The sequence below is a fragment of the Agrococcus sediminis genome (genome assembly GCF_007923295.1).
Classification (GTDB): domain Bacteria; phylum Actinomycetota; class Actinomycetes; order Actinomycetales; family Microbacteriaceae; genus Agrococcus; species Agrococcus sediminis.
Genome location: NZ_VOIR01000015.1, coordinates 14161 through 127012 on the forward strand (window position 1 = coordinate 14161; position 112852 = coordinate 127012).

At 73.6% G+C, this 112852-nt stretch carries 104 protein-coding genes and 2 pseudogenes (1 of these 106 cut by a window edge); 68 read left to right on the top strand and 38 right to left on the bottom strand.

Features of this window, described 5'->3' with window-relative positions:
• Positions 1-545, bottom strand: a pseudogene (locus tag FQ330_RS13330) (hypothetical protein); the annotation flags it as partial.
• 175 nt (positions 546-720) lie between these two features.
• On the opposite strand from FQ330_RS13330, the gene FQ330_RS09325 reads away from it, so the two are divergent.
• From FQ330_RS09325 to FQ330_RS09330, 3 genes are all read left to right on the top strand, one after another.
• A complete protein-coding gene (locus FQ330_RS09325) occupies positions 721-972 on the top strand; it encodes a hypothetical protein (RefSeq protein WP_146357024.1) in 252 nt (83 codons plus the stop codon).
• A gap of 1 nt (position 973) precedes the next feature.
• Positions 974-1108, top strand: coding sequence for a hypothetical protein (locus FQ330_RS13650; protein ID WP_263970129.1), 135 nt, complete (start codon positions 974-976; stop codon positions 1106-1108).
• A gap of 168 nt (positions 1109-1276) precedes the next feature.
• Positions 1277-2443 (top strand): nucleotide sugar dehydrogenase, encoded by a 1167-nt coding sequence (locus FQ330_RS09330; RefSeq protein ID WP_146357026.1) that lies wholly within the window; start codon positions 1277-1279, stop codon positions 2441-2443.
• A gap of 31 nt (positions 2444-2474) precedes the next feature.
• Here the strand turns inward: FQ330_RS09330 and FQ330_RS09335 are convergent, their stop codons facing one another.
• The 3 genes from FQ330_RS09335 to FQ330_RS09345 form a co-directional block, all read right to left on the bottom strand.
• Entirely contained in the window at positions 2475-3437 is a 963-nt protein-coding gene (locus FQ330_RS09335) for a DUF4349 domain-containing protein (protein WP_146357028.1), read from the bottom strand.
• A gap of 178 nt (positions 3438-3615) precedes the next feature.
• Entirely contained in the window at positions 3616-4590 is a 975-nt protein-coding gene (locus FQ330_RS09340) for a TetR/AcrR family transcriptional regulator (RefSeq protein ID WP_192575904.1), read from the bottom strand.
• Between the two features lie 37 nt (positions 4591-4627).
• Positions 4628-5455: an aldo/keto reductase gene (locus tag FQ330_RS09345; RefSeq protein ID WP_146357032.1), complete on the bottom strand. Its 828-nt coding sequence runs from the start codon at positions 5453-5455 to the stop codon at positions 4628-4630.
• Positions 5456-5577: 122 nt separating this feature from the next.
• Between FQ330_RS09345 and FQ330_RS09350 the strand changes: the two are divergent.
• Positions 5578-6558, top strand: a pseudogene (locus tag FQ330_RS09350) (Abi family protein).
• A 132-nt stretch (positions 6559-6690) separates the two neighbouring features.
• Here FQ330_RS09350 and FQ330_RS09355 read toward each other — a convergent pair.
• From FQ330_RS09355 to hrpA, 5 genes are all read right to left on the bottom strand, one after another.
• Complete coding sequence (locus tag FQ330_RS09355) at positions 6691-7893, bottom strand: MFS transporter (RefSeq protein ID WP_146357034.1); 1203 nt, start codon at positions 7891-7893, stop codon at positions 6691-6693.
• 34 nt (positions 7894-7927) lie between these two features.
• Positions 7928-8482, bottom strand: a complete 555-nt coding sequence (locus tag FQ330_RS09360) for a hypothetical protein (RefSeq protein WP_146357036.1) — start codon at positions 8480-8482, stop codon at positions 7928-7930.
• Positions 8469-9077: a hypothetical protein gene (locus FQ330_RS09365; RefSeq protein WP_146357038.1), complete on the bottom strand. Its 609-nt coding sequence runs from the start codon at positions 9075-9077 to the stop codon at positions 8469-8471. The genes FQ330_RS09360 and FQ330_RS09365 overlap by 14 nt, the downstream gene beginning before the upstream one ends.
• 312 nt (positions 9078-9389) lie before the next feature.
• Positions 9390-9734 (bottom strand): DUF6804 family protein, encoded by a 345-nt coding sequence (locus tag FQ330_RS09370; protein ID WP_146357040.1) that lies wholly within the window; start codon positions 9732-9734, stop codon positions 9390-9392.
• A 47-nt stretch (positions 9735-9781) separates the two neighbouring features.
• Entirely contained in the window at positions 9782-13957 is a 4176-nt protein-coding gene (gene hrpA, locus FQ330_RS09375; RefSeq protein ID WP_404799854.1) for an ATP-dependent RNA helicase HrpA, read from the bottom strand.
• Between the two features lie 35 nt (positions 13958-13992).
• Between hrpA and FQ330_RS09380 the strand changes: the two genes are divergently transcribed.
• Both FQ330_RS09380 and FQ330_RS09385 read left to right on the top strand, forming a co-directional pair.
• A complete protein-coding gene (locus FQ330_RS09380; RefSeq protein ID WP_146357044.1) occupies positions 13993-14970 on the top strand; it encodes a hypothetical protein in 978 nt (325 codons plus the stop codon).
• Positions 14971-15119: 149 nt separating this feature from the next.
• Positions 15120-15590 carry a cupin domain-containing protein gene (locus FQ330_RS09385; protein ID WP_128190665.1) on the top strand — a complete coding sequence of 157 codons (471 nt, stop codon included), beginning with the start codon at positions 15120-15122 and terminating at the stop codon, positions 15588-15590.
• Between the two features lie 68 nt (positions 15591-15658).
• Here FQ330_RS09385 and FQ330_RS09390 read toward each other — a convergent pair whose 3' ends face one another.
• From FQ330_RS09390 to FQ330_RS09400, 3 genes are all read right to left on the bottom strand, one after another.
• Positions 15659-16561, bottom strand: coding sequence for a hypothetical protein (locus FQ330_RS09390; RefSeq protein WP_146357046.1), 903 nt, complete (start codon positions 16559-16561; stop codon positions 15659-15661).
• A gap of 81 nt (positions 16562-16642) precedes the next feature.
• Complete coding sequence (locus tag FQ330_RS09395; RefSeq protein ID WP_146357048.1) at positions 16643-18130, bottom strand: multicopper oxidase family protein; 1488 nt, start codon at positions 18128-18130, stop codon at positions 16643-16645.
• Positions 18130-18390 carry an SHOCT domain-containing protein gene (locus tag FQ330_RS09400; protein ID WP_146357050.1) on the bottom strand — a complete coding sequence of 87 codons (261 nt, stop codon included), beginning with the start codon at positions 18388-18390 and terminating at the stop codon, positions 18130-18132. The genes FQ330_RS09395 and FQ330_RS09400 overlap by 1 nt, the downstream gene beginning before the upstream one ends.
• Positions 18391-18551: 161 nt before the next feature.
• Here FQ330_RS09400 and FQ330_RS09405 point away from each other — a divergent pair, with 161 nt between their 5' ends.
• On the top strand, positions 18552-20339 hold the full coding sequence (locus FQ330_RS09405) for a DEAD/DEAH box helicase (RefSeq protein ID WP_146357052.1): 1788 nt from the start codon (positions 18552-18554) through the stop codon (positions 20337-20339).
• 24 nt (positions 20340-20363) lie between these two features.
• Here the strand turns inward: FQ330_RS09405 and FQ330_RS13335 are convergent, their stop codons facing one another.
• Positions 20364-20996: a hypothetical protein gene (locus FQ330_RS13335; RefSeq protein WP_192575905.1), complete on the bottom strand. Its 633-nt coding sequence runs from the start codon at positions 20994-20996 to the stop codon at positions 20364-20366.
• A 144-nt stretch (positions 20997-21140) separates the two neighbouring features.
• On the opposite strand from FQ330_RS13335, the gene FQ330_RS09415 reads away from it, so the two are divergent.
• Both FQ330_RS09415 and FQ330_RS09420 read left to right on the top strand, forming a co-directional pair.
• A complete protein-coding gene (locus tag FQ330_RS09415) occupies positions 21141-21902 on the top strand; it encodes a hypothetical protein (RefSeq protein ID WP_225792792.1) in 762 nt (253 codons plus the stop codon).
• Between the two features lie 15 nt (positions 21903-21917).
• The gene (locus tag FQ330_RS09420; RefSeq protein ID WP_146357054.1) at positions 21918-22586 is read left to right on the top strand and encodes a class F sortase; all 669 of its coding nucleotides are present in this window, start codon (positions 21918-21920) and stop codon (positions 22584-22586) included.
• Between the two features lie 3 nt (positions 22587-22589).
• On the opposite strand, the gene FQ330_RS09425 is transcribed toward FQ330_RS09420, so the two are convergent.
• Positions 22590-23252, bottom strand: a complete 663-nt coding sequence (locus FQ330_RS09425) for a hypothetical protein (protein WP_146357056.1) — start codon at positions 23250-23252, stop codon at positions 22590-22592.
• Between the two features lie 120 nt (positions 23253-23372).
• Here FQ330_RS09425 and FQ330_RS09430 point away from each other — a divergent pair, with 120 nt between their 5' ends.
• The 4 genes from FQ330_RS09430 (at position 23373) to FQ330_RS09445 (ending at position 28190) form a co-directional block, all read left to right on the top strand.
• Positions 23373-24878 (top strand): MmgE/PrpD family protein, encoded by a 1506-nt coding sequence (locus FQ330_RS09430; RefSeq protein ID WP_146357058.1) that lies wholly within the window; start codon positions 23373-23375, stop codon positions 24876-24878.
• Positions 24878-25801, top strand: coding sequence for a methylisocitrate lyase (prpB, locus tag FQ330_RS09435; RefSeq protein WP_146357060.1), 924 nt, complete (start codon positions 24878-24880; stop codon positions 25799-25801). The genes FQ330_RS09430 and prpB overlap by 1 nt, the downstream gene beginning before the upstream one ends.
• Entirely contained in the window at positions 25798-26877 is a 1080-nt protein-coding gene (locus tag FQ330_RS09440; RefSeq protein ID WP_128189463.1) for an oxidoreductase, read from the top strand. The genes prpB and FQ330_RS09440 overlap by 4 nt, the downstream gene beginning before the upstream one ends.
• Positions 26878-27026: 149 nt before the next feature.
• On the top strand, positions 27027-28190 hold the full coding sequence (locus FQ330_RS09445) for an acyl-CoA dehydrogenase family protein (RefSeq protein WP_128189465.1): 1164 nt from the start codon (positions 27027-27029) through the stop codon (positions 28188-28190).
• A 345-nt stretch (positions 28191-28535) separates the two neighbouring features.
• On the opposite strand, the gene FQ330_RS09450 is transcribed toward FQ330_RS09445, so the two are convergent.
• Positions 28536-30503, bottom strand: coding sequence for a BCCT family transporter (locus FQ330_RS09450; protein ID WP_146357062.1), 1968 nt, complete (start codon positions 30501-30503; stop codon positions 28536-28538).
• A gap of 227 nt (positions 30504-30730) precedes the next feature.
• Here FQ330_RS09450 and FQ330_RS09455 point away from each other — a divergent pair, with 227 nt between their 5' ends.
• From FQ330_RS09455 to FQ330_RS09470, 4 genes are all read left to right on the top strand, one after another.
• Complete coding sequence (locus tag FQ330_RS09455; RefSeq protein WP_146357064.1) at positions 30731-31903, top strand: bifunctional 2-methylcitrate synthase/citrate synthase; 1173 nt, start codon at positions 30731-30733, stop codon at positions 31901-31903.
• The gene (locus FQ330_RS09460; protein WP_128189471.1) at positions 31900-32730 is read left to right on the top strand and encodes an aldo/keto reductase; all 831 of its coding nucleotides are present in this window, start codon (positions 31900-31902) and stop codon (positions 32728-32730) included. Before FQ330_RS09455 ends, FQ330_RS09460 begins: the two co-directional genes overlap by 4 nt.
• 224 nt (positions 32731-32954) lie before the next feature.
• Complete coding sequence (locus FQ330_RS09465; protein ID WP_128189473.1) at positions 32955-33374, top strand: DUF2695 domain-containing protein; 420 nt, start codon at positions 32955-32957, stop codon at positions 33372-33374.
• Positions 33375-33553: 179 nt separating this feature from the next.
• Positions 33554-35314 carry a thioredoxin domain-containing protein gene (locus FQ330_RS09470; protein ID WP_146357066.1) on the top strand — a complete coding sequence of 587 codons (1761 nt, stop codon included), beginning with the start codon at positions 33554-33556 and terminating at the stop codon, positions 35312-35314.
• Positions 35315-35329: 15 nt separating this feature from the next.
• Here the strand turns inward: FQ330_RS09470 and FQ330_RS09475 are convergent, their stop codons facing one another.
• Positions 35330-37186, bottom strand: a complete 1857-nt coding sequence (locus FQ330_RS09475; RefSeq protein WP_192575906.1) for a dolichyl-phosphate-mannose--protein mannosyltransferase — start codon at positions 37184-37186, stop codon at positions 35330-35332.
• A 70-nt stretch (positions 37187-37256) separates the two neighbouring features.
• Between FQ330_RS09475 and rsmI the strand changes: the two genes are divergently transcribed.
• The 3 genes from rsmI (at position 37257) to FQ330_RS09490 (ending at position 40227) form a co-directional block, all read left to right on the top strand.
• Positions 37257-38075 carry a 16S rRNA (cytidine(1402)-2'-O)-methyltransferase gene (gene rsmI, locus FQ330_RS09480; protein WP_146357069.1) on the top strand — a complete coding sequence of 273 codons (819 nt, stop codon included), beginning with the start codon at positions 37257-37259 and terminating at the stop codon, positions 38073-38075.
• Positions 38076-38147: 72 nt separating this feature from the next.
• Positions 38148-39698, top strand: coding sequence for a methionine--tRNA ligase (gene metG / locus FQ330_RS09485; protein ID WP_146357071.1), 1551 nt, complete (start codon positions 38148-38150; stop codon positions 39696-39698).
• A gap of 58 nt (positions 39699-39756) precedes the next feature.
• Positions 39757-40227, top strand: coding sequence for an SRPBCC domain-containing protein (locus tag FQ330_RS09490; protein WP_146357073.1), 471 nt, complete (start codon positions 39757-39759; stop codon positions 40225-40227).
• A 36-nt stretch (positions 40228-40263) separates the two neighbouring features.
• On the opposite strand, the gene FQ330_RS09495 is transcribed toward FQ330_RS09490, so the two are convergent.
• Positions 40264-40860, bottom strand: coding sequence for a hypothetical protein (locus tag FQ330_RS09495; protein ID WP_146357075.1), 597 nt, complete (start codon positions 40858-40860; stop codon positions 40264-40266).
• Positions 40861-40972: 112 nt separating this feature from the next.
• Between FQ330_RS09495 and FQ330_RS09500 the strand changes: the two genes are divergently transcribed.
• Positions 40973-41926 (top strand): TatD family hydrolase, encoded by a 954-nt coding sequence (locus FQ330_RS09500; protein ID WP_146357077.1) that lies wholly within the window; start codon positions 40973-40975, stop codon positions 41924-41926.
• 18 nt (positions 41927-41944) lie between these two features.
• On the opposite strand, the gene FQ330_RS09505 is transcribed toward FQ330_RS09500, so the two are convergent.
• On the bottom strand, positions 41945-42946 hold the full coding sequence (locus FQ330_RS09505) for a hypothetical protein (RefSeq protein ID WP_146357079.1): 1002 nt from the start codon (positions 42944-42946) through the stop codon (positions 41945-41947).
• Between the two features lie 110 nt (positions 42947-43056).
• On the opposite strand from FQ330_RS09505, the gene rsmA reads away from it, so the two are divergent.
• From rsmA to FQ330_RS09525, 4 genes are all read left to right on the top strand, one after another.
• On the top strand, positions 43057-43965 hold the full coding sequence (gene rsmA / locus FQ330_RS09510; RefSeq protein ID WP_225792793.1) for a 16S rRNA (adenine(1518)-N(6)/adenine(1519)-N(6))-dimethyltransferase RsmA: 909 nt from the start codon (positions 43057-43059) through the stop codon (positions 43963-43965).
• Complete coding sequence (locus FQ330_RS09515; protein WP_146357081.1) at positions 43966-44493, top strand: hypothetical protein; 528 nt, start codon at positions 43966-43968, stop codon at positions 44491-44493. It abuts the gene before it with no gap.
• 57 nt (positions 44494-44550) lie between these two features.
• Positions 44551-45474 carry a 4-(cytidine 5'-diphospho)-2-C-methyl-D-erythritol kinase gene (locus tag FQ330_RS09520; RefSeq protein ID WP_128189489.1) on the top strand — a complete coding sequence of 308 codons (924 nt, stop codon included), beginning with the start codon at positions 44551-44553 and terminating at the stop codon, positions 45472-45474.
• 254 nt (positions 45475-45728) lie between these two features.
• The gene (locus FQ330_RS09525) at positions 45729-47549 is read left to right on the top strand and encodes an ABC-F family ATP-binding cassette domain-containing protein (protein ID WP_146357083.1); all 1821 of its coding nucleotides are present in this window, start codon (positions 45729-45731) and stop codon (positions 47547-47549) included.
• A gap of 16 nt (positions 47550-47565) precedes the next feature.
• Here FQ330_RS09525 and FQ330_RS09530 read toward each other — a convergent pair whose 3' ends face one another.
• On the bottom strand, positions 47566-48078 hold the full coding sequence (locus FQ330_RS09530; protein WP_225792794.1) for an ArsR/SmtB family transcription factor: 513 nt from the start codon (positions 48076-48078) through the stop codon (positions 47566-47568).
• A 65-nt stretch (positions 48079-48143) separates the two neighbouring features.
• Here FQ330_RS09530 and FQ330_RS09535 point away from each other — a divergent pair, with 65 nt between their 5' ends.
• The 7 genes from FQ330_RS09535 to secA all read left to right on the top strand — a co-directional run bounded on the left by FQ330_RS09535 (position 48144) and on the right by secA (position 57986).
• On the top strand, positions 48144-49487 hold the full coding sequence (locus FQ330_RS09535; RefSeq protein WP_146357085.1) for an MFS transporter: 1344 nt from the start codon (positions 48144-48146) through the stop codon (positions 49485-49487).
• A 74-nt stretch (positions 49488-49561) separates the two neighbouring features.
• Positions 49562-50245, top strand: a complete 684-nt coding sequence (gene mtrA, locus FQ330_RS09540; RefSeq protein ID WP_128190623.1) for an MtrAB system response regulator MtrA — start codon at positions 49562-49564, stop codon at positions 50243-50245.
• A 7-nt stretch (positions 50246-50252) separates the two neighbouring features.
• On the top strand, positions 50253-51959 hold the full coding sequence (gene mtrB / locus FQ330_RS09545) for an MtrAB system histidine kinase MtrB (RefSeq protein WP_146357087.1): 1707 nt from the start codon (positions 50253-50255) through the stop codon (positions 51957-51959).
• A complete protein-coding gene (locus tag FQ330_RS09550) occupies positions 51956-53605 on the top strand; it encodes an LpqB family beta-propeller domain-containing protein (protein ID WP_146357089.1) in 1650 nt (549 codons plus the stop codon). Before mtrB ends, FQ330_RS09550 begins: the two co-directional genes overlap by 4 nt.
• Before the next feature lie 65 nt (positions 53606-53670).
• Positions 53671-54312 (top strand): ComF family protein, encoded by a 642-nt coding sequence (locus tag FQ330_RS09555; RefSeq protein ID WP_146357091.1) that lies wholly within the window; start codon positions 53671-53673, stop codon positions 54310-54312.
• A gap of 84 nt (positions 54313-54396) precedes the next feature.
• Entirely contained in the window at positions 54397-55074 is a 678-nt protein-coding gene (gene hpf, locus FQ330_RS09560) for a ribosome hibernation-promoting factor, HPF/YfiA family (protein WP_128190651.1), read from the top strand.
• 113 nt (positions 55075-55187) lie between these two features.
• A complete protein-coding gene (gene secA, locus FQ330_RS09565; RefSeq protein ID WP_146357093.1) occupies positions 55188-57986 on the top strand; it encodes a preprotein translocase subunit SecA in 2799 nt (932 codons plus the stop codon).
• 15 nt (positions 57987-58001) lie between these two features.
• On the opposite strand, the gene FQ330_RS09570 is transcribed toward secA, so the two are convergent.
• Entirely contained in the window at positions 58002-59072 is a 1071-nt protein-coding gene (locus tag FQ330_RS09570) for a trypsin-like serine peptidase (protein ID WP_146357095.1), read from the bottom strand.
• 65 nt (positions 59073-59137) lie between these two features.
• Complete coding sequence (gene trhA / locus FQ330_RS09575) at positions 59138-59884, bottom strand: PAQR family membrane homeostasis protein TrhA (protein WP_146357097.1); 747 nt, start codon at positions 59882-59884, stop codon at positions 59138-59140.
• A 70-nt stretch (positions 59885-59954) separates the two neighbouring features.
• On the opposite strand from trhA, the gene uppS reads away from it, so the two are divergent.
• The 3 genes from uppS to FQ330_RS09590 all read left to right on the top strand — a co-directional run bounded on the left by uppS (position 59955) and on the right by FQ330_RS09590 (position 63450).
• Positions 59955-60731, top strand: coding sequence for a polyprenyl diphosphate synthase (uppS, locus tag FQ330_RS09580; protein ID WP_225792795.1), 777 nt, complete (start codon positions 59955-59957; stop codon positions 60729-60731).
• 202 nt (positions 60732-60933) lie between these two features.
• Entirely contained in the window at positions 60934-62262 is a 1329-nt protein-coding gene (locus FQ330_RS09585) for a PhoH family protein (RefSeq protein WP_225792811.1), read from the top strand.
• 129 nt (positions 62263-62391) lie between these two features.
• Positions 62392-63450 (top strand): winged helix DNA-binding domain-containing protein, encoded by a 1059-nt coding sequence (locus tag FQ330_RS09590; RefSeq protein WP_146357099.1) that lies wholly within the window; start codon positions 62392-62394, stop codon positions 63448-63450.
• A gap of 6 nt (positions 63451-63456) precedes the next feature.
• On the opposite strand, the gene FQ330_RS09595 is transcribed toward FQ330_RS09590, so the two are convergent.
• Genes FQ330_RS09595 through FQ330_RS09610 form a run of 4 tightly spaced genes read right to left on the bottom strand, consistent with a single transcriptional unit; the run spans position 63457 to position 66410 of the window.
• Positions 63457-64254: an anti-sigma factor gene (locus tag FQ330_RS09595; protein WP_146357101.1), complete on the bottom strand. Its 798-nt coding sequence runs from the start codon at positions 64252-64254 to the stop codon at positions 63457-63459.
• Positions 64238-64807 (bottom strand): RNA polymerase sigma factor, encoded by a 570-nt coding sequence (locus tag FQ330_RS09600; protein ID WP_164877178.1) that lies wholly within the window; start codon positions 64805-64807, stop codon positions 64238-64240. The genes FQ330_RS09595 and FQ330_RS09600 overlap by 17 nt, the downstream gene beginning before the upstream one ends.
• Before the next feature lie 47 nt (positions 64808-64854).
• Positions 64855-65598: a class F sortase gene (locus tag FQ330_RS09605; RefSeq protein ID WP_146357103.1), complete on the bottom strand. Its 744-nt coding sequence runs from the start codon at positions 65596-65598 to the stop codon at positions 64855-64857.
• 2 nt (positions 65599-65600) lie between these two features.
• The gene (locus tag FQ330_RS09610; RefSeq protein WP_146357105.1) at positions 65601-66410 is read right to left on the bottom strand and encodes a DUF4397 domain-containing protein; all 810 of its coding nucleotides are present in this window, start codon (positions 66408-66410) and stop codon (positions 65601-65603) included.
• Between the two features lie 157 nt (positions 66411-66567).
• On the opposite strand from FQ330_RS09610, the gene FQ330_RS09615 reads away from it, so the two are divergent.
• From FQ330_RS09615 to FQ330_RS09635, 5 genes are all read left to right on the top strand, one after another.
• Positions 66568-67146, top strand: coding sequence for a hypothetical protein (locus tag FQ330_RS09615; protein WP_128190294.1), 579 nt, complete (start codon positions 66568-66570; stop codon positions 67144-67146).
• Between the two features lie 66 nt (positions 67147-67212).
• Positions 67213-67776 carry a prepilin peptidase gene (locus FQ330_RS09620; RefSeq protein ID WP_146357107.1) on the top strand — a complete coding sequence of 188 codons (564 nt, stop codon included), beginning with the start codon at positions 67213-67215 and terminating at the stop codon, positions 67774-67776.
• Between the two features lie 131 nt (positions 67777-67907).
• On the top strand, positions 67908-68801 hold the full coding sequence (locus FQ330_RS09625) for a MetQ/NlpA family ABC transporter substrate-binding protein (protein WP_146357109.1): 894 nt from the start codon (positions 67908-67910) through the stop codon (positions 68799-68801).
• Between the two features lie 106 nt (positions 68802-68907).
• Positions 68908-69939, top strand: a complete 1032-nt coding sequence (locus FQ330_RS09630; RefSeq protein ID WP_318655690.1) for a methionine ABC transporter ATP-binding protein — start codon at positions 68908-68910, stop codon at positions 69937-69939.
• On the top strand, positions 69936-70595 hold the full coding sequence (locus tag FQ330_RS09635) for a methionine ABC transporter permease (RefSeq protein WP_146357111.1): 660 nt from the start codon (positions 69936-69938) through the stop codon (positions 70593-70595). The genes FQ330_RS09630 and FQ330_RS09635 overlap by 4 nt, the downstream gene beginning before the upstream one ends.
• A 158-nt stretch (positions 70596-70753) precedes the next feature.
• Here FQ330_RS09635 and FQ330_RS09640 read toward each other — a convergent pair whose 3' ends face one another.
• The 6 genes from FQ330_RS09640 to xseA form a co-directional block, all read right to left on the bottom strand.
• A complete protein-coding gene (locus FQ330_RS09640; protein WP_225792796.1) occupies positions 70754-71266 on the bottom strand; it encodes a tetratricopeptide repeat protein in 513 nt (170 codons plus the stop codon).
• A complete protein-coding gene (locus tag FQ330_RS09645) occupies positions 71263-73305 on the bottom strand; it encodes a prolyl oligopeptidase family serine peptidase (RefSeq protein WP_146357113.1) in 2043 nt (680 codons plus the stop codon). The genes FQ330_RS09640 and FQ330_RS09645 overlap by 4 nt, the downstream gene beginning before the upstream one ends.
• A gap of 91 nt (positions 73306-73396) precedes the next feature.
• The gene (locus tag FQ330_RS09650) at positions 73397-74803 is read right to left on the bottom strand and encodes a class II fumarate hydratase (protein ID WP_146357115.1); all 1407 of its coding nucleotides are present in this window, start codon (positions 74801-74803) and stop codon (positions 73397-73399) included.
• Between the two features lie 63 nt (positions 74804-74866).
• Complete coding sequence (locus FQ330_RS09655) at positions 74867-75511, bottom strand: DUF4245 domain-containing protein (protein WP_146357117.1); 645 nt, start codon at positions 75509-75511, stop codon at positions 74867-74869.
• The gene (locus FQ330_RS09660) at positions 75508-75768 is read right to left on the bottom strand and encodes an exodeoxyribonuclease VII small subunit (protein WP_146357119.1); all 261 of its coding nucleotides are present in this window, start codon (positions 75766-75768) and stop codon (positions 75508-75510) included. Before FQ330_RS09660 ends, FQ330_RS09655 begins: the two co-directional genes overlap by 4 nt.
• A gap of 32 nt (positions 75769-75800) precedes the next feature.
• Positions 75801-77036, bottom strand: coding sequence for an exodeoxyribonuclease VII large subunit (xseA, locus tag FQ330_RS09665; RefSeq protein WP_146357121.1), 1236 nt, complete (start codon positions 77034-77036; stop codon positions 75801-75803).
• A 70-nt stretch (positions 77037-77106) separates the two neighbouring features.
• On the opposite strand from xseA, the gene FQ330_RS09670 reads away from it, so the two are divergent.
• Complete coding sequence (locus tag FQ330_RS09670; protein WP_146357409.1) at positions 77107-78129, top strand: 4-hydroxy-3-methylbut-2-enyl diphosphate reductase; 1023 nt, start codon at positions 77107-77109, stop codon at positions 78127-78129.
• 46 nt (positions 78130-78175) lie between these two features.
• The gene (locus tag FQ330_RS09675; RefSeq protein WP_128190606.1) at positions 78176-78625 is read left to right on the top strand and encodes a hypothetical protein; all 450 of its coding nucleotides are present in this window, start codon (positions 78176-78178) and stop codon (positions 78623-78625) included.
• Between the two features lie 98 nt (positions 78626-78723).
• Here FQ330_RS09675 and fbaA read toward each other — a convergent pair whose 3' ends face one another.
• Positions 78724-79749, bottom strand: coding sequence for a class II fructose-bisphosphate aldolase (fbaA, locus tag FQ330_RS09680; protein WP_146357123.1), 1026 nt, complete (start codon positions 79747-79749; stop codon positions 78724-78726).
• A 195-nt stretch (positions 79750-79944) separates the two neighbouring features.
• Between fbaA and FQ330_RS09685 the strand changes: the two genes are divergently transcribed.
• The 23 genes from FQ330_RS09685 (at position 79945) to FQ330_RS09795 (ending at position 103467) form a co-directional block, all read left to right on the top strand.
• Complete coding sequence (locus FQ330_RS09685; RefSeq protein ID WP_146357125.1) at positions 79945-81672, top strand: dihydroxyacetone kinase family protein; 1728 nt, start codon at positions 79945-79947, stop codon at positions 81670-81672.
• Between the two features lie 2 nt (positions 81673-81674).
• Positions 81675-82130, top strand: a complete 456-nt coding sequence (locus FQ330_RS09690) for a ribose-5-phosphate isomerase (RefSeq protein ID WP_146357127.1) — start codon at positions 81675-81677, stop codon at positions 82128-82130.
• A 4-nt stretch (positions 82131-82134) separates the two neighbouring features.
• Positions 82135-82902: a triose-phosphate isomerase family protein gene (locus FQ330_RS09695; protein WP_318655692.1), complete on the top strand. Its 768-nt coding sequence runs from the start codon at positions 82135-82137 to the stop codon at positions 82900-82902.
• The gene (locus tag FQ330_RS09700) at positions 82899-83621 is read left to right on the top strand and encodes a GntR family transcriptional regulator (protein ID WP_128190338.1); all 723 of its coding nucleotides are present in this window, start codon (positions 82899-82901) and stop codon (positions 83619-83621) included. Before FQ330_RS09695 ends, FQ330_RS09700 begins: the two co-directional genes overlap by 4 nt.
• 135 nt (positions 83622-83756) lie before the next feature.
• Entirely contained in the window at positions 83757-84695 is a 939-nt protein-coding gene (locus tag FQ330_RS09705) for a sugar phosphate isomerase/epimerase family protein (RefSeq protein WP_128190339.1), read from the top strand.
• Between the two features lie 4 nt (positions 84696-84699).
• Positions 84700-85653 (top strand): 3-hydroxyacyl-CoA dehydrogenase family protein, encoded by a 954-nt coding sequence (locus tag FQ330_RS09710; RefSeq protein WP_146357129.1) that lies wholly within the window; start codon positions 84700-84702, stop codon positions 85651-85653.
• Positions 85654-85673: 20 nt separating this feature from the next.
• The gene (locus tag FQ330_RS09715) at positions 85674-86444 is read left to right on the top strand and encodes an SDR family NAD(P)-dependent oxidoreductase (RefSeq protein WP_128190341.1); all 771 of its coding nucleotides are present in this window, start codon (positions 85674-85676) and stop codon (positions 86442-86444) included.
• A gap of 139 nt (positions 86445-86583) precedes the next feature.
• Positions 86584-87969: an MFS transporter gene (locus FQ330_RS09720; RefSeq protein ID WP_225792797.1), complete on the top strand. Its 1386-nt coding sequence runs from the start codon at positions 86584-86586 to the stop codon at positions 87967-87969.
• Between the two features lie 193 nt (positions 87970-88162).
• Positions 88163-89191: a class II fructose-bisphosphatase gene (gene glpX / locus FQ330_RS09725; RefSeq protein ID WP_225792798.1), complete on the top strand. Its 1029-nt coding sequence runs from the start codon at positions 88163-88165 to the stop codon at positions 89189-89191.
• Between the two features lie 65 nt (positions 89192-89256).
• Positions 89257-90444, top strand: coding sequence for a heparan-alpha-glucosaminide N-acetyltransferase domain-containing protein (locus tag FQ330_RS09730; RefSeq protein WP_146357131.1), 1188 nt, complete (start codon positions 89257-89259; stop codon positions 90442-90444).
• Between the two features lie 56 nt (positions 90445-90500).
• A complete protein-coding gene (locus FQ330_RS09735) occupies positions 90501-92264 on the top strand; it encodes an SRPBCC domain-containing protein (RefSeq protein WP_146357133.1) in 1764 nt (587 codons plus the stop codon).
• Between the two features lie 147 nt (positions 92265-92411).
• Entirely contained in the window at positions 92412-93626 is a 1215-nt protein-coding gene (locus tag FQ330_RS09740) for a substrate-binding domain-containing protein (protein WP_146357135.1), read from the top strand.
• 9 nt (positions 93627-93635) lie between these two features.
• Entirely contained in the window at positions 93636-94391 is a 756-nt protein-coding gene (locus FQ330_RS09745; protein ID WP_128190628.1) for an ABC transporter ATP-binding protein, read from the top strand.
• The gene (locus FQ330_RS09750; protein WP_128190629.1) at positions 94388-95095 is read left to right on the top strand and encodes an ABC transporter ATP-binding protein; all 708 of its coding nucleotides are present in this window, start codon (positions 94388-94390) and stop codon (positions 95093-95095) included. The genes FQ330_RS09745 and FQ330_RS09750 overlap by 4 nt, the downstream gene beginning before the upstream one ends.
• Positions 95092-95970 (top strand): branched-chain amino acid ABC transporter permease, encoded by an 879-nt coding sequence (locus tag FQ330_RS09755; protein WP_146357137.1) that lies wholly within the window; start codon positions 95092-95094, stop codon positions 95968-95970. Before FQ330_RS09750 ends, FQ330_RS09755 begins: the two co-directional genes overlap by 4 nt.
• Before the next feature lie 9 nt (positions 95971-95979).
• Positions 95980-97089 carry a branched-chain amino acid ABC transporter permease gene (locus FQ330_RS09760; protein ID WP_318655693.1) on the top strand — a complete coding sequence of 370 codons (1110 nt, stop codon included), beginning with the start codon at positions 95980-95982 and terminating at the stop codon, positions 97087-97089.
• A gap of 4 nt (positions 97090-97093) precedes the next feature.
• Entirely contained in the window at positions 97094-98647 is a 1554-nt protein-coding gene (locus FQ330_RS09765; RefSeq protein WP_146357141.1) for a class I adenylate-forming enzyme family protein, read from the top strand.
• Complete coding sequence (locus FQ330_RS09770) at positions 98644-99354, top strand: TetR/AcrR family transcriptional regulator (RefSeq protein ID WP_146357143.1); 711 nt, start codon at positions 98644-98646, stop codon at positions 99352-99354. Before FQ330_RS09765 ends, FQ330_RS09770 begins: the two co-directional genes overlap by 4 nt.
• The gene (locus FQ330_RS09775; RefSeq protein WP_128190445.1) at positions 99351-100097 is read left to right on the top strand and encodes a 3-hydroxybutyrate dehydrogenase; all 747 of its coding nucleotides are present in this window, start codon (positions 99351-99353) and stop codon (positions 100095-100097) included. The genes FQ330_RS09770 and FQ330_RS09775 overlap by 4 nt, the downstream gene beginning before the upstream one ends.
• A complete protein-coding gene (locus FQ330_RS09780; protein ID WP_225792799.1) occupies positions 100094-101026 on the top strand; it encodes an alpha/beta hydrolase in 933 nt (310 codons plus the stop codon). Before FQ330_RS09775 ends, FQ330_RS09780 begins: the two co-directional genes overlap by 4 nt.
• The gene (locus tag FQ330_RS09785) at positions 101026-101799 is read left to right on the top strand and encodes a CoA transferase subunit A (protein WP_146357147.1); all 774 of its coding nucleotides are present in this window, start codon (positions 101026-101028) and stop codon (positions 101797-101799) included. Before FQ330_RS09780 ends, FQ330_RS09785 begins: the two co-directional genes overlap by 1 nt.
• A 1-nt stretch (position 101800) precedes the next feature.
• Positions 101801-102430 carry a CoA transferase subunit B gene (locus tag FQ330_RS09790; RefSeq protein ID WP_128190443.1) on the top strand — a complete coding sequence of 210 codons (630 nt, stop codon included), beginning with the start codon at positions 101801-101803 and terminating at the stop codon, positions 102428-102430.
• Complete coding sequence (locus FQ330_RS09795) at positions 102427-103467, top strand: alpha/beta hydrolase (protein WP_146357149.1); 1041 nt, start codon at positions 102427-102429, stop codon at positions 103465-103467. The genes FQ330_RS09790 and FQ330_RS09795 overlap by 4 nt, the downstream gene beginning before the upstream one ends.
• A gap of 287 nt (positions 103468-103754) precedes the next feature.
• Here FQ330_RS09795 and FQ330_RS09800 read toward each other — a convergent pair whose 3' ends face one another.
• The 4 genes from FQ330_RS09800 to FQ330_RS09815 form a co-directional block, all read right to left on the bottom strand.
• Positions 103755-104672 (bottom strand): glycine betaine ABC transporter substrate-binding protein, encoded by a 918-nt coding sequence (locus FQ330_RS09800; RefSeq protein ID WP_146357151.1) that lies wholly within the window; start codon positions 104670-104672, stop codon positions 103755-103757.
• 65 nt (positions 104673-104737) lie between these two features.
• Complete coding sequence (locus tag FQ330_RS09805; protein WP_146357153.1) at positions 104738-105691, bottom strand: ABC transporter permease; 954 nt, start codon at positions 105689-105691, stop codon at positions 104738-104740.
• On the bottom strand, positions 105681-107000 hold the full coding sequence (locus FQ330_RS09810) for a quaternary amine ABC transporter ATP-binding protein (protein ID WP_146357155.1): 1320 nt from the start codon (positions 106998-107000) through the stop codon (positions 105681-105683). Before FQ330_RS09810 ends, FQ330_RS09805 begins: the two co-directional genes overlap by 11 nt.
• Positions 107001-107317: 317 nt before the next feature.
• A complete protein-coding gene (locus FQ330_RS09815) occupies positions 107318-107956 on the bottom strand; it encodes an exonuclease domain-containing protein (protein WP_128190755.1) in 639 nt (212 codons plus the stop codon).
• A 69-nt stretch (positions 107957-108025) separates the two neighbouring features.
• Between FQ330_RS09815 and FQ330_RS09820 the strand changes: the two genes are divergently transcribed.
• A complete protein-coding gene (locus FQ330_RS09820) occupies positions 108026-108379 on the top strand; it encodes an SseB family protein (protein WP_192575908.1) in 354 nt (117 codons plus the stop codon).
• On the opposite strand, the gene FQ330_RS09825 is transcribed toward FQ330_RS09820, so the two are convergent.
• A complete protein-coding gene (locus FQ330_RS09825) occupies positions 108376-108834 on the bottom strand; it encodes a DUF3515 domain-containing protein (protein ID WP_146357159.1) in 459 nt (152 codons plus the stop codon). The two genes, FQ330_RS09820 and FQ330_RS09825, sit on opposite strands and share 4 nt — an antisense overlap.
• Positions 108835-108912: 78 nt before the next feature.
• On the opposite strand from FQ330_RS09825, the gene thiL reads away from it, so the two are divergent.
• Positions 108913-109923, top strand: coding sequence for a thiamine-phosphate kinase (gene thiL, locus FQ330_RS09830; RefSeq protein WP_146357161.1), 1011 nt, complete (start codon positions 108913-108915; stop codon positions 109921-109923).
• Between the two features lie 121 nt (positions 109924-110044).
• Here the strand turns inward: thiL and rsmD are convergent, their stop codons facing one another.
• Positions 110045-110617: a 16S rRNA (guanine(966)-N(2))-methyltransferase RsmD gene (gene rsmD / locus FQ330_RS09835; RefSeq protein ID WP_192575909.1), complete on the bottom strand. Its 573-nt coding sequence runs from the start codon at positions 110615-110617 to the stop codon at positions 110045-110047.
• Positions 110618-110738: 121 nt separating this feature from the next.
• Here rsmD and FQ330_RS09840 point away from each other — a divergent pair, with 121 nt between their 5' ends.
• Positions 110739-112852, top strand: the 5' portion of a protein-coding gene (locus FQ330_RS09840; protein ID WP_225792800.1) for an ATP-dependent DNA helicase RecG. It continues 127 nt past the right edge of the window; 2114 of the gene's 2241 nt are visible here — the first part of the coding sequence; the start codon lies at positions 110739-110741; its stop codon lies beyond the right edge, outside the window.

Sequence of the window (112852 nt, forward strand, 5' to 3'; positions counted from 1 at the left end):
AACACCAGGCTTGGTGTTTCCGCGCCCGCTTGATCGTCGGTGATGCGCACACGCGCGGTGACTCCAGCGTCGACGTCGGTGACGTCGACCTCGCGCGGATCGATCTCGATGCCTGCGAGTTGCGGAGCCGAAACATCGGCGGGCACTCCGTTGATGACGTTGATCGTGTTGTCGAAGCCGGCCTCTACTCCGGGTGGTCCGTAGTTGCCGCGCAGGTCGCGCAGTTGACCGACGGAGAGGTGCCAGGCGCCCGGTGCGGCGCCTTGCGGGATGGTCGCGGTGCCCTCCCACCAGCCGTCCTGCAGGGTGCCTTCGACCAGAGTTGTGTTGTAGAAGCTGGCGTGCTGACGAGAGTCCTCGCTGAAGAACACCAGGCTTGGTGTTTCCGCGCCCGCTTGATCGTCGGTGATGCGCACACGCGCGGTGACTCCAGCGTCGACGTCGGTGACGTCGACCTCGCGCGGATCGATCTCGATGCCTGCGAGTTGCGGAGCCGAAACATCGGCGCTGCTCGTGGTGGCCAGAGGAACCTGCTGCATGGACATTGCGACAGTCGGGAGCAGTGCGGCCAACGCCAGGGCCAGAAATCGTCTGAGGGAAGCCACGATGGCCTTTCGCGCGCATAGCGCGATCCTTGCGCGCTACTGGGGTTCGCTCAGTATTGCACCCTTGGTCGTCCGCCCGGAGCGCGTCGGATGTACCCCACTTGGGGTACACTCGTTGTCCATAAGCGAACTACTTGAACCCAGCACCACCTACAGCGACGCGCAGATCGAGGAGATCCTCGCCGACCTGAACGCCAACGTCCGCGGGCTGCAGAGCCTGCACGTCTGGGCCTCCCAGCAGGACTTGGAGCTCGCCCGGCTCACGGCCGGAGCGAACCTGACCTACATCCGCCTCGCCGGGCGCGACGAGCACGGTCATCCGATCGTGCTCATGCTGCTCGACCACGTCTGGGAGAGGGCCATCTGAGATGCCGGAGCACCTGGACTGGACCTTCTACGTCACGATCGGCGCGGTCGCGCTGTTCCCGGCGCTCGTGGGGCTGCTGGTGTTCGTGCTGCGCCGGGTGATCATCCGGCGGCATCCGGAGATCGACGAGGGGTAGACCGCGTCCCGCAGGCGCTGCCTGCCGCTGGGACTCCCGCGAGCACGGATAGCCTGGTCTCGAGTCGGTTCGAGGCTTGCGGAGCGCGCTCTGCGGCCAAAGACGACCTCCCGTCGAATCCCGCGCCCGCTGCCCCGCTGCATCCGGGCATGACCGCCCAGGAGCACCATGAAGATCGTCGTCGTCGGCATCGGATACGTCGGCCTCTCGAACGCCGTGGTGCTCGCGCAGCACCACGAGGTCGTCGCGGTCGATCTCGATGAGCGCCGCGTCGCCCAGGTCAATCGACGCGAGTCGCCCATCGTCGACTCCGAGCTGGAGGCCTACCTGCGAGAGCAGTCACTCCGTCTGACGGCCACCGGCGACCTTGCCGTCGCGCTCGACGGCGCTGAGGTCGTCGTCGTCGCGACGCCGACCGACTACGACCCGGCGGAGGACTTCTTCGACACGTCATCGGTCGAGTCCGTCATCGCATCCGTGGTCGAGCACGCCCTTGACGCCACGATCGTCGTGAAGTCGACGGTGCCGGTCGGGTTCGTCGAGCGGATGCGCAGCGTGCACCCGAGCGCGCATGTGCTGTTCTCTCCGGAGTTCCTCCGTGAGGGCCGAGCGCTGTACGACAACCTCCACCCCTCCCGCATCGTCGTCGGCGATACCGGCGAGCGAGGACGCATGTTCGCGGATCTGATGCTCGAAGGAGCGCTCGACAGCTCGGTGCCCGTGCTGCTGACGGGGCCCACCGAGGCGGAGGCGATCAAGTTGTTCGCCAACACCTATCTGGCGCTGCGAGTCGCGTACTTCAACGAGCTCGACACCTTCGCGGTCACGCACGGGCTCGACGCTGCGCAGATCATCGAGGGTGTCGGCCTCGACCCACGCATCGGCACCCACTACAACAACCCCTCCTTCGGCTATGGCGGCTACTGCCTGCCGAAGGACACCAAGCAGCTGCTCGCCAACTACCGCGACGTGCCGCAGAACCTGATCGCGGCAGTCGTGTCGGCCAACACGACGCGCAAGGACTTCATCGCGGCCGACATCCTGCGTCGCGCTCCCCGGGTCGTGGGCATCCACCGACTCATCATGAAGACCGGCTCCGACAACTTCCGCGCGTCGTCCATCCAGGGCGTCATGAAGCGGCTCAAGGCCAAGGGCGTCGAGATCGTGCTCTACGAGCCGAGCCTCGAAGACGACACGTTCTTCGGATCTCCGGTGGTCCGAGACCTCGACGAGTTCAAGCGTCGCGCCGACGTCATCGTCGCGAACCGGCAGTCCGACGAGCTGTCCGACGTCGCCGACAAGGTCTACACGCGGGACATCCACGGCCGCGACTAGTGCCGTGAGCCACCGCTCCCGCTATCGGCGACTATTCGACGCGAGACGCCGGGGTAGCCGGGTTCGCGACCGCTGACGCCGGCGCGGCCGCCGGTGCCGGCAGGCGGCGCAGCAGCCGGCGGATGACGAGCCAGGCGACGAGCGCCAGGATCGCGAGCGCGACGAGCGCCGGGATCGACTGGCCGAGCGCGTACAGCGCCGTCGCGCCCCAGGCGAGGAACGCGCTCCAGCCCGCCACCAGGCCGTCCCAGAAGCTCGGCGTGCCCGTCGGCCCCTCGACCGTCGTCGAGCTGATGCGCACCTCGATCGTCGACATCGCCACCTGATCCTCGAGCGCCCGCTGCTCCGACAGCAGCTGCTCGAGCTCGCTCGTGCGCTGCGTCAGCTGCGCCTCGACCTCGAGCAGCGTCTCGGTGTCGGCCGCCGTCGCCAGCAGGTCGGTGAGGCGGTCGACGGATGCGCGGGAGGCCTCCACCCGCACCTCGAGGTCGCGCACCTGGTCGGTCACGACCTGCTCGCCGAGATCCACGCTCGTCACCTCGCCGAGCCCGCGCAGCGCCGTGAGCAGATCCTCGACCTGCGTCGCCGGCACGCGGACGGTGAGCATCGCCCATGCCGGCTGGAAGTCGGTCGACGCGCCCTCGGCCCGCCGGTCGATCGAGCCGCCACGGGCCTCAGCGGCGTCGGCCACCGCATCCGCCATCGTGATCGGGTCGCCAACCCGCATGCTCATGGTGCCCGAGATGATGACGGCGCGATCCTCGTCGGGGGCCTCCTCGGGCTGGCCGCCCCCGCTCGCGCCCTCGTCGCCGCCGGAGTCGGAGCCGGGCTGCGGGGCGACGTCGGGCTGCTCGGCCCAGTCGGGGGCGCTGCCGTCGGTGACGGGGGCGCCCGGATCCACCGCGGACTGCCCGCCGCCGAGGGCGCCGCAGCCGGTGAGGAGCACGCTGCCGGCGATGACGATGCCGGCCATCGAGAGGAGTCTGCGGGTCATGCTCTCACTGTGCGCCTGTTCGGGGGAAAGCACAGCCCAACCTTTTGGGGGAGTGGGGCGTCTCGGGGTGGTCTCGTCTCGATGCGGCCCTGCGGGCCTACTCGACGAGCGGGGTGGGTGGGGGATCGTCTCGATACGGCCCTGCGGGCCTACTCGACGAGCGGGTGGGGAGGGCGACCTACTTGCGGGACTTCGCCTCCGCCTTCGCGGCGCGCAGGTCGGCCTTCGCGGCCGCCTTCGCCGCGGCGGCCTCGGCCTTGGCCTCCTCGGCCCGCCGCCGCTCGACGGACTTCAGCAGCGCATCCGCCGCCTTCGACTCCGCCTGCCGCAGCTCGGCGCGCGCCTTCTCGACCGCCCGCGCCGTCTCGCGCACCTGCTTGTCCTGCAGCACGGCCGGGGGCAGGCGCTCGAACGGCAGATCCTCTTCGGTGCGCTCGAGCCAGCGCTCGATGCCGTCGAACAGGCGCGACAGGCCGAAGCCGAAGCCGCGCTCCGGGTCGGTCTCGCGGGCCTCGAACACACCCGCGCGCACGGCCGGCGCCAGCAGCGGGAACCGCTCGTCGGTCACGAGCTGCGGCAGCGCCTGCCGCACCGCCTCGTCGACGCCCGCGTTGCTCGACGCGCGCGCGTAGAGCGCGATGTAGCCGAGCAGCAGCAGCAGCGTCGGCAGCTTCATGCGGTCGGGCGCCGGCACGCCCTCGAGCGCGGCGAGGCCGGCCTCGATGATCGCGAGCCGGTTGGGCGTGGTCGGGGTCGAGCTGGGCGGCAGGTCGGCGAGCCAGGGGTGAGCGTCGTAGGTCGCGCGCACGAACATCGCCCACTCGCGCAGCCGCTCGCGCCACGTGCTGCCGGCGCCGGGCACGGTCACCTCGCTCGCGGCGTCGTACATGAGCAGGAGCAGGTCGTCCTTGCCGGTGACGTACCGGTAGAGCGACATCGGCGCCACGCCCACCGCGGCCGCGACGCGGCCCATGCTGACCGCATCCAGCCCGTCGGTGTCGGCGATCTCGATCGCGGCCTCGACGATGCGCTCGGTCGTCAGCTCGCGCTTCGGCCCGCGGTGCGGGAGCGCGGCGACGCCCCACGTGACGGCGTGCGCGTGGGGGAGGTGCGGGGTGTCGTCGGGCGTGGGCGCGGGGTCGGTCTGGGTCACGTGGCTCGTCGCTGTCGGTGTCGGTCGTCGGTGTCGGTCAGTTGCGGTCGTCGGGATGCGTGCCGGTGCGCTCGCCGGTCTCGAGCGCCGCGATCGCGGCCATGTCGTCGTCGCCGAGGCGGAACCGGTCGACGTCGAGGTTCTCGCGCAGGCGGTGCGGATGCGTCGACTTGGGGATGAGGGCGCCACCGAGCTGCAGGTGCCACCGGATGATCGCCTGCGCGGGGCTCACGCCGTGCGCGGCGGCGATCCGCTGGATCGTCGGGTCGTGCAGCACCCGCGAGCGGCCGAGCGGGCTCCACGCCTGCGTGACGATGCCGTGGTGGCGGTGGAACGCGCGCAGCTCGTGCTGCGGCAGCCACGGGTGCGACTCGACCTGGTTGATCGCGGGCGTCACGCCGGTCTCCTCGATGAGCCGGCGCAAGTGCTCGTGCGTGAAGTTGCTGACGCCGATCGTGCGCACCCGGCCCTCGTCGCGCAGCTCGACGAGCGTGCGCCACACGTCGACGTAGCTATCGCGGGCGGGCCTTGGCCAGTGGATCATGTAGACGTCGATCGGCGTTCCGAGCGCTCGTTCGCTCTGGGCGAACGCTTCGCGCACCGCCGCGGGCTCCTGCGACGACTCGCCCCAGAACTTGCTCGTCACGGTGAGCGCGTCGCGCGCGACGCCCTGTTGCTCGGCCCGCCGCAGCGCCTCGCCGAGCTCGCGCTCGTTGCCGTAGAACTCGGCGCCGTCGACGAGCCGGTAGCCGGCGTCGAGCCCGGCGGCGACGACCTCGGCGGTCTGCTCGGCGGGCACCTTGTAGAGGCCGAAGCCGAGCGCCGGCAGCGCGCGGCCGTCGAGCATGGGCAGATCGGCGGGCATGGCCTCGATTGTGCCAGGCCGCCCCGCGCCCACGTCAGTGGATCGTGCTACGTTCGTCGTATCAGGATCAGCCCGCTCGCCTCACGGCTCGGGCTGATTTTCTTTTCGCCTGGGGACTCAGCGTGCACTACTCGAAGCCATGGCTGTCGATCGACGAACAGCTCGCACGGCTGGCGGAGCGTGGAGCGGACATCGAGCCTCGCGATGATGCGGGCGCCCTGCTTCGTGCCGTCGGCTACTACCGGCTCACTGGCTACCTGTACCCGTTCCGTGAGTCGGAGCGCGTCGTAGGTGACGACGGCAAGACGCGCGTACGTGTCCTGGGGCACTACCGCGCGGGGACATCAGTTCACCAGGCGAGAGAGCTCATCGACTTCGATCGCGACTTGCGGCTACTCGTGCTTGAGGCGCTCGAGCGGATCGAGGTCTCGCTCAGGGTGCAGTTCGGCCACGAACTTGGTCGCAGGTCGCCGTTCGCGCACCTCGAGTCCGAGTGGTTCGTGTCCACGTTCACGGAGGCGCCCGAGTCCGTCGACGGGGCGGAGAGCCCCCACCAGGCCTAGTTGCGTCGAGTCCAGGAGCGCCTGGACGGCTCGGACGAAGCCTTCGTGGCCCACTTCCGGGAGAAGCACGACGGCCGCATGCCGATATGGGCAGTCACCGAAGTGCTCGAGTTCGGGCAACTGAGTCGGCTGTACGGCGGCCTGCGAAACGACCTCGCCACGACCATCGCGACGAGCTTCGGAGTCCCTTCAAAGCGGGTCATGGCGAGCTGGATCGCAAGCTTGAACTACGTCCGCAACGTCGCCGCGCACCACGCGCGGCTCTTCAACCGCAAGCTGGTCGTCGCCCCACAACGACCCCGTCGAGGTGTTGTGCCCGTGCTCGACCATCTGCGCGACGAAACGCGACCGAAGAGCGACTTCGGTCTGTACAACGCGCTCGCCGTGACCGCCTACCAGCTACGTGCGTTCGAGCCCGAATCGGGATGGCCAGAGCGTCTTACCGTGCTGATGGACGAATTTCCCAGCGAGACGGCACTCTCGACGGCGAGTATGGGCTTTCCCGCTAACTGGAGGCAGCTCGCTCTCTGGCAGGCGTGAAGGATGCCTGTCGGACCCACGCTTGGGGTGCCGGTGGCACAAACGGATGTCGCGGCCGAGGTGTTCAATGCGCTCGTGGTCGCGGTCCTTGGCGGTCTGCAGGCACCAGATCGCGTGGGCGGCATTGCTCGATCAGCGCGGCAGCTCCACCGGCGCGGTGTCGGGTGGATCGCCGATGCCGTGCCGCAGGTCGGGCTGGTGGCGGCGGAAGACGGCCGCGAGCAGCGCTGCGAGCGCGACCATCACGACCGCCACCCAGACGGCGCCGACGCCGCCGACCGCATCGATCGCGATGCCCGCGACAGCGGAGCCCAGCGCGGCCCCGAGCAGCTGGCCGGTGCCGATCCAGGCGTAGGCCTCGGGAGTGTCGGCGAACTTCACCGTGCCGGCGATGATCGCCGAGAACGCTGCGAGCGCGGGCGCCGTGCCGAGGCCGGCGATGAAGAGGGCCGCCGACAGGCCGATCACCTCGGTCATCGGCAGCGCGAGCGCCATGCCGGCGAGCACGATCGTCAGCCGGATCGCCACCGACCACGGGCCGATGCCGCGGCTGCCGACCGCGAAGCCGCCGATGAGCGAGCCGATCGCCGAGACCGCGAGCACGAGCCCCGCCTCGAGCGCGCCCTCGCCGAACGTCGCGATGACGCCCGCCTCGACCGCCGAGAATCCGCCGATGAACATGGCCGACACCGCCACCGCGAGCAGCACCGGGGGCTTCCGCAGCACGCGGCCGAGCTTGCGCGAGGTGGGCGGGATCCGCAGCCGGCGCACCTCGGGCGAGACGATGAACAGCGCCGCGCCGCCCGCCTGGATGGCGATCGTGACGAGCATCGTGGGCCCCGTGCCGAGCGCCGACACGAGCAGCGTCAGCAGCACCGGCCCGAACACCCAGATGATCTCCTGCAGCGCCGCGTCGAACGAGAACAGCGGCGACAGCAGCCGCTGCGGCACCATGCGCGGGTAGAGCGTGCGCACCGTCGGCACGATCGGCGGCATCGCGGCGCCCGCGACGAGCCCCGCGGCCACGTCGGCCCAGAGCGGCAGGCTGAGCGACGCGATCGACGAGAGCGCCGAGACCGACACGACGGTCGTGACGACGAGCACCGTCACCGTGCCGAAGCGGCTCATCAGTCGCGAGACGAACGGCCCGGCCGCCGCCATGCCCACCGAGAAGGCGGCGAGCACGAGGCCGGCTGCCGTGTAGGAGCCGTGCTGGTGCTCCATGTGCATGAGGATGCCGAGCGAGTACATGCCCGCCGGCAGCCGCGCGATGAGCTGCGCGAGGATGATGCGCGCGAGCCCCGGGACCCTCAGCACCTCGCCGTATGCACGCACCAGGCAAGCCTAGGACTCGGCGGCGCCGACCTGCTCAGGGGGCGGCCGCGAGCGCCTGCATGACCCAGGCCGGCGCATCCGCCACGCCCTGGACGGCCGGCGCAGCCGCGGCGTGCGGAGGGCCCACCAGCACCGTCGAGGTGTAGTCGGGCGCATGCGCCACCCATCCTCCGCCGTCGCTGAGGCGGTCCTCGGCGACCCGCAGCCCCATCGCGGCGCCCCGCACCTGCTCGGGCACCTCCTCGCCCTGCAGCACGAGGAGCGTCGTCACCGCCGAGCCGTCGCGGAGGCTCGTACCGCAGCGCACGTCGGCGCCGCCGAGCGGCAGCGGCACCGGGTGGTCGACCTCGCTCGCGCGCATCGAGGCCGCGCTCGCGTCGGGGTCGCCGGTCAGCTCGCGCAGGTATGCGTCGACGATCGCGTCCGGGCAGCGATCGACGTCGAGCGTGTTCGTGGCGGTCGGCTCGTCGGTCGGCAGCGGCGGCGGCAGCGGCACGCAGCCCGCGAGGGCGAGGAGGGCGGATGCGACGAGGCCGCCCGCGAGCGAGGCACGGCCGGCGCGCGACGCGGCCGCGTCACTGCGTCGCAACGGTGCCCTCGAGCAGGTAGCGGTCCTCGGTCGACTCGATGCCGCCATCGGTGAGCACGTCGGCGCCGGGCCGGTGCAGCACGTAGCGGGTCGCGGCGTCCTCGCTGACGAGGATGAGCGCCGCATCGCCCTCGGCGGGCTCCTCCTCGAAGCCGCGCTCGCCGGCGACCCCGGCGACGGTCTCGGGCACCGTGCCCGGGCCCTCGAGCACGCTGAGCGTGTGCGTCGCGGCGCCGGTCGGATCGGTGAGGGCGACCGAGCAGACGACGACGACCTCGCCGGTCGGCAGGTCGCCGGGGCCGTTCGGCACGGGCTCCAGGTCGGCCGCGGTCAACGAGGGGGCGTCGCCGAGCCGCAGCCACGCGTCGATGAGGCTGTCGGGGCAGCGGTCGTAGGCGGTCGAGCCCTCGCCCTCGGTGCCGGGGTCGGATACGGTGGCGGGCGGCGCGGAGTCGGGCGCCGGCGCCGCGGGGGTCGGGCCGTCGGCGCCGGGCGCCGTCGTCGCGTAGTTGGGCGGCGGCACGTTGCCGGAGCATCCGGCGAGCGCGAGCGCCGCGGCTGCCGCGACCGCGGCGAGGAGCGGGATGCGCGGCATGGCGGCTCCTCTGCTCGGCGGCGGTGGTCCTTGGGGGAACGGTACGCCAGAGCGGGGGTGGAGTCACGGGGTCCCGCCCAGCGGGGGTGGTCTCGACTCGGTCGCTGCGCGACCGGCTCGACCAGCGGGGTGGGATGGGGTGGTCTCGACTCGGTCGCTGCGCGACCGGCTCGACCGGCGGGGTGGGGAGTGGGGGTGGTCTCGACTCGGTCGCTGCGCGACCGGCTCGACCAGTGGGGTGGGGAGTGGGGGTGGTCTCGACTCGGTCGCTGCGCGACCGGCTCGACCGGCGGGGCGGGGGCGGGGGTGAGGTCAGCCGCGGTCGTCGTCGCGGGGCGCCTTGATGAGGGCGGCGGCCGTGAGCATCGCGAGCGCCGTCACCCAGTGCGCGCCGACCCAGACGGGGCCGGCGATGTCGAACGGCAGCACCGGGTTCCACGCGACCGCGATCGCGAGCATCACCGGCACCCACCACCACTGCCGCGCCTGGAAGGCGAACCAGCCGACGATGAGCGCGAGCACCGCGATCACGAACCGCAGCGTGCCGAACCACTCGGTCTCGAGCAGCAGCTGCGCGACGATCAGCGCGAGCGCGCCGAGGAAGCCGGGCGCGAGGGCGTTGCGCTGCCAGGAGGGGCCGTAGCGGTCGGGGTCCATCGGCGTGTCCTTCTCTGGTGGCGTTCGTCTCGACGAGCGGGGGAGGGTCAGGGCGTGAGGGCCTTGCGGATGCGCTGCAGCGAGACCGGGCCGGCGGTGCCCAGCTGCTGCGCGAAGAGGCTGACGCGCAGCTCCTCCAGCAGCCACCGTGCGGCGACCAGCCGCTCGGCCCTCGCCGACCCGTCGGCGCCCGCCGGCGCATCCGTCACCGACGCGGGCAGCGGCAGCGCGCCGCCCGCCTCGAGGAACAGCGCGGTCGCCTGCTCGACCTCGGTCATCCAGGCGCGGTCGCGGTTGGCGGTCTCGGGCAGCCGCTTGACGCGGTGCTCGATCGCGCGCACGTAGACCTCGAGGCGGCCGAGCCGGTCGAGGCCCGTGCGGCTGACGAAGCCGTCGAAGACGAGCTGCTCGAGCTGCGCGCGGGCGTCGGCGAGCGCCGCCATGTGGGCGAGGCTCGCCCCGTCGCGGATCGCCCGGTCGGCCAGCCTCGCGGCGGTGAGGATGCGCGCCACCTGGGCCGCGAGCGCGAACATGCGGTCGACGAGCCCGTCGGCGACGCGGGCGCGCACCGCCTCGAACTCGGCGACCGTCGCGGGCGGTGCGGCGCCCAGCTCGGCGTCGATGATCGCGAGCATCAGGTCGGCGAAGAGCCGGTCGGTCGAGGGGTAGGGGCTCGCGCCGAGCGCGAGCTTCTCGGCGCTCGTCAGGCTCGACTGCACGTAGGGCGCGGGGCTCGGCACCTGCCGCAGCAGCAGCTGCCGCACCGCGGCCCGCTGGTCGCGCTGCTGGGCCTCGCGGGTCGATGCGAGCCGCACGCCGACGGTCGCTGCGCCGCCCGCGTCCTTGCCGGTGATCGCGTAGCCGGGGTAGGCGCGCACGGTGTTGCCGCCCTGCCGCACGTCGATGTGCTCGGGCAGGTCGGTGTCGAAGCCGGGAACCTCGTCGCGCTCGAGATCGCTCGTCACCTTCACCGCCGCCTTCGCGACCTGGGTGCGCGCCTGGCCGGCGAAGCGGCGCTTCAGCGCCTCGAGATCCTTGTCGGCGCCGAGCCGGCGGCCGCGGGCGTCCTCGACGGCGAACGTCGGCTTGAGGTGATCGGGGATGCGGTGCCAGTCGACGTCGTCGGCGGTGGACTGCACGTAGGCGGTGCGGGAGATGCGCGCGGCGAGCACCTCCGCGATCGAGCGCGCGCCGCCCCGCTCGTCGGCCGGCGGCTCGTCGGGCAGCTCGGCGAGCATGCCGCGCGCCCAGTCGGCGGCGGGCACGACGTGCTTGCGCACGTGCTTCGGCAGGCTCTTGATCATCGCCGTCAGCAGCTCCTCGCGCATGCCCGGCACGAGCCAGTCGAACCCGGCGGGGCTGAGCCGCGGCAGCACGGCGAGCGGCACGTGCACGGTGAGCCCGTCGTCGGCGGCACCCGGCTCGAAGCGGTAGCTGAGGCGCAGGCGCTGCTCGCCCTGCTGCCACCGGGTGGGGAACGCCGCGGTGTCGACCCGCGCATCCTCGCCCGTGAGGTCCTCCCGGGTCATCGTCAGCAGGTCAGGGGTCTCCTCGCGGGCCTTCCGCCACCAGCCCTCGAAGCCGCGCGTCGAGGCGACGTCGGCGGGGATCCGCGCGTCGAAGAAGTCGAAGACCGCCTCGTCGCCGACCAGCAGGTCGCGGCGCCGCTGGCGCTCCTCGAGCCGCTCGATCTCGCGCCTGAGCTCGCGGTTCCTGCGGTCGAAGTCCTGCGGGCTGTCCCACTCGCCCTCGACGAGCGCGTGGCGGATGAAGAGCTCGCGCGCGTGCGCCGGGTCGATGCGCTGGAACTGCACGCGCCGCCGCTCGACGATCGTCACGCCGAAGAGCGTCACCTTCTCGTACGCGACGACCGCGCCCTGCTTGCGCTCCCAGTGCGGCTCGCTCACCTGGCGCTTCGCCAGGTCGCCCGCGAGCGGCTCGGCCCAAGCGAGGTCGATGGATGCGACGGTGCGGGCGAAGAGGCGGCTCGTCTCCACGAGCTCGGCGGCCATGACCGCGCGGGGCGGGCTCTTCGCGAGGCCGGAGCCGGGGAAGATCTGGAACCGCGCGCCGCGTGCGCCGACGTACTCGGCGCGGGCGCGCATCCGCCGCTTCGATTCGCCCGGGCGCGGCTGCTGCGGCTTCTGCGTCTCGTCGAGCACGCCGATGCGGCCGAGGAGGCCCGCGAGCAGCGCCTTGTGGACGGCGACGGCGTCGACCCCTTCCGCTGGTCGAGTAGCCGGCGAAGCCGGCGTATCGAGACCACTGCGCTGCGCGTCTCGATACGCGCCTTCGGCGCTACTCGACGAACGGGTAGCGGCGCTACTCGACGAACGGGTGGCGGCACTGCTCGACGAACGGGTGGCGGCACTGCTCGACGAACGGGCGGCACGACCGGAGGGGTCAGCCTTCAGCCCCATCGCCTTCGTCAGCTGCCGCACCACGTCCTGCCACTCGCGCACGCGCAGGAACGAGAGGTGCTCCGCCTTGCACGCCTTGCGGAACTGGTTCCCCGACAGCGCCGCCTGCTGCGCCTGCAGGTGCCGCCAGAGCGCGAGCAGCGTGATGAAGTCGCTCGTCGGGTCGACGAACCGCGCGTGCGAGCGGTCGGCCTCCTCGCGCCTCTCGAGGGGACGCTCCCTCGGGTCCTGGATGGTCAGGCCCGCGACGATCGCGATGACCTCGTGGGCGACGCCCGCGTCCCGCCCGGCCAGGGCCATCCGCCCGAACCGCGGATCGACGGGCAGGCGCGCGAGCTCCCGCCCGATGCGCGTGATGTCGCCCTTCGGGGTGATGGCGCCGAGCTCGCGCAGCAGGTCGCGGCCGTCCTTGATGCCGCGCGGGTCGGGCGGCTGCAGGAACGGGAAGTCCTCGAGCGCCCCGAGCCCGAGCGACGCTGCCTGCAGGATGACCGCCGCGAGGTTGGTGCGGAGGATCTCGGGGTCGGTGAACGCGGGGCGCCTGTTGAAGTCGGCCTCCGCGTAGAGGCGGATCGCGATGCCCGGCGCGACGCGGCCCGCGCGCCCGGAGCGCTGGTTGGCGCTCGCCTGGCTGATCGCCTCGATCGGCAGCCGCTGCACCTTCGAGCGCGCGGAGTAGCGCGAGATGCGGGCCGTGCCGGTGTCGATCACGTGGCGGATGCCAGGCACCGTGAGGCTCGTCTCGGCGACGTTCGTGGCGAGCACGACGCGTCGCTTCGTGCCGGGGCGCGTGCTGCGCTCGAAGACGCGGTGCTGGTCGGCGGCGCTCAGGCGCCCGTAGAGCGGCAGGATCTCGGTCGCCTGGCCGAGCCGGCCCTGGAGCTGGTCCTGCGCATCGCGGATGTCGGCCTCGCTCGGCAGGAACACCAGCACGTCGCCGCTGTCGTCGCGCGCGATCTCGGCGAGCGCCGACTCGATGCCGTCGATCGGGTCGAGGTCGGCGGCCGGCTCATCGGCCTCGCCGTCGTCGTCCTCGTCCATCGCCTCGGCGACGAGCGGGCGGTAGCGGATGTCGACCGGGAACGTGCGGCCCGACACCTCGATGATCGGCGCGCCGCCGAAGTGCCGGCTGAACGACTCCGGATCGATCGTCGCGCTCGTGACGATCACCTTGAGGTCGGGGCGACGGGGGAGGAGCCGCTGCAGGTAGCCGATCAGGAAGTCGATCGTGAGGCTGCGCTCGTGCGCCTCGTCGATGATGATCGTGTCGTACTGCTGCAGGTCGCGGTCGCGGTGCATCTCGGCGAGCAGGATGCCGTCGGTCATCACCTTGATCTGCGTGTCGGCGCTCACCTGGTCGGTGAAGCGCACCTTGTAGCCGACGGCCGTGCCCAGCTCGACGTCGAGCTCCTCGGCGATGCGCTCGGCGATCGTGCGGGCGGCGAGGCGCCGCGGCTGCGTGTGGCCGATGCTCGTGCGGCCCAGCTCGAGGCACATCTTCGGCAGCTGCGTCGTCTTGCCCGAGCCGGTCGCGCCGGCGACGATCACCACCTGGTGGTCGCGGATCGCCGCCATGATCTCGTCGCGCGCCTCGCTGACCGGGAGGTCGGCCGGGTAGTCGATGCGCATCCCACCATTCTCCCGCAGTGCGCCCGTGCGCTTGCGCGCCCCGCGCATCCGCCGCCCTCGCAACGGGCGCATCCGCCACGGGGACCCCCTGTGCCGCGGAGGACCCGGTACACCGGGTCCCGTTCGGCAGTTAGGGTCCCGGTGCCGGGCCTCCACAGGGCGACGCGTACGCACCGCGCGGTCGCGGTCGCCTGTGCCACCGTGCGTCCATGACCGGCGACAGCGAGCCCTCCCAGCCGAGAGCGAGGCGAGAGCTCGTCGTCGCCGAGCCGGGGCTGCGCCCGGAGCGCGACGACCGCTTCACGCGGCTGCGGCGCGGTGTCTACGTCGACCGGCCGGTGGTCGACGCGTCGTGCGCGGATGGGTCCGCGCAAGGGGACGCGCGAGGTCGCGACGCGCGGTACCTGACGCGCATCCGCGCGGTGCAGATCGCCCGCTCGCGGCCGGTGTTCGCCCGGGAGTCGGCGCTCGCGCTCCACGGGGTGCCCTTCGGGACGGAGCCGCCCGCCGTCTACACGGCGGGCGGCGCACGGACGGCGAAGAAGAAGGCGGGCGTCGTGCACTCGCCGGTCCCGCTCGACGCGCGCGATGTGATCGAGGTCGGCGAGATGCGGGTGTGCTCGCTCCCCTACGCCCTCGCAGACGTCGCGCGGCGGCGGGGCCGACTCGTCGCAGTGTCGGCGATCGACGCGGCGCTGCACGCGGAGGCGGTGACGAAGGAAGCGATGCTCGAGGCCCTCGGCCGCCAGAGCGCTCGAGGCCGGGCGCGCGCCGAGTGGGCCATCGCCTTCGCTGACGGGGCCTCGGAATCGGTGGGCGAGTCGTGGAGCAGGGTGCGCGTGTTCGAGCTCGGGTTCGCAGCGCCCGAGCTGCAGCGGTGGGTGGAGGGGCCGACCGGCAGGCAGTGGCGGGTCGACATGCGCTTCGAACGCCCCGGGCAGAGGCCCGTCTACGGCGAGTTCGACGGCATGACGAAGTACGGCGAGCTCGCGACGCGCGCGGGCCGGACCGGGACGCAGGCGCTCGCGAGGGAGAAGCAGCGCGACGACGACCTGCTCTGGACGGGCGACCCGGCGCACTGGGTCTGGGACGACGTGCTGCATCCTGCACGCCTCGAGCGCATCCTCACCGCGTATCGAGTGCCGCGCGTGCGGAGCGCTCTGGCGATGCCGACGACCGCGGGTTGAGCAGTGACGGGGACCCGGTCGACCGACGGGGACCCGCTGTGCCAGGTCCTGTTCGGTAGAAGGGGTCCCGGTGGCGCGGGCGGGCGGGGTGCGCAGGAGGCGCGACGCACGCTCTGGTGCTTCTCAGGAGCCGAGGTCAGGATGGCGCCATGGACATCCACGACAACGGACCCAAGCCGAACGTCTTCGACATCGAGACGGCGACGGTCGAGAACAGCAACTACCGAGCCGTCGCCTGGACGGGCAAGCACCTGCAGGTGACGCTCATGTCGATCGAGCCCGGCAAGACCATCGGGCTCGAGGTGCACAAGGGCACCGACCAGTTCCTGCGCATCGACCAGGGCAAGGGCGTCGCGAAGATCGGGCCCGCCGAGGACGACCTGCAGGAGTACGAGGTCGAGGACGGCTGGAGCATCCAGGTGCCCGAGGGCATGTGGCACGACGTCGAGAACACCGGCGACGAGCCGCTGCGCCTCTACGCCATCTACGCGCCGACGCACCACGCGAAGGGCATCGTGCAGGCGACGGCCGAGAAGGCCGAGGAGGACGAGGAGGCCGGCCGCGACGAGCCGCCGAAGTGGGTCGCCGAGGTCGACACGAAGGGCGAGGAGAAGGCCTGAGCCTCCCCGAGACGCGACGACGCCCGCCGACAGGATCGGCGGGCGTCGTCGCGTGCGGGGCGGATGCGTCAGGCGCGGCCGGTCTCGTCGGAGTGCGTCTCGTCGGGGCCGGTCTGGTCGGCGTGGGCGTCGTCCGCCCCGCCCTCGGGCGCCGCCTCGACGTCGGTCTCGGCCGGCGGCGTCGCGATGTCGGGGTCGGCGCCGATGACGGCGGTGCCGTCCTGGGCGTCGGCGCTCGGGCCCGGCCGGTCGGCCTCGCGCTCGTCGTGACCCTGGTGGCCCTCCTCCGGAGCGGGGGAGTAGCCGCGGGGCGCGTCGTCGCCGGGGTGCGCGGGGGCCTCGGGCAGCGTGCCGCCCTCGGGCGCATCGTGGTGGGGCCGCGCGCGGTCGTCGGCGTCGGAGCCGGCGACCGAGTCGCCGGGCAGCGTGCCGCCGCGCGTGGCGGCGGGGTCGGCGCCGATCTCGTCGGCCGTCGGCACGACGCCGTCGCCGAAGGCGGCTGCGGTGGCGGCGGCCGCGCCGGCTCCGCCCGCGAGGCCGGCCGAGACGCCGGCGGCGCCCTGGGCCTCGGAGACCGCAGGCGCACCGCGCTCGCGTGCGCGCGCATCCGCCGCCTCGGCGTAGTCGGGGTGGGGCTGCCCGGGCGCGAGGTCGTCGTGGTCGGCCGCGTCGCCGTCGAGCGGGTTGTCGCCGATGAGCGGCGGCTGCTCCTCGCCGAACTCGCCGCGGCGCTCGAGCACGAACACCGACGCGAGCATGGTGATGAGCGAGAGGCCCACGAAGGTCCAGCCGAGCACGTTGTTGCCGACGATGCCGAGGCCGTCGGTGACGCGCGTGTAGCTGAGGATGGCGAGCAGCGCGCCGACGCCGACGAGCACGCTCGTCGTGACGACGAACCAGGTGGGCCGGGTGCGGCGCGTGGCGATCACGGCGCCGACGACGAGGGCTGCGAGACCGAGCAGGTAGTGCATGCGGTCAGCCTAGGGGCGATGGCTGGATCGGTGTCGAGCGAAGAGGGCGGGCGCCAGGAACCGCTCGCGGCCATGCCGCCGTCAGCCGCCCGCGCGCTCGACCGTGGCCATCATCCCGGCGTCCTCGTGGTCGAGGATGTGGCAGTGGTAGACCGTGACGCCGCTGAACCGCGTGAAGGCGATCCGCACGACCACGCGCCCCTGGGCGGGCACGTGCACGACGTCGCGCCATCGCACGTCGGCGACGGCGGCGCCGTCGGCCTCGACGACCTGCATCGGCCACACGTGCAGGTGGAAGGGATGGTCCATGGGCGTCGGGTTGGAGATCGTCCACTCCTCGACCGCGTCCGCCGCGACGCGCTGGTCGATGCGCGCCTCGTCGAACGCGCGGCCATCGAATCCGAACGACCCCATGCCGCCGGGACCCATCCCGCCCGCGGGACCCATGCCCATCCCCATGCTCATGCTGAAGGAGATCGCGCGCCGCGCGTCGGGCTCGCGTCCGCGCAGATCGGCGTCGGCGGGTCGCGACGGCACGGCGGGCGCGGCGCCGGTGGCAGCGCTCGCCCCCTCGACCCTGACGTCGGCGAGCACGCCCGGACCGGAGACGTCTGCCGCGCCCGCCATCATCCCGGCCATCGCCGACAGCCGGTCGTGCCCCAGGGTGCGCAGCTCGGAGGAGCCCGCGCGCATGGTGACGAGCAGGTCGATGCGGTTGCCGGGGGCGAGGAGCGCCTCCTCGATCTCGCGGGGCGCCGGCTCGTGGCCGGAGTCCGTGCCCAGCAGGTGCAGCTGCTGGCCGGGCAGCGCGAGGCGCAGGTACCTCGAGGTGCAGGCGTTGACGACCCGCCAGCGCTCCCGCTCGCCCGGCCGCGCGGTGATCTGCGGTCGCAGCTGGCCGTTGACCAGCAGCAGCTCGCCCTCGCGGCCGAGCATCCGCTGCATCGCGCCGGCGGGCGCGACGGCGCCGGCGGGCGTCAGCGTGGTGTCCGAGATCACCAGCACCCGCTCGCGCGCCTCCGGGACGTCGTCGTCCTCGACGACGATCGCGCCGAACATCCCGGCGAAGACCTGATCGGCGACGCTGCCGTGCCGGTGCGGGTGGTACCAGAACACCCCCGGCGGGTGGTCCTCCGGCAGGTCGAACGCGTAGTCGAACGCCTCGCCCGGCGCGATGCTGAGGAACGGGTTGTCGGAGCTGCCCGACGGCGAGACGGAGAGGCCGTGGGTGTGGAGGTTGGTCGGCACCGCCAGCCGGTTGACGAGCCGGACCTCGATGCGGTCACCCGGCCGCACCCGCCACGTGGTCGCGGGCACGGCGCCGCTGTACGCGAGCACCCGTGCCCGGCGCCCCGCGAGCTCGACCTCCTCGCTCGCGGCGACGAGCTCGGTGCGCAGCACGCCGCCGGCGCTCCGCACCGCCGCGGGCTCGCGCAGCGCCGGCCCGCGACCGACGCCGGTCGCCGCCCAGGGCAGGCCCGTGCTCGAGAGCCCCACCCCGCCGACGGCGATCCCGAGCGCGCTCCACGCGCCGAGCGCGAGCGCCTGGCGACGGGTGATCGGCTCCATCAGCCGTCGCCGCGGATCCGCCCGAGGCGCTCGTCGTACTCGGCGGTGTCGATCTCGCCGCGGGCGTAGCGCTCATCGAGGATCGCGCGCGCCTGCGCCTGCGCGTCACCCGGCGCGGGCCCTCGCCGGCGGGGGTCGACGCCGCCGACCGTGAGGCGCACCAGCAGGATCACGAGCGTCGCGATCCCCACGAGCAGCAGCAGCAGGAAGACCCAGCTCCAGCCCGCGGCCATCCCTGCCCAGCCCCAGTCGCCCATCATGCTGCACCGTCCCTCCCCGCCGATGGCGGTCCGTGCGGCGCGCACGCGGTCGTGCGCGCCGCTCCCCGGTGCCGGGAAGACGCCGCCAGGATACCCCCGGAGGTATCTGGGGACAAGGTCTTCGGCGCGCCGCGTGGGCGGTCTCGCCTACCCTTGATCCAGTGACGAGCCCCGCGACCGAGACGCACGCCAGCAGCGCGCACTTCGGCTCGTGGGCGGCCGACCACCTCCCGCCGAACTACCCCGAGCGCGCCGCCTGGGGCACCGTGCAGCCGCTGCGCGCCTGGCAGGAGGAGGCGCTCACCCAGTACTTCACCACCGAGCCGCGCGACTTCCTCGCGGCCGCGACCCCGGGCGCCGGCAAGACGACCTTCGCGCTGCGCCTCGCCTCCGAGCTGCTGCGCCGCGGCACCGTCTCGCGCATCACCGTCGTGGCGCCCACCGAGCACCTGAAGCAGCAGTGGGCCGACGCCGCGCACCGCGCGGGCATCCGGCTCGACCCCGACTTCTCGAACGGCGACGGCGACTACCCCCGGCAGTACCACGGCGTCGTCGTGACGTACGCGCAGGTCGCGGCCCGCGCATCCGTGCACGAGCGCATCACGCGCTCGGCGCCGAGCCTCGTCATCCTCGACGAGGTGCACCACGCCGGCGACGCGCTCTCGTGGGGCGACGCCGTGCTCGAGGCGTTCGGCCCGGCCGCCCGGCGCCTGTCGCTGACGGGCACGCCGTTCCGCAGCGACACCTCGCCCATCCCGTTCGTCGAGTACATCCGCGACGAGCGCGGCGTGCGCATCTCGAGCACCGACTACGCCTACGGCTACGAAGCGGCGCTCCGCGACGGCGTCGTGCGCCCGGTCGTCTTCATGGCCTACGCGGGCACGATGCAGTGGCGCACCTCGATGGGCGACGAGATGAAGGCCACGCTCGGCCAGGGCGACACGAAGGACATCACGAACGGCGCCTGGCGCACCGCCCTCGACCCGGGCGGCGAGTGGATCCAGCAGGTGCTGCGCTCGGCCGACGTGCGGCTGACGCACGTGCGCCACTCGGTGCCGGATGCGGGCGGCCTCGTGATCGCGACCGACCAGGCACAGGCCAGGCAGTACGCGCAGCTGCTGCGCGCCATCTCGGGGGAGGAGCCGACCGTCGTGCTCTCCGACGACGCGGGCGCCTCCGACCGGATCAGCGCGTTCTCGGCCGGCACGTCGCGGTGGATGGTGGCGGTGCGGATGGTCTCGGAGGGCGTCGACGTGCCGCGGCTCGCGGTGGGCGTCTACGCCACGAGCTCGGCGACGCCGCTGTTCTTCGCGCAGGTGATCGGCCGCTTCGTGCGCTCGCGGAAGCGCGGCGAGATCGCGACGGTGTTCCTGCCGTCGGTGACACCGCTGCTCACGCTCGCCGCCGAGCTCGAGCGGCAGCGCGACCACGCGCTCGACAAGGAGCAGGCCGACGACCAGCTGCTCGACGACGACCTCATGGCCGCCGCCGAGCAGGGCGACAACGACGACCGCGAGCCGGCGCCGTTCACGTGGGAGCCGCTCGAGTCGAGCGCCACCTTCGACCGGGTGCTCTTCGGCGATGCCGAGTTCGGCCAGCTGGTCGAGCCCGCGACCGAGGAGGAGATGGACTTCATCGGCATCCCCGGGCTGCTCGACGCCGAGGAGGTCTCCGACCTGCTGAAGCGGCGCCACGCGCGGCAGGCCGCGCGCATCCGCGACCGGCCGCCGAACCAGGAGGCGCCCGAGCCGCTCTACCGCAACATGCGCGAGGAGCGGCAGCTGCTCAACTCGCTCGTCGCGATCGTCTCGAAGCGCCGCGGCGAGGCGCACGCGCTCGTGCACGCCGAGGCGCGGCGCATCTGCGGCGGGCCGCCGGTCGCGCAGGCGTCGATGCAGCAGCTGCGCGACCGCATCCACTACCTGCGACGGGTCGTCGACAAGCGCTGACGCTGGCCGCTGTCGCCTCGGCGGCTAGTCGTGCTCGACCCAGCAGACGAGCACCGAGGATGCGACCGCGTAGGCGACCTCGGACTGCGTCATCGTGCCGTCGGCGAGCTGCTCGGGGAGGCCCGTCGCGTCGACCAGGAGGGTCTTGCCGTCGCGGAGGAACGCGACCACGCCGTCGCCGGTCGAGAACGACGGCAGGCCGAGCCCGAGCATCCCCTCGATCTCCTCGGCGCCCGGGAGGCTGCCCTGCAGCTCGGCGAAGTGCGCCTCGCCCACCGCGGGATCGGTCGCGTCGTGCACCGAGAGCACGAGCGGCGCCCCGTCGACGTCGTAGGTGCAGGTGAAGTCGGGGGCGTCCCAGGCGGTCGCGGGCGGCTCGGGATCGCGCAGCCGGAGCATGGAGGCGACGGCGGTCTCGACCTGCCCGCCGCAGACCATCGCTGCCGCCTCGGACGGCGCGCCCGACGCATCCGCCGACCCGTGCGCGCCGTGCTCGGCGCCGGGCATGACGCTGCCGTCGGGCATCGTGTGCGAGGCCTCGGGCGACGGGGCCGCCGTCGGCGCGGGCGCTGCCCCCGGCTCCGCCGTCGCGGCAGCGCAGCCGGTGAGCATGAGCGCGGCGACGGCGAGGACGGCGAGCCGGTGCGAGCTGGTCATGCCGGTGGTTCGGCGCGACACGCGCGGCGGATTGCGTATCCGCCGCCGCGCCCGCCCGATCCAATCCGCCGTCGGGAGGGCGCCGAACCCACACCACGAGAGCGCACGCCGTGTGCTCGACATCCTCCGGAAGAGGTCCACCCCATGAAGAACAAAGCAGTTCTGCTCGGCGCCCCGGCGCTGGGACTCGGCCTGGTCATGCTGGGCACCGCCCCCGCGATGGCCGCGCACGCCGAGGGCTCGTACTCGACGATGCTCGACGAGATCAACAACAGCGGCGCCTCCGGGGAGGTCTGGATCGACGTCGAGGGCACGACTGCCACGGTGACGCTGAACGCGACGGGCCTCGCCGCCGAGTTCGACGGCGCGCCCTACCCGCACGTGCAGCACATCCACATCGGCGCGCAGGGCGTGTGCCCGAGCCCCGACGCCGACACCAACGGCGACGGCATCATCAGCACCACCGAGGGCGGCCCGTCCTACGGCGAGATCGGCACGACGCTCTCGGTCGGCGACGCCGACAAGAGCCCGGCCGGCGGCCTCGACCTCGCGGCCGCACCGGCCGGCGACACGATCTCCTACGAGGAGACGTTCGAGCTCGACCAGGCGACGCAGGACGCGCTCGCCGGCGGCACCGCTGTCGTCGTCGTGCACGGCCTCGACCCGGCCACGCAGCCCGAGGCCGGCACGAGCGAGAGCGACCTCGTGCCCGAGCTGCCGCTGGCAGCGACCTCGCCCGCGCTCTGCGGCGCCCTCGCCATGGCTCCGGCCGGCGGCGTGGACACCGGCGTCGAGCAGGGCACCGACGGCACCGCGATGACGGTGACCGCGCTGGGCGGCCTGCTGGCCGTCGGCACCGTCGCCGGTGTCGTGATGCTCCGTCGCCGCGCGATCACGAACGACTGACCACCCGTCAGCTCGATGATCTCCCCTGGAACGGGCCGCCGCCATCGCCTCACGGCGGTAGCGGCGGCCCTCCTGCTCTCGCTCACGGCCTGCGCCGGCACGGGAGCCGATGCCCCGCCCGAGGCGGGGCCGTCGCCCGCCACGACGCAGTCGCCCGCGCCCGCCCCCTCCGAGAGCGCCGAGCAGCCGGCCGACGACACGGCCCCCGCCGCCGCCCCCGCCATGGAGGCTTCGACGCCCATCAGCGTCAGCATCCCCGCGATCGACCGCGAGGCCCCGCTCATCCGCACCGGCATGCGCGACGACGGCACCCTCGAGGTGCCCCCCGACGCCGATGGGTCGCCCGCGAGCTGGTACGACGGCTCGCCCACGCCCGGCGAGGTCGGCGCGGCGGTGCTGCTCGGCCACGTCAACTCGCTCACCGACGACAGCGGCGTCTTCTACGACCTCGTCTCGCTCGAGGTCGGCGACGAGGTGAGCGTCGCCCGCGAGGACGGCACCACCGCGACCTTCGAGATCTACCGCGTCGAGTCGTTCGCGAAGTCCGAGTTCCCGACGCGCGACGTCTACTACCCGGTGCCCGACCCCGAGCTGCGCCTCATCACGTGCGACGACCTCGGCGAGGCCGACGGCGAGTTCCCGAACAACCTCATCGTCTTCGCGCGGCTGGTGGCATCGGCGTAGCCGTCACGGCGCGGGCGGGGTCTCCCAGCCCTGCAGCGCCGGGCACACCTGCCACGAGACGACGACGTCGCCGCCGTCGAGCGGGATGCCCGCCATGTCGGCGTGCATCTGCACGCCGTCGGCGCCCTCGTGGCGGCTCACCGCATCCCACTGCAGGAGCGTCGTGAGGGCCCCGTCGGGGTGCACCGAGATGCCGTAGCTGCGGGTGTTGTCGCTCATCGAGATGCGCGTCTGCTCCATGCCGCGCTCAGTGGCCCACGCGACGAGCGCCTGGTCGATCTCGTCGAGCCGCGCGCCGTCGTCGCCGCCGTCGAGGTAGGCGCGGGCGAACCGCATCCGGCAGTCGTTGGTCAGCATCGTCCAGCTCGACGCGCAGAGCACGTCGAAGCGGTCGAGCGCGCCCGGTAGGTCGAAGCCGCCGCGGTACTGGGCGTCGGCCGGCACCTCGTCGACCTTGTCCTCGGGGCCGCCCCAGAAGACGTCGTCGTGGCAGCGCGCCGATGGCCCGAGCATGCGGCCGATCGGCTCCGCAGGGGATGCGGTCGCGCCCGGGTCGGTGCGGTCGGGGCCGCCGCCGGTGGGCACGCAGCCGCTCAGGGCGACCAGCGCGGCCGCGGCGACGAGGAAGCGCAGCGCTGGTGCGCGGGAACGGCCGACGACCGCCATGACCGCCTCCTCATCGAGGCCTCCGCTTCGGGAGTCGAGCCGATCGTACGCCCGCGCCCCGGCGGTGGCCAGGGGCGTCGTGCGGCACGCCCCGACGGGCGCATCGCTAGGCTCGGCACCATGCAGCACCATGATGTGAGAGCCCGCAAGAGCGCCGAGAACCTGCCCCGCGAGGAGCAGCTCGCCTGGAAGATCGCCCAGGTCGCCGTCGACCCGGTCGAGGTCGAGGCCGAGGTCGTCGAGATGATCGCGAACCGCATCATCGACAACGCGTCGGTGGCGATCGCGAGCCTCAACCGCCCGCCGGTCGTGTCGGCCCGCGAGCAGGCGCAGCGCCACCCGTACGAGCCCGGTGCCGCGGTCTACGGCATCGAGGACCGCGTGAGCCCCGAGTGGGCCGCCTGGGCGAACGGCGTCGCCGTGCGCGAGCTCGACTACCACGACACGTTCCTGGCCGCCGACTACTCCCACCCGGGCGACAACATCCCGCCGATCCTCGCGGTCGCGCAGCACGTCGGCTGCGACGGGCGCGCGCTCGTGCGCGGCATCGCGACCGGCTACGAGATCCAGGTCGACCTCGTGCGCGCGATCAGCCTCCACAAGCACAAGATCGACCACGTCGCCCACCTCGGCCCGTCGGCCGCCGCCGGCATCGGCACGATGCTCGGCCTCGAGGCCGAGACGATCTTCCAGGCGGTCGGCCAGGCGCTGCACACCACGACCGCCACCCGCCAGTCGCGCAAGGGCGAGATCTCCACGTGGAAGGCGCACGCCCCCGCGTTCGCCGGGAAGATGGCGGTCGAGTCGGTCGACCGCGCCATGCGCGGCCAGACGAGCCCCGTGCCGATCTACGAGGGCGAGGACGGCGTGATCGCCTGGCTGCTCGACGGCTGGGAGGGCGCCTACCAGGTGCCACTGCCCGCGCCGGGCGAGCCCAAGCGCGGCATCCTCGACACGTACACGAAGGAGCACTCGGCCGAGTACCAGGCGCAGGCCTGGATCGACCTCGCGCGCAAGCTCGGCGCCGAGCGCCCCGAGCTGCGCGACCCCGAGAACGTCGCGTCGATCGTGCTGCACACGAGCCACCACACGCACTACGTCATCGGCTCGGGCGCCAACGACCCGCAGAAGTACGACCCGACGGCCTCGCGCGAGACCCTCGACCACTCGATCCCGTACATCGTCGCGGTCGCGCTGCAGGACGGCGGCTGGCACCACGTCGACTCCTACGCGCCCGAGCGCGCCGCCCGGCCGGACACGGTCGAGCTGTGGAACAAGATCTCCACGCTCGAGGACCCGGTGTGGACGGAGCGCTACCACGACCCGGACCCCGACAAGAAGGCGTTCGGCGGCCGCATCGTCATCACGCTCACCTCGGGCGAGACGATCGAGGACGAGATCTCGGTGGCGGATGCGCACCCGGCGGGCGCGCGCCCGTTCGGCCGGGCGGAGTACGTGCAGAAGCTGCGCACGCTCGCGCAGGGGATCATCGACGACGCCGAGATCGACCGCTTCCTCGGGCTCGTCGAGCGCCTGCCCGAGCTGACGGCCGAGGAGGTACGGCAGCTCAACGTCGTCGCGCCCGCGGGCACCGTCGACGCCGGCACGACGCAGGGCATCTTCTAGTGCTGTCGACCAGCGTCACCCCGAACGAGAAGCGCAAGGCGCTGCGGGCGGGCCTCGCGTCCGGCACGCTGCAGCGCTTCCCGGGAGCCTTCACGCCGCTGTCGGCGCCGCTCATCCAGCAGCTCGGCTTCGAGGGCGCCTACATCTCGGGCGCCGTCATGGCGGCCGAGCTGGGGCTGCCCGACATCGGCCTGACGACGCTCACCGAGGTAGCCCAGCGCGGCCGCGAGATCTCGCGCATGACCGACCTGCCGACGCTCATCGACGCCGACACGGGCTTCGGCGAGGCGATGAACGTCGCGCGCGCCGTGCACGAGCTCGAGGACGCAGGCGTCTCGGGCCTCCACCTCGAGGACCAGGTCAACCCCAAGCGGTGCGGCCACCTCGACGGCAAGGAGGTCGTTCCGCTCGACCACGCGGTGCAGCGCATCGCCGCCGCCGTCGCCGCCCGCCGCGACAGCGACCTGCTCATCATGGCCCGCACCGACATCCGCGGCGTCGCGGGGCTCGAGGCCGCGAAGGACCGCGCGAAGGCCCTCGAGGCCGCCGGCGCCGACGCGATCTTCCCCGAGGCGATGGCCACGCTCGAGGAGTTCGCGGCGATCCGCGAGGCCGTCGACGTGCCGATCCTCGCCAACATGACCGAGTTCGGCAAGAGCGCGCTCTTCACGCACCAGCAGCTGCAGGACGTGGGGGTGAACATCGCCATCCACCCGGTGTCGCTGCTGCGCATCGCGATGGGCGCGATCGAGCGCGAGCTCGGCGTGCTGGCCGAGACGGGCACCCTCGAGGGCGCGGTCGAGCGCATGCAGACGCGCGCGCGGCTCTACGAGCTCAACGACTACGCCGCCTACAGCGCCTTCGACGAGGGCGTGTTCGACTTCGAGGTGCCCGGTCGCCTCATCGGGGGCGCGCACGGATGAGCCTGCTCTTCTCGCCCGTCACGGTGGGCGCCGTCGAGGTGCGCAACCGCGCCTGGGTCTCGCCCATGTGCCAGTACTCGTGCGAGCAGCTCGACGGCGTGCCCGGCCAGTGGCACCTCGAGCACCTCGCCTCCTTCGCGCGCGGCGGCGCGGGCCTCGTCATGACCGAGGCCGCCGCGGTCGTGCCCGAGGGCCGCATCTCGCCGCAGGACGCCGGCATCTGGGACGACGAGCAAGGCGAGGCGTGGGCCGTGATCGCCGAGCGCATCCGCGCCCACGGCGCCGTGCCCGCCATCCAGCTCGCCCATGCCGGCCGCAAGGCATCCACCTACCGCCCGTGGAGCGGCCGAGGCAGCGTGCCGCAGGGCGAGGGCGGCTGGCAGACGGTCAGCGCGGGCGCGGATGCGTTCGGCCGGTTCGCGCCGCCGCGCGCGCTGGGTGCCGACGAGGTGGCGCAGCTGCCGGAGCGCTTCGCCGAGGGCGCCCGACGCGCCGCGGCTGCGGGCTTCGACGCGATCGAGGTCCACGCCGCGCACGGCTACCTGCTGCACCAGTTCCTCTCGCCACTCACCAACCACCGCGACGACGAGTGGGGGCCCGACGCCGACGGCCTCCGCGTCGAGCTGCTGCGCCGCGTCGTCGCGGCCGTGCGCGAGGCGGCGCCGGACGCCGCGCTCATGGTGCGCCTCAGCGCCTCCGACTGGGTCGAGGGCGGCATCGACACGCGCCTCACGATCGAGCACGTGCGCGCCGCCGCCGACGCGGGCGCCGACTGGTTCGACCTCTCCTCCGGCGGGCTCGACCCGCGCCAGGAGATCCCGCTCGGGCCCGGCTACCAGGTGCACTTCGCCCGCGACGTGCGCGCCGCGACGGGCCTGCCCGTCAACGCCGTCGGGCTCATCGACGAGCCGTCGCACGCCGAGCAGCTGCTCGCCGAGGGCGACGCCGACGCGGTGATGCTCGCGCGCGCGTGGCTGCGCAACCCGCACTGGGCCCTCGCGGCCGAGGCCGCCCTCGACGGCGAGCCCGACGCATCCGTCTGGCCTCCGCAGTACACGAGGGCGCGGCAGGCCTAGTCGCACTCTCGGCCCCGCTCCGCGCCGAGCCGTTCGCCTCCGTGCCGTAAGGTGCAAGGCGACTGCTCAGCGCGGAGCGAGGCCGACTGATCCCGATCGGATCGCGGCATCCCGCGCGGATGGCGGCTCCCTAGACACAAGGAGACGGGATGACGATCGATCTGGCCACCTACGCCCTCAGCGACGACGAGCTGACGCTCGCGGAGACCATCCGCGACTTCGCCGACCGCGTCGTGGCGCCCGTCTCGTACGAGGCCGACCGCACGAAGACGCTCCCGATGGACGTCGTCGCCCAGATGGGCGAGATGGGCCTGTTCGGCATCCCCTTCCCCGAGGAGCACGGCGGCCAGGGCGGCGACTACTTCGCCCTCTGCCTCGCCATCGAGGCGCTCGCGCGCGTCGACCAGTCGATCGCCATCACGCTCGAGGCGGGCGTGAGCCTCGGCGCCATGCCCGTGTTCCGCTTCGGCACGCCCGAGCAGCAGGCCGAGCTGCTGCCCCCGCTGCTCGAGGGCACCGCGCTGGCCGGCTTCGGCCTCACCGAGCCCGGCGCCGGCTCCGACGCGGGCGCGACCCGCACGACCGCGCGCCTCGACGGCGACGAGTGGGTCATCAACGGCGCGAAGCAGTTCATCACCAACTCGGGCACGCCGATCACCAAGTTCGTGACCGTCACGGCCGTCACGGGCGAGCAGGACGGCCGCAAGGAGATCTCGACGATCATCGTGCCGAACGGCACTCCGGGCTTCACCGTCGACCCCGGCTATGACAAGGTCGGCTGGCACGCCTCCGACACGCATCCGCTCACCTTCTCCGACGCGCGCGTGCCCGCGGCGAACCTGCTGGGGGAGCGCGGCCGCGGCTTCGCCAACTTCCTGCACATCCTCGACGAGGGGCGCATCGCGATCGCGGCGCTCGCGACCGGCGCGGCCGAGGGCTGCCTCGAGGCCGCGGTCGACTACGCGAAGCAGCGCACGGTCTTCGGCGAGCCGCTGTCGACCCGCCAGAGCATCCAGTTCACGCTCGCGCGCATGCAGGCGCGCGTGCACAGCGCGCGCCTCGCGTGGCACCACGCGGCGCGCCTGCGCGACGCCGGCAAGCCGTTCAAGACCGAGGCGGCGATCGCCAAGCTCACCGCGAGCGACGCCGCGATGGACAATGCGCGCGAGGCGACGCAGATCTTCGGCGGCAACGGCTTCATGAACGAGTACCCGGTGGCGCGGCACTTCCGCGACTCGAAGATCCTCGAGATCGGCGAGGGAACGAGCGAGGTGCAGCTGCTGGTGGTGGCGCGGGCGCTCGGCGTGGCCTGAGCCGCGGCATCCCGTTGGTCGAGTAGGCCGCGTCACCCCGTCGGTCGAGTAGGTCGCGCAGCGGCCGTATCGAGACCGCGCTCGGCTTCGTCTCGATACGGCCCTGCGGACCTACTCGACGAACGGGTGGGGAGCGGCCGTACCTCGCCCCGTTGGTCGAGTAGGCCGCGGAGCGGCCGTATCGAGACCGCAGCACCCCGTTGGTCGAGTAGGCCGCGGAGCGGCCGTATCGAGGCCGCGCTCGGCTTCGTCTCGATACGGCCCTGCGGGCCTACTCGACGAACGGGGATGCGGGCCTACTCGACGAACGGGGAGGCCCTGCGGGCCTACTCGACGAACGGGGGGCTACTCGGCCGGGGGCTCGGCCCGGCGACGCCGCTCCCGCTCCTCCTCGCCGACGACGAGCGCGTTGTCGCCGGAGGCGGTGTGGTCGGGGCGATCCGGGCCCTTCGGCTGGATGCGACCGGGGTCGAGGGTGCGCTGCACGCCCTGGGCGTCGATCGGCCCGGTCGTCGCATCCGTGTACCACTCGGTGAGCGCCGGGTCGTCGGTGTCGAGCCATGCGCCCGCGCCGTCGTCGGCGTGCACGCCGCTCGAGCCGAAGACGAAGTCGTCGCCGTGCTCCTCGATGCCGAGCCGCACGCCCTGCGCGATCGCCGCCTTCGCGTACTTGTGGCGCAGCATGTAGGGGTCGGTGCGCAGGTCCTTCGCCCAGGCGACCATGATGCCGATCACCACGAACGCGAACGGCAGCGCCGTCACGACCATGAGCGACTGCACGCCGCTGAGCGCCTCCTCGCCGCCGGCGACGAGCAGCGTCGCGGCGGTCGCGCCGAGCAGCACTCCCCACGTGATGGTCACCCAGCGGCTCGGCTCGGGCTTGCCGCCCTGGCTCATCGACGCCATCACGATCGACGCCGAGTCGGCGGAGGTGACGAAGAAGATGACGATCGACACGAGCGCGAGGATCGACGTGATGACGCCGAACGGCAGGTTGCCGAGCATCGCGAAGAGCATCGCCTCCGACGAGCCTGCCTCGCTGATGCCGAGCCCGGCCGCCTCCATCGACATCGACGTGCCGCCGACGATCGTGAACCAGACGAGGCAGACGGCCGACGGCACGACCACGACGACGGTGACGAACTCGCGCAGGGTGCGGCCGCGGGAGATCTTCGCGACGAACATCCCGACGAACGGTGTCCACGACACCCACCACGCCCAGTAGTAGGTGGTCCAGGCGGAGAGGAACGCGGCCGAGTCCTCGCTCTGCGCGGGGTTGCGCATGAGCATCGTGCCGAGGTCCTCGAAGAAGGCGACCGTGACCGACGGCAGCAGGTTCAGCAGCAGGAGCGTCGGGCCGGCGACCAGCACGAAGACCCCGAGCACGCCGGCCACGACCATGTTGATGTTCGACAGGGCCCGGATGCCGCGCTTGATGCCCGAGACGGCCGAGACCACGAAGAGGGCCGTGAGCACCGCGATGGTGCCGATGAGGAAGGCGTTGCCGACCTCGCCGATGCCCGCGACCATCTCGAAGCCGCGGCCGATCTGCAGCGCGCCGATGCCGAGCGAGATGGCGGTGCCGCCGAGCGTGACGATGATCGCGAAGACGTCGACGAGCTGGCCGAGCCAGCCCTCGGTGCGCTGGCCGAAGATGGGCGTGAAGATCGCCGAGATCAGCGGCGAGCGCCCGCGGCGGTAGGCGCCGTAGGCGATCGCGCCGCCCACGAGCGCGTAGTACGCCCACGCCATCGGTCCCCAGTGGAGCAGCGTCTGCGCGAGCGCGGAGTGCATCGCGTCGACGGTGCCGGGCTCAGCGTCGAAGCCGTGCGGGGGAGCGAGGAAGTAGGTGAGCGGCTCCATGGGGCCGTAGAAGAGCAGGCCGATGCCGATGCCGGCCGAGAAGAGCATCGCGATCCAGGAGACGGTCGAGAACTCGGGCTCCTCGTCGTCGGAGCCGAGCCGCACGCCGCCGGTGCGGCCGTAGCCGACGAACATCATGAAGACGGTGATCGCGATCGTGAGCGCCCCGAAGAGCCAGCCGAAGTTCGTCGTCACCCAGCCGAGCGAGGCCGAGCCGGTCGCCTGGATGCTCGCCGGGTCGAGGATGCCCCAGACGATGACGGCGGCGATGAAGGCGCCGGCGATCGCGAACACGGCCCAGTTCGTGCCGAAGGTGCGGCCGGTGCGCTCGACGCCGATGCCGGGGATGAGCGCAGGATGCACGAGGCCGGGCTCCGTCACCTCCCGGATGACCTGCCGCACGGGGGTGCGGCGCGGATGCTCAGGGGTCGTGGGCGGCGTCTCGGCCATGGCGTCTCAGCTCGTCTCGTGTCGTTCGGTGCGGTCTCGTTCCAGCCCTCGCGGGCGACAGGCGACGCTATCGCGGGCCTCCGGCGCATCCTGCGAGCATCGATCGATCGTTGCGGCATCGTGATGGGCGCGGCCGGGCCCAGACGTCGTTCGCCGGGCGAACGATCTTCGGAGCGGCCGTGCCCTAGAGTCGGATCGCGCCCCACACCTGTTCACCGAGGAGCACCATGACCCAGCCCGAGGCCCAGCCCGAGATCAAGAAGGGGCTTGCCGGCGTCGTCGCCGACACCACCGAGATCTCGAAGGTCAACCCCGACACGAACTCGCTGCTCTACCGCGGCTACCCGGTGCAGGAGCTCGCCGCGACGCAGCCGTTCGAGGCGGTCGCCTACCTGCTCTGGCACGGCGAGCTGCCCGACGAGGCCCAGCTGGCCGAGTTCCGCGCGAAGGAGCGCGGGCTGCGGGCGCTGCCCGACAACGTCAGGACGGTCATGGATGCGCTGCCCACGACCGCGCACCCGATGGACGTCGTGCGCACGGCCGTCAGCATCGTCGGAGCCAACGACCCCGACGCCGACGACGCATCCACCGACCTCGACAAGGCGTTCGCGCTCTTCGCCGTGCTGCCGGCGATCGTCAGCTACGAGCAGCGCCGCCGCCGCGGCGAGCAGCTCGTGCCCCCGCGCGACGACCTCGACTACGCCGCGAACTTCCTCTGGATGTCGTTCGGCGAGGAGGCCGACGAGGTCGTCGTCGACGCCTTCAACCAGTCGATGGTGCTCTACGCCGAGCACTCGTTCAACGCATCCACCTTCACCGCCCGCGTCGTCACGTCGACGCTCGCCGACCTCTACTCCGCGGTCACCGCGGCCGTCGGCGCGCTCAAGGGCCACCTGCACGGCGGCGCGAACGAGGCCGTGATGGAGGTCTTCCACGAGGTCGGCGAGCCGTCGAAGGCCGACGCGTGGATGCAGACCGCGCTCGACGAGAAGCGCAAGATCATGGGCTTCGGGCACCGGGTCTACAAGAACGGCGACTCGCGCGTGCCCACCATGCGCGCCGCGCTCGAGCGGCTCGTCGAGCACTACGACTCGCCGGAGACGCTCGAGATGTACACGGCGCTCGAGCAGGCGATGGCCGACCGCAAGCCCATCAAGCCCAACCTCGACTTCCCGTCGGGCCCCGCCTACGCGCTCATCGGCTTCGACGTGCCGATCTTCACGCCGCTGTTCGTCGCGGCGCGCGTCACCGGCTGGACCGCCCACATCATCGAGCAGCGCGCCAACAACGCGCTCATCCGCCCCCTCTCGGCGTACAGCGGCCCCGACGAGCGCCACGTGCCCGGCGTCGACACCGCAGCCCTGCCCGAGGACACGTCCACGATCGAGGAGACCGAATGACCACCATCCCCACCCTGCAGCTCAACGACGGCCGCACGATCCCGCAGCTCGGGTTCGGCGTCTTCAAGGTCGACCCGGCCGAGACCGAGCGCATCGTCACCGAGGCGCTCGAGGCCGGCTACCGCCACATCGACACCGCCACCATCTACGGCAACGAGGAGGGTGTCGGCCGCGCCCTCGCCGCGAGCGGCATCGCGCGCGACGAGCTCTACGTCACGACGAAGCTCTGGAACGACAGGCGCGGCGAGGCCGCGGCCCGCGAGGCGCTGGGCGCGAGCCTCGAGATGCTCGGCCTCGACCACGTCGACCTCTACCTCATCCACTGGCCGACGCCCGCGAACGGCAGCCCGGTCGAGACCTGGCAGACGCTCGCCGCGATGCGCGATGAGGGCCTCACCTCGTCGATCGGCGTCTCGAACTTCGACGAGCGCTACCTGCCCGAGATCCTCGAGACCGGCATCGTGCCGGCGGTCAACCAGATCGAGCTGCACCCGCAGTTCCAGCAGCGCGCCGCGGTCGAGCTCTCGGCGCAGCACGACATCAAGATCGAGGCCTGGGGCCCGCTCGGCCAGGGCAAGGTCGACTACTCGACCGGCGTCATCGGCGAGATCGCGCAGCGCCTCGGCGTCTCGTGGGCGCAGGTCACGCTGGCCTGGCACCTCGCCGAGGGCCGCATCGTCTTCCCGAAGTCGAGCAGCCCCGAGCGCATGGCCGAGAACCTCGCCGCCGCGTCGGTGCAGCTGACGCCCGAGGACATCGCGGCGATCGACGCGCTCGACCAGGGCGCGGCCGGCCGCGTCTCGGCCGACCCCGCCGAGGTGAGCTGACCCGACCCCGCCGGGCGGACGCATCCGCCCGCCCCGCTCGGAACCGATCCCGCTCGACGACCCGTTGCACCCGGCACGACCCGGTGCACCGGGTCGTCGTCGGTCGAGCGGGTCGTTCCGCCGGTCGTCGCCGCGGACGGGGTGAACCGCCGTGCAGCGCGGCCCTCCACAGGCGGGCGGATGCGCCGCACGGGCCGGGCGGGAGGTCTGCGACCGTGCGCGGCATGGAGAGATCGATCAGCGACGAGGCCGAGGCCTACGTGCGCAGCCTGCTCGACGACTGGCTCGTGCCGCACCCCGGGGAGTGCGTCGCCTGCTTCCTCGACCGCGCGCTCGAGCGCTCGAGCTGCGACGGCGACCTGCGGTTCGCCGAGCTCTACCGCGACCTCGCGGCGCCGCGCGCGACGGCGCTGCTGCCGCGGCTGCGGGCAGCGGGCGGCTACTGCGACTGCGAGGTGCTGAGCAACGCGATGCAGCCGGCGTGGCACCTGTGGTCCACGAGCCGCGAGCTCGACCTCGACGGCCGGTCGATCGTGCTCGAGGCCGAGCCGCCCGAGGCGATGCCGCCCTGCACGGGCGTGCGGCGCGGCTCGACGCAGCCGTGCCGCAACTGGCACCGCATGCGGCGCCCCACGCGCTGGTGAGGCCCGGCGCCCGCTCGCCGGTGTGATCCGTTCCACCGAGCGGGACCCCTTCTACCGAGGAGGACCCGGTGCACAGGGTCCTCTGCGGTGGAGCGGGTCCCGTTCGAGCGCACGGTGTTCGAGCGCACGGTGTTCGACCGCACCGGCGGGCGCTGAGGCGGCGGGCGTAGCGTGGGCGGATGGAGAGCGTCGACAACCGGCTCGCGGGCGCCGCGAGCGCCTACCTCAGGCTGCACGCCGACAACCCGGTCGACTGGCGGGAGTGGGGCGAGGCGGCGTTCGCCGAGGCGCGCGAGCGCGGCGTGCCGGTCTTCGCGTCGGTCGGCTACGCCACGTGCCACTGGTGCCACGTGATGGCGCGCGAGTCGTTCGCCGACGCCGAGGTCGGGGCGGCGCTCCGGGCAGGCTTCGTCGCCGTGAAGGTCGACCGCGAGGAGCGGCCCGACGTCGACGCCGCGCTCATGGACGCGGCATCGGCCTTCACGCGCCAGCTCGGCTGGCCGCTCAGCGTCTTCCTCACGCCCGACGGGCAGCCGTTCTTCGCCGGCACCTACTACCCGCCTACCGGCCGGCAGGGCGTGCCCGGCTTCCGCGACGTGCTCCGCGGCGTCGGCGCGGCCTGGCAGGAGCAGCCGGATGCGGTAGTCAACACCGCGGGGCGAGTGCAGGAGGCGCTCCGCGCCGCGCGGGCGGGCTCCGGCGAGCGTGCCGACGCGCTGCCGGACGCGGCCGAGATCCGGGCGGCGCTCGCCGGCGTCGCGGCGCAGGAGGACCCGGAGCACGGCGGGCTCGGCGAGGGGCAGAAGTTCCCGCAGGCGCCGCTCATCCTGGCGCTCGTCGACGTCGATCCCGCGCTCGCGGGCCGCCTGCTCGACGCGGCAGCCGGCGACGACGCGGTGGTCGCGAGCGGCGGGTACTCGCACCTGCGCGGCCGCGACGGCGGCTTCTTCCGCTACGCGACGCGCCGCGACTGGGCCGCACCTCACTTCGAGCGGATGCTCATCGACAACGCGCAGCTGCTGCACGCCGCGACGCTGCTCGGGCGCGAGACCGTGGCGGCCGGCATCGTCGGCTTCCTCGACGACGTGCTGCGGCTGCCCGGCGGCGCGCTCGCGGTCGCCGAGGACGCCGAGTCGACCGTGCGTGGGCAGCGCGTCGAGGGCGGCTGGCACCTGGGCCCGCCGTCGCCCGAGCGCGAGCGGCCGCCGCTCGACCGGCTCGTCGTGACGGCCGCGAACGGGCTCGCGATCGAGGCGCTCAGCATCCGGGCGCTGCGCGACGGCGATGAGCGGGCGCTCGCGCTCGCACGCGGCGCGGCGGAGCACCTGCTCGCGCATCACGTGCGACCTACGCCCGAGGGCGTGCAGCTCGTGCACGCGAGCCTCGACGGGCAGGCCTCCGACGCGGTCGCGACCGCGGCCGACGCCGGCTGCCTCGCGAGCGGCCTGCTTGCGCTCACCGCCGCGACCGGCGAAGCGCGCTGGGCCGTGGAGGCCCGCGCGATCCTCGAGGCGGCACCCGACCCCGTCGCCGTCGCGGGGCAGGGCCCGGCGCTCGAGCTCGGGCCGGCCTCCGACGGCGACGCGCCGTCGGGCGAGGCCGCGCTCGCGGGAGCGCTGCACGGGCTCTACGCGCTGAGCGGCGACGCCGAGCACCTCGAGCGCGCGACCCGGTTGCTCGACGCGACCCTGGCCATCCGCAACCCGTTCGCCGGCGCCGCGACGCTGCGGGTCGCGTCGCTGCTCGCAGAGCCGCCGCAGACGCTCGTGCTCGTCGGCGAGCCGCCCTCGGCCTTGCGCCGCGAGCCCGGCGCCCTGGTCATGAGCCCCGCGCAGGCGGCCGAGCTCGCGGATGCCGGCTTCGAGCTGCTGGCCGGGAAGGAGGCGCCGGGCGCCTACCGGTGCCGCGGCTTCGTCTGCGACCTGCCCGAGCCGTTCTGACCTGTCAGCGGGGACTCACCGGCCGGGCCACGTCGGCGGCCAGTAGCGCAGCCGCACGAGGTCGGAGGGCAGCTCGATGCCGTACCAGACGGGTAGGAACCAGAGCGCGACGGCGATGCTCGCGAGCACGAGCGCCGCGACCGTCAGCCAGCCCCACGCGCGGCGCTCGACGTCGTCGCGCGCGGGCCGCGTCGCTGCCCGCGCGGCCGGGGCGGGCACGGCGGCCGCGAGGTCGGCGTCGAGCCGCGCCGACGCATCCGCCGCGTGTTCCGCCGGCCGCGCGTCGTCCGCCGCCTCGTGACCCACCCCGAGCCCGTCCGTCGACCGGCTCTGCGCAGCGCCGACCGGACTATCCGGCCCAGCCGCCACGGAGCCGGTCGACGGACGGCGCGGCGGCCCGACGAGCACCTGCAGCGCGTGCGCGAGCCCGATGACGAGGAACGGCAGGAAGACGATCGCGTAGAAGAAGAAGATCGTGCGCTCGGGGAACGCGAGCCACGGCACGTACCCGGCGGCGATCGCGACGAGCAGGAAGCCCACGCGCCGGTCGAGCGTGCGGCCGAAGCGGTAGAGCAGGAAGCCGAGCGCGACGATTCCGGCGTACCAGACGACGAGGTTCGGCAGCGCCGTCACCCACCAGGTGCCCGCATCACTGGACGCCATCTCGAAGCCCGTCGGGCGGCCGAGCCACAGCCACTCGTAGGCGGGCGACTGGTACGAGTGGTCGCCCGTGAGCCCCACGTGGAAGCCGAGCTGCTGCGCGTGGTACGCCCAGAGCGACTGCAGCCCGAGCGGCACCCACGCGAGCAGCCCGCCCCAGCGCAGGTCGGCGCGCTCGAGCATGAGCTGCGAGCCCCAGCCGCCGTCGAACCAGCCGGCGTAGCTCGCGACGTAGACGACGAGCGCGGGTCCGACGAGCAGCACGAAGCTCGCCGGCGCCTGCGACAGCAGCGTGCCGAGCCACGGCGATCGGTAGCCTGCGCGCCGCCGGTCGAGGGCGTCGAGCAGCACCGTCCAGAGCCCGAAGGCGGCGAGGAACACGGCGCCCGACCACTTCGTCGCGCACGCGGCGCCGAGCAGCACGCCCGCGATGACGAGCCAGGGCCGCGTCCACATGGCGGCGAGGATGCGCCGGGGCCGTTCGGCGAGGGTGCGCACGGTGCGCGCGGGGGAGCCGCGCCGGTCGACGAGCAGCGCGCCGGCCCCGGCCAGCACGAAGAGGGCGAGGATGCCGTCGAGCAGCGCCGTGCGGCTCATGACGATCGCGAAGCCGTCGATCGCCATCCACAGGCCCGCGAGCGAGGCGAACGCCACCGACCCCAGCAGGCCGCGCGCGATCGCGTAGGTGAGGCCGACGAGGGCGATGCCGGCGAGCGCGCTCGGCAGCCGCCACCAGAACGGGTCGGCCATGCCGAACACGGCCATCGCCATGCCGATGATCCACTTGCCGAGCGGCGGGTGCACGACGTAGTCGGCCTCGGTCGTGAGGCCGCCCGGGTCGCCCGCCTGGAATCGCTCATCGGAGCCGTCGGCCCACTCGCCCTCGTAGCCGAGCTGCCAGGTCGACCAGCCCTCCTTGACGTAGTACGTCTCGTCGAAGACGAGGATGCCCGGGTGGCCGAGCGCGGTGAGCCTCGCGACGGCGGCGATCGCGACGATGGCGACGGGCGCGCCGATCTCGATGCGGCGGCGGATGCGCGGCTCGGCGAGGCGCGCTTCGAGCGCCCCGTACGCGCGCACGAAGCGGCCCGGCGCGCGCGTCGCGGGCCGTTCGGGCGCGGGCTCGTCGTCGACCGCGACGGCGGCGCCGGCGGGCGCGAGCGAGGATGCGTGCGCGCCGTCGTCGCTGTCGGCGGCGCGCGGGTCGGTCACCCGGCGATTCTCGCATCCCGTCCGCTGCTCCAGCGGAGGCGGGGCGAGGCAGCGCAGTAGCGTGGGCCGCGTGATCATCCTCGGCGCGACGCCCATCGGCAACCTGGGCGACGCGAGCGGCAGGCTCCGCGAGGCGCTCGCGACGGCCCCGGTGATCGCGGCGGAGGACACCCGCACCACCCGCCAGCTCATCCGCGCGCTCGGCATCGACGCCCAGCCGCAGCTCGTCGCGCTCCACGAGCACAACGAGGAGGCCGCGGCACCCGCGCTCGTCGAGCGCGCCCGCGACGAGGACGTGCTCGTGCTCACCGACGCCGGCATGCCGACCGTGAGCGACCCCGGCTTCCGGCTCGTGCAGGCCGCCGTCGCCGCCGGCGTCGCGGTCACGTGCCTGCCCGGGCCCTCGGCGGTGCTCACCGCGCTCGCCCTCTCGGGCCTGCCGACCGACCGGTTCGCCTTCGACGGCTTCCTGCCGCGGAAGGGCGGGGAGCGCGACCGCATGCTCGCCGCGCTCGCCCGCGAGGAGCGCACGGTCGTGCTCTTCGAGGCGCCGCACCGCCTCACCGACGCGCTCGAGGCGATCGACCGCGCGATGCCTGGCCGCCGCGTGGCCGTCTGCCGCGAGCTCACGAAGCGCTACGAGGAGGTGCGCCGCGGCACCGCCGCCGAGCTGCTGCCCTGGGCGCGGGAGGGCGTCAAGGGCGAGATCGTGCTCGTGCTCGAGGGCGCGACGCCCGTGCTCGCCGACCTCGACGCGGCTGTGCAGCAGGTGCTGGGGCTCAAAGCGGCGGGGATGCGCCTCAAGGAGGCCGCGGCCGAGGTCGCGGAGGCGACCGGGCACCCGCGGAACGCGCTCTACCGGGCCGCCCTGGAACATCCGGCGTCCTGAGGCCGACCTCGGCCACCGGCGGGATGCGTCGCGCGGCGTCACGCGTCCGGCGCGCTCCCTAGACTTGACCCCATGCCCGAGCGCTTCACCGTCACGACGCCGATCTACTACGTCAACGACGTGCCGCACATCGGCCACGCCTACAACGAGGTCGCCACCGACGTGCTCGCGCGCTGGCACCGCATGCGCGGCGACGACACGTGGATGCTCACGGGCACCGACGAGCACGGCCAGAAGATCATGCGCACCGCGGCCGCGAACGGCGTCAGCCCGCAGGAGTGGACCGACCGGCTCGTCGAGAGCGCCTGGATCCCGCAGCTCGAGCTGCTCAACATCGCGAACGACGACTACATCCGCACCACGAGCGAGCGGCACAAGGTCGGCGTGCGCATCTTCCTCGAGCGCCTCAAGGAGGCCGGGTACATCTACCACGGCGAGTTCGAGGGCCAGTACTGCGTCGGCTGCGAGGAGTACAAGACGGCGAACGACCTGGTGCCCGGCACCGGCGAGTTCGAGGGCCAGCTCGTCTGCGCCATCCACTCCCGCCCGATCGAGGTCGTGCGCGAGGCGAACTACTTCTTCAAGCTCAGCGAGTTCGGCGACCGCCTGCTCGCGCTCTACGAGGAGCGCCCCGACTACGTGCAGCCCGAGCACGTGCGCAACGAGGTGCGCCAGTTCGTGAAGCAGGGCCTCAACGACCTGTCGATCAGCCGCAACACCTTCGACTGGGGCATCAAGGTGCCGTGGGACGAGACGCACGTCGTCTACGTCTGGTTCGAGGCGCTGCTGAACTACATCACCGCCAACGGCTACGGCGTCGACGACGAGCTGTTCGCGCGCCGCTGGCCGGCCGTGCACATCGTCGGCAAGGACATCGCGCGCTTCCACGCGGTCATCTGGCCCGCGATGCAGATGGCGGCCGGCATCGAGATCTCGTCGCACGTCTTCGGCCACGGCTGGCTGCTCGTCGGCGGCGAGAAGATGTCGAAGTCGAAGGCGACGGGCATCGAGCCGAGGCAGATCACCGACGTCTTCGGCGTCGACGCCTTCCGCTACTACTTCATGTCGGCGATCGCGTTCGGCTCCGACGGCTCCTTCTCGTGGGAGGACCTCGACGCCCGATACCACGCCGAGCTCGCCAACGGCCTCGGCAACCTCGCCTCGCGCGTCATCGCGATGGTGCACAAGTACTGCGACGGCGTCGTGCCCGAGGTGGCCGTCGACGCCGACATCCTGGCGCTCACGACGGATGCGGTGGGTCGCGCCGAGCGGGCGATCGACCGGTTCGCGATCGACGAGGCCGTCGACGCGGCCATGTCCATCGTCGAGCGGCTGAACGGCTACATCACCGAGCAGGCACCGTGGGTGCTCGCGAAGGACGAGGCGCAGCGCGACCGGCTGGCGGCAGTGCTCGCCTCGAACGTGCACGGCATCGGCACGGCCGCGATCCTGCTCGCGCCGGTCATGCCCGACACAGCGCAGAAGCTGTGGGCGGCGGTCGGCGGCGAGGGCGACGTGCTCGCGCAGCGCATCCAGGCGGCGCACGAGTGGCAGGGCACGGGCCGCGTGACGACCGTGCCGCCGCTGTTCCCGCGCATCGAGCAGGCGCAGCCCGCGAGCTGAGCCGCTGCCGCATCCCGCGGCCCTGGCCGAACACCGGGCGCCGTGCGAGGGTGGGGGCATGAGCGAGACCACCCACGAGCGCACGGGCGAGCAGACCGTCGTGCATCGCCGCGAGTTCGACGCGCCCGCCGAGCGAGTGCAGCAGGCGCACACGGTCGCCGAGATCTTCTCGCAGTGGATGGGCCCGCGCGGCTCCCGCCTGCGCATCGAGCACTTCGAGCCGCGCACCGGCGGCGACTTCGACTACGTGGTCGAGGTCGGCGGCGGCGAGCACCGCTTCTGGGGCTCGTACCACGAGGTCGTCGAGGGCCGCATCGTGCACACCTGGGAGTACCAGGGGGAGCCCGGGCACCCGACGCTCGAGATCCTCGAGTTCCGCGAGCTGCCGGGGGAGCGGTGCGCGCTCGAGATCACCTCGGTCTACGCGTCGCGCGCCGACTGCGACGCGATGGTCTCCTCGGGCATCGACGGCGGCATGGACGAGGACTTCGAGCGGCTCGACGAGGCGCTCGCGCACCTCGCGCACTGAGCGCGCGCGGCGCCACGCGCGGGTCGGCGGTCGTCGCTACGGCGCGGGCAGCGTGAGCACGAGCGGCTCCGGCAGGCCCGTGACCGTCAGCTGCAGCGCCGCATCCGCGTCGACGTCGGCGGGCACCAGCAGCGTGTAGGTGCGCGCCGCGTCGGGAGCGCCGCAGACCTGCGGCTGCTCGACCTGCACGGCGAGGGCTGTCGCCGATTCCGCGGTCAGCGGCCCGGCCAGTGCCCAGCAGCCGCTCGACGCGGGGAGCGAGAGCGCGATGCGGGCGGGCGGGTCGATCCAGGTCGCGACGCCGCCGAGCCGCAGCACGTCGTCGACGGATGCGCCGCTGTGCTCGGGCAGGCCGTCCTCGCCGTCATCCAGGCCGACCGACGGCTCGGGGGCGACCATCGCCTGGGCCTCCGCCGCTTCCTCCTCAGCGGCCGCCGCATCGCGCGCGACCGACTGCTGCCCGGCCGCCTGCTGGTCAGCAGCGGTCTGCGTCGACTCCTCGGCCGACTCCGACGACGTGCCCGCCATCCCGGGCTCGCCCGCGCTCGGCGGCGAGACGGCACCGCCGGATGCGCACGCGGACATCGCGAGCGCGGTCGCGATCGCGAGGGGAAGAGCCAGGCGTCTGGGCATGCCGGGAGGACCTCCGTGGACGAAAACGCGGACCACGATAGCGGCTCTTCCCCGACGACCGCCTGGAAGGGCCCTCGGCTCCGCCTGTGGACGGGTCTCCTAGGCTGGGTGCATGCCCACGAGCCACGACGGCACAGCCCCTGCCCGCACGCCCTCCGAGCCGCTCGCCGAGGCGCCGCGCGGGACGACGCTGCCCGGCGGCGAGTACATCCGGGAGCGCTTCGACGACGGCAAGCGCGACCTCACGCGGCCCGGGGCACCGGAGCCCCTCGGCGTGCCGATCTACGACAACCACACGCACCTCGAGATCAAGGACGGCGACGACTTCCCCTACTGGCGCGCCCTCGACGCGGCCGAGGCTGCCGGCGTCGCGGGCGTCATCCAGGTGGGCGGCGACGTCGAGTCGTCGGAGTGGTCGGCGGCGCTCGCGGCGCAGGACCGCCGCGTGCTCGCCGCGGTGGCGCTGCACCCGAACGAGGCGCCCGGCTACGCGGCGGCCGGCACGCTGCCCGACGCGCTCGCGACGATCGACGCGCTCGCCGCGCAGCCGCGCGTACGGGCGGTCGGCGAGACCGGCCTCGACTTCTTCCGCACCGGCGACGACGGCCGGCGCGCGCAGCACGAGTCGTTCGAGGCGCACATCGACATCGCGAAGCGGCACGGCATCGCGCTGCAGATCCACGACCGCGACGCGCACGACGAGGTCGTCGAGACGCTGCTGCGCGTCGGGGCGCCCGAGACGACGGTCTTCCACTGCTTCTCCGGCGACGAGGCGCTCGCGCGCACCGCGGCCGAGCACGGCTGGTACCTGTCGTTCGCGGGCACCGTGACGTTCTCGAGCGCGAAGAACCTGCACGCGGCGCTCGCGGTCGCCGACCGCAGCCGCATCCTGGTGGAGACGGATGCGCCGTTCCTCACGCCGACGCCGCACCGCGGCCGCCCGAACAGCCCGTACCTGACGCCGCTCACCGTGCGGTCGATGGCGGAGCGCCTCGGCATCGACGCCGACGAGCTCGCGGCGCTCACCGCCGAGAACACCGTGCGCGCCTACGGCAGCTGGGACTGAAGCTCCGGCCGAGCCGGGTCAGCCCAGCTCGACCACGTCCTCCTGCGACAGCTCGACGACGGCGTCGCCGCCATCCGGGCTCACACCGGTCACGGTCACCTCGACGCCGAGGCCCGCGGGCACCTGCTCCGGCAGGGTGAAGATCCAGCCGTAGGGCACGGCGTCCGCCGTGCACGCGGTGTCCTCGCCGACCTCCGGGAAGCGGAACTCCACCGCGATCGTGCCCGGGCCGCGGCTCTCCGCAGCGACCGGCTCCGGCACGCACGCCGTCGAGCCGCTCGAGGTCAGGAAGACGGCGAGCGTGCGCCCGGGCTCGACCCAGGCCGCCTGCGCCGGGACGCTCCCGCCCGCCGTCGGCAGGGCATCCAGGGCCGGCATCTCGTCGTCGGCGATCGGCGCGGGATTCGCCGCCTCGCCCGACCCGGGGATGAGGCTCGGCTGCGGGTCGGCGGTCGGGCCGCTCTCGAGCCTGTCGTCGGGGCCGACCTGCAGCTCGAGCACCTCGTCGTTCCCCTGGAGCTTCACGAGCGACACCTGCAGCACCCGGTCGAGCTCGATCGCCGACGGGAGCGCGAGCTCCCAGCCGTGCAGGCGGAAGTCGGCGGTGCACATCATCGCGGGGTCGGGCGGGTCGAAGCGGATGGTCGCCGCGGGCTCCGCCTCGTCGAGCTCGAGCGGCTGCGGCTGCGGGATGCACCCGCCGCCCCCGCCCGAGCCGCCGATGATCACCGCGAGCGTCTCGCCGGGCTCGGCCCAGGCGACGACGACGCCCTCGGACGAGACGCGGTCGAACAGGTAGGAGTCGTTGAGGCGGTCGTCCTCGATCGGCACCGGGGCCGCGCCCGTCGCGCTCGGCGGCGCGTCGGGCGCGGAGGGCGAGCCGGAAGGGGCGGCCGGCTGCGCCGTGCAGGCGGCGAGCAGCGCGGCGACGCCGGTGAGCGCCGCGGCCGCGAGCGCCCTCGCGGGCCTGCCCCGACGCATCCGCGATGCTGCGGTGCTGGCTCGGACGGTGCTGCCCATGCGGCCTCCTCGATCGGGGGCGGTGCCGCTTCGACGGCGCTGCCCGCACCCGCATCCTGACGCACGCCCCTGGGCGCCCGGTCAGCGGGCGCTCGGCATAGGCTCGACGCGTGAGCGAGAGCATCGAGGGCGTGTCGAGCGCCGCGACCCTGCTGGGCGGCGCCGAGATCCGCGCGCTCGCGGCGCGGCTCGACCTGACGCCCACGAAGCGGTGGGGCCAGAACTTCGTCGTCGACGCCAACACGGTGCGGCGCATCGTGCGGACGGCGGATGTGTCGGGGCTCGACGTGGTCGAGGTCGGGCCGGGCCTCGGGTCGCTCACGCTCGGCCTCACCGAGGCGGGCGCCCGGGTGGCGGCTGTCGAGATCGACCCGCGGCTCGCCGAGCTGCTGCCCGAGACCGTGGCGCGCAAGCAGCCCGGGGCGCGCCTCGAGGTCGTGGAGCACGACGCGCTCACCATCGAGGCGCTGCCCTTCTCGCCGCAGGCGATCGTCGCGAACCTGCCGTACAACGTGTCGGTGCCGGTGCTCATCCACCTGCTCGAGCGCTTCCCGAGCATCGAGCGCGCGCTCGTGATGGTGCAGGCCGAGGTCGGGCACCGGCTCGCCGCGAAGCCGGGCTCGAAGACCTACGGCTCGCCGAGCGCGAAGGTCGCCTGGTGGGGGCCGTGGGCGCTCGAGGGCGACGTGTCGCGGCAGATCTTCTGGCCCATCCCGGGCGTCGACAGCGTGCTCGTCGGCTTCCGCCGCGGGCCGTCGCGCGGCGACGAGGCGCTGCGGAAGCGCACCTTCCGGGTGATCGACGGCGCGTTCGGGCAGCGCCGCAAGATGCTCCGGCAGGCGCTCTCGGGCGTCTACGGCTCGTCGGCCGCGGCCACCGAGGTGCTCGAGCGCGCCGGCGTCGACCCGACGCTGCGCGGCGAGGCGCTCGCGCTCGACGACTTCATCCGCATCGCCCAGGCCGGGCCGACGGCGCCGGCCGGCGCCGACGCATCCGCCCCCGTCCTGCTGGAGGACTGAGTGGTCGAGCGGATCGACAAGAACATGGGGCCGGCCGCGCTCCAGGCGGCGACCGGGCGCACCCACGAGCAATGGCGCGACCTCATCGAGGGCGCGGGCGGCCTCGAGTGGACGCACCGGGCGACCGTCGACTGGCTCGTCGGCGAGCACGGCGTCGACCCGTGGTGGGCGCAGGGCATCACCGTCGACTTCGAGCAGGACCGCAAGGGACGGCTGCCCGGCCAGCAGGCCGACGGCACGTTCACGGTCGCGCGCACCCGCACCGTGCCGGGGGAGCGCCTCGCGGCGCTCGCCGCCGTGCGCGCCGCCGTCGAGGCGCGACACGGCGCTCCGCACGGCGAGAACCTCGCCGCCGCGCAGCCGGTCGTGCGCTGGCGGCTCGACGACGGCACGCGGCTCGCGGCGGCGGCGCAGCAGCCGAACCGCTCGGGCACGCCCGTGGGCGTCACGATCGAGCGGCTGCCCGACGCCGGGGCGATGGCGGCCGCGAAGGCCGAGATCGACGCGATCTTCGCCGCCGTCGGCTGAGCGGGCCCGGACGGGCCGTGCAGGGACGACCGCTGCGGGCGCACTAGGTTGGATGCCGTGGTGACGAGGAGCACGGTGCGGGCGAAAGCGCCCGGCAAGATCAACGTGCACCTCGGCGTGGGTGCGCTGCAGGACGACGGCTACCACGACGTCGCGACCGCCTACCAGGCCGTCAGCCTCTACGAGATCGTCGAGGCCACCGCCGCTCCCGACTTCTCGGTGCGCTTCTCGGGCCCCATCCCGCACGAGTCGCTCTCGACCGGCGCCGACAACCTCGCGATCCGCGCGGCGATGGCGCTCGCCCGCCGTGGCCGCGTCTCGGGCGGCGTCGCGCTCTCGATCGAGAAGCACGTGCCGATCGCCGGCGGCATGGGCGGCGGCAGCGCCGACGCGGCCGCGACGCTCGTCGCGTGCGACGAGCTGTGGGGGCTGCACCTCGGCCGCGAGGCGCTGCACGAGATCGCCCGCGACCTCGGCGCCGACGTGCCCTTCGCGCTCGCCGGCGGCACGGCCGTCGGGACGGGGCGCGGTGACCGCCTGACGCCCGCGCTCGCGCGCGGCCAGTTCCACTGGGTGCTCGCCTACGCCGACGCGGGCCTGTCGACGCCCGACGTCTACCGGGCGCTCGACGAGCACCGCGCGCTGCACGCGGCCGACATCGCGCCCGCCCACGACGTGCCGACGGTGGATGCGCGGGTGCTGCAGGCGCTGCGGGCCGGCGACGCGTCGATGCTCGCCGAGGTGCTGCAGAACGACCTGCAGGCGCCCGCGCTGCGCCTCATGCCGCGCCTCGCCGGCACGCTCGAGCTCGGCGAGCGCTCCGGCGCCCTCGCCGGCATCGTGTCGGGCTCCGGGCCGACGGTCGCGTTCCTCTGCGACGACCTCGAGTCGGCGCTCGAGCTGCAGGTGAGCCTCTCGGCGGCGCAGCTGCTCGCGGTGAAGGTGACCGGCCCCGTGCCCGGCGCCCGCCTGATCGACTGAGCCCGCCGCATCCGCCCGGGACCGCCTCGCCGAGCGGCTGGTGCACCGAGTGGCGCCTCCCGCCACTGAGTGTCGCCTCCCGCCACTGGGTGGCGCCTCCCGTCATCGAGTGGCGCCTTGTGCGATCGAGTGGCGCCACTCGATCGCCGGAGCCGCCACTCGATCGCCGGAGGCGCCACTCGATCGCCGGAGAGGGCGGCCGACGGATGCGCCGGGCGGCGCACGCCCGCGCGGTGCGGGATGATGGAGGCCATATGGCACATCTCCTGGGCGCCGAGCGCGTCGGCGTCGCGTTCCCGACCCGCACCGTGTTCGAGTCGATCTCCCTCGGCCTCGAGGACGGCGACCGCATCGGCATCGTCGGCCGCAACGGCGACGGCAAGTCGACGCTGCTGCGCGTGCTCGCCGGCAGCCTCGAACCGACGAGCGGCCGCGTCACGCGCCGCGGCGGCATCCGCGTGGGCGTGCTCGACCAGCAGGACACGCTCGACGGCGCGCTGACGGTCGGCGAGGCGGTCGTCGGCGACCGCCCCGAGCACGAGTGGGCGGGCGACGCGCGCATCCGCGACCTGCTCGCCGGCCTCGTCGGCGACCTCGACTGGCACGCCGCCGTCGGCAGCCTCTCGGGCGGCCAGCGCCGCCGCGTGGCGCTCGCGAAGCTGCTCGGCGGCGACTGGGACGTGCTCTTCCTCGACGAGCCCACCAACCACCTCGACGTGCAGGGCATCGCCTGGCTCGCCGACCACCTGAACGCCCGCTACGCGACCGGCCGCGGCGCGTTCGTCGCGATCACGCACGACCGGTGGTTCCTGGATGCGGTGTGCACGGGCACGTGGGAGGTGCACGACGGCCTCGTCGAGCCCTTCGAGGGCGGCTACGCGGCCTACGTGCTGCAGCGCGTCGAGCGCGACCGGATGGCCGCCGCGACCGAGTCGAAGCGTCAGAACCTCATGAAGAAGGAGCTCGCGTGGCTGCGCCGCGGCGCGCCCGCCCGCACCGCGAAGCCGAAGTTCCGCATCGAGGCCGCGACGCAGCTCATCGAGGACGAACCGCCCGTGCGCGACCCGATCCAGCTCGCGCAGCTCGCCGCGACGCGGCTCGGAAAGGACGTCGTCGACATCGTCGACGCGTCGGTCGAGCTCGGCGGCCGCACGATCCTCGACGACGTCACCTGGCGAATCGCCCCCGGCGAGCGCGCTGGCGTGCTCGGCCGCAACGGCGCCGGCAAGTCGACCCTGCTCGCCCTCATCGCCGGGCGCATCCGCCCCACCTCGGGCCGCGTGAAGACGGGCAAGACCGTGAAGATCGCCGAGCTCACGCAGGAGCTCGCCGAGCTCGCCCAGCACGAGGACGACCCCGTGCGCACCGTCGTCGGCAGCCTGAAGTCGAGCTACGCGTCCGGCGGCAAGGAGCTCACGCCCGGGCAGCTGCTCGAGCGCCTCGGCTTCCGCCCCGGCGAGCTCTCGACGCTCGTCAAGGACCTCTCGGGCGGCCAGCGCCGCCGCCTGCAGCTGCTGCTCATCCTGCTCGACGAGCCCAACGTGCTCATCCTCGACGAGCCGACGAACGACCTCGACACCGACATGCTCGCCGCGATGGAGGACGTGCTCGACTCGTGGGCGGGCTGCCTCATCGTCGTCAGCCACGACCGCTACCTCATCGAGCGCGTCACCGACCACCAGTACGCCGTGATCGACGGCGCGCTCGTGCACATGCCGGGGGGCGTGGATGCGTACCTCGAGCGATCGGGGCGCGGCTCGGTCGGGCGGGCCAAGGCGCGGCCGACCGACGCCTCGCCCGCCGACGCCGGCGCGTCCGCCGGCGCCGACGGCGCCGCGGGCGGCGGCCTCAGCGGCGCCGAGCGGCGCGCGCTCGAGAAGGAGGCGGCGAGCCTCGACCGCCGGCTCGCGAAGGCGACGCAGGAGCGCGCCGCGGTGCTCGCCCGCTTCGAGGCCGCCGACCACAGCGACTTCGACGCGCTCGCGGCGCTGCAGGGCGAGCTCGCCGACGTCGATGCCCGCATCGCCGAGCTCGAGGAGCAGTGGCTCGAGGCGCACGAGGGCCTCGAGGCGTAGCGCCCGAGCCGCCGGCTCAGCGCTGCTGCACGTCGGGGTGCGTGGCGATCATGAACGAGGTCGGGTCGCCGTCGGGGGAGTCGCGGGTGCGCAGCCACTCCATGAGCTCGACGGTGCGGCGGTCGAGCTCGGCGCGGTCCTCGGGGCTCAGCCGCACGCCGAGGCGGCCGATGTCGAGATCGCTCGGCTGCACGCCCTGGATCTCCTGCAGGAAGGTCTGCACGAGCACCGGGCCGACGAGCGGCGCCTCCGAGCCGTGCCAGGTCATGCCCGTGGCGCGGTAGGGGATCTCCTTCGCGCCGCGCGCACCGACCCGGGGCTCCTCGGCGGCGAGGAAGCCGACATCGACGAGCGCCTGCACGTGGTGGTGCATGGTGCCGGCGTTCATCTGCAGGAGCCGCGCGAGCGCCTTGTTCGTGCGCGGCTCGTGCAGGCAGAGGCGCAGGATGCGCCAGCGCAGCGGCGACGAGAGCGCCTTCGCCTTGGCGGTCAGCTCGCTCGATGGCGGCGGCATCGCCTCGTCGGTCATGTCCTCAGCGTAGCCGCTCGGAATCAGTGATTGGGAGAACCCAATCACTGCGGTACGCTTCCCGCATGACCACCGAGCCCGAGGCATCCGCGGCCCCCACGCCCGCCTCGACCATCCCCGACACCGCCCCCGCCTCCCCGGCCGCACCGCCGCCGGGCCACCGCGGCCTGTGGCGCGAGCGAGGGTTCCCCGCGTTCTGGCTCGGCCAGGGCCTCAGCCAGCTCGGCGCGCAGTTCGCGGCGCTCGCGATGCCGATCGTCGCGGTCGCGGTCCTGCAGGCCGACGACGCGCAGATGGGCTACCTGCACGCCGCCGAGACCGCGGCGTTCCTGCTCGTCGGCCTGCCCGCCGGCGCGTGGCTCGACCGGATGCGCAAGCGCACCGTGATGATCGCGGCCGACCTCGTGCGCGCGGTCGCGGTGGCCGCCGTGCCGCTCCTGTGGCTCGCCGGGATGCTCGAGATGTGGCACCTGTTCGTCATCGGCGCCGTGGTCGGCGTCGCCACCGTCTTCTTCGACGTCGGCTACCAGTCGTTCGTGCCCGTGCTCGTGCGCGACGAGCACGTCGGGCCCGCGAACGGCGCGCTCGAGGCGACCGCGCAGACGATGCGGCTCGGCGGCCCCGCGGTCGCCGGCCTGCTGCTCAAGGTGCTCTCGGCGCCGCTGCTGCTCGCTGCCAACGCGGTCGGCTTCCTGCTGAGCGCCATCAGCCTCATGCTCGTGCGCGACGAGGAGGTCGTGAAGCCGAAGCACGAGCGGCAGCACCTCGTGCGCGAGATCGCCGAGGGGCTGCGGTTCGTCGCCCGCACCGACTTCCTCGTGCGGATCGTCGGCACCACGGCGCTCACGAACCTCGGCACGACGATCGCCATGACGCTCTCGCCCATCCTGATCCTGCGCATCCTCGGGCTCGACCCGGCCATCTACGGCGTGCTCATGACGCTCGGCGCCGTCGGCGGCCTCGTGGGCTCGGTGCTCGCGAACCGCATCGCCCGCTGGATCGGCGAGGGGCCGGCGCTGTCGGCCTCGACGCTGCTCTTCGTCGCCTCGGCGGCGCTGCTGCCCGCCGCGGCGCACTTCCCCGACGCGGCGGTCGTGCTGCTCGTGCTGTTCGAGGCGCTGCTCGGGTTCTCTGTGCTCGTCTACAACATCGTGCAGGTCACCGCGCGGCAGCGCATCTGCCCGAAGCCGCTCCTCGGCCGCATGAACGCCTCCATCCGCTTCGTCGTCTGGGGCGTCATGCCCATCGGGGCGCTCGTCGCCGGCTGGCTCGGCACCGCCTTCGGCACGCTCTCGGCGATCTGGGTCGGCTCGATCATCGCGATGCTGGGAGCCCTGCCGCTGCTGCTGAGCCCCTACGCGCGCATGCGGGCGCTGCCGACGCGGGAGGACGCGACGCGGCAGGCCTGACCGGCCGCCACAGACGACTCGGTTACCCTGGCGGGAGCCGCGCCGACGGGCGCGCGGCACGAGAGGGGGCGACGATGCAGACGATTTTGGTCGTCGACGACGACCCCGCGCTCGCCGAGATGATCGGCATCGTGCTCGCCGGGGAGGGCTACCAGCTCGAGTTCTGCGCCGACGGCGCGGAGGCGGTCGACCGGTTCCACGAGGTCCGTCCCGACCTCGTGCTCCTCGACCTCATGCTGCCGGGCAAGGACGGCATCCAGATCTGCACCGAGCTGCGCGCCGAGTCGGGCGTGCCCATCATCATGCTCACCGCGAAGGGCGACCCCACCGACATCGTCGTGGGGCTCGAGTCGGGCGCCGACGACTACGTCGTGAAGCCGTTCAACCCGAAGGAGCTCGTCGCCCGCGTGCGCACGCGCCTGCGCCCGCAGCGGCAGGAGGACGGCGGCACGCTGCGCGTCGCCGACCTCGAGATCGACGTCGAGGGCCACCAGGTGCGCCGCGCGGGCAGCGTCATCGGCCTCACGCCGCTCGAGTTCGAGCTGCTCGTCACGCTCGCCTCGAAGCCCAATCAGGTGTTCTCGCGCGAGATGCTGCTCGAGCAGGTGTGGGGCTACCACTACAAGGCCGACACGCGCCTCGTGAACGTGCACGTGCAGCGCCTGCGCTCCAAGGTCGAGCGCGACGTCGACAACCCCGTGGTCGTGACGACCGTGCGCGGCGTCGGCTACCGCGCCGGCGCCCCCACCCCAAGCTGAGGCAGCGATGGCCGCACGGCGCCCGCCCGGCTGGGGCCGCCTGATCTGGGACCGGGCGACCCGGGTCGTCCGGCACTCGCTGCAGGCGCGCGTCGTCGCGGCCAGCATGGCGATGTCGACCTTCGCGCTCATCGGCGTCTTCGGCTACATGTCGGCGTCGGTGAGCCAGAACCTCTTCGAGACCCGCCGCGACGAGGCGCTCGTCGAGGCCGTGCGCGCGTCGACGGCGATGCAGCAGAGCTTCGACGAGGCCGTGACGCAGAACCTCACGAGCGGGGAGGTGGATGCGCTGCAGGATCGGGCGCTCGACGCCGTCACCGGGCTCATCTCGTCGCGGTCGAGCACCGAGTACGCGATGCTCCGCGCCGAGTCGCAGACCGAGACGCTGCTGCAGATGAACGACGTCCAGTCGCAGTCGTTCGACACCGACCTGCTCACCCCCGAGCTGCGCTCTGCCGTCGCCGCCGCATCCGACACCCCCTACTACCAGTCGGTGCGGCTCGAGGGGAGCGAGGGCTCGCAGCCGGGCATCATCGTCGGCAGCACCGTCGACGTGCCGCTCGCCGGCCGCTACGAGCTGTACCTGCTCACGAGCCTGCAGGCGACGCAGGAGACGCTCGGCTTCATGCAGCTGACGATGATGGCGGGCGGCCTCGCCCTCATCGCGCTCATCGGCGCGATCACGTGGTTCGTCGCCCGCATGGTCGTCGGGCCCGTGCAGACGGCGGCCGACTCGAGCGCCCGGATCGCTGCGGGCGAGCTCGACGTGCGCATCCCCGTGCGCGGCGACGACGAGATCGCCAAGCTCGGCCGCTCGTTCAACGACATGGCCGACTCGATCTCGCGGCAGATCAACGAGCTCGCGACGCTCTCGACCGTGCAGCAGCGGTTCGTCTCCGACGTCTCGCACGAGCTGCGCACGCCGCTCACGACCATCCGGCTCGCCGGCGACGTGCTCCACGACCGGCGGCAGTCGTTCGATCCGGTCACGAGCCGCACGGTCGAGCTGCTGCACGCGCAGATCCTGCGGTTCGAGCAGCTGCTCGCCGACCTGCTCGAGCTCAGCCGCTTCGACGCCGGCGCGGCGCAGCTCGAGATCGAGCCGACCAACCTCGTGCGGCTCGCCGAGGCCGAGATCTCGGCCGTCGAGCCGCTCGCCGCGGAGCGCGGCACCGAGCTGCGCCTCGTCGCCCCCGGCGGGCACTTCGAGGCGGAGGTCGACCCGCGCCGCATCCGCCGGATCCTGCAGAACCTGCTCGGCAACGCCATCGACCACGGCGAGGGCCGCCCCGTGGTGGTCACCGTCGACTCGACGAGCGACGCCGCCGCGATCGCCGTGCGCGACCACGGCGTCGGCATGACCGAGGAGGAGGCAGCGCGCGTGTTCGACCGCTTCTGGCGCGCCGACCCGTCGCGGCAGCGCCGCACCGGCGGCACGGGCCTCGGCCTGTCGATCAGCCGCGACGACGCCGCGCTGCACGGCGGCTGGATCGACGTGTGGTCGCAGCCGGGCGAGGGCACCGCGTTCCGGCTCACGCTCCCGCGGGCCGGCGCGCACGCGGTCGCCTCGCCGATCGAGCTGCCGCCCGCCGACACGCAGGCGATCGTGCTGCCGCCGGCGGCGGAGGAGGCACCCGCGCCCGAGGCGATCGACGCTCTGGAGATCACCCTCGTCGACCCGCCCGCCGCCTCGACGAAGGAGCCCGGCCGATGAAGCGCATCCTCGCCGCCGCCGCGGCCGTGCTCGTGCTCGCCGGCTGCGTCGCCATCCCCGACTCCGGCCCCGTCACCGAGGGCCACGTCGACGCGGGCGAGCAGGCCGACGACCTGGTCTTCCTCGCGCAGGAGCCGCAGCCGGGTGCCACGCAGGAGGAGATCGTGCGCGGCTTCCTGAGCGCCGCGATCAGCCCCGGCGACGACTTCGCGATCGCCCGCGAGTACCTCACCGGCGAGGCGGCCGAGCAGTGGGACCCGGGCGCGGGCGTGCTCGTGCGCTCGGGGCAGCCCGAGGTGTCGCTCGGCGGCGAGACGACCGCGACGGCCGTGACGACCGCCGTCTCCGAGCTCGACGGCTCGGGCGCGCTGCAGCTGCTCGACGCCGACCGCATGCTCGAGTTCCGGCTGCTGCAGGTGGCGGGGGAGTGGCGCATCTCGCAGGCGCCCGACGGCATCGTGCTGTCGAGCTTCCACTTCGCGCAGCTCTTCCGCCCGCACACGCTGCACTGGCTGACGCCCGACGGCACCCGCACCGTGCCGGAGGTGCGCTGGTTCGAGCGCACCGCGACCACGCTGCCCGGCCGCATGGTCGACGCGCTGCTCGCGGGGCCGTCGAGCTGGATCGCGCCCGCCGTCACGACCGCGGGCGCCCCGGACGCGCACACCATCGGCGAGCCCCTCGTGTCGGGCACGATCGTCACCGTCACGCTCGACTTCGCGCAGGTCGAGCAGCTCGGCAGCGGCAGCCTCGAGCCGCTCTCGACGCAGCTGGCGCTCTCGCTGCGCTCGATCGGCGCCCGGGAGGTGCGCATCCAGGTCGAGGGCCTCGACGGCTTCACCGCCTCGAGCGCGTCGGCGCAGCCCGTGGACGACGGCGACGTCGACCAGCGGCCGCTCGTGCTCGACGGCACGTCGCTGCGCTCGATCGGCGGCGGCGCCGCGGCGATCGAGGACGTCGGGCCGGCGCTCTCGGCCATCGGCGCCACGAGCTACACGGTCGGCGCCGCGGGCGGCGTCGCGACGACGGGCTCCACCGCCGCGTGGCTCGAGTCGGGCGCCGCGCCCGTGGTCATCTCGACGGGCTCGGCGATCGTGCCGACCGTCGACGACACGGGCTGGGTGCTGCTGCAGGAGCAGGGCACGCCGCAGGCGCTCGTCGCGTGGCACGACGGCGAGCGCAGCGCCCTGCCGCTGCCGCCGGGCGGCACCGCGCGCCTCGCCGCGATGGAGCTCTCGCGCGACGGCGCGCGCCTCGCGGTCACGACCGTGGAGGGCAGCGAGAGCGAGGTGTGGGTCGCGGCCGTCATGCGCGACGGGTCCGGGAGGCCCGTCTCGCTCGGCGAGCCCTACCGGCTGCCGCGCGTCGACGGGGCGGCGACCGACATCACCTGGGTGAGCTCGACCGAGGTGGCGGTGCTCGCCGCGAACGGCGACGAGTCGCAGATCGTGATGCTCGCGGTCGGCGGCGCCGCGGAGCAGCTGCCGGCGCCGGGCGAGGCGGTGCGCGCGATCGTCGGCGGCAGCGAGGGCGCATCGACGCTGCGGGCGCTCGGCGCCGACGGCTCGCTGCTGTCGCTCCGGGGCCGCGTCTGGACGGCGGCGACGGGGCTCGCGCCCATCACGCTCATCGCGACGCAGCAGTAGCACGCTCTCCACAGGCGGCGGCGCTCGCGGCCCGCGCCGGCGCATCCGCCCGCCATCCTCCGTGCATGGGGATCGGCGGCGCGCTGCGCGAGGCGGCGAGCGTGCTGTGGCCCGTCGCGTGCGCGGGCTGCGGCGCGTCCGACGTCGCGGTGTGCGCGCCGTGCGCGGCGCTGCTCACCGGCGACCCCGTGCGCGGCGACGTCGACGGCGTGCCGCTTCTCGCGGCCGCCGCGTACGAGGGGGAGGTGCGGATGCTCGTGGCCGCGTGCAAGGAGCACGGCGGCCGGGCGGAGTCTCGGGCCCTCGGCGCGGGCCTGGCGCTCGCGATCGCGCAGGCCCCCGCCGCACCGCTCGTGCGCGTGCCCTCGAGCCGCGCCGGGCTGCGGCGGCGGGGGTTCGACCCGGTCGAGCTCGTGCTGCGCGGTGCGGGGCTGCGCGCCGTGCCGCTGCGCCGCGTGGCGGGCGGCGGCGCGCAGAAGGAGCGCTCCGTCGACGAGCGCGCGAGCGCCGCGCAGGGCACGCTCGCGCTGCCGCGCCGCGATGCGGATCGCCTCGCGGGCGCGGCGGTGGTGCTCGTCGACGACGTCGTCACGAGCGGCGCGACGATGCGCGAGGCGGTGCGCGCGGTGCGCGCCGCGGGGTGCGATGCGGCCGCGATCGCCGCCGTCGCGCGGGTGCCGAGACGGGTTCCGGGAGCGCTCGGCTGAGCCCGGGGCGCCGGGGGTAGAGTGACGGCACGCAAGTCGGCGCAGCAGCCGCAAGCGCCGACGCCCTACCCATGGGAGGCCACTATGGAGATCACGTTCGGCGCCAAGGGCGCAGACATCACGGACCGCTTCCGCGCCTACGCGGAGGAGAAGCTGGCGAAGGTCACGCAGCTCCTGCCCCGTGCCACTGCCCTCGACGTCAAGCTCACCCGCCACGCGGATGCGCACTCCGCGATCGCCGGCGGACGGGTCGAGATCACCGTCCACGGGCCCGGCTCGATCATCCGTGCCGAGTCCGACGGGCCCGACAAGTACATGGCCTTCGACTCCGCCTACCACCGCATCATGGAGCGCGCGAGGCGCGCCCACGACAAGCGCCACGACCACAGCGCCCGCAAGCGCACCCCGCTGCGGGAGGCCGCGGCGAACGGCTTCGAGCAGGTCGCCATCACGCCCGCCGACCCCGCCGTCGTCGAGGCGGTCGCGACCGGCTCCGTGCCGACGATCGAGCCCGATCGCGAGCAGGAGCACGAGTGGTCGCCCGTGGTGATCCGCGAGAAGCGCTTCCCCGCGAAGCGCATGGGTGTGCGCGAGGCGGTCGACCAGATGGAGCTCGTGGGCCACCCCTTCTACCTCTTCGTCGACGAGGCGAGCGGCGAGTGCGCCGTCGTCTACCGGCGCAAGGGCTGGTCCTACGGCGTGATCTCCCTCGACGAGGAGCAGGCCGAGTCGGCCGCGAGCGCCGAGCGCGCCGCCTCCTGACCCCTCCGAACGGCGTCCCGGCACTGCCTGGGACGCCGTTCGGCGCGCGTTGCTACGATGGGCAGTCGGTTCCCGGACCGCCACCTCGCCCCGATGCACGGAAGGCTCACCTCGTGCCCAACTTCTTCGAGAACATGCTGCGCGCCGGCGAGGGCCGGCTGCGCCGCCGCCTGGAGCGCATCGCCGCCGATGTCGCCGCGCTCGAGGACGCGTTCGAGGAGCTCACCGACGAGGAGCTGGCCGGCGAGACCGCCGAGTTCCGCCAGCGCTACGCCGACGGCGAGGCGCTCGACGTGATGCTGCCCGAGGCCTTCGCGGCCGTCCGCGAGGCCGCGAAGCGCACGCTCGGCATGCGCCCCTACGACGTGCAGGTGATGGGCGCCGCGGCGCTGCACCTGGGCAACATCGCCGAGATGAAGACCGGTGAGGGCAAGACGCTCGTCGCCCCCATCGCCGCGTACCTCAACGCGATCACCGGCGAGGGCGTGCACATCGTCACGGTCAACGACTACCTCGCGAGCTACCAGTCCGAGCTCATGGGCCGCGTCTTCCGGGCGCTCGGCATGACGACCGGATGCATCATCGCCGGCCAGACGCCGGAGGTGCGGCGCGAGCAGTACGCGGCCGACGTCACCTACGGCACGAACAACGAGTTCGGCTTCGACTACCTGCGCGACAACATGGCGCACTCGAAGGACGCGATGGTCCAGCGCGGCCACGGCTTCGCGATCGTCGACGAGGTCGACTCGATCCTCATCGACGAGGCCCGCACGCCGCTCATCATCTCCGGCCCCGCCGCCGGCGAGGCCAACCGCTGGTTCGGCGAGTTCGCCCGCATCGCCAAGCGCCTGCGCCCCGAGGTCGACTACGAGGTCGACGAGAAGAAGCGCACGGTCGGCGTGCTCGAGCCCGGCATCGAGCGGGTCGAGGACCTCCTCGGCATCGACAGCCTGTACGAGTCGGCGAACACGCCGCTCATCTCCTTCCTCAACACCGCGCTCAAGGCGAAGGCGCTCTTCAAGCGCGACAGCGACTACGTCGTCATGAACGGCGAGGTGCTCATCGTCGACGAGCACACCGGCCGCATCATGCAGGGCCGCCGCTTCAACGAGGGCATCCACCAGGCGATCGAGGCGAAGGAGGGGGTGCAGATCAAGGCCGAGAACCAGACGGTCGCGACGGTCACCCTGCAGAACTACTTCCGCCTCTACTCGAAGCTCGCGGGCATGACCGGCACCGCCGAGACCGAGGCCGCCGAGTTCATGTCGACCTACAAGCTCGGCGTCGTCCCCATCCCGACGAACAAGCCGGTGCAGCGCAAGGACCAGTCCGACCTCGTCTACGCGACCGTCGAGGGCAAGTTCAAGCACGTCGTCGACGACATCGTCGAGCGCCACGAGGCCGGCCAGCCGGTGCTGGTCGGCACGACGAGCGTCGAGAAGAGCGAGTACCTCTCGGGGCTGCTCGCCAAGGCCGGCGTCAAGCACGAGGTGCTGAACGCGAAGAACCACGCCCGCGAGGCCGCGATCGTCGCGCAGGCGGGCCGCCTCGGCGCCGTCACCGTCGCCACGAACATGGCCGGCCGCGGCACCGACATCATGCTCGGCGGCAACGCCGAGCACCTCGCCGTCACGCGCATGACCGAGCTGGGCCTCAGCCCCTCCGAGACGCCGGACGAGTACGAGGAGCGCTGGGACGAGGTCTTCGCCGAGGTGAAGGCCGCCGTCGAGGCGGAGGCGTCGAAGGTGATCGAGGCCGGCGGCCTCTACGTGCTCGGCACCGAGCGCCACGAGTCGCGCCGCATCGACAACCAGCTGCGCGGCCGCTCCGGCCGCCAGGGCGACCCGGGCGAGAGCCGCTTCTACCTGTCGATGCAGGACGACCTGCTGCGCCTGTTCGGCGGCTCCGTCGCGCAGCGCTTCATGGCGGTCGACGCCGACGAGGACGAGATCCCGCTCGAGTCGAAGATCTTCACCCGCACCATCCGCTCGGCGCAGGCGCAGATCGAGGCGCGCAACGCCGAGATGCGCAAGAACGTGCTGAAGTACGACGACGTCATGAACCGCCAGCGCGAGGCGATCTACTCCGACCGCCGGCACATCCTCGACGGCGACGACCTCGCGGGCCGCGTGCAGGGCTTCCTCGAGGGCACGATCCGCGACCTCGTCGACGAGCACGCGGTCGGCAACGACAGCGACGAGTGGAACCTCGAGGCGCTCTGGACCGAGCTGCGCACGATCTACCCCGTCGGCATCACGATCGACGAGGTCGTCGCCGAGGCGCAGCCGCGCCTGACGGCCGACTTCCTCTACGAGCAGCTCGTCTCCGACGCGAAGATCGCCTACGCGAAGCGCGAGGAGGCGCTCGGCTCGCCCGCGATGCGCCTGCTCGAGCGCCGCGTCGTGCTGTCGGTCATCGACCGCAAGTGGCGCGACCACCTGTACGAGATGGACTACCTGCGCGAGGGCATCGGCCTGCGCACGATGGCGCAGCGCGACCCGGTGGTGGAGTACCAGAACGAGGGCTTCGCGCTCTACCAGCAGATGATGTCGGCGATCCGCGAGGAGTCGGTGCAGTTCCTCTTCAACCTCGAGGTCAAGGTGCAGCAGGGCGCGAGCCCCGAGGCGCCCGCGATCGAGGGCGGCGGCCTCGAGGAGGTCGAGGAGGACACGACGAGCCTCACCTACTCGGCCCCCGACGAGGACGGCGAGGCGTCGGTGCACGACGCCGCCGGCCACGAGCTCGGCGCCGAGACGGGCAAGGCGCGCGCGAAGAGCGGCAACCCGGCCGTCGCCGCGCAGGCGCGGGCCGCGAGCGGCAACCGCGAGCAGCGGCGCGCGGCCACGAAGCAGGCGAAGGCCGCGCCGAAGGTGGGCGCGTTCGGCCAGGTCGAGGACGACGAGGCGCGGTAGCGGGTCTCGCGAGGCTCAATCCAGCGACTGCAGCCCGTTCCAGGCGGTGACGCCGAGCGGCGGTCCGTAGGCGCCGGTGTCGCCGCCGTTGGAGTAGACGGCGGTGATGTGGCCGGCGCCGGTCGCCAGGTCGACGTTCGACACCCATCCGGAGCCCGAGGCGCCGTCGCCCATGACGCAGTCGGCGCCGTAGTTGGCGTCGCCGCCCGCGCCGTAGCTCAGCCGGTCCTCGGCGCAGTGCCGCAGCACCTCCGAGTCGAAGGGGTCGTTGCCCGGATAGCCGGCGATCACGACGCCGTTCGTCTCGGCGGTGAAGCTGATGCCCTGGCCGCCGACGACCTGCTCGAGGGTGCGGCCGCCCTGCGGCGCGAAGCGGATGAAGCCGAAGTCGAAGCCCATCCAGCCGTCGTCGTCGGCGCCGTCGAGCCAGCGCGTGTTGGCCTCGAGGTACTGCTCGGGCACCCACCACCGCTCGGCCTCCCACACGCCGTACGGGGTGTCGCCGCGCTCGTAGCCGGGGGCGAAGAGGATGCGGTCGTACCAGTCGCGCGTCTCGTCGTCGAAGATGCAGTGGGCGGCGGTCGCGACGATGAGCCCCGAGTCGCTGTTGATGACGGTGCCGGTGCAGGTGAAGTCGCCCTCGGAGGTGCTGAGCTCGAGCCTGCCGACGGTGCTGAGCAGCAGGTTGCGGCTCGTGCCGTTGGCCTCCGCGGGCAGCAGCTCGTCGCCGCCGTCGTGCACGGGCAGCGCGATGCCGGGCTGCACCGCCGCCGTGCCGCGGGTCGGCTCGAGCACCATGTCGAACGCGGCGTCGGGCAGGTAGCCGTCGACGGTCTCGCCGCGCGAGCCCGCGTACAGCTCGCCGGTGTCGGCGCCGGTCTCGTCGGCGTCGGTGATGGGCTCGTCGGGCTCGACCGGCAGCGCCTCGCCCTGCTGCGGCTGCGTCGTCGGCGACGGCACCGGCAGCGGCGTGGTCGGCGGCAGCGTGATCTCGCCGGGGAGCGGCGGCGGCAGGATGACGCATCCGCCGACGGCGAGGACGGCGGCGAGAGCGGCGGCGGCTGCCGCGAGGCGGGTCGTGCGCATGGCCCTCCCACGCTAAGCGGATGCGGGCGGCGACGGCTGGGAGCGCGCCCCGAGCCGCGCGGGGTTCAGGCGGGCGGCGCGACCGCGACGAGCAGGATGGCCGTCCAGTGGCAGAGGAACGCGATCACGGTGCAGACGTGGAAGATCTCGTGGAAGCCGAAGCGGCCGGGGAACGGGTTCGGCTTCTTCATGCCGTAGATCACCGCGCCCACCGAGTAGGCGAGCCCGCCCGCGATGACGAGCATCGCGGTGACCGCGTTCGCGGCCCAGATCTGCGGCAGGAACGCGACCGCCGCCCAGCCGAGCGCGAGGTAGATCGGCACGTAGAGCCAGCGCGGCGCGCCCAGCCAGAAGACGCGGAAGGCGATGCCCACGATCGCGCCCGCCCAGACGACGCTCAGCAGGATCCAGTCGGTCGGCGAGGGCAGCGTGAGCAGCGAGATCGGCGTGTAGCTGCCGGCGATGAGCAGGAAGATGTTGGCGTGGTCGAGGCGCTTCAGCAGCACGCGCGTGCGCTCCTGCCAGTGGAAGCGGTGGTAGACGGCCGAGATGCCGAACAGCAGCACGCTCGAGAGCGCGAAGACAGCGGATGCGGTCTTCGCGAGCGCCCCGTCGGCGACGATCACGAGCACGATGCCGGCGATGAGCGCGAGGGGAGCGGTGCCCGCGTGGATCCAGCCGCGCCAGGTGGGCTTGTGCTCGATCGCGGCCTCGGCGATCGCGTCGCCCGCTGCCTCGATGAGCGGCAGGTGCGGGGTCTCGGGCTCGCTCGATCGCACCTCGTGGCGCTCGGGCTCGGTCGTGGATGCCATGCCTACAGCGTACGGCGTACGCAGTGCCGCGGCGAGCATCCTCGCGAGCGCAGCCGATAGATTGCCCTCTGTGCGACTCCGCAGCGCTCCGGGCTCCCGCCTCGTCTACCGCTACTACGAGCGGCGGCTGCGGCGCGACCTGCGACGGGTCGCCGTGCCGCGCCACATCGCCATGATCATCGACGGCAACCGCCGCTGGGCGCGCGAGCAGAACCTCGCCACCGCCGGCCACGGGCACCGGGCCGGGGCCGCGCGGCTGCGCGAGTTCGTCGACTGGTGCGCCGAGATCGACGTGGAGGTCGTGACCCTCTACCTGCTCTCGCGCGACAACCTCACGGGCCGCGCGAGCGCCGAGCTCGGCGAGCTGTGCGAGATCATCGCCGAGCTCGCCGACGACCTCTCGCGCATCCCCGGCCGGCGCATCCGCCACGTCGGCGACACCGCGGGCCTGCCCGCGCCGCTCGTCGCCGCGCTCGAGGGCGCGGTCGCGCGCAGCGCCGACCAGCAGGGCATCTGCGTCAACCTCGCCGTCGGCTACGGCGGGCGCCACGAGCTGGTCGAGGCGGTGCGACGCATCCTCTCGTCGGCCGGCGCGGCGACGCCCGCCGAGCTCGCCGAGCGGCTCACGCCCGAGCTCATCGCCGAGCACCTCTCGACCGCGGGGCAGCCCGACCCCGACCTCGTCATCCGCACCTCGGGCGAGCAGCGGCTGAGCGACTTCATGCTCTGGCAGAGCGCCCACAGCGAGTTCTACTTCGTCGAGGCGCTCGGGCCCGACCTCCGCGAGGTCGACTTCCTGCGCGCGGTGCGCGCCTACGGGCTGCGCGAGCGGCGCTACGGGCGCTGACCGAACGGCACGTGACGATCGTGTGAACTCGCGGCGCGCATCCGTGTGTCGCCGCCGGTCCGCGGCGCCGCGCGAGCGTACATTCGGCGGTGTCGGGCATCTCCGCCCGGCGAGCGAGCGGCCTTCGCGCCAGCGAGCACCACGGGAGGCGACGGCCGCGTGAGATCCGACCCCGGTCGGAAGGGAGCGCCACGTGCCTGAGATCGCCACCACCCCCGCCAGCGGCTCCGTCGAGGTCGAGACGACCGACACCCGCCAGCGCACCTACGTGCTCGACACGAGCGTGCTGCTGTCCGACCCGGGGGCGATCCACCGCTTCGCCGAGCACTCCGTCGTGATCCCCGTGATCGTGATCGCCGAGCTCGAGAAGAAGCGGCACGATCCCGAGATCGGCTACTTCGCCCGCAAGGCCCTGCGGAACCTCGACGACCTGCGCGTCGCGCACGAGCGGCTCGACTTCCCGGTGCCGACCGAGGGCGGCGGCAGCCTGCGGGTCGAGCTCAACCACACGAACCAGCAGGTGCTGCCCAGCGGCCTGCAGCTGGGCGACAACGACTCGCGCATCCTCGCCGTCGCGTCGAACCTCGCCGGCGACGGCCTCGACGTCTGCGTCGTGTCGAAGGACATGCCGATGCGCGTCAAGGCGGCCTCGATCGGCCTCGCCGCCGAGGAGTACCTCGCCGAGCAGGCCGTCGACTCGGGCTGGATGGGCACGGCCGAGCTCGCGCTCTCGGGCGAGCAGATCAACCGGCTGTACGAGGACGAGCGGCTCGAGACGGATGCGGTGGCCGGCATGCCCGTCAACACGGGCCTCGTGATCTCCTCCGAGCGCGGCTCGGCGCTCGGCCGCGTCACCCGCGCCGGCGAGATCACGCTCGTGCGCGGCGACCGCGACGTCTTCGGCGTGCACGGCCGCTCGGCCGAGCAGCGCCTCGCGATCGACCTGCTGCTCGACGAGCAGGTCGGGATCGTCTCGCTCGGCGGCTCGGCCGGCACGGGCAAGTCGGCGCTCGCGCTCGCCGCGGGGCTCGAGGCGGTGCTCGAGCGGCGCCTGCACAAGAAGGTCATCGTCTTCCGCCCGCTGTACGCGGTCGGCGGCCAGGAGCTCGGCTACCTGCCCGGCGACAAGGACGAGAAGATGAACCCCTGGGGCCAGGCGATCTACGACACGCTCGGCGCGCTCGTGAGCGACAACGTGCTCGACGAGGTCGCCGACCGGGGCATGCTCGAGGTGCTGCCGCTCACGCACATCCGCGGGCGCTCGCTGCACGACGCGTTCGTGATCGTCGACGAGGCGCAGTCGCTCGAGCGCAACGTGCTGCTGACGGTGCTGAGCCGCATCGGCCAGAACTCGCGCGTCGTGCTCACGCACGACGTCGCGCAGCGCGACAACCTGCGGGTCGGCCGCCACGACGGCGTCGCGAGCGTCATCGAGACGCTCAAGGGCAACGAGCTCTTCGGGCACATCACGCTCACCCGCAGCGAGCGCTCGCGCATCGCCGCGCTCGTGACGAGCCTGCTGGAGGGCTGAGCGCCGCCCACGCCGACCCGTTCCACCCTGCTGGACCCGGTGCACCGGGTCGGTGGCGGTGGAACGGGTCGGCGGCGCGGGTGCACGGATGCGCGGGCGCGCGTGGGCGGGCACGGCTAGCGTGGCCGCATGGCCGCTCCGAGGTCGCTGACCGCAGCTCAGGCGCGCCGCATGCGCATCGCCGCGCAGGAGGTGCGCGGCTCGCAGCGCGCGCCGGCCGACGCCGTGCGCCGCATGGTCGCGATGCAGGGGCAGGACCTGCCGCAGGTGCTGCGCGCGATCGCGATCCGCTCGGCACCCGGCACGGGGCTCGCCGAGGTGCGCGCCGCCTTCGACGCGGGCGAGCTCGTGCGATCGTGGGCGATGCGCGGCACCCTCTTCGTCGCGACCCCCGACGACCTCGCGGTGCTGCACGCCGCGACCGTCGATCGCCTGCGGCCGCAGGAGTGGCGCATGTGCGCGTCGCGCGGCATCGACGCGCCGACCGCCGACGCGGCCGTGGCCGTGCTGCGCGAGGTGCTCGCGCCGGGACCCGTCGCGCGACGCGCGCTGCTGGCGGCGTGGGAGGCGGCGGGCATCGCGACGGGCGGCGGGCGCGGCTACCACCTGCTGGCGCTCTCGGCCTACGACGGGCTCGTGCGCTTCGGGCCGTTCGAGGGCGCCGAGCAGCTGCTCGTCGGCGGGCCGCCGCCCGAGGTGCGCGAGCCCGCCGCCGCGCTCGACGAGGCGCTCGCCCGCTGGGCGGCGGCGCGCGGCCCCGCGCGGGCCGACGACGCGGCGTGGTGGACGGGACTGCCCAAGCGGCCCGTCCGCGCGGCGCTCGAGCGCGCATCCGACCCCGATCGCCGCGTGCTCGACCGGGTGCTGGTCGAGGGTGTCGAGATGCTCGTGGCGGCCGGGGCCGCCGAGGCGCCGCGCTCAGGGGTCGTGCTCGTGCCCGGGTTCGACGAGTGGCTGCTGGGCTACGGCGACCGCTCGCTCGCAGTGAGCGGGGCGGCGATGCAGGCGATCGTGCCGGGCGGCAACGGCGTCTTCCGGCCGGTGGTGCTCGTCGACGGCGTCGCGGTCGGCACGTGGCGACTGCCCGCCGGCGGCCGCGGCGAGCCGGTGCTCGAGCTCGTCGCGCCCGTGCCGCCGCGCACGCTCGCGGCGATCGAGGCGGCGCTGCGGCGCTGGCCGCACCGCTGAGCGGGCTCAGCCGCCGAGCGCGCCCCGCCAGACGCTGTTGCCGCTGTGCGTCGGGTCGCCGTCGTACGGCTCGACCGACACGTCGACGATCGGGTAGGCGGCCAGGTCGAGGTCGGCCGGCAGCGCGAGCTGCGTCGTCTCGCGGTCCATGACGCCGAGGCTCACCATCTGCTGCGCGTCGGCGTCGAGCAGCCAGACGTCGAGGTAGCCGTCGACCTCGGGCAGCGCGTCGACGTCGACGACGAGCAGGCGCTGGCCGTCCTGCTCGACGACCTCGGCGCGCGCGGGCGTCACGCTCGGGCCGAGCTCGCCGAGCGGGTCGAGCGTCGCCTCCGAGACGCCGATCGAGCGCGGCTCGCCGGTGAGCTGGGTCACGACGACGACGGCCGCGCTCGCCGCGACCGCGGCCGAGGCGGCGCAGGCCGCGATGAGCGCGCCGGCGCTGAAGCGGCGGCGGCGTCGGCGGGCGACGTCGATCGAGGTGACCTCCGCGCCCTCCTCGAGGCCTCGGGCGGCGCCGGACGACGGCGTGAAGGGCAGTGCCGGGGGCACCGCGGATGCGCCGGCCGTCGCGGGAGCCTCGGCGTCGGCGGGCAGGTCGGTCGCGATCTCGGCCGCGATGCGATCCCAGACGCCCGCCGGCGGCGGCAGCGCCGGCAGGTCGGCGAGCCGGAAGCGGTCGGCCGTGGAGCGCAGCGAGTCGACCTCGGACCGGCACGCGGGGCAGTCGTCGAGGTGCGGGGCGCCGTCGGCGGCCTCGCCGAGGGCGAGCGCGGCGAGCGTCTCGTCAGGCAGATGCTGCATGCGTCTCCTCCCATCGGTCCCTCAGTCGTCGCAGTGCCCGCGACAGGTGGCTCTTCACGGTGCCGACCGGCATCGCGAGCGAATCGGCGATCCAGGCGGTCGAGCGGTCCTCCAGCACGGCGAGCCGCACGATGGTGCGCTGGGGCTCGCCGATGTGCTCGAGCTCCTCCTGCACCGTCAGCGAATCCTGCACCGCGTCGAGCACCGGGTCCCCCTCACCTCGATCGAGCGCTCCTGCGAGCGTCTCCGGATCCACGGCCAGCTCGCTCGCCGAGCGCGCCTTCCAGTGGTCGGCGATCCGCCGCCGGGCGATCGTGACGATCCACGCCCCGAGCGGACCCGAGGCGGGGTCGTACGACTGCCGCGACCGCCACACCGACACGAACGTCTGCTGCACGACGTCCTCGGCGTCGTGCGCCGGCATCGCCCGGCACGCGAGCGCGTAGACCAGGCCGCCCCAGCGCTCGTACGCCTGCCGCAGCACCTCCGGCGAGGCGTCCTCGGCGAAGGCGCGTGACAGCACCTCGACCTCCGACGCCTCCTCGCTCGACACGGCCAGAACGTATCACCCTCTCCGCGCGGTCATGGGCCGCCACCCGGTCACGAGGCATCGGGCACGGCCGTGACGACGATGTTGTCCTCGTAGGCGCCCGCGGCCGCGTCCCACTCGCCGCCGCACGTGATGAGGCGCAGCACGTGGTCGCCGTCGCGGGCGAAGATCGCGTCGAGCGGCAGCTCGTCCTTCGAGAGCTGCTCGACGCTCGTGATGCGGTATCGCAGCTGCTCGCCCGAGGCCGTCGTGATCTCGACCGACTCGCCCGGGACCGCATCCAGGATCTCCGACATGGGCGCCGGGCCCCGGTCGCTGTCGACGTGCGCGGCGAGCACCGAGGAGCCCTCGGTCGCGCCGGGCTCCGGCCCGAAGCGGTACCAGCCCACCTCGCGCACGAGCTCGGGCACATCCATCTGGCCGTCCTCGCGCACCCCGACCGGGATGACGTCGAGCGCGAGGCCCACGGAGGGCACGCGCACCTCGGTCGGCGCGTCGACTGCCGCCGCCGCGCCAGGGGAGGCGTCGCGCGTGCCGACGCCGGTCGGCACGGCCGCCGCCTGCGCCTCGCTCGTCGCGTCGGGCGACGCGGCGGGGGTCGGCGCAGCCGTGGCCGGGGCGCCCACGGTCGACGCCGACGGCTCGACCGGCCGCGGGATCAGCTGCCAGATGCCGAAGGCCGCCGCGCCCACTGCGGCGACCGCCGCGACGAGCGCCACGGCGCGACGCCGCCGTGCGCGCCGAGCGGGCTCCCGCCGCGTGGTGCGCGGCGAGAGCCCGTCGGTGGTGCGCATGATCAGCCGCGCTCCTTGGCGAGGCGCTGCTGGCGCACCGCGACGGTGGCCAGGCCGAGCGCCGCCGCGAAGGCGAGCAGGGCCGTCAGGGCCGACTGCTGCGCGTTGCCACCGAGGCCCGAGGGCACGCCGCTCGGGGCGCTGTGCGCCTCGACCGTCTGCACCGCGAGTGCCAGGTTGCCGTCCTCGGCGCTGCCCCACGCGGTCACGATGGTGTTCACGCCCTCGGCGAGGTCGAGGTCGGCCGGGCCGATGGCGACGTCGGAGGTGCCGGTGAGCACCACGTCGGCCGAGACGGTGCCGGCTGCGGTCTCGAGCGAGGCCCCATCCGGGTTCGACAGGCCCTCGACGACGACGCTCTCGTTCGCGCGGACGTCGACGGTGGGCGCGGCGGCCAGGTGGCGCACGGTGAGGCGGGCCTCGCCCGCGGCGACGGGCTCGGTGTCGTTCGCGAACGCGCCGAGGGTCGGGTCGCCGCTCTCGGTCAGGTGCGCGACGAGCGTCAGGTTGGCGCCGCCGGGCACCTCGACGCCCATGGCCTCGATGGCAGGCTCGCCCGAGTCGGGGGTCTCGCCGTCGGCGAAGACCTGGATGTCGTAGCTGCCTGCGGCGAGCATCATCGGGTCGGTGAGGGTGCCGGGCTCGAAGTCGCTGATGGCCTCCTCGCCATTGATGTAGACGTCGACCGTGAGCCCCGGGACGCCGTGCAGCACCGAGACGGTGGACTCGTGGTCCGCCGCGAACGCGGGCGCACCGCCGAGGGTCGCCAGAGCGAGAGCGGCGCCGGCGCCGATCGCGAGCTTGCGCTTCATGGTGATCTCCTTGCTGTCTGCGGCGCACCGTGCGCCGTCCGCCCCCATATCGGAGCGGCACCCCGGATCGGTTGCAGCGACGCCGACTTCGTGCATCCCGGGCGTGTCGCGGGCCCGCATGCTTGCCTCCGACCCGGGCGTGCACGATGCTCTGAGCATGCTCGCCCGCATCCCCACCGGATGGCTCGCCACCGGCCTCGCCGCCCTGCTCGCGCTCGCCGTCGTCGGCATCCCGGTGCTCCGCGCGCAGGCGCTCGACGCCGCGGAGGGCGGGGCGCGCTGGGCCGACGCGGTGGGGGATGCGCTCGGCAGCCCGGGCATCGCGATCATCGCCGCGCTGTGCGCCGCGATCGCGCTGCTGACCGTCGTCGTCGCGCAGCAGCAGCTGCGCCGCGATGCACTCGAGGAGGGCGGGGCGGAGGTCGTCGCCGCCTGGCGCCCGGTCGAGCGCGTCGCGTCGCTCGCGGTCGTCGGCGTGATGGGCGACATCGTCGCCGCGGTCGTCGGCATCGGCATGCAGCCGCTGTGGCTCACGTGGCCGGTCGAGGGGGAGTCGCCGCTCGTGGTGCTCCCGACGGTGCTCGTGCTGCTCGCCGGGCCCGTGCTCGGTGCGGTCTCGCTCGTGATGGCCCGCCGCGCCCGGCGCTCGCTGCACGACGCCGCGGAGGCGCGCGAGCTCGAGCGCCGCACCCGCCATGCGGTCACCGGCATGCGCCACCACGAGCCCACGCGCTGAGCGGACCCGACCCGCTGTGGAGAGCGGGCGCGGCGGGCCGGGCGCCGTGGCTACCGTGGCCGCGTGATGAGCACCATGACCGCCGCAGCCGCGCCGCCGCAGCTGCGGGCGCCGCTGCGGCTGCGGCCGGTCGACGCGCTCGGGCTGCCGCTCGCAGCGGCGACCGCGTGGGCGCTCGCCGTCGGGGGAGCGGATGCGGCGGCCGTCGTCGCACTCGCGGCCGCAGCGCTCGTGGCACCGGCGCTCACCCGCACCGACCTCGCGGAGCGGCGGCTCCCGAACGCGCTCACGCTGCCGCTGCTCGCGGTCGCGGTTGTCGCGTGCGCCGCCCGGCTCGCCGTCGGCGACCTCGCGCCGCTCGTGGGCCTCCCGTGCTGCGCGCTCCTGCTCGGCATGGCGGTCGCGGGAGGCATGGGGATGGGCGATGTGAAGCTCGGCGGCGGGCTCGCGCTCGCGACCGCGACGCTCGGCTGGGCCGCGCCGCTCGCCGGCCTCGGCGCATCCGTCGTCGTCGGAGGCATCGCCGGCGCGCTCGCGCTCGCGACAGGCCGGCGCTCGGTCGCGTTCGGGCCGTGGCTGCTCGTCGGGCATGCGCTCGTCGTCGTCGCGGTGCTGCTCGACGCCCTGTGACGCCGAGGCAGGAGCCGAGGCCCCTGGGAGCCGAGGCCTCTGTGACGCCGCATGACGCGGTGATTCGCCGACCGCGGCGGCCGGTTCCTAGTGTGGGAGGCATCCCCCAGCACTTCTGAAGGAGCCCCACCATGCCTGCTCGTCGCATCCGCCCCATCGCCCTCGTCGGCACCCTCGGCCTCGCCGCGGCCCTCGTCGGCTGCAGCGCCTCCGGCGGCGAGGGCGCCGCGCTCGGCACCGCCGAGAACCCCGTCGACCTCGGCGTCGTCGGCGCGGCCGAGCCGTACTGGGCCGCCTTCGAGGAGGCCGTGGAGGCCGAGGGCATCGAGCTCGAGATCCACGACTTCACCGACTACAACCAGCCGAACCCCGCCACGAGCGAGGGCGAGCTCGACGTCAACCAGTTCCAGCACATCATCTACCTCGCCAACTACAACGTGCAGGCCGGTGACGACCTGCAGCCGATCGGCTCCACCGCGATCTACCCGATCGGGCTCTACTCCGACAAGCACGAGTCGGTCGAGGAGATCCCCGACGGCGCCGAGGTGATCGTGCCCAACGACGACACCAACCAGGCGCGCGGCCTGCTCGTGCTGCAGTCGGCCGGGCTCGTCGCCCTGCAGGACGGCGGGAGCCCCTACTCGACCGTCGAGGACGTCATCGAGGAGGAGTCGCGAGTCACGGTGCGCGCGGTCGACGCCGCGCTGACCGCGACGTCGCTGCCCGACGTCGCCGCCGCGATCATCAACAACGACTTCATCACCGACGCCGGCATCGACCCGGCCGACGCGATCGCGCAGGACGACCCGGCCGACCCCGCCGCGCAGCCCTACATCAACGTCTTCGCGACGACGGCCGAGCTCGCCGACGACGAGGTGCTGCAGCGCCTGGTCGAGATCTACCAGACGAACGAGGAGGTCCAGGCCGGCGCGCTCGAGGCCTCCGGCGGCACCGCCGTGCTCGTGCAGACGCCCGCCGAGGAGCTGCAGTCGGCACTCGAGGCCGTCGAGGGCGAGCTGCAGTAGCGCTCTGGAGCTGACGGCGGCGGCCATTGCTGGCCGCCGCCGCGACGCCAGCGCCGACGCCCGTCCCGGGCGTCGGACCACGTGCCAGCGAACGAGAGGAAGCGAAGTGGCAGACCACATCGTGATCGACCGGGTCTCGAAGCGCTTCCCGCCCGCCAAGCGCGGCGGGGCCGAGATCGTCGCCGTCGACGACGTCTCGCTGCGCATCGAGCGCGGCGAGGTCTTCGGCATCATCGGCTACTCCGGTGCAGGCAAGTCGACGCTCGTGCGGCTCATCAACCAGCTCGAGCCGGTGAGCGCGGGCCGCATCACCGTCGACGACGTGCCCATCAGCGAGCTGCGGGGCAAGCGGCTCCGCGAGCAGCAGACCGGCATCGGCATGATCTTCCAGCGGTTCAACCTGCTCACCTCGCGCACGGTCGCCGGCAACGTCGCGTACCCGCTCGAGGTCGTCGGCGTGCCGCGCGCCGAGCGAAGGCGCCGCGTCGAGGAGCTGCTCGAGTTCGTCGGGCTCGGCGGTCGCGCCGACGCCTACCCCGAGCAGCTCTCGGGCGGTCAGCAGCAGCGCGTCGGCATCGCTCGGGCGCTCGCCGCGAACCCGCAGGTGCTGCTCGCCGACGAGGCGACGAGCGCGCTCGACCCCGAGACCACCGCCGAGGTGCTTGACCTGCTCGGGCGCATCAACCGCGAGCTCGGCGTCACCATCGTCGTCATCACGCACGAGATGGAGGTCATCACCCGCATCGCCGATCGCGTGGCGGTGATGGATGCGGGACGCGTCGTCGAGAGCGGCACCACGTACGACGTGTTCACGGCGCCGCAGACCGATACGGCCCGGCGCTTCGTGCAGACGGTCGTGCGCGCGCTGCCGGAGGGCGATGAGCTCGCGCAGCTGCGCGCGCAGCACGAGGGCCGCTTCTTCACGATCTCGTTCACCGACGCCGGCGCCTCGGAGGCCCGAGTGTTCGGGGCGCTCGCGCGTGCCGGCGTCGACTTCCACCTCGTGCACGGCGGGGTCGACGACATCCAGGGCCGCGTGTACGGCCTGCTGACGATCGCCGTGCGCGGCGACGACGACGCGATCGAGCGGGCGCTCTCGAAGATCGGACCCGGCGTGACGGTGGAGGAGCAGCGATGACCGACCTCACGTCGATCCTGCCCACGCTCGTCGAGCAGACGGGCATCATGCTCGGCATCGTCGCGCTCTCGCTCGCCTTCGGCGGCATCGGCGGGCTTGTGATCGGCACCGGGCTCTACGTCACGCGACAGGGCGGCATCCTGCAGCAGGGCGCGGTGTGGTGGGTGCTGAACGTGCTCGTCAACACGGTGCGGCCCATCCCCTTCATCATCCTGCTCGCCGCCGTGCAGCCGCTCGGCCGCATCGTGGTCGGCACCGGCATCGGCACCGAGTACGCGATCTTCGCGATCTCGCTCGCCGCGACCTTCGGCATCGCGCGCATCGTCGAGCAGAACCTCGTGTCGATCCCGACCGGCGTGATCGAGGCCGCGCGGGCGACGGGCGCGAGCCCGTGGCGCATCATCCGCACGGTGATCCTGCCCGAGGCACTCGGGCCGCTCGTGCTCGGCTTCACCTTCGCGGTGATCGCGATCGTCGACATGTCGGCGGTCGCCGGCCTCGTCGGCGGGGAGGGGCTCGGCAACTGGGCGGTCACCTACGGCTACCGGCAGTTCGACGAGGTCGTCACGTGGTCGGCGCTCATCGTCGTCGTCATCGTCGTGCAGCTCATCCAGGCGCTCGGCAACTGGCTCGCGCGCCGCATCATGCGCCGCTGAGGCGACGGACGCCCGGCCGCTCGCGCGCGCCGCACAACGCAAGCCCGATCGCGACGTTCCGGGCAGCATCCGGCCAGGATGGCCCACGAGCGGCGAGAGCAGGACCGCGGGCTTGCGTTGTGCGGAGGGGCCGTCAGGGCAGGCGGCGGGTCCGCGCGTCAGCGCGGATCGGGAGCGGGCGGCTCCGTCAGCGCGGCGGCGTACGCACGGATCGAGCGGTTGTACCGCGGCAGCGTCGGCTCGAGCGCCTCGATCACGACGCGCAGCGCCTCATCGTGCCGACCGGCGCTGTGCAGCGCGAGCGCGAGGAAGACGCGCGGTGACGACCCGGTCGACGGATGCTCGGGTGCGGCCTCGAGCACCGCGATCGCGTCCTCGAGGCGGCCGGTGTTGCGGAGCGTCGAGCCGTACTGCACGGCGAGCTGCGCGTGCTGCTCGGCGTCGAGCCCGAGCGCGAGCGCACGCTCGTACTCGTGCTCCGCCTCGTGCTCCCGCCCGTGCGCGTCGAGCATGCCGGCGAGCTCGAACGCCGCCCGCCCGTCGGCGCCGGGGTAGGCGGCGGCGAGGGCGCGCATCCCGCCGATCGCCTCGTCGGCCGGCGTCTCGTCGACGCGGTCCCACAGCTCGGCGACCGCCGCGCTCCACGCCGCCGTCTCCCACTCGATGCTCACACCGAGAGCCCGGTGTGGTGCGCCGCGAACGCGAGCTGGTCGGCGAACTCGAGCGCGGCCGCATCCTTCGGCTTGCCCATCCCGTGCCCGGCGCGCGTGTCGACCGAGAGCAGCACGGGCGCATCCGCCCCCGCCGCCGCCTGCGCCCGCTGCAGCTCGGCCGCGAACTTGAACGAGTGGGCCGGCACGACGCGGTCGTCGTGGTCGCCGGTGGTGATGAGGGTCGGCGGATGCGCCGTCTCGCGCACGTTGTGGAGCGGCGAGTAGGCGCGCAGGTACGCGTGCGCCGCTGCCTCGTCGGGGTCGCCGTAGTCGCTCGCCCAGGCCCAGCCGATCGTGAAGCGGTGGTAGCGCAGCATGTCGAGCACGCCGACGCCCGGCAGCACCGCGGCCCACAGGTCGGGGCGCTGCGTGAGCGCCGCGCCGGCGAGCAGGCCGCCGTTCGAGCGGCCGTGGAGCGCCAGCTGCTCGCGGGTGGTGACGCCGGTCTCGAGGAGGTGCTCGGCGATCGCGTAGAGGTCGTCGAAGACCTGCTGCTTGCGCTCCTTCGTGCCGCCCTTGTGCCACGCCGAGCCGAACTCGCCGCCGCCGCGCAGGTTCGGCACGACGAGCACGCCGCCCGCGTCGACCCACGCGGCGAGCACCGCGCGGAAGCCGGGGTTCATCGGGATGTTGAAGCCGCCGTAGCCCCAGATGAGCGTCGGGCGCGGCGCGGCCCCGTCGTCGCCCGCCGGGCGCACGAGGAACGCCGGCACCGTCTCGCTGTCGCTCGACGCGGCGCGGATGCGCGTGGTCGTCGCCGCGGGGGCGGCGGGTCCGGGCGTCGGGAGCGTGCGGTGCGCGACGAGCCGGGCGCCGTCGACCTCGACGACGTGGCGGGTGCCGCGGTCGACGAAGCTCGAGGTCGCGACGAGCACCGTGCCGCTCGTCGCGCTCGCCTCCGACCCGGTGATCGAGATGCCCTCGCCGAGCGGCACGTCGTCGCCGAGCACGCCGTCGAAGGTCGCGAGCTGCATGCGGTGGCTCGCGTCGTGCGAGTACTCGAGCACGAGGCCCGCGGCGGTGAGGGAGGCGTCGAGCAGCACGTCCTCGGCGTGCTCGGGCACGATGGTGCGCTCCTGCTCCGTGGCCAGGTCGAACGCCGCGAGCCGGTAGCGCGGCGCATCCGCGTCGGTGACGGCGTAGAGCAGCCCCTCGTGCACGCCGATCGCGTTCCACTCGTGCTCGTGGCCGGCGACCAGCTGGCGCAGCTCGTCGTCGCCGTGCCGGCGGGCGGCGAGGTCGTTGCCGCTCGAGGAGCCGGTGTCGGTCGAGAGCACGAACCACGTGTCGTCGCGCGGCCAGTGGCGCGCGAACAGCCTCGGCTCGTCCGGCCGGGCGAAGAGCACGGCGTCGTCGGCGACGTCGGTGCCGACCTCGTGCCGCATGAGGCGGCCCGCGCCCATCTCGTCGGTGAGCGCGTCGCCGCTGGGGGCGTCGTACGCCCAGTACGAGAACGCGCGGCCGCCCGGCAGCCAGACGGGCGAGTTCCACTTCGTCCACGGGATCTCGTCGCCGAGGTCCTCGCCGGTCGCCACGTCGCGCACCCGGATCGTGCGCCAGTCGGAGCCGCCGTCGGCCACGCCGTAGGCGAGCAGCGCGCCGTCGGGGGAGACGGATGCGACGGTGACGGCGACCGTGCCGTCGTCCGAGAGCGCGTTGGGGTCGAGCAGCACGCGCGCGCCCTCGAGCTCGTCGACCGAGTCGGCGGTGACGAGCACCGGCTGGTTCTGGCCGTCGCTGTGCCACGCGAAGACCCGGCCGCTGCGGATCCACGGGCAGCCGCGGGTCGGCGCCTCGAGCAGCGCCGTCAGGCGCTCGCGGAACGCGGCGCGCGCGGGCAGCGCGGCGAGGATCGGCTCGGCGAAGGCGTTCTGCGCCTCGATGAAGGCGCGCGTCTCGGCCGAGTAGCCGTCCTCCAGCCAGCGGTAGGGGTCGGCGATCGCCTCCCCGTGGACCTGCTCGACCGTGCCGTCTCTCTTCACCTCGGGGTAGCGCATCCGCCCACCCTAGACGGCGAGCCTCCCCGAACCGCGGGTCCTCTGGCTGGGACCGCGCGGTTCGGGGAGGCTCGGGCGACCGGAGTGGTGGCTACTTCGCGACGCCGGGGTGCGTCATCGAGAGCAGGTCGAGCGCCTTGTCGAGGTCGGCCTCGGTGAGCTCGCCGCGCTCGACGTAGCCGAGGTCGATCACCGCCTCGCGCACCGTGATGCCCTGCGCGACCGAGTGCTTCGCGATCTTCGCCGCCGCCTCGTAGCCGATCAGGCGGTTGAGGGGCGTCACGATCGACGGGCTCATGCCGGCGAGCGCGGCGGCCCGCTCGATGTCGGCCTCGAGGCCGGCGATCGTCTTGTCGGCGAGCACGCGCGACGCGTTGGAGAGCAGGCGGATCGACTCGAGCAGCGCCGTGCCCATCACCGGGATCTGCACGTTGAGCTCGAACGAGCCCGAGGCGCCGGCCCACGCGACGGTCGCGTCGTTGCCGATGATGCGCGCGCACACCATGAGCACCGCCTCCGGCACGACCGGGTTGACCTTGCCGGGCATGATCGACGAGCCCGGCTGCAGGTCGGGGATGCGCAGCTCGCCGAGGCCCGTGTTGGGGCCCGAGCCCATCCAGCGCAGGTCGTTGTTGATCTTCGTGAGCGAGACCGCGATCGTCCGGAGGGCCCCGGATGCCTCGACGAGGCCGTCGCGGTTGGCCTGCGCCTCGAAGTGGTTGCGCGCCTCGGTGATCGGCAGCCCGCTCGAGGCGGCGATCTCGGCGATGACCTGCTCGGGGAAGCCGAGCGGGGTGTTGATGCCGGTGCCGACGGCCGTGCCGCCCTGCGGCACCTCGGCGACGCGGGGGAGCGCGGCCTCGATGCGCTCGATGCCGTAGCGCACCTGCGCGGCGTAGCCGCCGAACTCCTGGCCGAGCGTGACGGGGGTCGCGTCCATGAGGTGCGTGCGACCCGGCTTCACGGCGTCGGCCCAGAGCGCCGCCTTCTCCTCGAGGGCGCCGGCGAGGTGCTCGAGCGCCGGGATCGCCTGCTCGACGAGCGCGCCGGTGACCGCGATGTGCACCGAGGTGGGGAAGACGTCGTTCGACGACTGCGAGGCGTTCACGTGGTCGTTGGGGTGGACCGCCTCGCCCCGGTGCTTCGTCGCGAGCGTCGCGAGCACCTCGTTCATGTTCATGTTCGAGGAGGTGCCGGAGCCGGTCTGGTAGGTGTCGACGGGGAACTGGTCGTGGTGCGCGCCGCCGATGACCTCGTCGGCCGCGGCGACGATCGCGTCGGCGACGTCGGCCTCGAGGATGCCGAGCTCGCGGTTGGCGATGGCGGCGGCGCGCTTGATGCGTGCGAGGGCGACGATCTGCGCGGGCTCCAGGCCCGAGCCCGAGATGGGGAAGTTCTCGACCGCGCGCTGCGTCTGGGCGGCGTACAGGGCGTGCTTGGGCACGCGCACCTCGCCCATGGTGTCGTGCTCGATGCGGTACTCGGTCTCGGCGTTCACGTCGAAAGTGCCTTCCTGTTGCTGCGGTGTCGTGCTTCGGGTGTGGGGGAGCGGGCGGCGGGCTCAGCCCGCGTCGGCGAGCGCGGCGCTCACGGCCTCGGCGAAGGTCTGCAGCTCGTCGTCGTCGGCGGTGCCGGCGATGACGACGGTGGATGCGTCGGCCTCGGTCGTGAGGACGTAGGCGAGGTTGCCGGGATCCTCGGCGTCGCGCTGGTCGTGCTCGCGCCAGGTGAGGCCGCCGATCTCGCGCTCGCCGGTCTGCGGCGCCTCCTCGATCGCGGAGGCGAGCCAGGTCGGGTTCGCGTCGAGGGCCTGCGTGAAGGAGAGGAACTGCTCGCCGGGCGTCACGTAGCCGGCGTACCACGTGGTGACGTCGTCGCCGCCGGTGCGGATCTCGGCGGCGTTCGACGCCCATCCCTCGGGCAGGTCGGGGGCGATGAGCGGCTCGTCGACGGTCGGCTGGGCCGCGGCGGCCGCGGCCGCGACGTCGATCGGCTCGCGCGGGGAGACGTTCGGCCGCAGCACCACGAGCACCATCACCAGCACGACCGCGAGGCACGCGACGACGGCGACGACGAGGTTGCTGAACGTCTGGTTCTCGCGGTGCCGGCGCGACGCGGCCGCCTTGCGGGCGGCGGTCTCCTCGGGCGTCTCAGGGCGGCCGAGCTCGGCGACGACGCGGGGCGTGCGGGGCTGCTTGCGGCTCATGCCCGCTCGGCGCCGTCGGCGGTCGGGGCGGGCGCCGTGGCGCGCGCGGCGTCGAGCCGGGCCTTCGCGCCCTGGAGCCACTCCTCGCAGCGGTCGGCGAGGGCGCTGCCCCGCTCCCACAGCGCGAGCGACTCCTCGAGGGTCGCGCCGCCCGACTCGAGCGCCTGCACGACGCGCACGAGCTCGTCGCGCGCCTGCTCGTAGCCGAGCTCGGCGACTGGCGCGTCGGCGGGCGACTGGGGGTCGGGGGAGGTCACGGGGCCAGTCTAGACGCGGGCGCTGACGGCCGTCAGGCGGTCGCGGCGTCGTCGGGACGCACGGCGACGACGGATGCGTCGAGGCTGCCGGACGCGACGGTGACCAGCAGGCGGTCGCCGGGTCGGGCCGCGTCCGCAGCGCGCAGCACCGACCCGCCTTCCGCCTGCACGACCGCGTAGCCGCGGTCGAGCGTCGACTGCGGGCTGAGCGCGCGCAGCGTCTGCCGCAGGTGGCCGAGCTGCTGGCCGCCCAGCTCGACGACGCGCCCGGCGAGCTCGTCGGCGCGCGCCGTGAGGCGCGCGAGGTCGTCGGCGCGGGTCTCGATCATCGTCTCGGGCCGCGCGAGCGCCGGCCGCGAGCGGAACGACTCGAGCCGCTCGGTCTCGCGGGCGACGTGCTGCGTCACCCTCGCGCGCAGCATCGCCCGCGCCTGCGCGATGCGGGAGAGCTCCTCCGCGACGTCCGGCACGACCCGCTTCGCCGCATCCGTCGGCGTGGATGCGCGCAGGTCGGCGACGTCGTCGAGCAGCGGGCGGTCGTTCTCGTGGCCGATCGCCGACACGACCGGCGTGGTCGCGGCGGCCACCGCGCGCACGAGCGACTCGTCGCTGAAGCCGAGCAGGTTCTGGAAGTCGCCGCCGCCGCGCGCGATCACGATCACGTCGACCTCGGGGTCGGCCTCGAGCCGCGCGAGCGCGGCGAGCACCGTCGGCACGGTCTGGTCGCCCTGCACCGCGGCGTGCTCGACCCGGAACCGCACGCCCGGCCAGCGCAGCTGGGCGTTGCGCAGCACGTCCTTCTCGGCGTCGGAGTCGCGCCCGGTGATCAGACCGACCACGCCGGGCAGGAAGGGGAGGGGGCGCTTGCGCGCCGCGTCGAAGAGGCCCTCGGCGGCGAGCGACCGGCGCAGCGCCTCGAGGCGCGCGAGCAGGTCGCCGATGCCGACGTGCCGCAGCTGCGCCGTCACCATCGACAGCGTGCCGCCGCGCGGCCAGTAGTCGGGCTTCACGAGCGCGACGACGCGGTCGCCCTGCGAGAACTCGCCCTCGATGCGCGAGAGCGTCGACGACCAGACGTTGAAGGCGACCGTGGAGTCGCCCGCGACATCCTTCAGCTTGCCGAAGACGTTGCCGCGCGAGTTCGACCACTGCGTGATCTCGCCCTCGACCCACAGGTGCCCGAGCCGGCCGATGTACGACTTCAGCTCGGCGCCAAGCCGCTCGACGCTCCACGGCTCGTCGGGCGTGCCGGTGATCCGCTCGGCCATGCCGCTCCCGTCGTCGCGCCCCGCCGCCCAGGCGGCCCGTCGCAGACCAACGTAGACTGGACCGGTGACGATCACGAACGGACGAGTCCCGCTCGACGCCCCGCGTCCGGCGCTCCGCCGGGGTCGGCTCCAGGACCTCCCCGTCGAGGGAGGCAAGCGCATCCTGCTGGCCACGCCGCGCGGCTACTGCGCCGGCGTCGACCGCGCGGTGCTCGCGGTCGAGAAGGCGCTCGAGCAGCACGGCGCGCCGATCTACGTGCGCAAGCAGATCGTGCACAACAAGCACGTCGTCGCCGAGCTCGAGCGCGAGGGCGCGATCTTCGTCGACGAGGTGGATGCGGTGCCCGAGGGCGCGCGGGTCATCTTCAGCGCGCACGGGGTGAGCCCGGCCGTCGTGCAGGCCGCCGCCGACCGTGGCCTGTCGGCGATCGACGCGACGTGCCCGCTCGTGACGAAGGTGCACCGCGAGGCGATGCGCTTCGCGCGCGACGACTTCCAGATCCTGCTCGTCGGCCACGAGGGGCACGAGGAGGTCGAGGGCACCGCGGGCCACGCGCCCGACCGGGTCACGATCGTCAACAACCCCGACGAGGCCGACACCGTGCAGGTGCAGGATCCCGACCGGCTCGTCTGGCTCAGCCAGACCACGCTCTCGGTCGACGAGACGATGGAGACGGTGCGCCGGCTGCGCGCGCGGTTCCCCAACCTGCAGGACCCGCCCAGCGACGACATCTGCTACGCCACCCAGAACCGCCAGGTCGCGATCAAGAAGGTGGCGGCCGACGCCGACCTCGTGATCGTGGTCGGCAGCGCCAACTCCTCGAACTCGGTGCGCCTCGTCGAGGTCGCGCTCGAGTACGGGGCGAAGGCCGCCTACCGCGTCGACTTCTCGACCGAGATCCAGCAGGAGTGGCTCGAGGGCGTGCGCAGCGTCGGCGTGACGAGCGGCGCGAGCGTGCCCGAGGGCCTCGTGCGCGAGGTGCTCGCCGAGCTCGAGGACGCCGGCTACCGCGACGTCACCGAGGTGCGCACCGCCGAGGAGGACCTCATCTTCTCGCTCCCCAAGGAGCTGCGCCCCAGCCGCCAGCGCTGACCGGATCTCCTGGCGGACTCCCAGCGCCCGTCGATACGCTCGCACCATGACTGATCAGCTTCGAGGCGAGGACACCGCCAACCCCACGGATGCCGTCCGTCAGGCGAGCGAGATCGACCGCGACCAGGTCGACGACGCCCCCGAGGCGAGCGGCGCCATCTCGACGACGCCGGTCGACGGCGGCGGCGACTCCGACCCCGACCAGTGGGCCGACCAGATGGCCGACGGCGAGGACTTCGACGAGTCGATGGGGGAGCCCGCCGACGACGACCGCGTGCTCGCGACCGACGAGCTCGACGAGATCGACGACGACGACGCCCCCGAGGGCTCCGAGGCGCGCGACGAGGAGTTCGAGGGCGACGACCCGGCCGACATCCCCGACGAGCACGGCGGCACGCAGGCGGGCGTCGACACCGACGACAACGGCGTCGACGACACCGTGCTGCCCGAGGGCACCGACCGCATCGTCGACACCGGCGACGACGACTGGGAGTGACTCCGCGCTGATCGCATGAGCACCGCGCCCCGACGGGCGCGCGCAGAAGGGCCCCGCCGATCGACCGGCGGGGCCCTTCCCTGTCGCGGTGCGGGTCGCTACTTGCCCGACCAGCCGGCCGAGCCGAGCTGCTGCGTCGCCGACACCACGCGCGCGGCCATGGCCGTCTCGGCCGCCTTGCCCCACGAGCGGGGGTCGTAGACCTTCTTGTTGCCGACCTCGCCGTCGACCTTCAGCACGCCGTCGTAGTTGGAGAACATCGAGTGCGCGACCGAGCGCGTGTACGCGTACTGCGTGTCGGTGTCGATGTTCATCTTCACGACGCCGTTGCGCACCGCCTCGGCGATCTCCTCGTCGGTCGAGCCGGAGCCGCCGTGGAAGACGAGGTCCAGCGGCTTCGGGCCGGTGCCGTACTTCTCGGCGAGCCCCGCCTGGATCTGGCCGAGCAGCTCGGGGCGCAGGCGCACGTTGCCCGGCTTGTAGACGCCGTGCACGTTGCCGAAGGTGAGCGCCGCCATGTAGCGGCCCTGCTCGCCGAGGCCGAGCGCCTCGACGGTCGCGATCGCGTCGTCGAGCGTCGTGTAGAGCTGGTCGTTGATCTCGTGGCTCACGCCGTCCTCCTCGCCGCCGACCACGCCGATCTCGACCTCGAGGATCTGGTGGAGGGCCGCGGTGCGGGGGAGGATCTGCTTCGCGATCTCGAGGTTCTCCTCGAGCGGCACGGCGGAGCCGTCCCACATGTGCGACTGGAACAGGGGAGCGCGGCCGGCGCGCACCTCCTCCTCGCTCGCCTCGAGGAGCGGCATGACGAAGCCGTCGAGCGCGTCCTTCGGGCAGTGGTCGGTGTGCAGCGCGACGGTGATCGGGTAGGCCTTCGCGACCTCGGTGACGTAGCGGGCGAAGGCGATGGCGCCGCCGGCGCGGTTCTTCACGCTCTGGCCGGCGAAGAAGTCGGCGCCGCCGGTGGTGACCTGGATGATGCCGTCGGAGCCGGCCTCGGCGAGGCCCTGCAGCACGGCGTTGATCGTCGACGACGACGAGACGTTGATGGCGGGGTAGGCGAAGGCGTTGGCCTTCGCGCTGTCGAGCATCGCTGCGTACTGCTCTGGCGTTGCGACGGGCATTGCGGCTCCTGACTCGTCGGGTCGCGGACCGCCAGTCGCGGCCTCGCGGGAACATCGTCAGTCTAGGTCGCCGGTCATGCGGCCGCCCCGGCGGATGCGCACGGATGAGCCGTCGGCGTGACAGGGAACCCAACTTCCTATAGGATTCCAAGGAGTGCCCGCCCCGCTCCGGGGATCCTATGCGAGGAGAGCGCAATGACGCGACTGTTCAACGATCCGTCCCAGTTCGCCGACGAGATGATCGAGGGCTTCGCGGCCGCGGCATCCCGGTGGGTGCAGGCAGCCCCCGGCGGCGTCGTGCGCTCGACCAGGGCCGACGAGCCCACGGTGGCGCTCGTCGTCGGCGGCGGCAGCGGCCACTACCCGGCCTTCGGCGGCCTCGTCGGCCCCGGCCTCGCGCACGGCGCCGCGATGGGCAACCTCTTCGCCTCGCCGTCGGCGCAGCAGGTCTACGCCATCGCGAAGCAGGCCGACCAGGGCCAGGGCGTGCTGCTCAGCTACGGCAACTACGCCGGCGACGTGCTGCACTTCGACCAGGCCCAGGAGCGCCTGCGCGCCGAGGGCATCGACGTGCGCACCGTCACCGTCACCGACGACATCTGGAGCGCCCCGAAGGAGCGCCTCGAGCAGCGCCGCGGCATCGCGGGCGACCTCGCGGTCTTCAAGACCGCCGGCGCCGCCGCCGAGGCGGGCTACGACATCGACGGCGTCGAGCGCATCGCGCAGACCGCCAACGCCCGCACCCGCTCGTTCGGCGTCGCCTTCTCGGGCTGCACGCTGCCGGGCGCCTCCGAGCCGCTCTTCACCGTGCCCGAGGGCAAGATGGCGGTCGGCCTCGGGATCCACGGGGAGCCCGGCATCGACGAGGTCGACGTGCCCACCGCCGACGAGCTCGCGCAGCTGTTCGTCGACAAGCTGCTCGACGAGGTGCCCGACGGCGTCGAGGTCGAGGGCGCGCGCGTCGTGCCGTTGCTGAACGGCCTCGGCAGCGTCAAGTACGAGGAGATGTTCGTCGTCTACCGCCGCGTGCATGCGCTGCTCGAGGAGCGCGGGCTCACGATCGTCGAGCCCGAGGTGGGCGAGCTCTGCACGAGCTTCGACATGGCGGGCGTCTCGCTGACGCTGCTGTGGCTCGACGAGGAGCTCGAGCGCCTGTGGTGCGCGCCTGCCGACTCCGCGGGCTTCCGCAAGGGCTCGGTGGCCCCGCAGCAGCAGGCCGACGCCGTCGACGCCGCGGTCGACGAGCAGGAGGTGCCCGAGTCGACGGCCGAGTCGCGCGACGCGGCCCACGTCATCGCCGCCGCGCTCGCCGCGGTCGCCGACGCGATCGACGACGCCGCCGAGGAGCTCGGCCACATGGACTCCGTCGCGGGCGACGGCGACCACGGCATCGGCATGCAGCGCGGCTCGCGCGCGGGCAGCACCGCGGCGACGGCGGCCGTGCATGCCGGCGCCGGCGCGCAGACGACGCTCGAGCGGGCGGCGGATGCGTGGAGCGACCGGGCGGGCGGCACCTCCGGTGCGATCTGGGGCGAGATGCTCCGCACGCTCGGCAGGCACGTGGGCGACGACCGCCACGTGACGGCGCAGACCGTCGCCGACGGCGTGGTCGCCGCGAAGGACGCCGTGATGGCGTTCGGCAAGGCCAAGGTCGGCGACAAGACGATGGTCGACGCCATCGTGCCGTTCGCCGACGACCTCGCCCGCCGCATCGCCGACGGCCAGCGCCTGCGCGACGCGTGGGGGCACTCCGCCGGCGTCGCCGACGAGGCAGCGCAGGAGACCGCCGCGCTCGCCGCGACGCTCGGCCGCGCCAAGTCGCACGGCGACAAGTCCATCGGCACCCCCGACCCGGGCGCCGTCTCGTTCGCGCTCATCTGCAGCACCATCTACGACGTCCTCACCACAGACAGGGAGCAGTGACCATGGGCATCCGCCTCATCGTCGGCAGCGACAAGGCCGGCTTCGACTACAAGGAGATCCTGAAGCGCGACATGGAGGCGAACGACCTCGTCGACTCCGTGGTCGACGTGGGCGTCGACGACGCCGAGGGCTCGACCTCGTACCCGAAGGTCGCCATCGAGGCCGCCGAGCGCGTCGCCCGCGGCGAGGCTGACCGCGCCCTGCTGCTGTGCGGCACGGGCCTGGGCGTCGCGATCGCCGCGAACAAGGTGTCGGGCATCCGCGCCGTCACCGCGCACGATTCGTTCTCGGTCGAGCGCTCGATCCTCTCGAACGACGCGCAGGTGCTCTGCATGGGCCAGCGCGTCGTGGGCATCGAGCTCGCGCGCCGGCTCGCCAAGGAGTGGCTGACCTACACCTTCGACCCCGCCAGCCACTCGCAGGCGAACGTCGACGACATCTGCGCCTACGAGGGCTGACCGGATGGCGGGGATGCTGATCGGCTCGAGCCTGAAGATGTACTTCGGGCGCGCCCGCACGCTCGAGTGGACGCGCGCGGTCGCCGCGATCTGCGCCGAGCATCCGGCCGTGCAGGGCGGGCTCGTGGAGCCCTTCGTCATCCCCACGTTCCCCTCGATCCCCGAGGTCGTGCCGATCGCCACCCACGCGGGCATGCTCGTCGGCGCGCAGGATCTCCACTGGGAGGACGCCGGCGCCTTCACGGGCGAGGTGTCGGCGCCGGAGCTCGCCGAGCACGGCGTCGCGCTCGCCGAGATCGGCCACGCCGAGCGCCGCGCGATGTTCGGCGAGACCGACGAGACCGTCGCCCGCAAGGTGGCGGCCGCCCTGCGGCACGGCATCGCGCCGGTGCTGTGCATCGGCGAGCCCGACCGGGGCGCACCGGACGCGGCCGCGGCCGCCTGCATCCGCCAGCTCGACGCATCCCTCGCCCTCGCTCGCGGCGCCGGCGCGACCGGCCGGCTCGTGGTCGCCTACGAGCCCGTCTGGGCGATCGGCGCACCGGAGCCCGCCGGCGACGACCACATCCGCGCGGTCGGGGCGGCGCTGCGCGCGCACCTCGCCGACGACCCGCTCGACGCGCAGGTCATCTACGGCGGCAGCGCCGGCCCCGGGCTGCTGCCGCGCATCGCCGACAGCGTCGACGGCATGTTCCTCGGGCGCTTCGCGCACGACCCCGCGGCGTTCGGCCGCATCCTCGACGAGGCGCTCGCACTCCAGGAGACACGATGACCACCCAGCTGCCGTTCCGCGGCGTGCGCGAGCTCGAGCGCCGCGGCCTCCGCGATCGGGTCTACGACCTCATCCTCGAGCTGCTGCTCGAGGGCGACGTGGAGCCGGGCTCGCGGCTCTCGATCGACACGCTCGCGAAGCAGCTCGACGTCTCGCCCACGCCCGTGCGCGAGGCGATGGTGCAGCTCGAGCGCACCGGGCTCGTCACGCGCGAGGCGCTCAAGGGCTATCGGGTCGCGCCCCCGCTCGGGCCCGATCAGCTCGCCGAGCTGTTCGACGCGCGCCTCATGCTCGAGGTCGAGGCGACCCGGCTGGCCGCGCCGAAGGCCGCCCAGCTGCTCGAGCGGCTGCGCGTCGCGCACGAGCGGCACCAGGAGTGCGCCGACCGCATCGTCGAGGCGATGGATGCGGGGGCCGACGTGCCCGTGCGCACCACGGCCGAGTACTTCGACGCGGACTCCGCCTTCCACCGCGCGATCTTCGAGGCAGCGGGCAACCGCTACCTCATCTCGATGCACGACGACCTGGGCGCCATGACGCACCGCTTGCGGCAGGCCGTGCTGCGCGGCACGAGCGACGTGCGCGAGGCGCACGCCGAGCACGCGCGGGTGCTCGACGCCCTCGAGCGCGGCGACGCCGACGCCGCCACGGCGGCGATGCGCGCACACATCCAGGGCGTGCGCACGCGCTCGGTGCGCGACGAGGCCGCCGGGTCCTGAGCCGGCCGGCACTGGCGTGGGGGACACGCCCGGGCTCAGCGCGCGCTTGCGCCCGTCGCGTTATCTGACTAGTTTTCCTATAGGATATTTTCAAGGGCGAAGATCGCGCCCGCGGATTGCAACGGAGCAGACGAGATGGCAGAGCAGCCAGCATTCACCGCCGAGACCTGGCCGATCGCCACCTGCCTGCACGGCATCCCCGCCGTCTCGGCCGACGGCGTCGCCCTGCACGACGCGGACCCTGCGGTCTGGGACGACGCGTTCGCCCAGGTCGCCGACGTGGGCTTCTCGCTCGCGGAGCTCGCCGACAGCCACATCCGCCCCGCCGACCTCGAGGCGAGCCGCAAGGACGAGCTGTTCTCGATCCTCGACTCGCACGGCATCCGCATCCCCTCGGTGCACCTGCAGCGCCAGAGCGTGATCATGCCCGGCCACGAGGAGCGCAACCTCGCCTACGCCCACCGCACGATCGACGCCGCGGCGGAGTGGGGCATGGAGGTCTTCTCGACCGGCCTGCACGAGCCGTTCAGCGAGGCGCAGCGCAAGGCGCTGTGGTTCTGGACCGCGCAGGGCCCGACGAACGACCCGGATGACCCGGAGCTCTGGACCGCGGCGGTGACGCGCCTGCGCGAGCTCGGCCGGCACGCTGCCGAGGTGGGGCTCAAGATGTCGCTCGAGATGTACGAGGACACCTTCCTCGGCACCGCCGACTCGGCCGTGCGCCTCGTCGAGGAGATCGGGCTCGACAACGTCGGCCTCAACCCCGACATCGCCAACCTCATCCGCCTCCACCGGCCGATCGAGGACTGGCGCGATATGCACGCGAAGACGCTGCCGTACGCCAACTACTGGCACGTCAAGAACTACACGCGCGACGAGGCGGCCGACGGCTCGTGGGCGACCAGCGTGCCCTCCACCATGGAGGGCGGCCTCATCAACTACCGCCAGGTCGTGCGCGACGCGCTCGCGCTCGGCTTCGACGGCATCTTCCTCATGGAGCACTACGGCGGCGACAGCCTCGGCAACTGCTCCACCAACCAGCGCTACCTGCGCTCGCTCCTCCCGAAGGGCTGAGACCATGACCACGAAGACCATCGCCGTCGTCGGCTCCGGCTACATGGGCGGCGGCATCGCCCAGGTGCTCGCGCTCGCCGGCTACGACGTGCAGATCGCCGACATCTCGGCCGAGATCGCGCAGCAGAACCGCGCCCGGCTGCTCGACGAGGCGGCGCAGTTCGCCGCCGACGGGCTGTTCCCCGCCGACGCGGTCGAGCGCATCGAGGCGCGCCTCACCGCCGCCGAGTCGATCGAGTCGGCCGTCGCCGACGCCGACTTCATCGAGGAGGCGGTGCCCGAGAAGATCGAGATCAAGCACGCGACGCTCGCGCGCATCTCGGCCGCCGCCCGCCCCGACGCGATCATCGGCTCCAACACGTCGACGATCCTGATCGGCAGCCTCGCCGAGGCCGTCGAGCACCCCGAGCGCTTCCTCGGCGTGCACTTCTCGAACCCGGCGCCGTTCATCCCGGGCGTCGAGCTCATCGCGCACGAGGGCACGGATGCCGCCATCCTCCCCGTGGTCGAGGAGATCGTCGCGGCGACCGGCAAGGAGACGGCACGCGTCGGCGACGCGACCGGCTTCGTGCTCAACCGCCTCCAGTACGCCCTCTTCCACGAGGCCACCCAGCTCGTGGAGGAGGGCGTGGCGACGCCCGACGACATCGACACGATCGTGCGCACGACGTTCGGCTTCCGGCTGCCCGTCTTCGGGCCGTTCGCGATCGCCGACATGGCCGGCCTCGACGTCTACGCGTTCTGCTACGCATCGCTGCAGACGCGCTGGCCCGAGCGCTTCGCGACGCCGGACTCCCTCAAGGAGCTCGTCGACGCCGGCAAGTTCGGCACCAAGTCGGGCTCCGGCTACCTCGAGGTGCCGGCGGAGCGCACCGCAGAGCTCATCGCCTACCGCAACAAGGCGTACGTGGCCATCAAGCAGCTCATGGACGAGCTCGGCCCGGCCCCCATCCACTGATCCACGAAAGGCATCGGCACATGGCCACCGCATTCCCCGAGTCCAAGACCGTCGTCCTCACCGGCGCGGCCTCGCCGCGCGGCATCGGCCGCGCATCCGCCCACTACCTCGCGGAGCACGGCTGGAACGTCGGCATCATCGACCTCGACGCCGACGCGGCCAAGGCGGTCGCCGCCGAGATCGCCGAGCAGCACGGCGTGCAGGCCGCCGGCGCCGGCGCGAACGTCGCCGACGAGGCACAGGTGCGCGCCGCGTACGACGAGCTCGAGGCCGCCCTGCCGCAGATCGTCGCGCTCGTGAACCTCGCGGGCGTGTCGAGCCCGGTGCCCTACCTCGAGGTCACGGCCGACGAGTGGAACCGCGTCATGGGCATCAACATGAACGGCGTGCACTACGCCACCCGTCGCGCCGTCGAGTCGATGGTGCAGCACGGCGTCGGCCGCGTCGTGAGCCTCTCGTCGGTCTCGGCGCAGCGCGGAGGCGGCACGTTCTCGAAGACGGTGTACTCGGCCGCCAAGGCGGGCGTCATCGGCTTCACGCGCTCCGTCGCCCGCGAGCTCGGCCCGCAGGGCGTGACGGTCAACGCCATCTCGCCCGGCCCCATCGACACCGACATCATGGGCGGCACGCTCACCGAGGAGCGGAAGGCCGCCATGGCGGCCGACGGCGTGCTCCCGCGCATCGGCACGCCCCGCGACATCGCGGCCGCCATCGCCTACCTGATCTCCGAGGACGCAGGATTCGTGACGGGCCAGACCCTGAACGTCGACGGCGGCCTCTACATGCACTGATCACCATGGGCTCCTGGTCGAAGTCGCGCATCCTCTTCCTCGCCCTGGGCGTCGTCCTCGTCGGCGTCGGCCTGTGGCTGATCCTCCCGTCCGTCCTCAACTGACCGAAACCGAAGCACCGCACTCGAAGGAGAGTCCCGTGTCCGATACGACACTGCAGCCGAAGTCGCAGGGCAACCCCGCCCTCGACTCGGCCATCAAGAAGGCCGCCAAGCACCTGATGCCGATGCTGGTGATCCTGTACTTCGTCGCCTTCCTCGACCGCACGAACGTCGGCTTCGCCGAGGACGCGCTCCAGATGGACCGCGGCATCTCGGCGGGCGCCTTCGCGCTCGGCGCCGGCATCTTCTTCATCGGCTACGCGATCTTCGAGATCCCGTCGAACCTGCTGCTGAAGAAGTTCGGCGCGCGCTTCTGGCTCGCGCGCATCGCGATCACGTGGGGCCTCGTCGCCTCGGCGTTCGCGTTCGTGACCGACGACACGTCGTTCATCGTGCTGCGCTTCCTGCTCGGCGTCACCGAGGCGGGCCTGTTCCCGGGCGTGATCCTCTTCCTCTCCGAGTGGTTCCCGAACAAGCACCGCGTGCAGATGTTCGCGATCTTCTACCTCGCGCAGCCGTTCTCGCAGATGCTCGGCGCCCCGCTGTCGGGCGGCCTGATCAGCTTCGGCGAGCAGGTGACCCCGTGGGCCGGCTGGCAGGTGATGTTCTTCGTCGAGGGCATGATGGCGGTCGCCGCCGGCATCGCGGCGATCTTCTTCCTCATCAACGGCCCGCAGGACGCGAAGTGGCTGAACCAGGAGGAGAAGGACGCCCTCATCGACGTGATGGCCAAGGAGGACTCCGTGCGCGAGTCCGACGGCCCGAGCGGCATCTGGCGCGCGATGGGCAACTGGAAGGTGTGGTACTTCACCATCATCTACTTCTGCCTGCAGATCGCGGTCTACGGCACCACCTTCTACCTGCCGCAGCAGGTCGCGAACCTGCTCGGCCAGGACGTCGGCTGGCAGGTCGGCCTCGTCGCCGCCATCCCGTGGCTCGTGGGCCTGTTCGCCTGCTACTTCTTCGGCAAGGCGGCGAACACGATCGCCCGTCGTCGCAACTGGGGCACGCTCTTCTACATCTCGACGGGCCTGTTCATCCTCGGCTCCGCCTGGGCGGGCGCGAACGGGCAGCCGATCCTCGGCATCCTGTTCATCACCCTCGCGGTCGCGAGCTTCCTCTCGGTGGGCCCGATCACCTGGTCGTACCCGACGGCGTTCCTCACGGGCACCGCTGCGGCCGCCGGCATCGGCCTCATCAACTCGCTCGGCAACCTGGGCGGCTTCGTCGCCCCGATCATGCGCACGGCGATCAACGAGGCCGTCCCGACCGACTCGGGGGCGTGGGGTGTGGTGTCGCTCGGCGTGTTCGCGTTCCTCGCGGCGGCGATGCTCTTCGGCACGAAGCTCTTCAGCGCGAAGGCGGATGCGCTGCTGGAGGCCGAGAAGGACGAGGACGTGGAGTCGGTGGCCCCGGGCCACTGACTCGCACCGACCGTCGCATCGCGACGACGCGCATCCGCCCGGATGCGCACCCAGACCGGGCCGGGACCCGCGACACCCCGGCCCGGTCTGTCGCGTGCGGCCCCCGTGCGGCCCGCGAAGGAACCGCCGGACTTTCGCCGCGCGCGGGGCGGGCCCACCGCATCCGCTCACTACGCTCGAAGCAGGCTCACCGATGGAGGACACCGTGGCGCAGCAGCCCGACGCTCAGAAGGCCCCGGTCTTCGACAACCCAGACCGCAACCTGGCGATGGAGCTGGTGCGCGCGACCGAGGCCGCCGCGATCCGCGCCGTGCCGTTCATCGGCCGCGGCGACAAGAACGCCGCCGACGGCGCGGCGGTCGACGCGATGCGCACGTTCCTCTCGACGGTCGCCTTCGACGGCGTCATCGTCATCGGCGAGGGCGAGAAGGACGAGGCGCCGATGCTCTTCAACGGCGAGCACGTCGGCAACGGCCGCGGCCCCTCGGCCGACATCGCCGTCGACCCGATCGACGGCACCTCGCTCACCGCCGCCGGCCGGCAGAACGCGCTCAGCGTGATCGCCGTCGCCGACCGCGGCACGATGTACGACCCGATCGACGCGTTCTACATGGACAAGCTCGTCGCCGGCCCCGAGGCGATCGGCGTCATCTCGCTCGACCAGTCGATCGGCGACAACATCCGCGAGCTCGCGCGCGCCAAGGGCAAGGACGTCGGCGAGATCGTCGTCGCGGTGCTCGACCGCCCGCGCCACGCCGAGCTCATCGAGGAGATCCGCTCGGCTGGCGCCGGCACGCGGCTGATGCGCGACGGCGATGTCGCCGGCGGCATCAACGCGGCCCGCTGGGAGAGCCGCATCGACATCTGCGCCGGCGCGGGCGGCACGCCCGAGGGCGTGATCACCGCGTGCGCGATCAAGGCGCTCGGAGGCTTCATGGAGGGGCGCCTGTCGCCGCAGTCGGACGAGGAGCACCGCAAGGTCGTCGCCGCGGGCCACGACCTCGACCGCGTGCTCGGGCTCGACGACCTGGTCGCGAGCGACAACACCTACTTCGTCGCGACCGGCGTCACCGACGGCCAGCTGCTCGACGGCGTGCGCCGCAAGGGTCCGCTCATCCGCACCGAGTCGCTCGTGCTGCGCTCGAAGACCGGCACCGCGCGCCGCGTGATCGCCGAGCACCGCGCCGAGAAGTGGCTGGAGCCGGGCTCGAGCCGAGGCTGACCGATCCGGCGGCATGCTGGGCGGATGCGGGGGCCCCGCCCAGGCGCGTGCGGCACGATGGTCGCGTGAGCGGTTCCGAGCGCCTGGTGGGCGTCGACCTGGCGCGGCTGCTGGCCGTGGTGGGGATGATGGCCGCGCACACGCTGCTCGCGGCCGAGCCGCCGGTGCCCGACGGCGTGGTCGCGCTCGTCGACGGGCCGCCGTCGACGCTCTTCGCGGTGCTCGGCGGCGTGAGCGTGGTGCTCGCCGCCCGCGCCCGGCTCGCCGCCGGCGACCGCTGGGGCGCGCTGCGCTCGACGCTCGCGCGGGGCGCGCTCGTCGCGCTGCTCGGCGCGGTCATCGGGCCGTTCGCGGCCGCCGTCTACGTGGTGCTCGTGCCCTTCGGCGTCGCGATCGTGCTGGCGGCGGTGCTCGTGCTGCTGCCGTCGTGGCTGCTCGCCGGCGTCACGACCGTGCTGTGGCTCGCCGGCGGCTCGCTGCTCGTCGCGGCGCGCGAGCGGCTGCCGAGCGCCGCGAGCATCGGCGACGGCGCAGCGCTGGGGGAGCGCCTCGCCGCGACCGCCGCCGACGTGCTGCTGACCGGCGTCTATCCGGTGCTCACCTGGGTGGCCTACCTGCTGGTCGGCATGCTCGCGGCGCGGACGCTGCTCGCCGCCCGCGCGCGCGGCGCCGAGCGGCGCGCGCTCGCGGTGCTCGCAGCGGTCGGCGCCGCCCTCGTCGTGGCCGGCGTCGCCGCGAGCGAGCTCGGCATGCGGCTGCTCGCCGGCCCCCTCGACGACGCCGCGCGCGACGAGCTGCTGCGCAACGGCTACGGCGCCGCGCAGGGCTCGGCGACCGCCTGGCAGCTGGTGGCCGCCCCGCACACGGGCACGCCCGCCGACATGGCGCGCACGGTCGGCATCGCGCTGCTCGTCATCGCGCTGCTCGGGCTCCTGGCCGCGGCGCTGCCGCACCCGGCGGTGCGCGCCCTCGAGCCGCTGCGGGCGGCAGGCGCCGCACCGCTCACGATCTACGTGGTGCACGTGCTGCTGCTCACCGCGATGCTCGTGCTCCTGCAGGATGCGGCGCCGGCGCTCGGCGCCGGATGGGCCGCGTGGGCAGTGCAGGTCGTCGTCGCCCTCGCGATCGGGGCCGTGCTCGCCGCGGGCGACGGACGCGGTCCGCTCGAGCGCATCGTCGGGCGCGCGGCCGACCGCGCGGCGGGGGATCGGCCGCAGCCGGAGGAGCAGGCCGCGGGCCGCGCGCACGGCTGAGCGGATCCTCAGCGATCCGGGCCCGCGCGGCGCGGGCCGTCGTGCAGGATGATGCCGTGGGCGGCGGCGCGCGATCGGTGGGCATCGACCTCGCGTGGCTCGTCGCCATCGCGGGCCTCCTCGCGGCGCCCACGCTGCTGCGGACCGGAGAGCACCTCGGCACGCCGCTCGGCCTCCTGCTCGACGGCCCGCCGGTCGCCCTGCTCGCCGTGCTCGTCGGCTGCGGCGCGGTGCTCGCGGTGCGGCCGCGCCTCGCCGCCCGCCACCGCACGGCGGCCGCGCGCGAGACGCTCGCGCGAGGGCTGTGGCTCGGCCTCGTCGGCAGCGCCGCCCTCGCCCTGGGTGCGTGGCTCGAGCTCGTGCGCTCGGCCTACCTCGCCTTCGGCGGCTGGGGGACCCCGATCGACGCGTGGCTGTACGGCGCCGACCTGTGGGTGCTGCCGGTCGCGACCGCGCTGCAGGCGCCGCTCGCGCAGCTCGGCGTCGCGCTGGCGCTCGCGGCGGTCGCGCTGCTGCTGCCAGTGTGGGCGCTCGCGGCGCTCGCCGCGGCATGGACGTCCGGCGGAGGGCTCCTGCTCGCGGCCGTCGCCGACGCGCTGCGCCCCGCGCCGCCCGGGTCGCCGTGGGGGCCGACGGCCGAGTCGGTGCGCGGGCTGCTCGTCGGCGACCCGTGGGCGGCGCTCGTGCTGCTGCCGTGGGTGCTCGTCGGCATGCTCGCCGGGCGGCTGCTGCTCTCGGCGCGCGAGCGCGGCCGGGAGCGGGCGCTGCACGGCGCGCTGCTGGTCGTCGGCCTCCTGCTGGCCGGCGCCGCCATCACGACGAGCGAGCTCGCGCTCGCGCACCTCGTGCCCGCGGTGCTGCCGCTCGGCGACGCGACCGCGGCGCGCGAGCTGCTCGGGATGCCGGGGGCGCTGCGCGCGATGGGCGGCGAGCCCGTGCTGCAGCTCGTCGCGATGCCCGGCTCCGGCAGCGCCGCCGAGGCGGTGCGCGCCGGCGGCCTCGCGCTCGCCGTCGTCGGCGCCGCGGGGCTCGGCGGCGCCTCGGCCGGCCCGCGGGCGCGGCGCGCGCTCGCCCCCGCGCTCGCGGCCGGCGCCGCGCCGGTCACGGTGCTGCTCGCGACCGCCCTCGTGCACGCGCTGCTGCTCGCGGTCGCGCCGCAGGCGCCGGCGCTCGTCGAGGGATGGTCCGGCTGGGCGGTGCTCGTCGCCGCGGCGCTCGGGGTGGGCGCGCTCCTGGCCGCGCTCCGCGCCGACGCGCCGCTCGAGCGCTGGATGGACGCCGCGGCGCTGCGCTCCGGCGGCCCGCTCCGCGCCGCCGAGCCGCTCGCGGTCGCGCTGCCGGACGAGCGCTCGATCTCCTACGCGGTGCGCTTCCGGGCGCCGGCGGAGGCCGTCTGGCAAGCGCTGACCGACCCGCGACTCGTGCCCTTGTGGCTGCCGGATCCGGGCATGCCGATGACCAGCTGCGCCATCGACGCGCGCACGGGCGGCGGCTACCGCTTCGAGCACCGCGGCGGCGTGCGCCGGCCCGTGGTGGTGGGCGAGTACCTGCACGTCGAGCGGCCGGTGCGCATCGTCGAGCGGCAGTGGCAGGAGGGCGGGCGCCGGCCCCCGGTGACGGCGTCGACCGTGCTCGAGCAGCACGGGGGCGTGACGGTGCTGCGCGGCCACGAGGTCTTCGACTCGCAGCGACTGCGCGACTCGGTGCTGCCGCAGCTGGGCATCCCGGCCGCCGCCTACGAGCGGCTCGCGGCGCTCGTGGAGCGCGGAGGAGGGGATGCGCCGGGTCACGATCCGGTCACGGTCGCGGCACCGGTTTGACACGGGCGCCGCGGACTCGCATGCTGGAACCTGAAACCTGAACCACCTGTCAGGTTTGGTCAGTTCCCGACACCGTGAAGCCGCACGAGGACGTGCTCGCCCGCCGAGCTGCGCCCCCAGGGGCTCCCACTGCTCGAAAGGCATCTCATGCGCAGGACAACGAAGTTCGCAGGCGTGGGCATCGCCATCGCGGCGCTCGCGCTCACGGCGTGCGCGCCGACGACGGCCACCCCCGAGGCATCCACCGACGGCTCGGAGGGCGCCGCCGAGTCGGTCGCCGTCAACGTCGGCATGATCACCTCGATCACCGGCCCGCTCGCCGCGTACGGCGAGACCTACCAGCAGGGCTTCGAGGCAGGCCTCGACTACGCCACCGACGGCACCGGCGAGATCGACGGCGTCGAGCTCACGATCGAGTGGGTCGACGACCAGGGCAACCCCGACACCGCCGTCACGCAGGCGAAGGACCTCATCGGCCAGGGCTTCCAGATCATCGGAGGCTCCGCAGCCTCCGGCGTCTCGCTCGCCGTCGCCGAGCAGGCCGCGCAGAACGACGTGCTCTTCCTCTCGGGCCCCGCCGCCGCCGACGCGATCACGGGCGTCAACGAGCAGACCTTCCGCTCCGGCCGCCAGACGCTGCAGGACGTCGCCACCGCCGCGACCTTCCTCGACAGCGTCGAGGGCTCGAACATCGTCGTGTTCGCGCAGGACAACGCGTTCGGCCAGGGCAACGTCGCCTCGGTCGAGGCCGTGCTCGGCGCCGAGGGCGCGACGGTGACCCCGATCCTCGTCGCTGAGGACGCCACCGAGTTCACGCCGTTCGCGCAGCAGATCTCGGCCGCGTCGCCCGACCTCGTGTTCGTCGCGTGGGCCGGCGCCACGACCGGCGCGATGTGGGAGGCGCTCGCGCAGCAGCAGGTGCTCGCCGACACCACCGTCGTCACCGGCCTCGCCGACCGCGCGTCGTACCAGGCCTACGGCCCCGGCTCCGCCGACATCCAGTTCCTGAACCACTACTTCCCGGGCGCCACCGACACCGAGGCCGCCCGAGCGATGGATGCGTACCTCGAGGAGGCCGGGCACGAGGCCGACCTGTTCACGGTCGACGGCTTCGTCGGCGCGCAGATGCTCGTGCACGCCATCACCGAGGGCCAGGGCGACGTCGAGGCCATGATCGGGGCGCTCGAGGGCTGGACCTTCGAGTCGGTCAAGGGCGAGCTCACGATCCGCGCCGAGGACCACGCGCTGATCCAGCCGATGTTCCAGGTGCGCCTCGTCGACGAGGGCGGCACGTGGACGCCCGAGCTCATCGAGGTCGTCGACGCCGAGGCGGTCGCCCCGCCCGTCGCCGGCCAGCAGTAGGCGCGGCCGATGGAAGACCGATCCGCGCTCGTCCTGGACGCCGTCGGCCTGCAGATCGGGGGCGCGCGCATCCTGCACGACGTCTCGTTCGAGGTCGCGACCGGTGAGATGGTCGGGGTCATCGGCCCCAACGGCGCGGGCAAGACCACGCTGTTCAACGTCATCTCGGGTGTGCTCATCCCCACGAGCGGCCGCGTGCTGCTCGCAGGGAAGGACGTCACCAGCCGGAAGGTGCACCAGCGGGCGCGGGTCGGTCTCGGCCGCACGTTCCAGACCTCCAGCGTCTTCCCGGGCCTGAGCGCCCGCGAGAACGTGCGCCTCGCGGCGCAGTCGAAGCTCGGCGGCGCCACGAGCCCGTGGCGCATGCCGCGGGCCGGCGACGAGGCCACCGCGGTCGCGATGCGCTGCCTCGACGAGGTCGAGCTCGCGCACCACGCGGGCACCGACGCCGGCGTGCTCTCGCACGGCGACAAGCGCAAGCTCGAGATCGCGATGCTCCTCGCGACCGAGCCCGAGGTGGTGCTCCTCGACGAGCCCATGGCGGGCGTCGGCTCCGGCGACGTCGCGGGGCTCGTCGAGGTCATCCGCCGGCTGCACCGCTCCGGCCGCACCGTGCTCATGGTCGAGCACCACATGGAGGTGCTGCTCGGCCTCGTCGACCGCGTCGCGGTCATGCACCACGGCGAGCTGCTCGCCATCGACACGCCCAAGGCCGTCATGGCCGACACCGCCGTCCAGCAGGCCTACCTCGGGGAGACCGTGTGACCGCCATCCTGTCCGTCCGCGGCCTCGAGGCCCGGATCGCCGGCCAGCAGGTCGTCGAGGACGTCTCGTTCGACGTCGCGGCCCACGGCGTCACCGCGCTCCTCGGCCGCAACGGCGTCGGCAAGTCGTCGACGATCAAGGCGCTGCTCGGCCTGTACGAGCGCACGGGCGAGGTGACCTTCGACGGCGAGCGCATCGACCGGCTCCTCACGCACCGCATCGTGCAGCGCGGCATCGCCTACGTGCCCGAGGACCGCGAGGTCTTCGGCGGCCTCACCGTGGAGGAGAACCTGCGGCTCGCCGAGCGCGGCGGCGCCCCGAACCGGGCGATCGTCGGCGAGCTCTTCCCCGAGCTCCTCCAGCGCGCGAAGCAGCAGGCGGGCACGCTCTCGGGCGGTCAGCAGCAGATGGTCTCGCTCTCGCGCGCGCTCATGAACGACAACCGGCTGCTGCTCGTCGACGAGCCCACCAAGGGCCTCGCGCCGCTCATCGTCGGCACCGTGACGAAGGCGCTCGAGGCCGCGGCCGAGCGCACGCCCATGCTGCTCGTCGAGCAGAACCTGCAGGTCGTGCGCGCGCTCGCCCACACCGTGGTCGTGCTCTCGGGCGGCCGCGTCGTGCACACGGGCCCCGCATCCGAGTTCCTCGACTCCGACCTCGTGCACCGGCACCTCGGCGTCTCGACCGACCAGGAGGCAGCGTGAGCACCGTCCTGCTCCTGCTCATCACCGGCGTCGGCCTCGGCGCCCTCTACTTCCTCGTCGCGAGCGGCCTCTCGCTCATCTACGGCCTGATGGGCGTGCTGAACTTCGCCCACGGCTCGTTCCTCACCCTCGCGGGCTTCCTCGGCTGGGAGGTCGGCCGCCGCGTCGGCGACGGCAGCTGGGGCGGGCTGCTCGTCGGCATGCTCGTGGGCCTCGTGGTCGGCGCGCTCGTGGCGGCGATCACCGAGCTCGTCTTCATCCGGCCGCTCTACAACCGCCACATCGAGCAGGTGCTCGTCACCGTCGGCCTCGGCCTCGCCTCGGTCGCGCTCTTCGAGGGCATCTGGGGCACCGACCCGATCCAGATCCGGCTGCCGGAGTGGCTCGGCGGCACGACCGACGTGCTCGGCGCGAACATCCCGAACGACCGCTGGCTGCTCATCGGCACCGCGGCCGTCGTGCTCGTGCTCATCGTGCTGTTCCTGCAGCGCACGAGCTACGGCCTCGTCATCCGCGCCGGCGTCGAGAACCGCACCATGGTCACCGCGCTCGGCATCGACGTGCGCCGCGCCTTCACGATCGTCTTCGCCATCGGCGGCGCGGCCGCGGGCCTCGGCGGCGTGCTCGCCTCCGTCTACTACGGCCAGGTGGGCGCCCACCAGGGCACGTCGCTCCTCATCTACGCGTTCATCGTCACCGTCATCGGCGGCCTCGGCTCCCTCACGGGCGCGGCCATCGCCTCCGTGCTCGTGGCCGTCATCCAGCAGTTCGCGAACTTCTACCTCGGCGGCACGGGCGACATCGCCATCGTGCTCGCGCTCGCCGCGGTGCTGCTCGTCCGACCGACCGGCCTCATGGGCAAGGTCACGCACTAGGAGCGGATGATGCGCACATTCCTGCAGTCCACGTGGGGCCGGCTCGCGGTCGGCGCGGCCGTGGTCATCGCGGCGGCGATCCTGCCGCTGCTCGCCATCGACATCCCGGGCGTCCTCCCCGGGCCCACCTACACGCCCGGCACGCTCACCGTGCTCGCCTACGCGATGCTCATCGCGGCGCTCGCGCTCAGCTACCACCTGATCTTCGGGGTGGCGGGGATGCTGTCGTTCGGCCACGCGATGTTCTTCGCCGCGGGCGCGTACGGGCTCGGCATCATCCTGCGGCTGCTCGCGCCGACTGGCATGCCGAGCGAGGCGGTCTTCCTGCTCGCGATCGTGCTGACGCTCGTGATCGCGCTCGTGCTCGGCAACCTCGTCGGCGCGCTCGCGCTGCGGGTGAGCGGCATCTCGTTCGCGATGGTGACGCTCGCGGTCGCGCAGGCGATGAACGTCATGATCCGCCGCAACGTCGGCGGGCTCACGGGCGGCGAGGAGGGCGTGACGCTCGAGGTCGACGTCGTGCCCGACTTCCTCGTCGGCGTCGTCAACACGCGCAACCTCTACTGGATGGCGCTCGCGATCCTCGTGCTCGTCTACCTCGCGTGCGTGTGGGTCGAGCGCTCCCGCCTCGGCCACGTGGTCGCCGCGGCGCGCGAGAACGAGCTGCGCGTGACGGTGCTGGGGCTGCGCCCCTACCTCGTGCGGCTGTTCGTCTTCGCCGCGGCCGCGGTGCTCGCGGCGGTCGCCGGCATGGGCTTCATGATGCTGCAGTCGAGCGCGACGCCGCGCATCTCGACGAGCGACTTCACGCTCACGCTGCTCGTCATCGTCGTGCTCGGCGGCGTCGGCTACCGCTGGGGCGCGATCGTCGGCGGCATCATCTACACGCTGCTCGACCAGCGGCTCGCGGCGCTCGCCTCGGCCGAGTGGATCCAGCGCCTGCCCGACGTGCTGCGCATCCCGCTGTCGGAGCCGCTGTTCATCCTCGGCATGCTCTTCGTGCTCGTCGTCATGTTCGCGCCCGGCGGCATCGTGGGCCTCACGCACCGCGTGACGCGACCGCGCGGCGGCGCGAAGGACGCCGAGCAGCCTGCAGCGCTGCAGGACGTGGAAGCCTAGGCGCATGGGAGGCGCAGCGACGGTGCACGGCGACGCGGCGCCGGGCGCGCTCACGCTCGGCCGCTGGACGACCGACCGTGCCGCGACCGACCCGTCGCGGCCGGCGATCGTCGACCGCGGCGTGACCGTCTCGTACGGCGAGCTCGAGGCCCGCGCGACGGCGCTCGCGCACGCGCTCGTCGAGGCGGGGCACGGCCGCGGCGCCCGCATCGCCACGGTCACGGGCTCCACCGCCGACCAGGTGGTGCTGCTGTTCGCGTGCGCCAAGGCGGGCGCGATGCTCGTGCCGCTGTCGTGGCGGCTCACCGCGCGCGAGCTCGCCGAGCAGCTGCGCATCGCCGACCCCTCGCTGCTGCTCGTCGAGGACGACCACCGGCCCGTCGCCGAGGCCGCGCTCGACCGCCTCGGCGACCACGGCATCCGCACGACCGCGCTCGGCGCCGCCGGCGCCGAGTCGCTCGTGCCGGATGCGCCGGCGCCCGCCGAGCGGGCGGCCGGCGGTGCGGTGCAGGACGACGACGGCCTGCTCATGCTCTTCACCTCGGGCACGACGAGCGCGCCGAAGGCGGTCGTGCTCAGCCACGCCAACTGCGCGTGGGCCAACCTGTCGCTCTCGCGCGCGACGCCGATGACCCCCGACGACGTCGTGCTGCAGGTGCTGCCGCAGCACCACGTGGCCGGCTGGAACATCCAGCCGCTGCTCGCCTGGTGGGTGGGCGCGCAGGTCGTGCTCGAGCGCACCTTCGACGCGGGGCGCGCGCTCGCGCTCATCGAGCGGCACCGCGTCACCGCGACGATGGGCGTGCCGACGACGTTCCGCTCGCTCATCCAGCACCCCGACTTCGCGGTGCGCGACCTGTCGAGCCTGCGCACCGCCGTCGTCGGCGGCGGCATGCTCGACCCGCGCGCCGTCGAGCAGCTCGCGCGCCGCGGCGTGCCGGTGCAGCAGGGCTACGGGCTCACCGAGGCCGCGCCCAACGTCACGATCGCGCGCGACGCCTCCGACGCCGGCACCGTCGGCCGCCCCTACCCGCACGTGGACCTCGCGCTGCTCGTCGACGGGCGCGTGGTGCACGGCGCCGGCACCGGCGAGCTGCTCGTGCGGGGCCCCGCGGTCTTCCAGGGCTACTTCCGCGACCCCGAGGCGACCGCCGCGGCGACCCTCGGGCCGTGGCTGCGCACGGGCGACCTCGTCGAGCGCGACCCGGCCGGCCGCATCCGCATCGTCGACCGCGTGAAGGACATCGTGCGCTCGGGCGGCGAGTCGATCGCGCCCATCGAGGTCGAGCTCGCGCTGCTCGAGCACCCGGCCGTCGCCGACGCCGCCGTCGCCGGCGTGCCGAGCGAGCGGTGGGGCGAGGAGCTCGTCGCGTGGCTCGTGCTCGCCGAGCCCGCCGACGAGCGGTCGCTGCGCGACCACCTCGACGGCCGCCTCGCGGGCTTCAAGCACCCGAAGCGCTTCCTCGAGGTCGACCAGATCCCTCGCACCACGAGCGGCAAGCCGCTGCGCCGGGCCCTCATCGCAGCCGCCCAGGCCGAGCGGGCGGAGGCGCGATGAACGAGCCGAGGACGAAGCGCGGCGAGCAGACCAAGGCCAAGCTGCTCGCGGCAGCCGAGGGCGTCTTCGCCGAGCAGGGCTACCAGGCCGCGTCGATCTCGCGCATCACCGAGCGCGCGAAGGTGGCCCAGGGCACCTTCTACCTGTACTTCGAGTCGAAGCTCGACCTGTTCGAGCAGCTCGTCGACGACCTCAACCGCCGCGTGCGGAAGGCCATGAGCGACGGCGCCGCGCGCGGCGCCAACCGCGCCGAGGCCGAGCGCGAGGGCTTCCGCGAGTTCTTCGCCTTCACCGCCGAGCACCCGGCGCTCTACCGCGTGGTGCGCGAGGCCGAGTACGTCTCGCCCGGCGCGATGCGCAGCCACTACGAGCGCATCGTCGAGGGCTACCGCGAGGGCCTCGAGCGGGCCCGCGCGAACGGCGAGATCGGCGACGTCGACCCGGAGGTCGCCGCCTGGGCGCTCATGGGCGTCGGCGAGATGATCGGGATGCGGTACGTGCTCTGGCCGACGGCGGAGTCGGGGCCCTACGGCTCCGGCGCGACGCCCGTGCCCGACCACGTGTTCGACGAGATGGTGGCGTTCGTGCAGCGCGCGCTCGGCACCGCCCCGGCAGCGCCCGCGGCCCCCGCCGCACCCGCGGGCCGCACGCCCGCCACCGCAAGCCACCCCGCCGCGACCGCGGCGCACACCGAGGAGGACGCATGAGCACACTCGAGGGCCGCAGGGCCGTGATCACCGGCGGCGCCGCCGGCATCGGCGCCGCGATGGCGCGCTCGTTCGCCGCGGAGGGCGCGCACGTCGTCGTCGCCGACCGCGACGGCGCCGCGGCCGACGCGCTCGCGCGAGAGATCGGCGGCGAGGCATGGGAGGTCGACCTGCTCGACGTCGCCTCGCTCGAGTCGCTCGAGCTGCGGGCCGACATCCTCGTGAACAACGCCGGCATCCAGCGCGTCGCGCCGATCGAGGAGTTCGAGCCCGAGATGTGGCGGCGCCTCCACACGCTCATGCTCGAGGCGCCGTTCCTGCTCATCCGCGCGGCGCTCCCGGGCATGTACGAGCGCGGCTTCGGCCGCATCATCAACCTCTCGAGCGTGCACGGCATCCGCGCATCCGCCTTCAAGTCGGCCTACGTCGCCGCCAAGCACGGGCTCGAGGGCCTGTCGAAGGTGACCGCGCTCGAGGGCGGCCCGCACGGCGTGACCTCGAACTGCATCAACCCCGGCTACGTGCGCACGGGTCTCGTCGAGTCGCAGGTCGCCGACCAGGCGAAGCGCCACGGCATCCCCGAGAGCGAGGTGCTCGAGAAGGTCATGCTCACCGAGGCCGCGATCAAGCGGCTCGTCGAGCCCGAGGAGGTCGCGTCGCTCGCGACCTGGCTCGCCGGCCCGCACGCGGGCATGGTCACCGGCACCTCCTACGTCATGGACGGCGGGTGGAGCGCCCGATGACGACCGCCGCCACCGAGGCGCCGCTGCGGCTGCCCGTCGCGGGCGGCGAGCTTGTCGCAACCCTGTGGCGGGCGGATGCGGCGGGCACGCCCGTCGTCGCCGTCCACGGGATCACGGCGAACCACCGCTCGTTCTCGCCCCTCGCGGTGCGCGTCGACGGCCCGCTGCTCGCGGTCGACCTGCGCGGCCGCGGCGGCTCGCGCGCGCTGCCGGGTCCCTTCGGCCTCGAGCAGCACGCCGAGGACGTCGCCGCTGCGATGACCGCCGCCGGCATCGAGCGCGCGATCGTCGTCGGCCACTCGATGGGCGCGTACGTCGCGGTGCGCCTCGCCGCCGCGCACCCCGAGCGCGTCGCCTCGCTCGTGCTCGTCGACGGCGGCCTGCCGCTGCGTCCCGCTCCTGCAGGCGAGGAGCGCAGCCCCGAGGAGGTGCTCGGCCCGGCCATCGACCGGCTGCGCATGACGTTCCCCTCCCGCGACGCCTACCGCGACTTCTGGCGCGAGCACCCCGCCTTCGGGCCCTACTGGAGCGCGGCGATCGAGGAGTACGTGGACTACGACCTCGTGCCCGTCGACGCCCACGCCGAGGTCGACGCAGGGCTCCGGCCCTCCGCGAACCCCGACGCGGTGGTCGCGAACCTCGTCGAGCTCGACGGCCGCGGCGGCTACGCCGAGGCCCTCGAGTCGCTCGAGGTGCCGGCGGTGCTGCTGCGCAGCCCGCGCGGCCTCTTCGACGAGGCTCCCGGCCTCTACGATGACGAGTGGCTCGCGACGTGGAGGTCGCGGCTGCCCGAGCTCGAGGTCCGGGACATCCCGGGCACGAACCACTACACGATCCTGCTGGGCGCGGGCGTGGATGCGGTGGCCGACGCGGTCGCCGAGGCCGCGCGCGCCGCCGGCGCACCCGCGCAGCAGGGAGAGGGACGCTGATGGCGATCGACAAGACCTACGCGTCCGCGGCCGAGGCGGTCGCGGACATCCCCGACGGAGCGACCCTCGCGGTCGGCGGCTTCGGCCTCTCCGGCAACCCGATGGAGCTCATCCGCGCCCTCGAGGCGCGCGGCGTGACGGGCCTCAAGGTGGTCTCGAACAACTGCGGCGTCGACGACTGGGGCCTCGGCCTCCTGCTCCGCAACGGTCAGATCGACAAGATGACCTCCTCCTACGTCGGCGAGAACAAGGAGTTCGAGCGCCGCTACCTCACCGGTGAGCTCGAGCTCGAGCTCACGCCCCAGGGCACGCTCGCCGAGAAGCTGCGCGCCGGCGGCTCCGGCATCGCCGCGTTCTACACCCGCACGGGCGTCGGCACGCAGGTCGCCGAGGGCGGCCTGCCGCAGCTCTACAACGCCGACGGCACGGTCGCGAAGGCCTCCGAGCCCAAGCCCACGGCGACGTTCGACGTCGACGGCGAGCCGCAGGAGTTCGTGCTCGAGGAGGCCATCACCACCGACTTCGCGCTCGTCCACGCGCTGCGCGGCGACCGGCACGGCAACCTCGTCTTCAACAAGGCCGCCCGGCAGTTCTCGCCGCCCGCGGCGATGGCGGGCCGCATCTGCATCGCGCAGGTCGAGGAGCTCGTCGAGCCGGGCGAGATCGACCCGGATGCGGTGCACCTGCCGGGCGTGTTCGTGCACCGGATCGTCGAGGTCGGCACGGAGATCGAGAAGCGCATCGAGCGCCGCACGGTTCGAGAGGAGTCCTGACATGGCACTGACCCGCAACCAGATGGCCGCGCGCGCGGCCGAGGAGCTCGAGGACGGCATGTACGTCAACCTCGGCATCGGGCTGCCCACGCTCGTGCCGAACTACGTGCCCGACGACGTGACCGTCGTGCTGCAGAGCGAGAACGGCATCCTCGGCGTCGGCCCGTACCCGACCGAGGACGCGGTCGACCCCGACCTCATCAACGCCGGCAAGGAGACCGTCACGACGCTCCCGGGCACGTCGTTCTTCGACTCGGCGACGTCGTTCGCGATGATCCGCGGCGGCAAGATCGACGCCGCGATCCTCGGCGCGATGCAGGTCTCGGCCTCGGGCGACATCGCCAACTGGATGATCCCCGGCAAGATGGTGAAGGGCCCCGGCGGCGCGATGGACCTCGTGCACGGCGCCGCGAAGGTGATCGTGCTCATGGAGCACGTCGCGAAGGACGGCTCGGCGAAGATCGTCGACGAGTGCTCGCTGCCGCTCACGGGCAAGGGCGTCGTCGACCGCATCATCACCGACCTCGCCGTGCTCGACGTCACGCCGGAGGGGCTGCGGCTCGTCGAGCTGGCTCCGGGCGTGACGCTCGACGAGGTGCGCGAGAAGACCGAGCCCGAGGTGCTGGCGTGACGACCCTGCTGGAGGGCATCGAGCAGCAGGTCGTCCGCACCGACCGCCTGCGCGCATCCGTCCTCCGCCACGGCGGCGCCGGCCGGCCCGTCGTGCTCGTGCACGGCAACGTCTCGTCGTCGTCGTTCTTCCAGCCGCTCATGCTCGCGCTGCCGCGCCCGACGGTCGCGATCGACCTGCGCGGCTACGGCGACAGCGAGGCGCTCCCGGTCGACGCGACGCGCGGCCTGCGCGACTTCGCCGACGACGTCGCGTCGGTGCTCGACGCGATGGGCGTCGCCGACGCGCACGTGCTCGGGTGGTCGATGGGCGGCGGCGTCGTGATGCAGCTCATGCTCGACAGGCCCGACCTCATCCGCTCGGTGACGCTCATGGCGCCGGTGCCGCCGCAGGGCTTCGGCACCCGGCTCGACGGCACGCTGTGCACGCCCGACGGGGCGGGCACGGGCGGGCTCGCGGCGAACCCCGACTTCATCGCGCGCCTCGCGGCGGGCGACACGACCGACGACGAGCCGACGAGCCCCCGGAGCGTCTTCCGCAGCTCGTACGTCGCCCCCGGGTTCTCCGACGAGCACGAGGACCTCTGGGTCGAGTCGATGCTCTCGACGCGCACCGGCGAGGGCAACCAGCCCGGCGACGGCACGGCGTCGGATGCGTGGCCGGGCTTCGCGGCCGGCGCTCGTGGCGTGCTGAACACGATGTCGGGCGTGCACCTCGACCTCACCGGCATCGTCGACCTCGAGCGGAAGCCGGCGATCCTGTGGATCCGCGGCGCGCACGACGCGATCGTGAGCGACGAGTCGTTCTTCGACCTGAACACGCTCGGCAAGCACGGCATCGTGCCGGGCTGGCCGGGGGAGGAGGCGGCGCCGCCGCAGCCGATGGTGTCGCAGACGCGCGCGGTGCTCGACGCGTACGCCGCGAAGGGCGGCTGGTACCAGGAGGTCGTCTTCGAGCACGCCGGCCACTCGCCGCACCTCGAGGACCCGGAGCGGTTCCGGCAGCTGCTGCTCGCGCACGTGACCGCCAACGACTGACGGCCTCGCCTCCCACGAGTCGAGACCACCCCTTCTCGCTGGTCGAGCCGTCGGCCGCAGGCCGACGAGTCGAGACCACCCCTTCTCGCTGGTCGAGCCGGCGGCCGCAGGCCGACGAGTCGAGACCACCCCTTCCCGTTGGTCGAGCCGTCGGCCGCAGGCCGACGAGTCGAGACCACCCCTTCCCGTTGGTCGAGCCGTCGGCCGCAGGCCGACGAGTCGAGACCACCAGCCCAGGCACGACGGAGGGGCCGCCCCCACCCGGGAGCGGCCCCTCCGCCGTCGCGTCACTCGCCCGCGGTGAGCGAGTCCACGTACTCCTGGTTCTCGGCGATCCACGCGTCGACGATCTCGGGGAAGTCGTCGGAGTCGGCGTCGCTGTTGAACATCTCGTTCTCGAGCGAGAAGAGCAGCTCCGAGTCCATCGGAAACGCCTGCAGCCACTTGGTGAGCTGCGGGAAGTCCTCCTCGAAGCCCGCGCGGGCGATCGAGTGGATGCCCTCCGCGGCGCCGAGCGTGCCCTCCGGGTCCTCGAGGTCGCGGATGGGGAACTCGTCGTAGGCCCAGTGCGGGCGCCACAGCGTGACGACGATGTTCTCGCCGGCGTCGATCGCGCCGCTCAGCTCGGCCAGCATGGCCGGCGTCGACGAGGTCGTGAACTCCATGCCCTCGAGCCCGTAGGTGGGGATGACGGAGTCCTGGGTCGCGGCGGTGAGGCCGGCGCCCGGCTCGATGCCGACGATGCGGTTGCCGAAGGCGTCGGCGTTCTCGGCGAGCTCCTCGATCGAGGTGATCGGGGCGTCCTCGTTGACGGCGAGGGTCAGCACCGCGTCGTCGTTCCACGAGCCGAGGTCGACGAGGTCGTCGCCGAACTCCTCCATGTACGACGCGTGGGTCATCGGCAGCCAGCCGTCGAGCGTGACGTCGTAGTCGCCGCCGGCGATGCCGGCGAACACGGGCCCGGCGTCGGCGTACTCGAGCTCGACGTCGTAGCCCTCCTCCTCGAGGATCGCGGCCCACAGGTAGGAGACGGCCTCGCCCTCGGGCCAGCCGTTGAAGACGCCGATCGTGAGGTCGGTCTGGTCGGCGGTGGCGGTCGCGTCGCCCTCGGGCGCCTCCGCCTCGGCCCCTCCCGCCGAGCACCCGGCCAGGGCCAGGGCTCCGACGGCGGCGACGGCCGCGCCGCGGATGAATCGCTTGTGCATGCTGTGTCCTCTCTCGTTCCGTGTCATTCGTCCGTCGGCGGCCGCGGGCTGCGGTCGCCGAAGTCTCATCGCCCGGTCAGGGCGGCCGGGTCGGTCTCGGCGGCCGCCGGGGCGACCGTGCCGGTTGCAGGCGTCGGCGCCCCCGCGGCGGCGACGCGGCGCGAGCGCAGCCTCGCGAGCGGGCTGTGCCGCTGCAGGCTGCCGAGCGCGTTCGTGAGCCGGTCGAGGATGATCGCGAGGATCACCACCGACAGGCCGGCCTCGAAGCCGAGCCCCACGTCGATGCGCTGCAGCGCCTGCACGATGTCCTGGCCGAGCCCGCCGGCGCCGACCATCGCGGCGATCACCACCATCGACAGCGACAGCATGATGATCTGGTTGACGCCGGTCATGATCGTCGGCAGCGCGAGCGGCAGCTGGATCTGCCGCAGGATGCGCCCGGGCGACGCCCCGAACGCGGCGCCGGCCTCGACGATCTCGCGGTCGACGCCGCGGATGCCGAGCTCGGTGAGCCGCACGCCGGGTGCCATCGCGAACGCGATGGTCGCGATGATGCCGGGCACCACGCCGATGCCGAACAGGATGATCGCGGGGATCAGGTAGACGAAGGCGGGCATCGTCTGCAGGAAGTCGAGGATCGGGCGCACGATCGCCGACACGGTGTCGGAGCGCGCGGCCCAGATGCCGAGCGGGATCGCGATGAGCAGCGCGAAGAGCGCCGCGACCACCGTGAGCGCGAGGGTGCCCATCGCGTTGTCCCACTGGTCGACGAGCACGACGACCAGCAGCCCCACCACGGTGCCGACGCCCATCCGCCACCCGCGCACGGCGAAGGCGACGACGCCCAGGATCGCGATCATGACGAGCGCGGGCGGCTCGGTGAAGGCGACCTCGGCGGCCTCGAACATGCCGAGCACGATCGTGCGGATGAGGTCGAAGAGCACCGAGAGGTTGGCGGTGATCCATTCGACGCCGGTCTCGACCCCTGCGCCGAGCGGCAGGCGGACGTCATCGAGCATCGGACACCTCCTGCGTGTCGTCGAGGGTCTGGGCGACGAGCCGCGGGTCGACCGCCGGGGGCAGGTCGACGATCGCGAGCTCGGAGGTGTCGGTGGGCACGTTGCCGAGCGCCGCGAGCAGCATCACCCGCGGGATCACGCCGAGCAGCCGGCCGCCGTCGCCGACGACGGCGATCGGCAGGCCGCTCGTGATGGCGAGCTCTGGCAGGTCGGCGAGGCTCGTGTCGGGGCCGACGCGGTGCACGTCGGCGTCGACGAGCGCGGCGAGGTCGCGGTCGCCGCGCTGCACCGCCCGCAGCACCTCCCGGTCGCGCACCGCGCCGAGCACGGTGCGGCCGGGGCCGGTGACCAGCAGCGTCGACGACTGCACGTCGCGCAGCGCCTTGAGCGCGCCGCGCGGGCCGACCGTGAGGGGCACGGATGCGGCGGGCGGCTCCATCACGCTCGCGGCGGTGAGCACGCGGGTGCGGTCGACGTCCTGCACGAACTGCGCCACGTAGTCGTTGGCCGGGTCGGTGAGGATCTCCTCGGGGCTGCCGATCTGCACGATGCGGCCGTCGCGCATCACGGCGATCCGGTCGCCGAGGAACATCGCCTCGTTGAGGTCGTGCGTGATGAAGACGATCGTCTTGCCGAGCTCGGCCTGCAGCTCGACGAGCTGCTCCTGCATCTCGCGGCGGATGAGCGGGTCGAGGGCGCTGAACGCCTCGTCCATGAGCAGCACGGGGGTGTCGGCGCACAGCGCGCGGGCGATGCCGACGCGCTGCTGCATGCCGCCGGAGAGCTCGCTCGGCAGGCGCTCCTCCCAGCCGGCGAGGCCGACCCGGTCGACGACGCGGCGGGCGAGCTCGAGGCGGCGGTCGCGATCGACGCCCTGGATCTCGAGGCCGTAGGCGACGTTCTCGAGCACCGTCCGGTGCGGCAGCAGCGCGAAGTGCTGGAACACCATCGACACCTGCGACCGCCGCACCGCGCGCAGCCGCCGCGGCTCGATGCCGGTGACGGGCTGGCCGTCGACCTCGACCGAGCCGCGGGTGGCGTCGAGCAGGCCGTTCAGCATGCGGATGAGCGTGGACTTGCCGGAGCCCGAGAGCCCCATCACCACGAAGATCTCGCCGCGGCGCACCTCGAACGAGGCGTCGATGACGGCAGCGGTGCCGAGCTTCGCGACCTCGTCGCGGCTCGCGCCCTCCGCCAGCCGGTCGGCGGCCTCGCCCGCGCGCCGTCCGAACACCTTGGTCAGATGCTCGACGCGCACGGCGATGTCGTCGGCGACGGTCTCGTCGCCGGTCACGCGCGGTTCGCTCATGTCGCTCCTGTCGCGCCCCGGAGGGCGTTCAGTCGAGGACGGGTGCAGCCGCGCGAGCGGTCGTTCGTCTGCCGTGGATCGCTGACGAGAGGTCGGCGAAGCGGCACCATACGCTCGCCGGCAGGCGTGCTGCCGGCGGTCGCGTCCGTGGGGGTCCGGGACGGCCTGGGGAGCCGTCCGCGCTCTCCACGGTAACCATGGCCAGAAGGTGGCGTTCGAGCACGCGAGCGCGGATTCCGCATGATTCCGCGAAGTCAGGGGGACAGGATCGGCCCGATCGTGATGCTTTCGTTATGGCCGAGGTGCCCAGGCGGCGCTCACTGCCACCAGGGGCGCTCGCGCTGGGCCGCCCGGCGAGACGCCGCGAGCTCCTCCATCTGCTCGTGCCGCTCGCCGATCTCGTGCACCGCCGAGGTGCAGCGCTGCACGAGCGACTCGAGGTCGTCGAGCTCGTGCCGCTTCGCCGCGCCGATCACGATCGCGGCGCACGCCTCGGCGTCGCCGGCGGCGTCGTGATGGCGGAAGTCGTCGAAGCCCGCCGCGAGCGCCGCGACCGGCAGCCGGTACGACTCGAGCGCGTACGTCTTGCGGGCGATGCGCAGCGAGTCGGTCCAGCGCATCTCGGGCACGGGCAGCCGGGCGGCCTTGGCCGCGGCGCGCATCACGCCCTTGTCGAAGCCGGCGTTGTGCGCGACGTAGACGTCGTCGCCGCCGAAGCCGAGGATGCGCTCCTGCACCTCGACCCAGTCGGGCGCACCGAGCACCTGGTGGGCCTGGATGCCGTGGATGCGCACGTTCCACTCCCAGAACTCGTCGTACGGGGCCGTGGGGCGGATGAGCGTGGCGAAGCGGTCGACGATGCGGCCGTCGCGCACCTTCACGAGGCCCACCGCGCAGGCGGAGGCGGCGTTGCCGTTGGCGGTCTCGAAATCGATCGCGGTGAAGTCGAGCGCCATGCCCCCAGTCTCCCAGAGGCCGCCGACACCGCCGGCTGCGCCGCGCATCCGTCTGCCACGATGGGAGCCATGGCCAATCCCACCCTCGACGCGCTGCGGGCGATCGACGCGACCGACCACGCGGGCGCCTGGGCGGTCGTGCGCGACGCCGAGCTCGTGGTGCCGGCGGTCGTCGAGAACCCCCGTGACCCGGGCTCCGGGCGCTTCCTCGTGCTGCCGCACGGCGACCTGCGGCTCGTCGTCGCGTTCACCGCGACGAGCCGCATCGGCGGCTTCGCGACCCGCACGCGCCGGCACCTGAGGATGACCGGCGCCGAGCTCGCGGCCGCGATCCCCGCGGGCCACGCGATCGTGCTCGACCCGGGCCACGACGACGGCCGCGTCTTCCTGCCCGACGTGCTCGCGGCCGACGCGCAGGGCTAGGTGCAGGCGCCCGTCTGCTCGAGCCGGTCGACGGCGCTCGAGAGCGACTCCAGGGCGGTGACGGCGCTCACGACGCCCGTGTCGATGACGACCTCGGCGGCGGGGGAGCGGCCGTAGCTGACGAAGGTCCAGACGTCCTCCTCCTGCGCCACCTCGAGCCAGTCCACGGCGCCCACCTGGATGCAGCGGCTCGCCGACGGCGCGGGCTCCGGCATGCCGCAGCGCAGCGTCACCGCGCTCGGGTCGCCGTAGGCGGCGGTGCCCTGCGCGGTGGTCTCGCGGCGGTCGAGCGGCTGCGGCAGGCTCGCGTCGCCGAGCTCCTCCGGGAGCGAGACGATCACGCTCGCGCACCCCGGATCGGCCGCGTCCTCGGCCGGCGGCAGCGACACCGAGCGGGCGCAGCCGGTCAGCGCGACGAGGGCCGCGGCAGCGGCGGCGAGGGGGAGCAGGCGCACCCGTCGAGCCTACCGAGCGCGCCTCGGCGCGGCCCATGCGCGGGGCGTCCCTCCGTGCGCGGCGGCTACCGTTGCGGCATGGACGACCCCACGCTGCACGAGGCGGGCGAGCTCGAGGCGCTGCGGCGCATCCTCCCGCTGCTGCCGGCAGGCGACACGACCGAGCTCGGCCCGGGCGACGACGCGGCGGTCGTGCGCGCCCCCGACGGCCGCGTCGTCGTCACGACCGACACGATGCTCGAGGGCGCCGACTTCCGGCTCGGCTGGTCGACGTGGCACGACCTCGGCTGGAAGGCCGTCGCGACCAACCTCATCGACGTCGCCGCGATGGGCGCGCGGCCCACGTCGCTCGTCGTGGCGCTCGCGGTGCCGCCGTCGACGCACGTGTCGTCGCTCGAGGACTTCGCCCGCGGCCTCGCCGACGCGGTCGCGTCGATGGCGCCCGGCTGCGGCGTCGTCGGCGGCGACCTCGGCACGGCCCCCCACGCGACCATCGCGGTGACGGCGTTCGGCGACCTCGGAGGTCGCGCGCCGGTGCTGCGCAGCGGCGCGAGGGCGGGGGATGCGGTGTGGTGCGTCGGCGGCCTGGGCCTCGCGGCCACGGGGCTGCGGCACCTCTTCGCGCAGGCCCTCGACGCGGCGGCGGAGCCGGTGCGCGCGGCGGCCGAGCGGCTCCGCGCGGGAGCCGACGGCGCGTCGATCGAGGCGCAGCTCGCGCCCGTCAGCCCGATCGCGGCGGGGACGCTGCTCGCCGACCTCGGCGCCACCGCGATGCTCGACGTCTCCGACGGCCTCGCGCTCGACGCCGCCCGCGTGGCCCGCGCATCCGGCGTGCGCATCGCGCTTGACGGGGCGGCCGTCGCCGGGGCGGCGCCCGGCGCGAGCCTCGAGGCGGCGCTGCACGGCGGCGAGGACCACGCGCTGCTCGTCGCGCTGCCCGCCGGCGTGCGGCCGCCGGCCGAGCTCGGGGGCCACGCGGTGCGCCGCATCGGCGCCGTCGAGGCGCTCGCGGCCGACGAGCGGCCGGGCGTCACGCTCGACGGCGCTCCGCTCGCGCCGCGCGGCTGGGACCCCTACCGCGCCGGCTGACCCGCGGGCGGCACCCGCCCTGTCCCGCTTCCGGTACCGAATCGCGGGTCGAGCCCACCGGCATCCGCGATCCGGTACCGGAGACCCGCTCGGCGCGCCCGCGACCGCAGCGGCAGCCGCCTCAGCGGTCGCCCGGCTCGCCCGTCGTCGTGAGGAAGTGCAGCGTCGTGTCGCCGTAGTCGCGGGTGCGCTCGACCTCGAGGTCGCCGGGCAGGTCGAGCGGCCCGGCCCGCCGCGCCTGCTCGACCACCACGACGGCCGGGTGCTGCAGCAGCGGCGCGAGGTCTGCGAGCGTCGCCGCGAGCTCGCCGCCGGGCAGGTCGTAGGGCGGGTCGATGAAGACGAGGTCGAACCGGCGGCCGGAGTGGTGGAGGTACTGCGCGACCGCCACCTGCTCGACGATCGCGTGGGCGGCGCCCGAGCGGGCGACCGACTCGGCGTTGCGCTGCGCGACCTTCGCGGCGGCGCGGTCGCGCTCCACGAGCACGACCGACTCGGCTCCGCGGCTCGCCGCCTCGAGCCCGAGCGCGCCCGAGCCGGCGTAGAGGTCGAGCACCCGCGCGCCGTCGCAGAGGCTGCGCGCGTCGAGCGCGCCGAACAGCGCCTCGCGCACGCGCTCCGACGTGGGCCGCGTGCCCCGCAGCGGCACGTGCAGCCGCACCCCGCCCGCGAGGCCCCCGATGATGCGCGTCATGCGGCCCATCCTCGCGCATCCGACCCCCGCTCGCGCTGGGGGCGCCGCCCGTCGGCGGCGGCTCTCCACGAGGGCGGGCGGATGCGCCGCGCGCGTCGGCCGCTCGGCCTACGCTGGGCAGGTGGCGAAGCGGGAGGCGAGCGGGGCGAAGCCCGATCGCGCGGGCGGCGCGCGCGGCGGCGCGGGCTCCGGCGCCGCGACCCCCGAGGGCTTCGGCCGTCCGCTCGAGCGCGTCGTCGGCAAGGCCGCCGCCACGAAGCTCGAGCGGGCCTTCGGCATGACGACGCTCGGCGACCTCGTGTGGCACCTGCCGCGCCGCTACGCGAAGCGCGGGGAGCTCACCGACCTCGCGAGCCTGGTGCCCGGCGAGCACGTCACCGTGGTCGCGCGCGTGCGCGGCGTCGAGACCCGCGACCTGCAGCGCGACGCCAAGGGGCGCCCGCGCACCCTCACGACGATCACGATCACCGACGGCGAGTCGTCGCTCGAGACGGCGTTCTTCAACCAGCCGTGGCGCACGGGCGAGCTGCACCAGGGCGTCACGGCGCTCTTCTCGGGCACCGTCGGCGAGTACAAGGGCAAGCGGCAGCTCGCGCACCCGACGTACGAGGCGTTCGACGAGGCCGAGGGCGTCGACGCCGAGCAGTGGGCGGCGAAGCCGGTGCCCATCTACCCGGCGACGGCGAGCCTGACGACGATGAAGATCGAGGCGCTCGTCGCGCAGGCCCTCGACGCCCTCGGCGACGTGCCCGACCCGGTGCCCGAGGAGGTGCGGCGCGAGCACCGGCTCATGCCGCTCGTCGAGGCGCTGCGGCTCGCGCACCAGCCGAAGGCCGAGCAGGACGCCTTCCGCGCGCGCCACACGCTCGCGTGGCACGAGGCGTTCCTGCTGCAGACCTACCTGCTGGCCACGCGCGACTGGTTCGACACCCTGCCGACGGCGCCGCGGCACGCAGGAGCGCTGCTCGAGCGCTTCGACGCGGCGCTGCCGTGGCCGCTCACCGACGACCAGCAGTCGGCGGGCGCGGCGATCGCCGCCGACCTCGCGAGCGGCACGGCCATGCACCGGCTCGTCCAGGGCGAGGTGGGCTCGGGCAAGACGGTCGTCGCGACGCGGGCGATGCTCGCGGTCGCCGAGTCGGGCGGGCAGTCGGCGCTGCTCGCGCCCACCGAGGTGCTCGCCGTGCAGCACCTGCGCTCCATCACCCGCTCGCTCGGGCCCGAGCTCGCCGCCGAGCTGCAGCCGACGCTGCTCACCGGCCAGATGCCGGCCGCCGACCGCAAGCGTGCGCTGCTCGCGATCGCCGCGGGCTCGGCGCGCATCGTCGTCGGCACGCACGCGCTGCTCAGCGAGCGCACGACCTTCGCCGAGCTCGCCCTCGTCGTCATCGACGAGCAGCACCGCTTCGGCGTCGCCCAGCGCGAGGCGCTGCGCGCGAAGGGCCTCCACCCGCACACGCTCGTGCTCACCGCGACGCCCATCCCGCGCACCATCGCGATGACGGCCTTCGGCGACCTCGACGTCTCCACGATCCGCACCCTCCCGGCCGGCCGCAGCCCCATCCAGACCTTCGTCGTCGACCAGGTGCGCCAGCCCGCGGCCTTCCACCGCACGTGGGGGCGCATGAGCGAGGAGCTCGCCGCCGGCCGCCAGGCGTTCGTCGTCTGCCCGGCGATCGAGCCCGGCAGGCTCGAGGGCGTCGACGAGCCGGCGGCGGATGCGCCGGCCGTCGGCCCGGCGCCGCCCCCGGTCGCCGACGTGGTCACGACCCTCGCCAACCTGCGCCGCAGCCCCGCGCTCGCCGGCCGCGTCGTCGCCCCGCTCACGGGAGCGATGACGACCGACGACAAGGACCGCACGATGCGCGCGTTCCGCGACCGCGAGATCGACGTGGTCGTCGCGACGACCGTCATCGAGGTCGGGGTCGACGTGCCCAACGCGACGATGATGGTGGTGCTCTCGGCCGACCGCTTCGGCGTCTCGCAGCTGCACCAGCTGCGCGGCCGCGTCGGCCGCGGCGAGCACGCGGGCCTGTGCGTGCTCGTCACGGGCGTCGACGAGCTGTCGGATGCGCGGGTGCGGCTCGACGCGGTCGCGAGCACCCTCGACGGCTTCGCGCTCGCCGAGGTCGACCTCGAGCAGCGAGGCGAGGGCGACGTGCTCGGCGTCGCGCAGTCGGGCGGCCGCAGCGGCCTCAAGGTGCTGCGGGTGGCCCGCGACGGCGCCATCATCGA

Excerpts from the sequence above, each read along its gene's own strand:
- FQ330_RS09570 (WP_146357095.1), bottom strand. The coding sequence starts at position 59,072 with ATGCGCACGACCCGCCTCGCGGCAGCCGCCGCCGCTCTCGCCGCCGTC.
- FQ330_RS09395 (WP_146357048.1), bottom strand. The coding sequence starts at position 18,130 with ATGGAGCCGATCACCCGTCGCCAGGCGCTCGCGCTCGGCGCGTGGAGC.
- FQ330_RS09745 (WP_128190628.1), top strand. The coding sequence starts at position 93,636 with ATGGAAGACCGATCCGCGCTCGTCCTGGACGCCGTCGGCCTGCAGATC.
- FQ330_RS09690 (WP_146357127.1), top strand. The coding sequence starts at position 81,675 with ATGGGCATCCGCCTCATCGTCGGCAGCGACAAGGCCGGCTTCGACTAC.
- FQ330_RS09335 (WP_146357028.1), bottom strand. The coding sequence starts at position 3,437 with ATGACCCGCAGACTCCTCTCGATGGCCGGCATCGTCATCGCCGGCAGC.
- FQ330_RS09705 (WP_128190339.1), top strand. The coding sequence starts at position 83,757 with ATGGCAGAGCAGCCAGCATTCACCGCCGAGACCTGGCCGATCGCCACC.
- FQ330_RS09590 (WP_146357099.1), top strand. The coding sequence starts at position 62,392 with ATGGCCGCTCCGAGGTCGCTGACCGCAGCTCAGGCGCGCCGCATGCGC.
- FQ330_RS09555 (WP_146357091.1), top strand. The coding sequence starts at position 53,671 with ATGGGGATCGGCGGCGCGCTGCGCGAGGCGGCGAGCGTGCTGTGGCCC.
- FQ330_RS09430 (WP_146357058.1), top strand. The coding sequence starts at position 23,373 with ATGCAGCACCATGATGTGAGAGCCCGCAAGAGCGCCGAGAACCTGCCC.
- FQ330_RS13335 (WP_192575905.1), bottom strand. The coding sequence starts at position 20,996 with ATGACCAGCTCGCACCGGCTCGCCGTCCTCGCCGTCGCCGCGCTCATG.
- FQ330_RS09760 (WP_318655693.1), top strand. The coding sequence starts at position 95,980 with ATGCGCACATTCCTGCAGTCCACGTGGGGCCGGCTCGCGGTCGGCGCG.
- FQ330_RS09820 (WP_192575908.1), top strand. The coding sequence starts at position 108,026 with ATGGCCAATCCCACCCTCGACGCGCTGCGGGCGATCGACGCGACCGAC.
- FQ330_RS09400 (WP_146357050.1), bottom strand. The coding sequence starts at position 18,390 with ATGATGGGCGACTGGGGCTGGGCAGGGATGGCCGCGGGCTGGAGCTGG.
- FQ330_RS09595 (WP_146357101.1), bottom strand. The coding sequence starts at position 64,254 with ATGCAGCATCTGCCTGACGAGACGCTCGCCGCGCTCGCCCTCGGCGAG.
- mtrB (WP_146357087.1), top strand. The coding sequence starts at position 50,253 with ATGGCCGCACGGCGCCCGCCCGGCTGGGGCCGCCTGATCTGGGACCGG.
- FQ330_RS09385 (WP_128190665.1), top strand. The coding sequence starts at position 15,120 with ATGGACATCCACGACAACGGACCCAAGCCGAACGTCTTCGACATCGAG.
- FQ330_RS09550 (WP_146357089.1), top strand. The coding sequence starts at position 51,956 with ATGAAGCGCATCCTCGCCGCCGCCGCGGCCGTGCTCGTGCTCGCCGGC.
- FQ330_RS09605 (WP_146357103.1), bottom strand. The coding sequence starts at position 65,598 with ATGCGCACCACCGACGGGCTCTCGCCGCGCACCACGCGGCGGGAGCCC.
- FQ330_RS09655 (WP_146357117.1), bottom strand. The coding sequence starts at position 75,511 with ATGAGCCGCAAGCAGCCCCGCACGCCCCGCGTCGTCGCCGAGCTCGGC.
- FQ330_RS09530 (WP_225792794.1), bottom strand. The coding sequence starts at position 48,078 with ATGACCGACGAGGCGATGCCGCCGCCATCGAGCGAGCTGACCGCCAAG.
- FQ330_RS09525 (WP_146357083.1), top strand. The coding sequence starts at position 45,729 with ATGGCACATCTCCTGGGCGCCGAGCGCGTCGGCGTCGCGTTCCCGACC.
- FQ330_RS09440 (WP_128189463.1), top strand. The coding sequence starts at position 25,798 with ATGAGCCTGCTCTTCTCGCCCGTCACGGTGGGCGCCGTCGAGGTGCGC.
- FQ330_RS13650 (WP_263970129.1), top strand. The coding sequence starts at position 974 with ATGCCGGAGCACCTGGACTGGACCTTCTACGTCACGATCGGCGCGGTC.
- FQ330_RS09785 (WP_146357147.1), top strand. The coding sequence starts at position 101,026 with ATGGCGATCGACAAGACCTACGCGTCCGCGGCCGAGGCGGTCGCGGAC.
- FQ330_RS09635 (WP_146357111.1), top strand. The coding sequence starts at position 69,936 with ATGACCGACCTCACGTCGATCCTGCCCACGCTCGTCGAGCAGACGGGC.
- FQ330_RS09765 (WP_146357141.1), top strand. The coding sequence starts at position 97,094 with ATGGGAGGCGCAGCGACGGTGCACGGCGACGCGGCGCCGGGCGCGCTC.
- FQ330_RS09700 (WP_128190338.1), top strand. The coding sequence starts at position 82,899 with ATGACCACCCAGCTGCCGTTCCGCGGCGTGCGCGAGCTCGAGCGCCGC.
- FQ330_RS09775 (WP_128190445.1), top strand. The coding sequence starts at position 99,351 with ATGAGCACACTCGAGGGCCGCAGGGCCGTGATCACCGGCGGCGCCGCC.
- FQ330_RS09770 (WP_146357143.1), top strand. The coding sequence starts at position 98,644 with ATGAACGAGCCGAGGACGAAGCGCGGCGAGCAGACCAAGGCCAAGCTG.
- FQ330_RS09425 (WP_146357056.1), bottom strand. The coding sequence starts at position 23,252 with ATGGCGGTCGTCGGCCGTTCCCGCGCACCAGCGCTGCGCTTCCTCGTC.
- FQ330_RS09620 (WP_146357107.1), top strand. The coding sequence starts at position 67,213 with ATGAGCACCATGACCGCCGCAGCCGCGCCGCCGCAGCTGCGGGCGCCG.
- FQ330_RS09495 (WP_146357075.1), bottom strand. The coding sequence starts at position 40,860 with ATGCCCAGACGCCTGGCTCTTCCCCTCGCGATCGCGACCGCGCTCGCG.
- FQ330_RS09505 (WP_146357079.1), bottom strand. The coding sequence starts at position 42,946 with ATGGGCAGCACCGTCCGAGCCAGCACCGCAGCATCGCGGATGCGTCGG.
- FQ330_RS09695 (WP_318655692.1), top strand. The coding sequence starts at position 82,135 with ATGGCGGGGATGCTGATCGGCTCGAGCCTGAAGATGTACTTCGGGCGC.
- FQ330_RS09535 (WP_146357085.1), top strand. The coding sequence starts at position 48,144 with ATGACCACCGAGCCCGAGGCATCCGCGGCCCCCACGCCCGCCTCGACC.
- mtrA (WP_128190623.1), top strand. The coding sequence starts at position 49,562 with ATGCAGACGATTTTGGTCGTCGACGACGACCCCGCGCTCGCCGAGATG.
- FQ330_RS09450 (WP_146357062.1), bottom strand. The coding sequence starts at position 30,503 with ATGGCCGAGACGCCGCCCACGACCCCTGAGCATCCGCGCCGCACCCCC.
- FQ330_RS09675 (WP_128190606.1), top strand. The coding sequence starts at position 78,176 with ATGACTGATCAGCTTCGAGGCGAGGACACCGCCAACCCCACGGATGCC.
- trhA (WP_146357097.1), bottom strand. The coding sequence starts at position 59,884 with ATGGCATCCACGACCGAGCCCGAGCGCCACGAGGTGCGATCGAGCGAG.
- FQ330_RS09390 (WP_146357046.1), bottom strand. The coding sequence starts at position 16,561 with ATGCACTACCTGCTCGGTCTCGCAGCCCTCGTCGTCGGCGCCGTGATC.
- FQ330_RS09470 (WP_146357066.1), top strand. The coding sequence starts at position 33,554 with ATGGAGAGCGTCGACAACCGGCTCGCGGGCGCCGCGAGCGCCTACCTC.
- fbaA (WP_146357123.1), bottom strand. The coding sequence starts at position 79,749 with ATGCCCGTCGCAACGCCAGAGCAGTACGCAGCGATGCTCGACAGCGCG.
- FQ330_RS09370 (WP_146357040.1), bottom strand. The coding sequence starts at position 9,734 with ATGGACCCCGACCGCTACGGCCCCTCCTGGCAGCGCAACGCCCTCGCG.
- FQ330_RS09780 (WP_225792799.1), top strand. The coding sequence starts at position 100,094 with ATGACGACCGCCGCCACCGAGGCGCCGCTGCGGCTGCCCGTCGCGGGC.
- FQ330_RS09420 (WP_146357054.1), top strand. The coding sequence starts at position 21,918 with ATGATCTCCCCTGGAACGGGCCGCCGCCATCGCCTCACGGCGGTAGCG.
- FQ330_RS09810 (WP_146357155.1), bottom strand. The coding sequence starts at position 107,000 with ATGAGCGAACCGCGCGTGACCGGCGACGAGACCGTCGCCGACGACATC.
- FQ330_RS09715 (WP_128190341.1), top strand. The coding sequence starts at position 85,674 with ATGGCCACCGCATTCCCCGAGTCCAAGACCGTCGTCCTCACCGGCGCG.
- FQ330_RS09685 (WP_146357125.1), top strand. The coding sequence starts at position 79,945 with ATGACGCGACTGTTCAACGATCCGTCCCAGTTCGCCGACGAGATGATC.
- FQ330_RS09645 (WP_146357113.1), bottom strand. The coding sequence starts at position 73,305 with ATGCGCTACCCCGAGGTGAAGAGAGACGGCACGGTCGAGCAGGTCCAC.
- FQ330_RS09380 (WP_146357044.1), top strand. The coding sequence starts at position 13,993 with ATGACCGGCGACAGCGAGCCCTCCCAGCCGAGAGCGAGGCGAGAGCTC.
- FQ330_RS09625 (WP_146357109.1), top strand. The coding sequence starts at position 67,908 with ATGCCTGCTCGTCGCATCCGCCCCATCGCCCTCGTCGGCACCCTCGGC.
- FQ330_RS09330 (WP_146357026.1), top strand. The coding sequence starts at position 1,277 with ATGAAGATCGTCGTCGTCGGCATCGGATACGTCGGCCTCTCGAACGCC.
- FQ330_RS09490 (WP_146357073.1), top strand. The coding sequence starts at position 39,757 with ATGAGCGAGACCACCCACGAGCGCACGGGCGAGCAGACCGTCGTGCAT.
- FQ330_RS09345 (WP_146357032.1), bottom strand. The coding sequence starts at position 5,455 with ATGCCCGCCGATCTGCCCATGCTCGACGGCCGCGCGCTGCCGGCGCTC.
- FQ330_RS09800 (WP_146357151.1), bottom strand. The coding sequence starts at position 104,672 with ATGCACAAGCGATTCATCCGCGGCGCGGCCGTCGCCGCCGTCGGAGCC.
- FQ330_RS09805 (WP_146357153.1), bottom strand. The coding sequence starts at position 105,691 with ATGCTCGATGACGTCCGCCTGCCGCTCGGCGCAGGGGTCGAGACCGGC.
- FQ330_RS09455 (WP_146357064.1), top strand. The coding sequence starts at position 30,731 with ATGACCCAGCCCGAGGCCCAGCCCGAGATCAAGAAGGGGCTTGCCGGC.
- FQ330_RS09815 (WP_128190755.1), bottom strand. The coding sequence starts at position 107,956 with ATGGCGCTCGACTTCACCGCGATCGATTTCGAGACCGCCAACGGCAAC.
- FQ330_RS09445 (WP_128189465.1), top strand. The coding sequence starts at position 27,027 with ATGACGATCGATCTGGCCACCTACGCCCTCAGCGACGACGAGCTGACG.
- hpf (WP_128190651.1), top strand. The coding sequence starts at position 54,397 with ATGGAGATCACGTTCGGCGCCAAGGGCGCAGACATCACGGACCGCTTC.
- glpX (WP_225792798.1), top strand. The coding sequence starts at position 88,163 with ATGGAGGACACCGTGGCGCAGCAGCCCGACGCTCAGAAGGCCCCGGTC.
- FQ330_RS09465 (WP_128189473.1), top strand. The coding sequence starts at position 32,955 with ATGGAGAGATCGATCAGCGACGAGGCCGAGGCCTACGTGCGCAGCCTG.
- FQ330_RS09615 (WP_128190294.1), top strand. The coding sequence starts at position 66,568 with ATGCTCGCCCGCATCCCCACCGGATGGCTCGCCACCGGCCTCGCCGCC.
- rsmD (WP_192575909.1), bottom strand. The coding sequence starts at position 110,617 with ATGACGCGCATCATCGGGGGCCTCGCGGGCGGGGTGCGGCTGCACGTG.
- thiL (WP_146357161.1), top strand. The coding sequence starts at position 108,913 with ATGGACGACCCCACGCTGCACGAGGCGGGCGAGCTCGAGGCGCTGCGG.
- FQ330_RS09365 (WP_146357038.1), bottom strand. The coding sequence starts at position 9,077 with ATGCCGCGCATCCCGCTCCTCGCCGCGGTCGCGGCAGCCGCGGCGCTC.
- metG (WP_146357071.1), top strand. The coding sequence starts at position 38,148 with ATGCCCGAGCGCTTCACCGTCACGACGCCGATCTACTACGTCAACGAC.
- FQ330_RS09740 (WP_146357135.1), top strand. The coding sequence starts at position 92,412 with ATGCGCAGGACAACGAAGTTCGCAGGCGTGGGCATCGCCATCGCGGCG.
- FQ330_RS09710 (WP_146357129.1), top strand. The coding sequence starts at position 84,700 with ATGACCACGAAGACCATCGCCGTCGTCGGCTCCGGCTACATGGGCGGC.
- FQ330_RS09790 (WP_128190443.1), top strand. The coding sequence starts at position 101,801 with ATGGCACTGACCCGCAACCAGATGGCCGCGCGCGCGGCCGAGGAGCTC.
- FQ330_RS09500 (WP_146357077.1), top strand. The coding sequence starts at position 40,973 with ATGCCCACGAGCCACGACGGCACAGCCCCTGCCCGCACGCCCTCCGAG.
- FQ330_RS09610 (WP_146357105.1), bottom strand. The coding sequence starts at position 66,410 with ATGAAGCGCAAGCTCGCGATCGGCGCCGGCGCCGCTCTCGCTCTGGCG.
- FQ330_RS09415 (WP_225792792.1), top strand. The coding sequence starts at position 21,141 with ATGAAGAACAAAGCAGTTCTGCTCGGCGCCCCGGCGCTGGGACTCGGC.
- FQ330_RS09460 (WP_128189471.1), top strand. The coding sequence starts at position 31,900 with ATGACCACCATCCCCACCCTGCAGCTCAACGACGGCCGCACGATCCCG.
- xseA (WP_146357121.1), bottom strand. The coding sequence starts at position 77,036 with ATGGCCGAGCGGATCACCGGCACGCCCGACGAGCCGTGGAGCGTCGAG.